We start from the raw sequence: 115,343 nt of genomic DNA, 5'->3' as shown, positions 1-115,343 counted from the left end.
CAATACCTGTACATCATCTAAAATCAAGGTGACAGCGTCAAGGCCTAAGTGGTCAACAATTTTTTCCGCCGTTTTTTGACCAATCCCTGAAAATTGCCCACTCGCAAAATACTTAATCAAGCCATTTTCATCGGGTGGTAATTCATTTTCATAATGTGATACTTTTAATTGTTGCCCGTACTTCGGATGGCGGACCACTTGTCCGAAGAAAGCATAAGTACTCCCTTCTTGAACATCAGCAAACGTCCCAGTCACAATAATTTCTGGGGTCTCCCAGTCGGTCAGCGTGCTGTCATCAATTTGCACGGATAAAATTTTAAAATAAGAATCACTGGACGCAAAAATGACGTGTTGCAACGTCCCAGTAACTTTGTCCAATTGGTCAGTTTCAAATGTCATCGTGTGCTTGTTTTAATCCTTCACTGCGCTTGTGTCAACTTAAATGGTGGTTCCGTCATTTTGAAGCTTATTGAGATACGTTGTATTATTCCAATCTTCAATTTCAAACTGTTGACCATCAGTCGTTGACAGCACAGTCGTTGATGTATTACTTAAACCACCGCGTTCACGAATCGCCATTCGCGGTGTTTGTAGGAGTTCGTTGATACCAAAAGATAAAGCCATCCCGTGTGAGACAATCAAAATATTGTCCGTTGGATATTGCTGTGCCAGGTTTTTAATAAACCGCGCAAATCGCGCACTCGCTTTTGTATACCCTTCCCCATCAAATTCAGTGCCTTCAAACTGATCCAAATCATGGCGATAGTTGTGGTAGGCGGTCGCATAGTCAACTTGTACTTGTGCCATCAATTCACCTTCCCAGCGGCCTAGGCCAACTTCGGCAATATTTGATCGCAGTGACAAGGGACCACGATAGTTCATTTCGCGCGCAATTTGTGTGGCGGTAATCCGCGCACGCCGCAATGGCGACGCAAATACCCGTGTGAACTCGACGTCTCGCAAAAAGTCGGCGACTTTCACCATATCATCATAACTTGAAGGTAATAAATCAGAATCACCGTTGCCCCCTTGAAAGCGGCGTTCGAGATTCCAAGCCGTTTGGCCATGTCGTACAAAATAAAATTTAGTCATATTAAATCTTTTCTAGCACCCCGCGTGCCACAAACTCATCAACAAAAAAATGATACAAAGGCACCATTTCTGCTGCATGTTGATTTTTAAAAATGTCAACGCGTACCACATCCCCAGCAGAAACAGTACTCATCTTAAACCCGGTCAAATCTGGGTTAACCGTCACTTTTAATTTGACTGCGTTAGCCAATGCTTTTTCCGGTTCAAGCGAGCGATGTAACGTATAGGCGCCGGCATTATTCGTAATGAAGCCTAAGTCGCCAAGCGTATACTTTTTAATCTGTGGACTAAGACGGTAGGTGGCATCACCTGGAATCGTTACTTGTTGATCAAAAGCCATTTCTCATTTTGTGTCGCCAGCAGCATTTTCTGGTCATGCGTCTCACCAAAATTCGCCTGTGACAGACACTTCCTCCTAAAACATACTGACTTTATTATACCAAAAAAGCCCCGCTCACGCGGGGCTTGCTTGTGAAAATCTCTGGCTACTTCGATTAGAACTTTTGATTAAATTGTGAGCCAGCTGGGTGGTTTGGCACTTTAATCGTACCATCAATAATACCCTTTTCCGCTTTATCTACGGCTGTCTTTTGTGCTGGTGTCAATTCTGATTTTGTCAAATAAACACCACGTTCCTTAAGCCCGTAGGCCACTGTTTTGCCACCTGGGAAACTGTGGTCTTTGTTATAGGCATCGGCGATATTTTTAACACCTGCCCCAACGGACGTGATTGATGAGGCCATCGTTGACGTTTCTGACTTACCATCTTTTGACTTATAAGCCCCATCAGCCTTCTGATCACGGTCAACACCAATAATATACAAGCGTTGCTTTGAATCAGCATCCAACTTTGAATTTTCGGCTTTCGCTTCAGTAAAGGCACCATTACCAACAAAACCAGCGGCCGCAAAGATTGTGCGAATGCCTGAGGCGTACATTGCCGCAGCAATCGTCTTACCCTTAGCTGAGTCGGTAAATGAATTGGCATATTGCTTTTCGACCGTTAATGTTGGATCAGTTGCCTTCACACCGGCTTCAAAACCAGCATCAAATGCATCAATAATGTTACCGTGAATACCACCAATAAAGCCAACAGCCTTTTCACCGTTTTCCTTTGCCTTAATCGCAGCTGCTACACCGGCAAGGTACGATGATTGTTCTGAACGAAACATAACTGACGCCACGTTTGGTTGATTCGTCACAATATCATCGACTAACACAAACTTTTGCTTGGGGTTCAATTTAGCTGACTTGGTGATCGCTTGGTTTAACGAATACCCAATCCCATAAACAATCTGGTATTTATGATTTTTGGTTGCCAAATTAAAGTTTTGGTCCAAATCTGAGTGATCAGTGGTCGTGAAATACGTCACTGGCGCATTTTGTCCCGCCTTCATATGATGTGCTGCCGCATATTGCTTAGCACCTTCCCAGGCAGATTGGTTAAATGAATGGTCATCCACACCGCCGACATCTAGGACCAAGCCAAGTGATGCGGCATTATTTGCCTGCCCATTTTGCGTTGACTTATGCGACAAACCCGTATAAATACCGCCGCCAATAATGGCAATAGCTGCAAGACCTGCAATGATTTTAGTTGATTGTTTCATGGTGATTGTTCTCCCTTTGTGAGGTATGCAAATGCATAGCACCGACCCCGTAATTTAAACTTCACGTTCACGCGACGTCAAACGTAACTGTAAAGACTAGAATCTATTATACGTGTTCTTTACTTAAGAACAAGGTCAAATCATGGGCTTGACATCACAAACAGCTGTTCGCTGTTTAATACATATCCGCTGCTAGCGTGGTATCATCTGCTTTAACAGCAAAGCGAAGCCCCTTAGGGAAGAAGTTTTTAATTTGGCCATCAACGTACCGTCCCCAGCCCGCGCCATTACCATTGGCCGTCATTAAGACCCACCCTTTTTGTAAAGGTGCCGCTGGTCGAACCACATCACCATGGACAAATTGTGCCCAATCGTCAGGCGTCATGGCGTAAGTTTGACTGACTGCTTGTGGTGGCAAAGCCAAGGCTAGCGCATGCGCTGGCTCAAATCGGTTTTTCTTAAACGTGCCCAACTCAAGTCCTAGTCGCAAAATTTTCATCCCTGAAATATCAGGTGTGCCCACTGGTGCCAGATAAAGTCGATCACCAAATAAGGTTAACGTGTGCTGGGTCATATCAAAGTCGGGTAGCGTTGTCGCCACAAAATCAGTAAAAATCTTTTCTTGGCTACGACTCAATGGTGTTGGCACTAACGGTTTAACGACCGCAGTTGTCGGCGTTGCGTCAGCGGTTTTTTCTAATTTGGCAGCAAAGTGTCCCTCACCTTGTAAGGCTTGTGGCCACAAACGAGCCGTCCCCTCAAGTACTGTGAGATCTGCTGTCGTTGATATGGTGGTTTGGCCATCAGTGTAAGCCTGATCAGCCCATGCTGGCCGACCATCTTGGACATGTGTATGGGCTGGTTTATCAATTGGTACAAGCTGCATTTCTGGATATTCTTGCATCAACCAGGCAATCATTTGTTCATCTTCTTCTGGCGCAAATGTGCACGTCGAGTACACGATTTGACCCCCAGGACGCAACATTTTCATGGCTTCGCGTAAAATCTCACGTTGTAAGTCAGCTAATTCTTGCGGAAAATCCTGATGCCATTGTGCCACTGCGGCTGGATTTTTACGAAACATCCCTTCGCCAGAACATGGCGCATCCAGTAAAATTTTGTCAAAAAATTGTGGTAACTTGGCACTTAATTCAGCTGGTGCATGCGAACTGACGATACTATTTTGCACACCCATTCGTTCAATATTTTCACTTAAAACTTTGGCCCGATTCATAAAAATTTCATTGGCCCAAAGTAAGCCTTCCTGTTGCATAAAAGCAGCGAGATGTGTCGTTTTGCCACCAGGTGCGGCGGCCAAATCTAGCACCCGTTCACCAGGTTTTGGCTGTAAGACTTCGCCAACAAATTGTGCAGAGGGTTCCTGAGAGTAAACAACGCCAGTGACATGGTCAACACTGTGCCCAGAAACTGCCCCAAAATGGCCCCATTTACCGTACGGCACTGGCCCGTTATCTGGGGTATCACTGACCACGGGATTGGCTTTTAACGGATTGACACGGTAGGCCTTTTGCACCTGATCATCAAAAGTGTCAAAAAAAGCCGGCGCTTCATCGCCTAATAAACGGGTATATTTAGTTGTAAACGCTTCTGGTAATTGTTGCATTAGAACTGATCCACTTCTTCACGGGTTGGAATTGACGGAATGGCGCCTGGTCGCGTAACGGCAATGGCACTGGCTGTGCTAGCACGATCAACGGCGTCGACTAAATTACTAAAATCGGCGGCAAGTTCACTTGCCAGAGTCCCAATAAAAGTATCCCCAGCTGCTGTCGTATCAACGGCCGCAACTTTTTTCGGCTTTGCCCACCAACGGTTGGCACCGTCAGCGATAAATGAGCCCGCTTCCCCAAGGGTAATAATACTGCGGGCCACCCCTGTTGCCAAGATGGCATCACTGACTTGATTCAACACCGCACGATCATTTTCAACAGTGATACCCGTTAACAATTGTGCTTCTGTTTCATTAGGCAAAATAATATCTGTCAAATTAGCCAACGTTGGCGTGACCTCATAAACTGCTGGTGCAGGATTCAGCACAGTTTGCACATTGTGCGCCTTGGCCATTTTAAAGGCTGCTGTAATCACTGCCAGTGGGACCTCAAATTGCGCAATCAACGTATCAGCCTGGGCAATCAGATCCTCATCTAAATCATCAACGGTCAAGGCTTGATTGGCCCCACCATGAATCAAAATTGTATTGGCGCCGTTATCTTGCAACATAATATAGGCTGAACCAGTTGGTACTGTTGCATTGGTTTGAATCGCCGCCACATCAACGGCTTGATCAGCTAAGGTTTGGCGCATAAAGTGGCCATTATTGTCCTGCCCTACTGCGCCAATAAAGGCCACTTGAGCGCCTTGACGGGCTGCAGCAACTGCTTGGTTGGCACCTTTACCACCAGGTGCTGCTGTCACGTCTGTTAAAGCCATTGTTTCGCCAACTAATGGCATCCGTGGCATCTTCATAATGCTATCAACGTTGAGACTCCCAAGGACAACAATTTTTTTCGTCATATTTTCATTTTGGTCTTCACGCGCGCGTGGCATATGTACGAGACAACCTGTACACATGGCATCTTTTCTGCCGTGAATGACTCTCCTCCGCGTATTTTCATCTCTTATCATACCATGTTTAAACCATGCAAAAAAGCACGGCAAGCCGTGCTTTTTAATTCAAAACTGACTGGTTAATATGGTAGTTTCTGCTGTTTCCCTTTTTCACGGAAATAACGGTACACCGTCAAGGCAACCACTAAGATACCGATTGACAAGGCCAATAGCAACGTTTTCATCGTTTGATCATGATAAACCAAAATTGCCCGAATCAAGGCGGTCACCCCGATATAAAGAAAACTTTCCATCGAAATGTGAGCGTCCTTGATAAAATATTCGCGGACCAAACTCATAAACTCAAAGAACAAGAAGACGGCAAGCGTGGCATCCGTAATTTGATTAAAGTGTGACCGCATATCCTCCACTGTCAGGAGTAAATGCGCTAAATTATAAATTTCACGCAACAAAAAGCCAAAAATCACAACCCCAATAATAATCATGAGGCTATTTAAGACATATTCAAAATAATTGGCCACTTTTTGGTGCCATTCGTGTTTCATACTACACTCTCCGTTGTTGTATCTTGTTGCACGCCGCAGCGCGATTGTGGTGACTGGTGGTTAAAAATCAAACAAATTCAATTGATTTTCGTCTGGCATACCATCTAAGACTGAATTTTTCGTCAAATAGTCAATGACTGTTTGGGAGACCTTCCCACGCTTTTTCAAATCTTCCTTACTCAAAAATGGCTTTTCTTGGCGCGCCACAATGATTTGCTTGGCCACGTTATCGCCCAAACTTGGCACTGCTGAGAACGGTGGAATTAGCGTGTCGCCATCAATCACCCACTCGCTGGCTTCTGACTTATATAAATCAACCATTGAGAAGGTAATCCCACGTTCTAAGGCTTCATTCGCCATCTCCAATACCGTCAAAAGGTTTTTGTCGCCCACCGTGGCATCATTGCCCAAGGTGCGTAAACGCTTTAACGCTTCTTTTGTCGCATTTTTCCCACGACTCATGGCCACAATATCAAATTGATCAGCGCGGACTGAGAAGTAGGTCGCATAATAAATCGTTGGGAAATAAACCTTAAAATAGGCAATCCGCAAGGCCATCAAAACATACGCCGCCGCGTGGGCTCGGGGGAACATATATTTAATCTTGAGCATCGATTGGATATACCATTCTGGAATCTTTGCTGCACGTAACTGGGCCTGATACTCATCAGTAATCCCTTTTCCTTTACGCACTTTTTCCATGACATTAAACGCATCAGCTGCTGGGAAGCCCCAGTTAATCAAATCCGTCATGATCTTATCACGGGTTCCAATCACGGTCCCAATCGTTGCTGTGCCGTTTTCAATCAATTCATTGGCGTTCCCTAGCCACACATCCGTGCCGTGTGACAAACCAGAAATTTGCAATAGTTCAGAGTAATTGTGGGGTTGCGTTTCTTCCAACATGCCCCGCACAAAGTTCGTCCCAAATTCAGGCAAACCAAGTGTGCCAGTTTTAGAAAAAATCTGTTCTGGCGTCACGCCTAACGCTTTTGGCGACGTAAACAGGCTCAAGACACCAGGATCATTGACCGGAATTGATTGCGGATCAATTCCTGACATGTCCTTTAACGTGCGTACCATCGTCGGATCATCATGCCCCAAAATATCCATTTTGAGCAAATTATCGTGAATAGAATGGTAATCCATGTGCGTTGTTTGCCACAATGATTTTTGATCATCGGCCGGATATTGAACCGGTGTGAAATCATAGACATCATATTCACGTGGCACAATCAAAATCCCACCTGGATGTTGCCCTGTTGTCCGCTTAACGCCAGTAATCCCCTGAGCCAAACGTTCTACTTCGGTCCCACGGTAATGCTTATCATGATCGCGTTCATAACCTTTGACATAACCAAAGGCGGTTTTCTCCGCCACCGTCGCAATCGTGCCGGCACGGTACACATTGTGTTCACCGAACAAAACCTTCATGTAATTGTGTGCAATCGGTTGATAATCGCCCGAAAAGTTCAAATCAATATCTGGGACCTTATCCCCTTTGAAGCCCATGAAGGTTTCAAACGGAATATTTTGCCCATCGCCGATTAACATTTCACCAGGATGATTAGGGTCTGGCTTATCCGGCAAGTCATACCCTGATTCATAAACTTTTGGATCAGCGAGTTCAAAATAGTCGCCATGGGCACTGCGATAATGCGGGGCAAACGGATTAACTTCGGTAATCCCTGACATTGTCGCCACAAATGATGAACCGACCGAGCCACGCGAACCAACCAGATAACCATCTTTGTTGGACTTTTCAACCAAACGTTGCGCAATCATATAGTGCGGCGCAAAGCCGTTACCAATAATGGCTTTTAATTCTTGGTCAATACGGGCTTGAATGACATCAGGAATGGGATCGCCGTACCATTTTTTAGCCGTTTCCAGTGTTCGACGGGTTAATTCCTCACCAGCGGTCGGGATATTTGGCGGGTACGACCCACTTTTTAGCGGCGCCACATCTTCTAAACTATCCGCAATCAAATGCGTATTGTCAATCACAACTTTTTTCGCCAAGTCCTCACCCAAAAACGCATAATCGTCAAGTAGTTCTTGCGTTGTTTTGAAATGAAGTTCGGGTAAGGTTGTCCGATTTTGTGGGTTACCTGGCTGCGTGGCAATTAGGATTTGACGATAAATCCGATCTTCTGGATTCGTATACTTGATGTCGCCAGTAACGACCACCGTCTTATCCAATTCGTCACCAATCGCCACCATATCACGGAGAATATCGTGTAATTTATCGGTATCAGCAATCAAGCCTGATTCAATCATTGGTGCATAATTGGCAGTGGGCTGAATTTCAATAAAGTCATAATACGCCGCTTTTTCTAACGCTGCGTCATAACCTTTTTCAATCAGTGTGACAATCACGTCACCGCCCGTATCACCTGTACCGACTAATAAGCCTTCTCGATGTTGTTCCAAAACGGAACGCGGAATACGTGGTACACGCGCAAAAAATTCAATATTTGAGCGCGAGACTAATTCATAAAGATGCTTTAAACCGACAGCATTTTTTACCAACAACGTGGCATGTACCGGTCGGCCATGTTTCCAAGCATCCCCTTCCGTCATATGATCATTGAGCTGTTGATGGCTGGTCAAATCATAGCGTTCTTTGGCCTCTTTCATCAACCGCCATGCAATATGCCCGGTCGTTTCCGAATCGAAAATGGCTCGGTGCGCTTGTTCGAGATTGATATTAAAGCGCTTGGCGATTGTCCCCAATCGATAAGATTTGTAATCAGGGTAAAGCCAGCGCGTGAATGGCAAGGTATCAATCACCGGATTGCTAATGGCCGGTTTTTGATAACGCGCATACGCAGCGTTCATAAACCCAATATCAAATGTCACATTGTGTCCGATCAGAACCGCATCCCCAACCCAATCGCGGAAACGTTGGATGACGTCACTTTCTGGATCGGCATTGGCAACCATCGAATCTGTAATTGATGTCAGTTCAGTCGTAAATTCTGACAAGGGAAAACCAGGATTGATGTATTCAGAGAATTGATCCACCACATTCCCAAGTTGCATTTTAACCGCGGATAATTCAATGATTTTATCCGTTACGGCTGAAAGTCCCGTGGTTTCCAAATCGAAAGCGACAAAAGTTGTCTCTGGTCCAAGTAATGGCACATCAGCTAGATTAAAGGCAATCGGTTCCCCATCTTCAACTAAATTCGCTTCCATCCCATAAATCATTTTGAGATCATTTTTCTTGCCGGCAGCCACGGCTTCTGGAAAGCCTTGCACATTTGCTGTATCAACCACACCTAACGCTGTTTGGCCCCAACTTTTGGCTAACTTGGCTACTGCGCCATAGTCGGTTACCGCATCCATCGTTGACATATTGGTATGCACATGCAACTCGATATGCTTTTTATCACCTGGATAGGTGTCAACGCGACTCTCATGGTCAATCACTTGCAAATCATAAATGTTCATCACCAATTCACGCGCATAAGTGTCTTCTTGCACATTACCAGACAATCGTACCCACATGCCGGGTTTTAGCCCGTCAAAAACAGCTTCGTCCGTTTCATTATTTGAAAACTTCTTGGCTGCAATCGAGCTCGAATAATCTGTCACTTTGATCGTCATGAGCTTACGCCCAGAGCGCAACTCACGTACTTCATGTGCAAAGATATAGCCTTCGATCACCACCCGATTTTCTTCACCTTCAATCGTCTCAAGACGCGTGATGTCAGCATCAGCAGCGATTTTACGTCCCAGTGTCAACGGCACCCCTTCAGATGAAGCCTTGGGTTTAGCTTGTTCTGTTGCTTGGATGGCTTTTTGTAAATCTTCTTGCGCTTTGGCATGGTGTTGGGCAACACTTTCAGCAATTTGTTGGGCTAAAGCTTCGTCTTGTTGCGGTGTCAACAGTAATTCTGGGAAGCCATAACGACGATAGGCCTGACTAATTGACTGCAAAGCCGTATCGGTCAGCGCGTTATACAATAATTGTGCGCCGACGGCAATCCCAAAATGTTGCGCATCAATTTGGCGCAACATCGTATTACTCGTTAATTGTTGACTCGCCGCGTGATTTAAGTCCGAGTCAGCTAAGGCAATATGCCAATATTGATTGACTTGTGTTGCATCAATGGTTTGGACCGGTGTCTCAATATTTAATTGGGTCTGTGCAATATTGGTAAACGCCGCTTGTAATTGTTGCCGAAATTGCATGAAGACATGGACCGGTAAAATGTCGTTTAATACGATATGAAAAGTCCACGTTTTAGCTTGTTTGGCGACGGTGACTTGCTTCAAACGTCCCTCAGCAAAAAATGGTTGCACATCATCAGCCAGCTGAATTTGTGAGATGAGATGTTGCAGTTGTTCTTCTTGGGATATTGCCATGGTTCCCCCCTTCTTTTACTGATTAAAAAAGCCGATTAAATCGGCCTTTTGTGCGTGATTATTTATCGCCATTTAACAAAACTGAAACTGAGTCGACCACTTCACTGACCCGCATTTCAATGTTTGTGTTGCTTGCACGTACTTTAACTTCGACAACGTCTTCGGCAGCTTTTTTACCAACTGTGATACGGATTGGCAAGCCAATCAAATCAGCATCGGCAAATTTAACGCCCGCACGTTCCTTGCGGTCATCAACCAAGACATCAAGCCCTTGTGCCGTTAATTCAGCTTCCAGTTGACTCGTAATACGTGCTTGATCTTCATCTTTCAAGTTCACTGGTACAATGTGTACATCAAATGGTGCAACACTTGCTGGCCAAACCAACCCATCTTCGTCGGCCATTTGTTCAGCAATCGCACTTAACAAACGTGACACACCAATTCCATATGAGCCCATGATCATATCAATTTGACGACCATTTTCATCAAGAATTTGGGCACCCATTGTCTTTGAATAACGTGTTCCAAGCTTGAAAATGTGGCCAATTTCAATGCCGCGGGTGAACACCAAGTGACCCTTGCCATCAATGGCTAAATCACCTTCACGCGCAGTACGGAAATCACCAACATTTTCTGGGTCCAGTACCACATCACGTTCCCAATTAATGTTAACGTAATGCTTGCCATCTTCATTAGCACCAGCCGCAAAGTTAACCAAATCAGCAGCCCGTTCGTCGACTAACAAACGGACATTTTCTGGTAAGTTCACTGGGCCTAATGAACCAAATCCAGCCCCAATTAAGTCACGCACTTGCGCTTCATCCGCTAGTTCAAGCGTGTCGGCTTGCAAGAAGTTTTGCACCTTCACATCGTTGACTTCATAATCACCAGTTGTCACAACTGCAACTAATTCGCCATCAGCAATAAAAGTAATGGTCTTAGCCAATTCTGATGCTGGCACTGACAATAATGCTGACAATTCATCAATTGTCTTTTCATTTGGTGTATCAATTTTTTCCAATGGCAAGGGTTCAACTGTTGACACTTGACGTTCGTAGTAATCTTTTGCCATTTCTAAGTTCGCTGCGTAGTCTGACGCATCAGAATAGGCAATGATGTCTTCACCAGCTGCCGCAGGTGCTGAGAATTCTTTAGAATCTGACCCACCCATGGCTCCGGCATCCCCAACGATTGCACGGTATGACAACCCAATGCGGTCAAAAATAGCCGTGTAAGCCGCTTCCATGTCGTGATAAGCTTGGTCCAAACCAGCTTGATCTGCACTAAATGAATACGCATCCTTCATAATGAATTCACGTGTCCGCAACAAGCCAAAACGTGGGCGGTTTTCATCACGGAACTTTGCTTGCAATTGGTACACGATTAATGGCAATTTCTTATATGACTTGATGTCATCCGCCATCAGTTGTGTAAAGGTTTCTTCATGGGTTGGCCCCAAAATAAAGTCACGTGCTTGGCGGTTTTTGAACTTGTACAAGGCTGGCCCATAAGTTTCATAACGCCGTGACTTTTCCCATAATTCTGCTGGTAAAATTTCCGGTACCAACATTTCATTGGCATCAATTCGGTCCATTTCCTCGCGAATAATGGCTTCAATTTTATTCAATACCCGTTGCGCTAATGGCAAATAGGCAAACATCCCTGCTGCCACTGGGCGAATAAAGCCCGCTTTGAGTAAGAGTTGGTGACTTTTGACTTCCGCATCAGCTGGTACTTCGCGTAAAGTTGGCATTAATAGTTTAGATTGTTTCATGAGAATCCTCGTTTTTCCTTTTACAGTATGTACGGCGCAAAGCGCCTTGTTATTTGAATAACTATTTATCTAAGTAAATCATTAATGGTTACCGCGACCAGCAAGACCACCATAAAGGCTGCCCCAGCAACGGTTACCGCATTTTCGATATTTTCTGGTAATGGTCGCCGCCAAATGGCTTCAATCAAATTCAAGAGCAACTTGCCGCCATCTAAGGCCGGAATTGGAATCAAATTCATCATCCCTAAATTAATCGATAGCATCGCCATATAAACCAAAATATTTAAGAAACCAGTTTTGGCAACCGTTGAGGTTGTCTTCGCAATGGCTACTGGCCCCCCGAGTTTGTTGAGGTTAAAGCCACCACTGAACAAATGGGTGATGGCATACCAGATGCGCTGCGTGGTACTACCAGTTGCTAATATACCATACTTTAGGCGTGCGCCAAAGTCGGTATACGTTTTTGGTGTCACGCCAATTAAACGCGTCGTCACCCCGTCAACTTGGACTTGCTTGGGGGTCAACGTCAGTGTTGCTGGCTTACCCTGCCGTAGCACGGATAGGGTCAACTTTTGACTGGTTGACTGACTAATAGTTGTCGCTAATTGTTCCCAAGAATGGATCTTTTGGCCATTAATCGTTTGCACTTGATCATTTGGCCGTAGCCCAGCTTGTTGCGCTGGCATGTTAGGCTGGACTGTCCCAACGATTGGTTGATTCAAGGTTACACTTGGCTGTAAGAAGCCGAGTAAACAAAAAACAACCAAAGCTAAGACAAAATTCATGACTGGTCCTGCAACGTTGATCAAGGCCCGTTGATAAACTTTAGCACTTTGTACCCAAGTATCACGCGGCGCAATTTGTACGGCGATGCCTTGTTTATCAATGATGGTTGCATCATGGTCAACGTTGACCGTCACCATATCAGATTCGTCTGCACGGTAACCCGTCAATGTGAGCGCGTCAGTCAAATCAAATCGATCGATTTGAAACGGTACCCCTTCGCCCAATTCCTCAATACGGGTGTCAATTGTGGTCACAATGCCTTGCGCATCAAAAATTAAACGAACGCGTTGACCTGCATCTAAGTCGGGTGTTTCATCCATTCCAGCCATCCGTACATAACCACCAACCGGTAAAACACGAATGGTATAAGTTGTATGGTTGCGACGCCAACTGAGTAATTTAGGCCCCATCCCGATCGCAAATTCACGGACAAGCACCCCAACTTTTTTAGCGGCAATAAAATGGCCAAATTCATGAACGGTCACCAAGACCCCAAAAATAACAATAAAAGCAATGATGGCTGTTAAATTCATAAGTTATCCTAACATGCCCAAAAGTGACATCAATGGCATCACAATCAACATTGAATCAAAACGATCCAAAATGCCACCGTGGCCAGGCAAAATGTGACCTGAATCTTTCACACCATAGTGACGCTTAAAGGCTGATTCAATCAAATCACCAAGCTGACCTGCAATCGATAAGAGCACCGTAAAGGCCAACAATTCAATAAAATTATAAGCCGGTAACCAGTGGCAAATCGTGTACAACGCTGGGACAATGATGACGGCAACAACACTACCACCAATTGACCCTTCCCATGTTTTGTTGGGGCTAATTTTAGGGGCCAGCTTGTGCTTGCCAATCGCCCGGCCTACCATGTATGCCCCTGAGTCAGTAATCCAAACAATCAACATCCCAAACATCACCGTCGCTAAGCCAACGCTATCTGCTTGATAGAAATAATGGAAGCCAGTCCCAATATAAAGCATGGCCAGTGTCAAAGCGCCCGCATCATCGAAATTAAAATGATTACGCACAATGATGGTATTGAGCAACATGAGGAACGCTAGAATGTAGAAAACAACATGCGCACTTTGAACAACCGGTACCCCTTGCCAAAATTGGTTAGGTAAGATCAAAGCAACCACCCCAACAAAGGCAATCAATGCTTCAATCGACACCAAGAAACGATGTTTCATGCGTAGGATTTCGCTCATACCAACAATGCCCATTGCCAAAGTTAACAAGAGTAGCGGAATACCGCCAATAATCAAGAGTGGTACAAATACAATTAAGGCCACAACGGCCGTGATGACACGTGTTTTCATATCTTAGGACTCACTTTCATACGTCTCATTTAAACCGCCAAAGCGACGGTCACGTCGGGTAAACGACGTAATAGCCTCCAGCAAATCGTCAGCCGTATAGTCCGGCCACAAAACATCCGTAAAATAAAGTTCGGCATAAGCTGCTTGATAAGGCATAAAATTACTCAAACGCAGTTCGCCTGACGTTCGAATTAACAAATCAGGTGCGGCAAGCGCCCCTAAAGCAGCCGTTTGTAAGGCCGCGGAGAAAGTCTCAGGGGTAATATCAGCCGGATCAAGGTCGCCAGCTGACACTTGTTGGGCCAATTGCTTAGCTGCTTCAACAATTTCAATTTGCCCACCGTAGTTCAGTGCGAAATTTAACACCATGCCGGTACCACCAGCAGTTTGCGTGATGGCATTTTGAACCGCCCGCTGTGTGCCTTCCGGTAACTGGGTAATATTCCCCATCACTTCGACCCGAATGTTATTTTTAATCAAATCAGGGACAAAATCATTGAAAAAATCAATGGGTAACTGCATTAAAAAGTTCACTTCATCATTAGGTCGTGACCAATTTTCCGTTGAAAAAGCGTAAAGTGTCAAGACTTTAACGCCAAGATCACTGGCTGCTGTTGCAATCCGCTTAACGGTATTCATCCCAGTTTTATGACCCGCAATCCGCGGCATCATGCGTTTTTTAGCCCATCGACCGTTACCATCCATGATGATGGCAATATGGTCAGGAATTTTAAGTTGTGCTGGTACAACTTTAGGATCTGTTTTTGTTTTAAAAAGCGCCAAGAGGCCCCCTCCTTCATGCGCAAAAGCGCAATGGTATCTCATTTATTTTACCAGATGTCTTGTCTTGGCACAAAAAAACGTGATAAGAATTTTCTTATCACGTTTCAGACTTATTGCACTGTCACTGACTTCGCCAAGTTACGTGGGCGGTCAACGTCCAAACCACGATCAAGCGTTGCATAATAAGCAATCAATTGTGCTGGAATCACCACCAACAATGGCATCAAAAGTTCATTAACTTCTGGCAAAACGTAAGCATCCCCTGGCTTTGCTAATGACTTTGTCGCAAAGACAATTGTGTTTGCCCCACGGGCTGCAACTTGCGCAATTTCACCACGCACAAGACCAGCTGTTTTCGCTTGTGTTAACAAAGCAAAGACTGGTGTGCCTTCTTCAATCAATGAGATTGTCCCGTGCTTTAATTCACCAGCAGCAAATCCTTCTGTTTGCACGTATGAAATTTCCTTCAACTTCAAGGCTGCTTCAACAGCAACTGCGGCATCCAAACCACGACCAATGTAAAAGGCTGAATAACGACCACGCAAAGCTGATTCAGCAATTGCCTTGAATTCATCTTTTTGATCGATGATGACTTGCATTTCAACTGCCACCTTCGCCAATTCATGCTTCAAGTCAAGGCCACTATCACCTACGGCATGGGCCAAAATGGCTTCCACAATAATTTGGGCTGTATAAGCCTTCGTTGAGGCCACGGCAATTTCTGGGCCCGCCAACAATGGCAAGGCAAAGTCAGCTTCACGTGTCAAAGTTGAATTCATCACGTTAGCAATGGTTAATGAGCCATAACCTTGCTTGATCACGTTATCCAACACTTCACGAGAGTCAGCTGTTTCTCCTGATTGACTCAAGAAAATAAAGAATGGCTTCTCGCTCAACAAAGGTTGGTCATAAGCAAATTCTGAGGCAATGTGAACTTCCGTTGGCTTACCAGTCCATTGTTCAAAGTAACGCTTGCCAACCAAACCAGCGTGGTAAGACGTTCCAGCAGCGACAATATAAATACGGTCAGCGGCCTTCATAGCGTCAATAATGGCTGGATCAATATTTTGAATTTGGTTGTTGTCATCAAAATAATATTGTGACAATGAACGCGCTACCACAGCTTGTTCATCAATTTCTTTCAACATGTAGTAAGGATAAACACCCTTATCTGTTTCTGAAGCATCAATGTCAATGTGGAAAGGTTCACGTGAGATTTCGTCACCTTCAGCGTTGAACAATGTCACGGCATCCTTATCGATTACCGCAATTTCACCATCCATCAATTCGATGAAGTCTTTCGTCACATCAAGCATGGCAGCAGCATCTGATGTCACCACGTTGGCTTCTTCAGATACACCAATCAACAATGGTGACTTCTTCTTGGCTGCATACATCACATCTGGTGTTTCACGATCCATCAACAAGAAGCCATAAGCTGAGTTTTCATCCAACAAGCTAATCATTTGACGGAAGGCATCGAGTGTTGATAAGTTGTTTTCTTTTGAGAACTTATCAATCAATTGCACCGCAACTTCAGTATCAGTTTGTGAATGCAACTTCACGCCTTGCAAATACTTTTCACGTAATTCATCATAGTTTTCAATCACGCCATTGTGGACCAAATAGAAACGACCATCTTCTGACATATGTGGGTGAGCGTTTTCAACAGAAACACCACCATGGGTTGCCCAACGTGTGTGGGCGATACCAGCAGTTCCAGCAATGCCTTGGTCTTTCGTTGCTTCTTCTAACTTGGCAACGCGTCCTTGTTCGCGAACCAAATAGTCACCAGCTGATCCGTTGCTGACATAGACACCAGCTGAATCATAACCACGATATTCAAGCTTTTCCAAGCCTTTTAACAAGTTTGGCAACACTTGGTTCACACCAGTATATCCAACAATTCCGCACATAGTTTATTTACCCTCTTTATAAAATTGGTCAATACGTTATATTAACCTAACATCCACTATTCTACGGTAATACTTTTGCTTTGTCAATAAATTTTAAAAATTGGTCTAGTTGAAATCAAGACTGAAATCGACTGCTATCAACCCAATATTCCAGGCTGCATCGCCGCCCATTTGTGGTAAACTATTAAAAAATTGAAAGCGAGTGTTATTGTGGCAAAAACCGTGTCATGGCATATTATTAACGCCAAAATATTAGATGTCTTCAACTTAACTTTTGATGAAACGGAACTCTGGATTGATGATCAAAAAATTGTCTATCGCGGCCAACGTTCCGACTTACAGGCCGCACATACTTATGATGCCAAAGGTCAATATATTGTTCCTGGTCTCATTGATGCCCACGTCCATATTGAAAGTTCATTACTCGCTCCCAGTGAATTTGGTAAGCTGGTCATCCCACGTGGGGTGACGCGTATTTTTGCTGATCCGCATGAAATTGCGAGTGTTTCCGGCGTTTCCGGCATTCAATATATGTTAGAAGAAGCGCGTCAGTCACCACTACACATTCATTATATGCTCCCATCTTCTGTGCCAGCGACGCCGTTTGAACACGCCGGCGCCAAGCTACATGCCGATGCGCTTAAACCTTTTTATAGTGTACCTGAAGTTAACGGCTTGGCTGAAGTCATGGATTTCCCAGCGGTCTTTAATGAAGATAGTGACATGCACCAAAAGATTCGCGACGCCCAAGCCGCGGGTAAACAGGTCGATGGTCACGCGTCCGGCCTTTCTCGCGAACAGCTGGCGATTTATCGTAAGTACGGGATTAGTACCGATCACGAAAGTGAAAATGCTAAGCAAGCATTGGAACGTTTGAACGCTGGTTTTGCTGTTTTTGTCCGTGAAGGCACCGTTGAACGTGATGAATTAGCGATTTTACCAGCAATCACCACGGCTAACCAATCCCATTTTGCGTTTGCAACCGATGATAAAACTGCCAATGACCTGCAACGTGAAGGCTCAATTGACTTTAATGTCCGCTTAGCGATTCAAAACGGTATGTCACCTGCCATGGCCTTTACGATCGGCAGTTACAACGCCGCCAAAGCACAAGGGTTAACTGATGTTGGCGCCCTCACCGATGGGTTTGTCGCCGATTTGGTTATCATCGATCAATTAAACGACTTTACCGCCCAAAAAGTCATGGTTAACGGCCAATGGTATAACGAATCCGAAACCACAGTGCTACCCCTGGCCAATCAGTCACTCAACTTCACCTTAACAGCGGCGGATTTGGCACTACCTTTGGATCCTGAAAAACCAGCTCATGTGATTGGTATTATGCCGCATCACATCACCACAACGCATCTGGTTGAAAACGTGCCCACCGTTGATGGTCAGTTTGTCGCTGATGACACCTACGCTAAAATTGTCGTTGCTGAGCGTTATCACAACCTCGGTCACGGGGTGGGTATCATTAAAGGGCTGCACTTAAAAAGTGGCGCGATCGCTTCAACCATTGCCCATGATTCACATAACGTGATTATTGCTGGCACCAATGATGAGGATATGATTTTGGCAGCCAACACACTGCGTGACATGGGCGGTGGTGAAGTGGTGGTGCACAACGGCCAAGTCACCACTTTGCCCTTGGCAATTGGTGGTTTAATGTCAGAAGCGCCCTATCAAACTGTGATTGAAAATGATCACAAACTGCAAGCGGCCTTTGCTGAACTCAGTGACATTCCGTTTGATCCGTTTTTGACCCTTTCCTTTATGGCATTACCCGTTATTCCCAGCCTCAAAATGACCGATCAAGGCTTATTCGACTTTAACCGTTTCTCATTTATTACAATTCAGGATTAATTATGAAAACATACAGCATTTCACCAGAACATTTATTAAAAATTTTTCTCGGTCAACCCGACAAACTTGACATTGATGACACTGGCCTTGTGCTCCTCGCGGCCAATAAAAACGACCAGCCCAACCTCCCCTCAGAAATGGCAGGCGGCATTGTTTATTTAGAAAATCATCAACCCACTTTGGTCTCATTGGTGCATCCATTTGCCGTTCCCGAACAAGCGGGCGTCTTTGAAACGGATGATCACCTGATTCATCGTGAACCCATTAACTGGTTTGGGCCACAAGCTATTGTGGTTGAAAAAAAGTTACAAGACTTTGCCAAACAATATGATGGCCCACGCACCGACAACGGGCAAATTCCCCGCGCCTATATTCCCGATAACATTGCCGAACCCGCGATTTTATCAGATCGCTATTGGCAAGACTATGCCAAGTTTGTCAATGATCCAGACGGTCAGTTTCAAGCGCAAATCAAACCCCTCTTTAACGACTAAAAAAGATCGACTTTGCGTCGATCTTTTTTAGTGTTCTACACCGGAGCTACCATCACTAATATTGACATGTCGTGGTTTAGAACCTTCGGCAGGCCCAATATAACCACCTGCTTCAAGGTCATCAATCAAGCGAGCTGCGCGATTATAACCAATACGGAAACGTCGCTGCAATAATGAAGTAGAGGCTTTTTGTTGTTCAATAATGAACTGTAAAGCTTCTTGGAACAACTCATCTTCACTATTACCTGCACCGCTACCATCACCCGCATCTTGGGCAATTTCTTCATCGGTTACTGTCATGGCTTCTGAATACTGGACTTCTTGTTGCGCCTTGACAAAGGATACCACGTTCGTCACGTCAGTGTTACTAATAAAGGCCCCTTGGACACGCTGTGTTGGCTTACCTGGTGGGGCAAAAATCATATCGCCACGTCCCAACAATTTTTCAGCCCCGTTTGTATCTAAAATCGTGCGTGAATCAATACCAGAGGCTGTTCTAAAGGCGATACGCCCTGGAATATTACTTTTAATCGTACCGTTAATGACTTTCACATCCGGTCGCTGAGTAGCCAAAATCATGTGAATCCCAGCCGCACGCGCCTTAGCACCCAGACGTGCAATGGACACTTCAATTTCGGAACCGACGGTACTCATCAAATCCGCAAATTCATCGACAATCGCGACAATATAAGGCATTTTTTGCATCACAGCTGCGCCAGTTGTCTTGGCTTCCGCATTTTGTTGCTCGACCGCCGCATTGTATTCGCCAATGTTACGCTTCCCAAATTGGGCGAGCAACTTATAGCGATTTTCCATTTCGTCAACCACTTTTTGGAGTGAACGCGCCGCTTTGCGCGGATCAGACACCACCGGTGTCAACAAATGTGGAATCCCATTATAAATGGACAATTCAACCACTTTGGGATCGACCATCATCAACTTGACTTCGTTTGGCTTCGCTTTCAGCAAAATCGAAATAATAATCCCATTTAACCCAACCGACTTACCCGAGCCCGTTGAACCAGCGATCAGCAAATGCGGCATGTCGGCTAGATTAGCCATAATGATATTACCGGTCACATCACGCCCCAATGGGACATTTAATGGATGGCCATCATCCTTTGGCGCCTGTTCAATCATATCGCGGAAGCCAACGGTGGCTTGCGTGTCATTAGGCACTTCAATACCAACATAAGGTTTTCCCGGAATTGGGGCTTCAATACGAATCGACTTGGCTGCTAAGGCCAATGCTAAATCATCGGCCAAATTGGCAATTCGATTAACCTTAACCCCTTGACCTGGTTTCAATTCATACTGGGTCACAGTTGGCCCAAGTGACACACTCGTCACTTCTGCTTCAACACCAAAGCTTAACAGCGTATCATGCACGAGACGTGATTTTTCTGTCAAACTTTGGAATTCCTTAGTCTGATCAGTTGGCGATACCTTGGTTAACAAATCAGCCGTTGGCAATTCATAATCTGGATTATCTTGCCCTGACGTTTCCGTCGCCAAAGCCAATGGCTCATCATCATCGCCTGCATCAGACACTGGTGCCGGTGCGCTTGCTGGCTTAGGGGTCGACACAGCTGGTGCCGGCGTTGGTGCTGTTTCAGTCGGCGCCACTGGTCCCTGCCATTTAATTTCCGGTTCGACAAATTCAGTAGCCGGCGCGGTAACGGGTGGTACCACTGGTTCAACTGTGGCAGTTTTGGTTGTTTTCACACCTAACGGATCATCGCCAAAGTCCGTAATGCTCTTTTTGGGACGTTCCCGCCGTTTAAACAAAGGTTCACGTGGCGGCATGTTCGCGCGCTGTTCTTGCACATAGGCCACCCCATTTTGTGCTTTTTCAATCCCTTTTTGCGTTAAATCACGCGCCGGAATTCTAAAGAAAATAATCACGCCACTCAATAGTAAGATTAGGGCAAGCAGCCAAGTCCCGATATTGGCAACTAATGTAAAGCAGCCATTATAGAGCATGGCACCAACTACTCCACCACCAACGGGGGTATTGGCAGATTTATTGGCGAAATCTTGACCACTCAATGTCATCACCGTTTGGACATAGCCATTGCTATTTTTCACGGTATAGGTAAAAAATAACAACGACGATAATGTTAACAGTGCAACAAACGCCATGATGGCCCCCAGCCAAAAATGCCGTGCAATCTTTGGTAACCGCTTATAAATCATCACATAGCTCAATAACACCGTCAGGGGTACTAATACGCCAAGATATAAATTACCAAACCCCAGGCGAAAAACATTGGCCACGTAGGCACCTAACAAGCCCAATTTAAACGTCCCCATGACGCCTAAAAAGATGCTTAAAAGCAAGGCAATGTTTTTGCCAATCACAGCATTCATGCTTTTTTTTCGAGTTGATGCAGTTGTGCGTCGGCGTTGCGGTGTTTTACGAGTTGCCAAAATCCATACCCTCTAAATCTGATCGTTATGTCTTTTATTTTATCATGAAACCAAATCAAACTGGTGTTCGCTTTTTAATGATTGTCCTGAAAACATAAAAAGCCGCAACCGAAGTTGCGACTTGATATAGCTCGTGAGAGAATCGAACTCTCGATTCCGCCGTGAAAGGGCAGCGTCTTAGCCACTTGACCAACGAGCCATGGTCAGTGTGTTTCATAACTGAAACAACTATATTATAGTAGCAAGATTTTCGCCCCTTGTCAACACTTTATTTCAATTTATCTTGTTCGTAAGTGTGCGTTGTTTCCAAATTCGGGAAACTTTGTTGACGCAATGCCTCATATAAGACAATTGCCACAGTATTTGATAAGTTTAATGATCGAATATGCGTGTCATCTTGTGGAATACGAATCGCTTTATCTGGGTTTTGGCGCATAAAGACTTCTGGCAAGCCAGTCGTTTCTTTACCAAAGAGGAAATAATGATCGCCATCAGTCACCGAATAATCAGGTTGGGTATAGTCGTAGTTCGCAAACTTTGAAACTAAATAGAGATGATCCGTCTCACGCAAGGTGTCCAGAAAATCTGGGAGACTATCGTGCTTGACCAATTGGACATGTTCCCAGTAATCCAATCCGGCACGCTTCACATGCTTATCATCTAATTCAAACCCTAAAGGCTCAATCAGATGTAACACGGCATCCGTTCCCGCAGTTGTTCTGGCAATATTACCAGTGTTAGCCGGCATTACCGGTTCAAATAACACAATATGATTTGTCATTGTTCTACTTCTTCCGTTCCTTCTTTAAATAAGGCAGAGTTACTACGCCACCATGTATAAATTCGTGTCACAAGGACTTTGAGGACCGCGTAAGTTGGCACACCCAAAATCACGCCGAGCACCCCAAAAATATGCGCACCAGTTAACAATACCACAATAACGGTCACTGGATGAATCGCCAAGGCATCCCCTAAAATTTTAGGCGCAATCACATGCCCTTCAATCGGCTGTTCAATCACGAGCACAATAATCGCCAAAATGAGCAATTTAGGCCCACCAGCAATGAGGGCCACAATGAAAACAGGCACCTGAGCCAAAATCGAGCCGACGTATGGAATCATATTGAAGAAACCCGCCATCATCGCCAGTAAAATCCCATAAGGCAAGCCAATAATCGTATAGCCAATCCCAAACATAATCATGACAGCCAAGCCCACACCCAATTGTCCACGAATATATTTAGCAATTTGCTTACTGATATCGGTTAATAATTCTCGTAATGAGTGCTGTGCTTTCGGTGGGAACTTTTCAGCGACAAAGCCTGAAAACTTATGCCCATCTAGCAACATATAGTACAAAATAAACGGTGTCGATACGGCTGTAATCCCAACTGATGTCAGCGTTGACGCCAGTGAGCTAATACCAGCCACCCCTGTGGTCAGGTATTTTTTACTCCAGTCAATCACATTTTGATTAATGCCAGTGTTGGTATTATTTAAGAATTCCCGTACCGGTTTAAATTGGCTGGACTTAAACGTTTCATTAATAAAGTTTTGACTGGTATGCCAATAATTTGGCCAATTGTCAATAAATGTCATGACTTGAAAGCGTAAAACAACGACTAACATCGTGATTAAGCCAGCAGCGAGACCAATAATCGCAATTAATATCAGGCCAATTGCCAACGCTCTTGGAATATGGGTGTAACGCGTGAGCATTTTGACCAAAGGACTTAACAGATAATACAAGACCCCAGCGATTAAAATTGGTGCCCCAACAGCTGTAAACAAGGCACGAATAGGCTCCAAAATAAACCGCACTTGCCAACTCAAAAAAATAATCAATAAAATCAGTAGAATTACCACTAACCCGTTCAATAAGTTATTACCTGATAGCCAGCGTCGATACCATGATTGTTCTCTCATTCTAGCTCTTAACCTCCAATCTCGTGTGACCGTTTTGCAACAGTTGCGTTAGTTTGTCAACGACAAATTACTATTACTACCATAGTACCATATTTAAATGGCGCATTTTATTGCAAAATTTTGCCCCTGTCCACAGCTGCTCACCCCAGCTGTGGCTAAATTATGATAATATTAAGATAACTCAATTTTGGATAGAAAGAACGTTTATGACAACCACAGCAACTGCCCATACCAACATTGCCCTCATTAAATATTGGGGAAAAAAAGATCTGATTTTAAATCTACCAACCACGAGCTCGATTTCACTAACGCTCAATGAATTTTATACACGCACGACCGTGAGCCAAAATGCTTCAGCCGATGAATTACTGATCAATGGGCGACCTTTTGATAGCCAACGTATCCACCGCTTCTTAGACATGCTACGCGATAATTTGGGTGACTTTGCCCCACTGACTGTTGCATCAGAAAATCATGTGCCCACCGGCGCGGGACTTGCATCCTCTGCCTCAGCTTTTGCGGCCTTAACTGGCGCAGTAACGCGTGAATTGGGACTCGAGCTCGATAACATGACGTTATCGCGTTTAGCCCGTCGGGGTTCTGGTTCCGCCTCACGCTCGTTTTATGGTCATTTTGCCATTTGGCATGAAGGTCATGATGATGCCTCATCATTTGCCGAAAGTTTGCATGCCCCCGACATGCCTATTGCCTTAGTGGTCGCAGAAGTCTCAACAGCCATGAAAAAGGTGGGGTCGACTGAAGGAATGCGGCGCGCGGCAACATCGCCTGATTATGCGACTTGGGTGCAAAATAGTGCGGCCCAATTACGTGATATGCAAGCCGCCATTCAAGCCAGTGACATTGAAAAAATCGGCACGATTGCCGAAGCCAATGCCCTAGCGATGCATGATTTGAACCGAACAGCCCGCCTGGACCCGTTCACTTATTTTACCAATGACACAACCGACATTTTGACCTTGGTCGCTGACATGCGCCGTCAAGGATTACTAGCTTTTGCCACGCTTGATGCCGGCCCAAATGTTAAAATCATCACCACACAAGCACACGCACCATTGATTGTGTCCCAGTTACAAGCCGCTATGCCCGATCTTCACCTTGAAATCGCCACTAGCGGTGCAGGTATGCATTATGATGACTAAACGCTCAGTCCCCGGCAAACTCTTTTTAGCTGGCGAATATGCCATTACGGCACCTGGCCATACCGCAGTTATCGCGGCCACAGCGATGGGGCTAAACTTAACCGTAACCGATGCCCCTACCTCATCCGTCACGTCTAATAGTATTGCGACAGCTTGGCATTTTAACATGGCAGAGCCAATCACCGTTGGGCAAGATCACTGGCGTTATGTGCAAGCCGCCATTAAAATACTTCAAGACTATACCCAATTTAAAACGACTTTACCAACGCTATCAGACGTTAACATCACCATCGAAAGTGATTTAAACGGACCATATGGCAAACTGGGGCTCGGTTCTTCTGCAGCTGTTGTTGTTGGGATTATTGACGCCCTTGATGCCCATTTTTTACTGCATTTACCACGCCTAACCCGCTTTAAGCTGGCTGGTTTGGCCCACTATTTCGTGCAAAAAAATGGTTCCCTAGGCGACATTGCCGCCATTACATACGGCGGCGTAATTGCCTATCAAAGTCCGGATTTAACCCAAGTAATCGATACGGCACAACAGTGGCCAACGCCTGAAGCGATTGCCCGTGACTGGCCAGCCCTCAACATTACCCCCTTACCTTGGCCAAGCCACTGGCGCTTACTACTCGGCGCTACCCATGAATCAGCTGACACCAAGTCAGCCATTCATCAACTCGACCTTAACGCTACTTTCTTGACGCAGAGTCAACAAGCCGTTTCTCGCGTTATTCAAGCCTTAACGACACATGACTATTCCCAATTAGTTCAGGCACTCCAAGCAAATCAAAACTTACTGCAAACATACTTGCCAGCAGGTTACGTGACGCCAAAGCTTGCCCATTTCCTCGCCAGCTTAAATCAAGTTGCCGGAAAAATTAGTGGTGCCGGTTATGGCGACAATGGGTTTGCCGTAGTCACTGATGAGGCCGAAACACTCATCAAAGTTTGGCAGGCGGGCGGTGTTGATCCCCTATTTATGACGATTTTTCCCGAAAACGAGGTGCACTATGACTGAATCCGCACAAGCCCATCGCAAAGATGAACACTTATCTCTTGGTGTCAAACTTTGGCGACAACAAGAAAACAACCCCATTGGCGCAACTTTTGCCGATGTTCGCTGGTTACCAGCCACTTTCCCTGAAATGGCGGTCGCCGAAGCGGATGTTCACACAACATTGTTTAATCATACGTTTGACTGGCCTTTTTATATTGAAGCGATGACAGGTGGCTCAAATTTGACGGGCCGGATCAACGGTCAACTCGCAAGCGTTGCCCAAAAAACTGGTTTAGCGATGGCCGTTGGCTCACAATCCATCGCACTCAAAGAACCGGAAGTCGCACAAACCTTTAAAATTGCCCGTGACATGCATCCTGATGGCTTTTTAATCGCGAATCTGGGTGCTGATCATCCCATTGCCCATGTTCGTGACGCCATTGACATGATCGACGCCAATGCAATCGAATTACATGTCAATGTGGCACAGGAATTAGTGATGGCTGAAGGTGATCGTGCTTTCTATTGGCTGGATAACTTAGCGACTGTCATTGCAAAGTCACCGGTACCGGTCATTGTCAAAGAAGTTGGTTTTGGTATGAGTCAGCAGGCTTTTGACACCTTAAAGCAGTTACAACCAGCTGCTATTAATGTTGGCGGGGCTAATGGCACAAACTTTGCAATGATTGAACGACGACGTAATCGTCAGGCTGACAACTTTAATATTGACCAGTTTGGTTTATCAACCGTTGAAAGTTTACTGTCAGCACAATTAGCACAGAACACATTACCGGTGATTGCTACTGGTGGTATCGCGTCGGCCAATGACGTCATGACAAGCCTCATGCTAGGGGCAACGATGACGTCCAGTGCGGGCTACATGCTCAACACTTTAATGACGCATGGCGAAGCCGGCCTCATTGATGAAATTATCTCATGGCAACATGCGTTACCACGCCTCATGACCCTGCTTGGTGCACGTCACATTTCAGAACTACCATCAAAGCCACGGCTGTATGCCTCAAATCTACAAAACTTTATCAACCAAAGCAAAAACGCAACGCCTTAAGGCGTTGCGTTTTTAGTTTGATTACTTAATCAAATCAATTTTATCAAAATCAATAATGGCAATAACCGGCAAATTACGGAAGAAATTATTGTAATCCATGCCATAGCCAACTAAGAATTCATCGGGCACATCAAGACCAAAGTAATCAACGTCAAAGTCAACCACCCGAGCGGCCTTTTTATCAGCTAAGGCCACCGTTGTCACACTTGCGGCCCCTTTGAGTTCAAAATAGTTTTGCAACCATTGCATCGTCCGACCAGAATCAATAATTTCATCGACGATCACGACATCACGTCCTGTTAAATCCATGCTCACGTCATGGACCACTTTAACTTGGCCAGTTGAAGCAGCGCCTGAATAACTTTTGACATCGACAAAGTCAAAGTCAACATCCAATGGCATTTTCCGGAGTAAATCTGTGGCAAAAATCACCCCACCCTTGAGGACTGCAATAAAAACTGGTCGCTTGTCATTATGCGCAAATTTACTGGTAAGTTCATTCGCCACACGTTGCACTTGTGCTTGAATATCTGTTTCCGTTGCTAAAACTGTCTTAATTGCTGGATGGTTAATTAGTGATGTCATGCCAAACCTACTCTCTTAAAAATTTCATCAACATGACGCAAGTGATAGTGATAATCAAACGCGTCATCAATTTGTGCTTTAGTCAAATGGGCAGTGATTGTTGGATCCGCATCAACCAAGTCACGGAACATCAATTGTTCATCCCATGAGCGTGCTGTCAATGGTTGCACCGTATCATAGGCTTGTTCACGTGACAAGCCGGCATCAATTAAGCTCAACAACAAACGTTGTGAATAAATCAAACCGTAAGTGCGATCCATATTGTGACGCATTGTTTCAGGGAAGACACCCAAATTCTTCAAAATACCTGTTTGACGATTCAACATGTAATCCAATGTTGTCGTTGCATCAGGCAAAATAATGCGTTCGGCTGAAGAATGTGAAATATCGCGTTCATGCCACAATGTCACATCTTCAAGTGCTGTTACGGCATAGCCACGCAAGACACGTGCCAAACCAGTAATATTTTCATTACCAATTGGGTTACGCTTGTGTGGCATTGCTGAAGAACCCTTTTGTCCTTTAGCAAAGCCTTCTTCAACTTCATGAATTTCTGAGCGTTGCAATGAGCGAATTTCCGTTGCCAATTCTTCCATTTGTGTCCCAATCAACGCAATCGTTTGCACGTAATCAGCATGCAAATCACGTGGCAACACTTGTGACCCAATTGGTTGTGGTGTCAAGCCCAATTCCTTCATGGCCACGGCTTCGACATAAGGTGGCACATTGGCAAACGTGCCTACGGCACCAGATAACTTACCGGTTTCGACTTCAGCAGCCACCCGATCAAAACGTTCAATCGCGCGTGTTGCTGACGCATAGAAGCGTGCCATCTTCAAGCCAAAAGTGGTTGGTTCGGCATGTACACCGTGTGTGCGTCCCATCATGACAGTGTCTTTATACTTCAAGGCCAAATCTTTAATGGCTTCGCGCCATTCTTGCAAATCTTGTTTAATAATATCGTTGGCTTGGCGCAAACGTAATGCTTGCGCTGTATCAACAACATCGGTTGACGTTAAGCCATAGTGAATCCACTTACGTTCTTCGCCAAGTGATTCTGACACGTTACGCGTAAATGCCACAACATCATGGCGCGTTGATAACTCAATCTCTGCAATGCGGTCAACGTCAAAAGTGGCGTTTTGGCGGATTTTTTCCAAATCTTCTGCAGGAATGTGTCCTGCAGCGACCCAGCCGGCATCCACAGCAATTTCAACATCGAGCCAAGTTTGATATTGGTTTTGTATTGACCAAATATCACGAAGCGCTTTACGAGAATAACGTTCAATCATGTTTAAGATTCCTCTACTTCATTAGTGTTCTAGCTTTCAATTCAATTGTAACAGGTAAAACACGAGTTGCGTTCGTTATTTTATGAGGTTTATCTCACAAAGTTAACGAACAGTTAGTAAAATACGAACAATCACGTCGTTTATCTCAAACAAAACGAACGTTAGGATTGTAAGCGTTTTACTCGATAATGGTTTGCGTTGGTTTCACCACAAACGTGGCAATCCCCAAAGCCACCGCATATAAAATTGCAATGGCGATAAAGACATTTTGATACGGCATCCCCAAACCATGCACAATCAAACTCGCCAGTTGATTCCCCGATAAACCAGCCGCTGCCCACGCCGTTAAAGCCAGACCGTGAATTTTTGAAATGGCATGCATACCAAATCGATCCGCTAACAAAGGTGGTAAAGCTGAAAAACCACCACCATAACCGGCATTAATCGCAAAAAATGTCGCCACAATCACGACCGGCATCACCACACTCTGATCTGGTAAGAAAAAGGCTAACAACGCCATTACCAATGACAGGATAAAAATCACTTGATAAATCGTATTGCGATCTTGTAAGCGGTCTGAGAAGCTCGCAAACCCAATACGCCCAGCAGCGTTAAAAAAAGCATCCACACTCACCACCACCGCAATTGCTGCTAGTGAAAAGGCCGCCGTCCCCGACGGGGTACGTAATCCAGCTAAAATATCTTTTTCTTGGGAAATAATCGCTAGTCCAGCAGTAATGTTTAAATAAAACATCAACCAAATTCCCATAAAGTTGTGGTTCTTAAGTAATGCCATAGGATTAAAACGCTGTTTAAGTGGCTTTTCTTGCCAATCAGCCGGCTTACGAATCAACCAAGCCCCTGTCAGCATCATCACGGCAAACACGCCACCCAAAATGACAAACAGTTGCCAGAGACCAATCCGTAGTTGTAGTTCGATCATGACGGGTGAAAAAATCATCTTGGCCAAGCCAAAACCTGCCACTGCCAAGCCCGTTCCCAGCCCCTTATTTTCTTTAAACCATAACATCAAATTTTTGACTGGTGTTAAATACCCAATCCCTAATCCAATGCCCATGACCACACCATAAAAGAGATAAATCCCGAGCAATGATTTTTGTTGAATACTGATGCCGGTGCCAATCATCCCCGTCACAAAAAAAATTGTTGCCAAGATGGCGGACTTTTTAATATCTTGTTCCACAAAATGCCCTAAAGCTGCTGCTGATAACCCTAAAAATAAGATTGCAATTGAAAAAGCCCACTCCACGTTGGCCACCGATGCCCCGATATCATCGGCAATCGCCTGCTTAAACACACTCCAAGCATAGACCGTCCCAATACTGCCATGAATCAATAACGCTGGCAATGCCGCCCGCAGCCATTTATTTTCCATTTATTCGTCTCCTCACGATTTATCTTATCATTTAATCATATATTTCTTTTTTTGTAAACAAATGACGTACAATTATAAAATATAATATGAATTAAATAAAAAAACACGAACTTTAAGTGTTCGTGCTTAAGACAACCGTTCTTCTGGTTGATAGTTAATTGGCAGCCATTCGAGGACGCGTTCGATGTGTTGATCCCAATAATACCAATCATGAGTGCCTGGACTTGTTTCAAACGTCACGTCATAGCCTAAGGCTTGAATTTGTGGGATAGTGGTTAAATTATTGTGATATAAATAGTCCTGCTCCCCAATCCAGGCGTAAAGTTTCGGGCGTACGGGTTGCGTTCGAGCCTGTGTTTGGGCAAGGGCGATAATGTCATTTTCGGAACCCTGTAACTGATCCATATCGCCAAAGATACCAGACCAGTAGGCCGGACTTTGCCAAGTTGTGCGTCCAGGAAAATTTGGATCACCCAGTAACGCGCCAGAAAGTGAGGCAGCATAACTAAAATGGTTGCTACCCAACGCCATTTTAAAGGCCCCATATCCACCCATTGACAAGCCAGCCACAAAATTTTTCTCACGTTTTTGTGAAATTTGTGGGAACAATGTTGCCACTTTTTGCGGTAACTCGTGGCACAACGCATCAAAATAAGCCATCCCATATTGTGTATTGGTATACCAAGCTAAATCAGTCGACGGCATGACAATGGCTAGTGGTGTTTGTCGCACGAGCCGTTCAATACTTGTCCGCCGCGACCAGACCGCTTGATCGCCTGACATGCCATGCAATAAGTACAAAACTGGGAGATCTTGCAGATCAGCTGGTGTCCATTCCGGCATGTGATCAGATAGTTCTGGTAAGATTACCTGCATCACACGATCCATTCCTAATACTTGTGAGTAATAATTCACTTCAAGCTGTGCCATGGCGTATCCTTCACTTTCTTTTATGCATCGCCAAAAACGTTAGCAGTGCCCTGCTAACGTCGTTATTTAAAAGAGTCCAGTTATTTTACCTGTTTCGTCAATATCAATGTCGAATGCTGCTGGATGTTTTGGCAAGCCCGGCATCGTCAAAATCGTCCTTGTCATCGCAACTAAGAAACCGGCACCTAATTTCGGCACAAATTCACGAATGTGAATCACAAAGTCTTTTGGCGCGCCGAGTTTTTTGGGATCGTCAGAGAAAGAATATTGTGTTTTCGCCATGATAATGGGTAATTTATCCCAACCACGTTGCTTAAACTCTGCGAGTTGTTTTTGCGCGGTTGCTGATAATTCAACGCCCGCCCCACCATAGATTGTGGTCACGATGGCGTTCAACTTATCCAACGCCTCATCATCTGGTTGATACAGTGGCGTAAAGTCGGCTTCTTGATCCGCCACTTCAATCACAGCAGCGGCGAGTTCTTGCGCCCCAGCACCACCTTTGGCCCAAACTTCGGTGGCATACGCTGTTGCCCCAAACTGTTCAGTATACGCTTTAATGGTTTGAATTTCTGCTTCGGTATCGGCAGTAAAACGATTAATGGCCACCACCACAGGCACACCGTAACGACCCATAGCCAGCAAGTGTTGCCCCAAGTTTTCAAGTCCAACAGTTAGTGCTGGGATATTTTCAGCATCTAAATCAGCTAAAGCCACACCCCCATGATGCTTCAAGGCGCGAACGGTTGCCACGACAACAATCGCATCTGGCGTTTTGCCCAACAATGGCACTTTCACATCCAAGAACTTTTCACCACCAAGATCAGCGCCAAAGCCGCCTTCAGTCACCGCATAATCTGCTAATTGCAACGCCGTTTTGGTTGCCAAAATAGAATTAGTTCCTTGGGCAATATTGGCAAAAGGCCCACCGTGAATAATGGCTGGTGTATGTGCCAACGTCTGAACTAAATTAGGCTTGATGGCATCTTTCAACAAGACCGCAATCGCGCCAGCAATGCCCAAATCTGCTACCGTCACCGGCGCTTTGTCGTAGGTATAACCCACCACAATCCGCGCCACATGGGCTTTTAAGTCCATTAAATCAGTTGATAAGGTCAAAATAGCCATCAACTCTGAGGCAACTGTAATGTCAAACCCATCTTCCCGCGGTACACCAGAAGTCGGTCCGCCCATCCCAATCGTGATATGGCGCAGCGCACGATCATTAATATCTAACACGCGCTTCCAAATAATACGACGCGGATCAATATTTAATGGATTACCTTGTTGTAAACTATTATCCAATACGGCAGCAATCGTATCATGGGCTGATGTGAGTGCATGAAAATCCCCAGTAAAATGCAAATTAATATCCGCCATCGGGATGACTTGTGCCATCCCACCACCAGTCGCACCACCTTTCATCCCCATTACCGGGCCCAGTGACGGTTCCCGAAGGGCAATCATAGTTTTCTTACCAGCCATTGTCAACGCATCTGCCAAGCCAACCGTTACCGTTGATTTCCCTTCACCAGCAGGCGTTGGGTTAATCGATGTGACCAAAATAAGCTTGCCCAACTGCTTTGATCGGGGCACCGTTGGATCTAATTTAATTTTGGCTTTATCAAAACCGTAAGGTTCAATTTCATGGCTGGCCAAACCGGCAGCAGCAGCAATCTCTGTAATGGGTTTAACAGTTGCGGCTTGGGCAATTTCAATATCTGTTTGCATCTCTTTATCCTCGTTTAACTGCACTTCTCACATCTTATCTATCTCATGTTGGACAGCCTGATAGGCAATGTCATGACGGTACTGTAATGTTAATTGTAATTGATCAATGGTCTCATACACTTTTTGTTGCGCTGTTTGCGTATCTTGTGCATGGGCGACAACCGTCGCTATTCGGCCACCGCTGGCAAGCCCATTTTTCACTCCGGCATAGTTAATCCCCAATGGTGCCACATCGCTTGGTGTTGGGACACTGGCGCCTTTTTCGGGTGCTTCTGGATAACCAGCAGCAGCCAAAACAACGCCGACATAAACGGCATCCGTTTGCCATTCTGGGTCAACTGCCTGACCTTGGAGTAAATCAACAATTAATTGATAAAAATCACCAGTGTACTGCGGCAACACAACTTGTGCTTCAGGGTCACCAAAGCGCACGTTAAATTCGATCACTTTAGGCCCTTCAGCCGTTAACATCACCCCTGTATATAAGACACCGGTGAACGGAGTCCCTTCTTTTGCCATGGCGGCAATCGTTGGCATGACGAGCGTGTCAATGGCTTGTTGCCGAACTTCTGCAGACAACCAACGCACTGGACTATACGCGCCCATACCACCAGTATTTGGCCCCTTATCTTGATCAAAGCGGCGTTTGTGGTCTTGTGCCAGTGGCGCATGTGTGACCACCCCATCTTGACCCACTAGTGAAAAAATTGAAAACTCAACGCCGTCAAGATAACTTTCAATGACCAGTTTTGCTTCTGGCTGACGTGTATACAGGTCGGTTAAATAATCCGCTGCTTGGGTAGCGGTTGTGACAATCGTCACCCCTTTGCCCAAGGCCAAGCCATCTAGTTTAAAGACGATTGGTAAGCCAAATTCAGTCACAGCGGCTTGGGCAGCTGTGTGATTGGTCACCGTCCGTGATTGCGCCGTTGGAATATTGTATTGGTCAAGTATCCGCTTCGTGAATGACTTTGACCCTTCTAATTGCGCTGCTGCTTGCGTTGGGCCAAAAATTTGCAACCCTGCTTGGCGGAACGCATCCACCACGCCCAGTGTCAAGGGTTCTTCGTTCCCAACAAAGGTTAAATCAACAGCTTCAGCCACCGCTAAGTCACGCAAACCTTGTAAATCTGTGACGGCGACAGCTGCGCGCCGCAAGCCGTCATCCGTCATGCCATCATTACCAGGCGCGACAATAACTTGTTCAACCTGTTCACTCCGCAAAAAGGCCTGAGCAAGCGCATGCTCTCGCGCACCTGAACCAATTACTAATACTTTTTTCATATTATCCTCTAAACTGACTACTAAATATCAAACTATATACTTAGTTTAGCAGAATTTTCGCGGCTTGTGTTCGTGTATAAATTATCTTTTTCTCACAAATATAAAAAAAGTTCGTTAATAACGAACTTTTTGACAATTAACACGAAACAAAACGAACATTAAGAATGTATGCGGTTACAACCACGATAACGACCGTTCACCAGCAATCCTTGGCCCCAATGCCAATTCATTAATTTTCGGATCGTCAAAGACCGGCAGCATTTCTTTAAAAGTTGGCGGTAACAGCATATCGTTTAACGCTTCACGCGTCGTCCAAAAAATTTGTCCTTCACGCCCAGATTTAATGTCGCCTTGAAACTGGGTTGCCTTAAACAAAAAGACGATGTAGCGTTGACCGTCTGGCAAAGGCCATTCCTTCAACCCGACCAGCTGGGGCTGTGCAATTGTCAACCCTGTTTCTTCATATGCCTCACGGATAGCACTGGCCACAATTGTTTCACCTGCTTCGATGTGACCACCAGGAAATGTCACGCCTGGCCAAGTTGGGTTTTGTCGATCTTCGACTAAAATTTCATGCGTCTGTGGCTTTTCAATCATAATCATGTTCGTTAATTCGACGGGGGTTGTTCTTGTCATCTGTGTACCTCTTTTGGCATTATAGCATAAAAAAAACGTCCCAAAGGACGCTTAAAAGGTTTAATGCTTAAAATGACGTGTGCCGGAAAAGACTAGTACAATGCCCAATTCATCGGCTTTAACAATCGAATCTTTATCCTTAATTGACCCACCTGGTTCAACAATTGCCTTGATCCCATGTTCTGCTGCATATTGAACCGAATCATACATTGGGAAGAAAGCATCTGAGGCCAAGACGGCTTCATCAAATCCTGGCTTTGTTTCAGCTTTTTGAATCGCATAGACCACCGAGTCAATACGATTTGGCTGACCTGCACCCATGCCCAAAGTTTGGCCATCGCGCGCCACAATAATCGCGTTAGACTTCACGTGCTTGACTACTTTTTGCGCAAAAATCATCGCCCGCAATTGTTCAGCTGTTGGTTGTGCCTTTGACACAACTTCAAAGTTTGTTTCAGCATCCGTATACAAATCACGTTCTTGCACCACAACGCCACCCAAAACAGACGTGACTTCTAACTTTTGTGGCACTGCTGTGGTAAATGGTACCGTCAACAAACGCAAGTTTTTCTTGGCTGATAAAATTTCAAAGGCTTCCGGTGTAAAGCTTGGCGCAATGATGATTTCCAAGAAAATCGCGTGCATTTTTTCGGCCGTTGCGGCATCAACTTCACGATTCAAAGCGACAATACCACCAAAAATTGATACATCATCAGCGGCAAACGCCTTGTCCCAGGCCTCTTCCAAGGTTGCCCCTTGCCCGATACCTGCTGGATTCATGTGCTTCACAGTGACAACCGTTGTCTCGTCAAATTCAGCAATAATGCGCAAAGCGGCATCCGCATCGCGAATGTTATTGTATGACAATTGCTTACCGTGCAAAATGTTAGCATTCAGCACAGAATAAGCTTCTGGCAAAGCTGTCTTATAAGCCGCAGCCTTTTGATGTGGGTTTTCACCATAACGCATGTCGTCAAACTTTTCGTATGGCAAAGTCAAGTTCTGAGGAAACTCTGTTGTCGTTAAATAATCGGCAATTAGTGCATCATAGGCTGCTGTGTGTTGGAAAACCTTAGCGGCTAATGACTTTCGGTAATCCGCATCAACACTGCCAGTTTGCAATTTGTCAATCACAACATCATAATCGGCTGGATCAACAATTGGCAAAACGGCTGCAAAGTTCTTGGCGGCAGAACGTAACATTGATGGGCCACCAATATCAATATTTTCAATGGCTTCGGCTTCTGTCACCCCATCTTTTTGAATCGTTGACTTGAAGGGATACAAGTTCACGACCACCATATCAATTGGTGTAATGTCAAACTCACTTAACTTAGCCATATGTTCTGGCAAATCACGACGTGCCAATAACCCTGCATGAACACGTGGGTGTAATGTTTTTACCCGACCATCTAACATTTCCGGGAAATTTGTGACGTCATCAATGGCAATCACATCAAGACCAGCTTCGGCTAAGACTTTGTGCGTCCCACCCGTTGAAATCAATTCATAGCCTAAGGCAACCAACTTTTCAGCAAATGGTACCAGACCACTTTTATCAGAAACACTGAGTAATGCACGTGTCATTTTAAGAAAACTCCTTCGTTAAGTAACTGTTCTAAAGTATTGGGATATAAAACATGTTCGACCTGGTGGATTCGTGTTTCCAAATCCAACAACGTATCTTCTGGATAACGCGGCACGGCTTGTTGGGCAATAATTTGGCCCGTATCAATGCCGTTATCGACATAATGAACGGTCACCCCAGTCGTGTCAACGCCTGCCTCAAAAGCATCCAAGATACTGTGTCGACCTGGAAAAGCGGGCAACATGGCTGGATGCAAATTGATAATTTTACCAGCATAGGCATCAATTAATTTTGGCGTTAAAATCCGCATATAGCCAGCCAGTAAAATACCATCAACTTGATCATCGGCTAGTTGGTCTAAAATTGCTTGTTCAGCGGCTGGTTTTGAGTCATACGTTGAGTACTTGATAAAAGTCGCCGGTACACCGAATAGTTTGGCTAAGTTTAAGGCCCCAGCTGATGACTTATCCACGATTAACCGCACAATTTCAGCCTCTAACTGCCGTTGTAAAATGGCATCATACAAGGCTTGAAAATTAGTCCCTGTCCCCGACGCAAAAACGGCTAAGCGTACTTTTCTTACCATGGGGCGTCTCCTGAATAAACGACGCCAGCACCAGCATACGGCACCATTTCACCAATCACGTAAGCGGCTTGATCTTGCGCAGCCAATGACGCTAATACCGCATCCCGATGAGCAGGCTTCACAATCAAGACCATGCCCAACCCATTATTGAAAGTCAATAACATATCGTCAAGGGTGAGTTGCCCAGCAGCTTGTAACGTGTTAAAAATTGGCAAGATTGGCCATGCGCCCCAGTTGATTTGCGCTGAAAGCGTGGCCTCATAGGCGCGTGGTAGGTTTTCCGTTAAACCACCACCCGTAATGTGTGCCATTGCTTGCAACAAACCAGCTTCAACTAATGGCCAAACCGGCTTGGCATACAGAGCGGTTGGTGTGAGTAAGGTCGTCTTGAGGTCTTCAGGTAATTGATTAAAGTCATCATCTGATTGAATCCCTAAGACATGACGCACTAATGAGTAGCCATTTGAATGAATTCCAGAAGATGGCAAACCAATCAAAACATCGCCAACCGCCACGTTTTTAGGATTTAAGAGTTGGTCTTGCTCAGCCACACCAACAGCAAATGCCGCCAAATCATAGTGCTTAGGTGCATAAAGACCTGGTAATTCTGCACTTTCACCACCAATTAACGCCATCCCTGAAGCTTTGGCAGCCTTGGCCACACCCGTGACAATTTCTGCCACGACTGCTGGTCGCATCTTATCCACGGCAAGATAATCCAACATAAATGCCGGCTTGGCCCCTTGTGCCAAAATATCGTTAGCCACCATCGCCACAAGATCTTGTCCAATCGTATCGTGTTTATCAGCCGCAATCGCTAGTAACAACTTTGTCCCGACACCATCAGCACCCGATACCAAGACAGGGTTTTGGTACTGATTACCTAAAGCAAAAGCTGCCCCAAAGCCGCCTAAGCCATCCAAAACTTGTGCATTATACGTATCAGCGACCGCATCTTTCATCAATTCGACGGCTTCTTCACCGGCTTTAATGTCGACGCCGGCTTGCTGATAAGCGTTTTGTTCGGTCATACTTCTACTCCCTGAATTGTTTGTGAATCTAAATGGATCGTCCCATCAGCCATGATTTCTTCGTTGCGTAACGAAGCGACTTGGCGGGGATGATAGGTGGTCGTTGGTTCAGCAGTAAAGTCTACCGCACCCGTTGCCACAAAGTCAGCTAGACTGTCTTCATAATCATAGATTGGACTTGGATAGTGACCATCAAAGTACGCCGTTGTCAGACCTGTGCCTTCACCATCATAGGGTAAATCAATCGCCTTGACTAACGCATCGACAGTCAAGAAACCAAGCGAATCCGCCTCAATATTGTCGCGCATCTCATCTAGCGTATTATTAGCGCCCATTAATTCAGCAGTGGTTTGCATATCAATCCCATAAAATGATGGGAATTTAAAGACTGGACTGGCAATACGCACATGCACTGACTTGGCGCCGGCTTCTTTTAACATCCGTACAATAAACATTGAGGTTGTCCCACGAACAATTGAATCATCCACCAAGACAACATTTTTGCCACGCACAACATCTTTAACGGCACTTAACTTCATGCGGACAGCCCGTTCGCGCTTATCCTGAGTTGGTTCAATAAATGTTCGGGCAATATATTGGTTTTTCACCAAACCCATTTCATTGGGCAAGCCAGTTGCTTCCGCAAAACCAGCCGCTGCTGAAAGGCTTGAATTCGGTACCCCAACCACAATGTCTGCTTCTGGTACGGGTTGTTCTGCAGCAAGGGCTGCGCCCATACGCTTACGCGCCTTATGCACGTTGACGCCGTAAATTGTTGAGTCAGGTCGCGCAAAATAAATATATTCCATCGAATCAATATTGAGCGTCGTCTTATCGGTGTAACGATCAATCGTTAAGCCGTTATCATCAATCGTAATTAATTCGCCAGGTTGCACATCACGGACAAAACGTGCACCAGCAACATCCAAAGCAGCTGTCTCTGATGTGACCACGTAATGACCATCAGGCATTTGTCCAATCACAAACGGCCGAAAAGCATGCGGATCTAAAGCAGCATATAGGCCATGTGGTGTGAGCAACAAATAAGCAAAACCACCGCGCACAATATTCAAGGCTTCTTTCAACTTGTCCACAAACTTGTCCGCCTTTGAGCGGCGAATCAAGTGCAACAAAATTTCTGAATCTGATGAACTTTGGAAAATGGCGCCCTCTTTTTCCAACCCTTGGCGGAGTGACTTCGCATTCGTCAAATTCCCATTATGTGCCAATGAAATTTGCATGTCGTGAAAATTCACCATCAAGGGTTGAATGTTTTCAATCCCGTGAGAACCAGCCGTTGCGTAACGGACATGCCCGATAGCACTTTCGCCAGCCAACGCTTCAATCCGTGTTGGATCACGGAAAACATCACTCAACAAGCCTAAGCCACGTTCTTGCCAAAGATGCCCATCATGGTTAGATACGATGCCTGCACCTTCTTGACCACGGTGTTGCAAGGCGTGCAACCCGTAATAAGTCAATTGCGCAGCATCTTGTCGGCCCCAGACACCAAAAATCCCACATTCTTCGTTTAAGCTTCGCACATTGACACGGGCTGTTTCCGCCTGTCGCGCCAAATTAGCGGCCATTTCCTGTGCGGTTACGCTTGTAATTGCCATGAGATACTCTCCTGATAAACCTTTTGTGCTGCCTGACGTGATAACACAATTTCGTCGGTTGTTGTTGCCACAACCACATCATCGCCGGTTGTAACATCACCAATACGCGTTGCTAAATCGCCCGCCAAGGCTTCAAAAGCAGCCACTTTATCTGCCGCCACACTCACCACGAAACGGCTTGGTGTTTCGGCAAACAAATATGATGTCGCTAAGTTTGTGTTGACATTAAAGCTCAATTGACCAGCAAAACTGCTTTCCAACAATCCAACAATCAAACCACCCTCGGCTAAATCATGCGCGCTAGCCAGTAACTGTTGCCCAATTGCTTGACGGACAAGCGTTTGAGCGGCCATTTCTGCTGCATCATCAAATTCAAAGAGTTGGCCGTCAATCGTACCCGTTTGCATTTTTTGGATTTCTGAACCGTTGAAACTCGCTTGTGTTGCCCCAATCACATAAATCACATCGCCGGCTTGCTTAAAGCCAATCGTCGTCGCAAGGTCAACGTTATCCAGTAACCCAACCATTCCAATCATCGGTGTTGGGTAAATAGCTTGACCATCAGTTTCATTGTAAAGCGAGACATTTCCCGAAATAATTGGTGTGTTGAGTTGCTTGGCCACCTCATTAATACCGGCAACCGCTTGATCTAATTCATAATACACTTCTGGATTATCTGGTGACCCAAAGTTCAAGCCATCCGTAATCCCAATTGGCAAAGCACCCGTTGCGACAATGTTACGGGCCGCTTCAGCGACTGCCATTTTCGCCCCAACACGGGGATTTAGGTACAAATAACGTGCATTGACATCGGTCGTCATGGCCAACGCCTTCTTTGTGCCACGCACGCGCACCAAACTGGCATCACCACCAGGCTTAATGGCCGTATCCGCACGCACCATTGAATCAAAATGACGGAATAGACTGGCCTTTGAGGCAATCGTTGGTTGGGCCAACAAGTCAAGAATTGTCTGTTTGACATCAGACAAGTCAGGTTGATACTGATCAGCCGTAAAGGTTGCCAAACGCTTTGGTTCAGCCATTGGCAAGTCTTGCTTTGGCGCATGTGTCAAAAAGTCAATCGGCACATCAGCGACAATTTCATCATTAAATGACAATACGTAGCGGCCATTATCTGTTACTTCACCAATCACCACAGCATCCAAATCCGCTTCGTGGAACAAATCTAAAATGGCTTGCTCTTCACCGCGCTTCACCACCAATAACATCCGTTCTTGTGATTCTGACAACATCAATTCATAAGGGGTCATGTGCGTTTCACGTTGCGGCACTTTGTTCAAATTCAACGTAATACCCATGCCAGCTTTAGCGGCCATTTCAGAACTTGATGACAACAATCCAGCAGCGCCCATGTCCTGAATACCAACAATAATGTCGGAGTGGTCATGAACAGCTTTTAATGTCGCATCCATAACCAACTTTTCCAAGAAAGGATCGCCAACTTGAACTGCTGAGCGATCTGATTCGTGTTCCGTTGAGAACTCTGCTGAAGCAAATGACGCCCCGTTAATCCCATCGCGGCCAGTTTTGGCGCCAACATAGATAATCGCATTACCGACACCTTTGGCTTGACCGACTTGCATAGCCGCTTGGTCCATTAAACCAACCGCCATAACATTGACCAAAGGATTACCCGCGTAAACATTATCAAAGCTGATTTCACCACCGACTGTTGGAATGCCAATCGCGTTCCCGTAACCAGCAATACCGGCAATCACACCATCAACAATGTGCTTCGTGTGCGCATCGTCTAATTCTCCAAAACGGAGTGAATCAAGCACAGCAATGGGTTGCGCACCCATTGAGAAAATATCACGCAGAATGCCACCAACACCAGTTGCCGCACCTTCATAAGGTTCAACGAAACTTGGATGGTTGTGACTTTCAGCTTTGAAAACGACCGCTTGACCATCACCAATGTCTAAAATCCCCGCACCTTCACCTGGTCCTTGCAAGACGCGTTCATTTGTTGACCAGAACTTACGTAAAATTGGCTTTGATTTCTTATACGACACGTGTTCAGACCACATGCCAGAAAAAATACCCGTTTCCGTATAGTTAGGGAGGCGCTTGAGTTCAGCAACGATCAAATCGTATTCTGCTTCCGTTAGTCCCCATTGTGTATAAATTTTTGAATCACGAACTTGCTCAGGTGTGAGTTCGTTACTTGTGACTGTTGTCATGTTTTTTTGCCTTTCAATAAAACGTCAATAATTGCCAAACGGCATGCCCCAATGTTGCGTCAACTTGTCTATGCGCGTGCCAAGATCCCTGATAGAATGCTCTTGAAGAAGTTTTGACCATCAATGTTACCAGTCACAGCATCTACGGCCCGTTCAGGGTGTGGCATCATGCCAAAGACATTGCCCTGTTCATTCATGATCCCAGCGATATCGTTGGCTGATCCATTAGGATTTTCGACATAACGGAAGACAACTTGTTGATTTTCTTCTAACTTAGCCAAAGTGGCATCATCGGCATAGTAATTCCCTTCACCATGCGCAATAGGAATCATGATCGTTTCTGCTGGATCATACGCATTTGTAAAGGCAGTTTGTGAATTAGCGATGCTGAGTGGTACTTCATCACAGATAAAACCAGGGGTCGCATTAACCAATAATTGACCTGGTAACAAACCAGCCTCAGTTAAAATTTGGAAACCATTGCAAATCCCAACAATCAACTTCCCGTCATTTGCTGCTTGCGTCACCGCACTCATAATTGGTGAAAAACGGGCAATCGCCCCAGTCCGCAAGTAATCGCCATATGAAAAGCCACCTGGCAAAAAAATGGCATCAAAGCCAGTTAAATCATTGGCTTTTGCGGAAATAATTTGCGCATCAACACCGAAATCTTGTAAAGCATAGAGCATATCAAAATCACAGTTTGAGCCAGGAAAACTAATTACTGCGGCCTTCATGCAGTCACCTCATCTTCAACTAAACTCAAATCAAAGCGATACGTTTCTGTATTTTGATTAATCAACAACGCATCCGTAAAGCTTTCAACTTCTGCTGTCGCTGTATCAACATCCTTAGCATGCAACTTCACTTCAAAATACTTACCTTGCGCCACTTGTTCAACACCGGCGTAATCCATACGTTGGAGGGCTGCCTTGATGACTTCACCTTGTGGGTCCAAAATTGAGGGCTTATAAGTCACATAAATCTTTGCTAAATACATTTTTTCTCTCCTTAAATCGCTTCCTGTAATCGTGTGAGGACGTCGTGATAGCCAACCGTGACATCACCTGTGTGTTGGCGGAAAACATCTTTATCTAATGACTTACCAGTGGCAATATCCACTAAACGCATGTTGTCGGGTGATAATTCATCGGCTAAGATAATTTTGCCAGCAGCTGTACGACCAAATTCTAGTTTGAAATCAACCAGGCGAATGCCAACTTGTTCAAAAAGCACGCTGAGTAATTGGTTCACATCTTGTGATTTTTGACGTAATTGGGCCAATTCAGCAGCAGTCGCATGACCCAACGCCAAAATCTGAGAATCATTCATGAACGGATCATCTAGGGCATCCGACTTGAAATAAAATTCTTGCACCACCGGCGTTAAGGCTTGCATCGGTGTGGCAGCAAACTTGCTGACAAAGTGTCCTGAGGCATAGTTACGCGTCACAACTTCAATCGGCAAAATGTCTAAGGCCGTCACCAATTCATCGGTGGCTGAAATCGACTTCAAGTAGTGATTGTCAATCCCGTGTCGCGTCAAATAGTCAAATAATAACTGGCTAATGGCACTATTAAGCTCCCCTTTACCAGTAATCGTTTCCTTGACTTTACCGTTTAAAGCAGTGGCTTGATCAAGATAATGCACCCATAAAATTTCTGGGTCATTGGTGGTATAAACCTGTTTGGCTTTACCCGTATATTTAAGAGTGGCTTGTGTAATCTCACGATTTTCAAATTCAACGCTGGCCATGTGTCTGACTCCATTCATCTAGTTTCTGGCTATTATCATCACCAATCACCGTAATATGCCCCATTTTACGATCACGTTTGATCGCTGCCTTGCCATAATCATGGAAATGCCATTCCGGATGATTGACGAAATCTTCCCGTGCTTGCTGGATTTCATCGCCTAAAAGATTAAGCATGAGGGCTGGTGCTTGCGCGGTAATCACTGGCAGTGATAAGCCAGTAATACTGCGAATATGCCCCTCAAATTGAGAAATATTCGTCGCTTCAATGGTGTAATGTCCTGAGTTATGCGGGCGTGGCGCCAGTTCATTGACCCACACATGATCATCACTGACAAACAATTCAATGCCCAACACACCACGTAAGGACAAGCTATTGGCGATACTCGTTGCGATTTGTTGAATCTTGGCTGTATCGGCCGCACTTAACACGGCTGGGGCAGCACTGGTTTTTAAAATATGATTGACATGGACGTTTTCTGCAATGGGCCAAAAGACCACGCGATCATTGGCATCACGTGTCACCATGATACTCAATTCTTTTTTAAATGGGACGCGTTGTTCCAAAATCAGCGTGCCTGTAGGAAAATCAGCCAAAAGAGCTACCACATCCACTTCATTGTCAACTGACCACTGACCATGGCCGTCATAACCACCACTGACCGTTTTTAAAATGGCTGGTAAGGTAATCCGACCAATTGCATCGGCAAATTCTTTGGCAGAGTGGATGGCCATAAATTGCGCAACTGGGACTTTCGCCACATCACGGATAAACGTCTTCTCAGTTAAACGATTACTGGTAATTTCTAGTAATTTAGTCCCTTGTGGCACTAAATCAGCATGTTTCGCCAAGGCGTTCACGTCGACGTTTTCAAATTCGTAAGTCAACACATCACTGCGGGCAGCTAACTCATCGATTGCTGCTTGATCATCATAGGCAGCCACGATTTGAAAATCGGCTACTTGGCCTGCCGGTGCAGCTGCAGTTGGATCAAGTACACCAACTTTATAGCCCATGGTCTTTGCGGCCAGTGCCATCATTTGGCCAAGTTGGCCACCGCCAATAATGCCGATGGTTGCCGGTGGCAAAATAAGATTGGTCATACGAGATCAGCCTCACTATCAATCGATTGTTGGGTTTGCTTGGCACGGTACGCTACCAAATTAGCCAAAATGGCTGGCTGTCCTTGCGCGACAATTTGCGCTGCTAAGATCGCTGCGTTCTTGGCGCCTGCTTCACCGATGGCCACCGTAGCGACTGGAATACCAGCTGGCATTTGCACAATTGACAAGAGTGAATCCAAGCCGTTGAGTGCCCGTGACTGCATCGGTACGCCAATAACTGGCACTAGCGTATTGGCCGCTAGCATACCAGGTAAATGCGCTGCACCGCCAGCACCTGCAATGATCACTTGTAACCCCTTGTCCTGTGCTGCTTGCCCAAAGGCTTGCAACTGCTCTGGCATGCGATGAGCTGAAATCACATGCTTTTCATAGGTGACGCCCAACGTCTCCAATAATTTGACTGTTTGCTTCATTGTTGGCCAATCACTCGTTGATCCCATGACTACCGCGACTTGTGGCATAATACCCTCCATTGTTCGTGTTTTAACGATAATTCAATCTAACATTAATTATTCGTTCGTCTGCTATTTAAATTTAACAGAAAAAAGCGCAAAATAGTACGATTTTAAATAAGAAAATTCACACAAATTAAAAAAACGTTCGCTATACACGAACGTTACCGTTAATTTAAGCTTGATAAACGAACGTTTGCTTTGTAAGCGTTTCCATAATATCAAAACCTGAATATTCGTTTTCTATCTTGCAATCAAAAAACGGTTTGACAAAATGTCAAACCGTTTTGCACATTAGCGACTGGTACGTGCCATACGCTTTTCAGCATAACCCAGGGCACGACTAATCGTAAAGGTTAATATAAAGTAAATGAATGACGCAATCAAAAGTGGGAAGAATGGCTTAAAGCTAGCACCTTGTACCACCCCTGTTTGGAACATCAATTCGCCAACACCGATGACGGAGACAACAGAACCTTCCTTAATGACTGTGACAAACTCGTTTCCCAAAGCAGGTAAGATATTCTTAACCGCTTGTGGTAACACAATGAAACGCATTGTTTTACGCTTTGACAAACCAAGTGATCGCGCAGCTTCTGTTTGCCCGCCATCAACCGAGTTAATACCGGAACGAATAATTTCAGCAACATATGCAGCTGAATTCAAGCCCATTGCCAGTGAACCGGCGGCAAAAGCTGATAGGTTTAAGCCAATCACTTGTGTCCCGAAGAAGACCATGAACGCTTGGACCAACAACGGTGTCCCACGGACATATTCAACGTAAACATTACCAATCACTCTTAAAATAAAGTTTGGTGATAACTTAAAGAGGGCTAAAATCGTCCCCAGAACAACACCGATAATGACGGCAACTGCTGCTAAGGCCAAGGTAATCAAAGTCCCCTTAACAAACAAGTTACCATACTTTGCCCAGAATGATTGCTTGGCAAACATCAATGTGTTCGCTTCTTTTTTGAATTTATTGAGTTGACCAGATGAGACCATTTGATCAATTGCAGCGTTGATTTTGGCTTGCAAAACTGGCGAATTCTTTGGCATAGCGATAGAAACCGCCCCTTCAGATTCGTTTGGCTTTGGATAAATAACCGCTAAGGCTTTATTTTGCTGCGCATACGCTTCTGAAATTGGATCATTTAAGACAACACCGGCAATCTTACCTGCAGACAATTGTGACACAAGATCGGGTACTTTTTGCAAACTAACCAACTTTGAGTTTGCCATGTTCTCTTGCACAAATGTCTCTTGGGTTGTTTGGCGTTGCGCCCCAACCTTCTTACCCGCAAAAGAACTCACATCAGTCGTAAACTGTGGGGCATTTTTCTTGAGAATCAACACCGTTTGTTTCGGTGACATGTAAGGTTTTGAAAAGGCCACCACCTGTTCACGTTCTGGCGTCGCATTAATACCAGAAATAATGACGTCAATCTTACCCGTTTGCAACGCGCCGATTAAACCATCAAAGCCCATTTCCTTGATTTGCATCTTAACGCCTAAATCTTTGGCAAGTTGCTTGGCCATGGCAACTTCAAAACCGACAATCTCATCACGACCATTGATCGTCGTGTGGAATTCAAACGGTGCATAATCAGCTGACATCCCGACAACTAAGACACCATTCTTTTTAATTTTGGCGTATGTTGCATCCGTGTCATCCGCATGCGCTTTTGGCACAAAGACCAACAACGTTGGTATGAGCAACATCATGCTAACCAGGACCATTAGCAGCTGTTTCATCTTTTTAAACTTCATACTTTTAAATCTCCCATCAACAATTAACGTAACTAATCATAACCTGATATGAATTTTTATGCAATAATATTTTGATGATATGCAATCATATCCTGTATATTGTCATTTTTTTGTATACAAAAAAAGACGCCACAATGTGACGTCACCTGATGTAAGCATCTATAGGCCATGTTTTGTTCCAGTGATACGCAGGTACATATCACCTTCGGTAATCATCTATCTAAGTTTGTCGCCAAACCATACCAACCATCGCTTCAGTTCGCTAGATTAGCCGCCCCTACCAAAAGTTTGGGTTGCCCGCTTGCGGGGTTTACCTCGTCTCAAACGCTAGCTTTCACTAACGTATACGTTTCTATGGCACCTTCGAGCCTATTAAGACATAGCCTAAGCCTTAGCCTGTTCGACCGCCGTGACATTACTGCCCCTGGGTTTATTCTTTATCCCAGCACAAACACTACAACCATCACAGGTTGTGCGAGCATGGACCTTCCTCACGTTAGAAATATAACGCGCAATTACCCAATGCTTACAAAAAAATAATCATTCATGATGATAATCGTCCGTGATTCTGACGATTTAAAGGTTTTCTGCCCCTGGACCAAAGACAGCACGTTCCAAGTTGGCAACACGCTTGATCAAATCAAGGTTTGTCACGACTTGTTCAGCCTTTGGTGATTCAACAACAGTTGCTTCAACAGCGACAGGTGCTTCTGGTGTAACCGGTTGTGCAGGTTGTACAGCTTGTTGCTTCAATGCGACAAGTTGTTCTTGCGAAGCCTTCAAGGCTGTCTGCAAACGGGCAACTTCACCTTGCAACTGTTCAATACGACCAGTGAAGGCACCATAATCTTTGATGATGTCATCCAAGAAACTGTCCACGTCTGCTGGGTCATAACCAACACCCATACGCTTTTGCTTAAAAACGCGCTCTAAAATGTCTTTTTGCGTGTATTTTACTTGTTCCACAAGTGCACACCTCATTTATTTTTTTACTTAATCTATATTACCAATAAAACACGTCATTGACAAGAAAATTGCATGACTATTCTGGAAATGCTTGATTTTCTGCCAATTTTTCTTCATATTCAGTCGCATATTCTTGCAAGCTATACATATCAATCGTCGTTAATGGATATGGCATGGTGGCTTGCTGCTGTTCAATGGCTTGGAGATCATACCGTGTTTTGCCTTCAAAATCAGGATCGTAAACTAACAACGCGGCATCCGTATGCGAGAGCATAAATTTTTGATAGTTCTTTAATTGCTGCGGCCCTTGATACGGTGCCTGCGAGACGCTATCTACAAAATCACACTGCGCCGCTAATTGCCGCAACTGCGCTTGATTATTTTCTTGCCATTGCTGCCCAAACTGTTGAAAGGGATACATCATCGCCACTTTTAATTGGGGAAACTCTGTTTTCAAACTCAGCGCAACAGCCACACTCCACTGTTCCACCCCCAGTTGGCCACCAGTAATCACCCATTCTAATCCCAGATCTAGTTGCTGACGGATTACTTGTTCCAGGGCGTATTTGACCACCGTGATTTTAGGATCCTTTTCACCAAATGTACCGATTTCATAGCTGCGATAGCCGGTTACCCATAATCTTGACATAAACCCTCTCTAAAATAAAAAACCTGCTCACGCAAGTTTTTTGATACTAGTTGTTGCTGTTTGACGAACCAACCGAGGCAGCGCCAGCTGGAATACCAGCTTCACTTGGTGTTTCGCCAGACTGTGACGCAGATGTCACCGTTGGCAAACCACCATTACTCCACTTCGCATTTTTCACTTCATATTCCACAATATTACCATTGATTTTTGGTGTGACCGTATCCGGCATCTTCCAATCCGAGTTCGGCTTGTTTTGCATCGCATATGACATCACCTTTTGATAGTACTGTGCTGGCAAGTCTTGGTATGACCAAGGAATATACCCTTGAGAATTATAATCATAACCAGTCCATACTGACAAGACATAAGATTTTGTGAACCCAGTAAACCAAGCATCTTTAATGGCACGATCAGGCATTTGTTCCGCATCACTGAAACCAACCAACCCAGACTTCCCGGCTTGATGTAGGCCAGGAATCATCGCATCAGCCGCCGTTGCATTTGGCTTAATGACGCCCTTCATCATATCAGTCAACATAAAGGCCGTACTTGGCTTCATTGCCCGCTTACCCGACACACTGTAGTTATGGGTCGTCCCATCCGCAGTCACAACCTTTGAAATATAGGTTGGTTTGTAGTACGTACCACCATTGGCGATGGCCCCAAACGCACCGGCTTCTTGAACTGTTGACAGTGCCATACCAATCGCATCTTGACCACCAGGGATCTTATTCAATTGAATACCCATCGCACTCATAAACTTAGAAGCATTTTCACCACCAACTTCTTCCAAGGCATGCACGGCAGGAATGTTTCGTGATTGGGTTAAGGCAGTACGCATGGTAATGTTGCCCATGTATTTCCCATCCCAATCCGTGACATCAATATTTGTCCCAGGGTACTTATACTTTTTATCTTCAACCGTCCGATACGTTGGCCAGTTGAGATACTCAATGGCTGGGCCATAGTCCAACAACGGCTTAATGGATGAACCAGATGAACGACCAGTCAAAGTTGCATGGTTCGTTCCAAAAAGAATGTCTTGATTACGACCGCCGATTTGCGCCACGATATCTCCGTTATTCGGATCAGTCATTGTCGCCCCAATTTGCGTATTCTTTGATGGAAAGGCAATTGAATTACCATTGGCTAAATCATACATCTTTTGTTGCAAATCAGAATCTAAATTCGTATAAATCTTGAGACCAGGCTTTGACGTATCATACCCCAACGCCTTGGCTTCAGCAAGCGCAGATTGTACGTACCCATCGACGGTTTTACGACCAGCATTAGCCATTTGTGTCTTAGCCGTGATATCTTGTAAACCATCACTAATTGGCACTTTCTTGGCATCATCAGCTTGCTTTTGACTAATCGCGCCATACTTCACCATTGCATCGAGGACCGTATCACGACGCGTCTTAGCAGCCGTCGTATCTTTCAGGTATGGATCATAGTTTGTTGGTGATTGTGGCATCCCCGCAAGCAAAGCCAGTTGTGGCAAAGAAAGTTCAGTTAACGGCTTCCCATAAAAATATTCAGCCGCCGTTTTCATCCCAGAAATCCCATGTCCCATGTACACTTTGTTCATGTAGAAGGTTAAGATTTCATCTTTTGAGAAATTCTTTTCCACCCGCATAGCTAACCAGGCTTCTTGCGCTTTACGCTTTAAGGTCTGATCAGCAGTTGAGGTACTAAACACCGATAATTTCACCAGTTGCTGGGTTAAGGTTGACCCACCCTGCATCCCTAATGCTGAACCGCGTAAGTTAGCTAAAGCAGCACCGGCAATTCGAATAGGATCAACACCACCGTGCTTATAGAAGCGACGGTCTTCAATCGATACCACTGCTTCTTTTAACGTTTTCGGAATTTCATTAGAATTTGCGTAATCACGTTGCACCGTCGACAATTTCCAAATCGGATTACCTTGATCGTCATAAATCGCGCTGGAATTTTCAGATGCTAAGTTTGATTCAGTAATATTAGGCGCTTCATTCGCATAAGTAAAGAAGACGGCTGCGCCAGCTAGCGCTCCGATAAACCCTAAGGTTAATAGCCATAAAAAGACGGTTAAGAGGATCCGTCGCCAAGATTTACGTTTCTTTGGTGGCTTTGAACCGCCCGTTCCACCCCCTTTGCCGTGATGCGGGGGAATCGTTGGGGGCTCAGTTGCAGGATGATTATCATACAAATTTTGATTACGATTCACACGTGACCATTGGTTATCATTTGCCATAATTTTTGGGCGTACTCCTAAATGTTAGTCTAGCTGTTGAAAATATTGGTCAACTGCTTTTAAATAATCCAAACTGGGGTTCAGGCTGTGTGGGACTCTAAAACCATCACGCACGATTGCTTGATACGGAATTGATTGTTTACCTTGCAGGCGTTGCCACTGTTCAATTAAGTATCTGGCCGGATAAACGTAAGTTTCATCTAACGTGGTAAACTTAATTAAAACAAAGCCGATCCCATTTTGTGCCAGCACTTGCGCCAAATGCACAATCTGATGTTCATGAAAATTTTTCAACGGAAAAGACGTCTTATTTTTTGTCTCTTTCGCATCAAAATCAAGATACCGACCCTGATACACACCATTATAATCAGTTGTCGACGCTTGCTTAAAATAAGCCTCAGTAATCTTGGCGGCAGCACGAGCGGGATAGTCCACTTTCACAATCGTAATTGGGGTTGGCTTTTTATGTATGACAGCCAGCTTGTTCGCTAAGTAATAGGCATTTGCGAGGTTAATCTCTTCTTCTAACCCCATGCCGCGTTTACCAAACATTAAGGCCTTTTTAGTTGTCTTCCCAACCCGAACTTGATTGGCTGCCGTTGCGGTACGTCGAATACCAGCAGGATAATGAATCGCCATAAATGCCCTCAGATTATTTTGCACTATATACCTACCTATTTTACCATAAATCAAGACAATACAAGCGATATCGACCAGTATTATCAAAAGGCCGATATATTTTTAACGTATTGCTTTGACTGACCATCACATAAAAAAGACCCCAGCAAACAGCAGCTATTGGTCAATAAGCTGAAAGGAGATAGGGTAGGATTAAATCATGTTCTTAAGCTATCTGCTGGGGTAGCAGCAATATGAATCACGCCATCGCTACACAGTTATTATACCGCAGAGATGATAATACTTGTAAAAATTGACTTCTCAATTTTTTACAATACAAAAAAAAACGCCAGGTACTCAATAACATCAAGTACCTAGCGCATGATAATTTTAAAACCCAGCACACCCCTAAGACATCTTTCACAAATCGTTTTTTGATAACGTCTCAAATAAAATATATGGAAAATAAAAATATATGGAAAAAATTGCTTTGCAGCATACTAAATAAAACAAAAAGACGGTTTGTGATGGGCTGACGCAGCGTCGTGTTACAAGTAAAATATATCACAATCTCATTATTTTTGTCAAACCTTTATCAAAACTGAATCGTCATCGACGAATTGTTGGCTTGTTTTAATCAAAAAGGTCACGTATAGGCATGCTATACGTGACCTTAAATAATACTTTTAATTACCCCAAATGTCCCCAGAAACGCCTGTAACCCGCGTTATTAGGGGGCTATTTTTATTCCCACTCAACGGTAGCTGGTGGCTTAGCCGTGATGTCATAGACAACGCGGTTAATGTGTCCCACTTCATTGACAATGCGGGCAGAAATCTTTTGCAACAATTCCCATGGCAATTGCGCAAAGTCAGCCGTCATGCCATCAACTGACGTAATGGCACGAATTGCGATTGTATAATCGTATGTGCGATAGTCGCCCATCACACCAACTGAACGCACACCAGTCAACACGGTAAAGTATTGCCAAACGTCACCTTCAAGCCCAGCCTTAGCGATTTCATCACGGAGAATCCAATCTGATTCACGGACGATTTCAAGCTTATCTTCCGTGATATCACCTAAGATACGGATCCCCAAACCAGGACCTGGGAATGGCTGACGCCATACCATTTCATGTGGCATATCCAAAGTTTCACCCAATTCACGAACTTCATCCTTGAACAACGTGTTCAATGGTTCAATCAACTGGAATTGCATATCTTCTGGCAAACCACCCACGTTATGGTGTGACTTGATGGTTTGAGCTGTATCAGTACCTGATTCAATCACATCAGTATACAAAGTACCTTGCGCCAAGAAGTCGATATCTTTGAGCTTAGCCGCTTCATCATTAAAGACTTCAATGAATTCATTGCCAATGATCTTACGCTTTTGTTCTGGATCAGTGACGCCAGCCAACTTTGATAAGAAACGTTCTTGCGCATCGACCTTAATAATGTTCAAACCAAATTGCTTGCCCATCATTTCCATCACTTGTTCCGCTTCATTCTTACGTAACAAACCGTGATCCACAAAGATTGATGTCAATTGGTCACCAATTGCTTTATGCAACAAAACGCCGACAACTGACGAATCTACCCCACCGGATAGACCGAGCAAGACTTTCTTATCGCCGACCACTTCACGAATACGTGCAATTTGTTCGTCGATGAAGCCACTCATATCCCAGTTTGCTTCTGCGCCAGCAATATCAAACACAAAATTGTACAAAATTTGCTTACCATGTTCAGATAAGGTTGTTTCGGCGTGGAATTGTACACCATACAGACGACGTTCATCGTTGGCAATCGCTGCAATTGGTGTCTTATCAGAACCACCAGCAACAACAAAACCTTCTGGCAAAGCCACAACGTTATCTGAATGGCTCATCAAGACTTTTTGATCTGCTGGTATGTTGGCAAACAACAAGCCAGCTGTATTTGTTTGGTGTAATACTGTTTGCCCAAATTCCCCGTTACCAGGGTTTGCTTCAACTTTACCACCCAAGTTCTGAGCCATGAGTTGCATCCCGTAGCAGACACCCAATACTGGAATACCCAATTCAAAGATGTCATTATCAATCGTAAAAGCATCTTCTTCGTAGACAGACTTAGGGCCACCAGACAAGATAATCGCTTTTGGATTATAGGCCTTCACTTCGTCGGCCGTCATGTTGCGTGACTTTAATTCAGAAAAAACACCCATTTCACGAATGCGGCGGGTAATCAGTTGGTTATATTGGCTACCGTAGTCTAGTACAAGAACTTTATCGGCGTTTACATTAGCCATGCATTATACTCCCTTTTATCCATTATGCGCATTTGCGCGAATTTATTGCGCGTAATTTGGCGCGATTTTAGTGATTTCAACATCGTGTGGATGTGATTCGCGCAGACCATTATCCGTAATTTGAACAAATTGTGCTGTTAGCTTAAGGTCAACAATCGTTGACGAACCAGTATAGCCCATTCCCGCACGCAAACCACCGTCTGCTTGGAAAATCGCATCATCAATCGACATGTCACCACCGGCAAATGTACCGTCTGCTTCTAGTACTTCACCCTTCAGTAAATCAGCTACCAAAATGGCATCAGCACCAGCAGAAATAGCTTTTACAACGTCACCTGAATAGTGTACGCCACCAGTGGCAATCACTGCCTTATCATAGTCAGCTGCCACTTCAGCAATGGCCATTGTCGTCGTCAAGAATGGGTACAAGGCGTTGTTTGGTAATTGTGAATCGACTGAACGACCAGCAATCACGGCATCGACACCGTCTTGATAAAGCGCACCAGCAATACCTTGATCTTCAACCACCCCAACAGCGATAAATGTCGTTGGAAAGGCTTTACGTACCGCTTTAACAATATCATTAGTTTCTTTGTTCAAGCCAGCTTGCAAGTAGAAGAAAATCGCATCAGCACCGGCTGCAACGAGTTCGGCTACGCGTTCTTGCGCCCCAGTTGTCAACCAAACTTCAGCCGCAACACGTACGCGACCTTGGGCATCCAAAAAGGCTTTTGGATACTTATCCAAGTCAACCACTGTTGCTTTAGCAGCCGCAACTGCAGCCGCTTGTGCAGCAATATCTTCTTGTTCGGCAATGACACCAAGACCACCATTTAGCGCAGTCGCAGCAACACGGCTATCCGTGGCTGTGCCATTAGCTTCTGCAATCAGTGGGATGTTGAGTGTAAAGTTATCTGCAAGTTGTGTCGCCAATGACACGGTATGCGGCAAAACATTTGATGCACCAGGCACTAGCAAGACTTGATCATAGCCTAGGCCCATAATTTCAGTATTTTCAGACATGTTTTTTCTCCGTGAATTTGTCATTAAAAGGTTGGGATCGTGATCGTCTTTTTCACGTTGTCACGTTCTGCTTCATAATCAATTACTTGGATATCACGCGTAATTCGGTGGCCCTTTGTCAAGTCATCGATTGATTGTTCACCAACTTTGGCCATTTCTTCACGAATTTCTGCCATCATTGTCCCTAACACATCAGCCAAAGCACCCTTGTAGGCCACACGCGCTTCAATACCTTCGGGTACCATTTTCTTCGCTTCATTGACTTCGCCTTGGAAATAACGATCCTTTGACCCGGCTTCCATGGCTGCAATTGACCCCATCCCACGGTATGTCTTATATTGCTTACCGTTATCTTCAAAGACTTCTCCTGGTGTTTCTGCTGTCCCAGAAAACATTGAGCCAAGCATCACAGCATTGCCGCCAGAAGCCAAAGCTTTAATAATATCTTCCGCCGTCTTGGCCCCACCATCAGCGATGATTGACTTGCCACGACGAGCACCTTCTTCAGCAGCATCACGAACTGCTGAAAGTTGTGGTACACCGATACCGGCAACGACACGGGTTGTGCAGATTGAACCAGGGCCAATACCAACTTTAACCACGTCAGCACCAGCTTCATACAAAGCAGCTGCACCAGCAGTTGTGGCAATATTACCCGCAATAATGTTTAATTCTGGAAAGGCCTCACGCACTTCAGACACTTTACGCAACACACCTTCAGAATGACCATGTGCTGAATCCAAAACAATCGCATCAACGCCGGCAGCAACCATCGCTTCAACACGCTTGACTGTATCTGACGTCACACCGACCGCACCCGCCACTAGCAAACGACCTTGGGCATCAACCGCAGCATTAGGGAATGCCGCCTGATCAAAAGTAGCCGTTTTAACGGCACGAATTTCATCTGCTTGTTCTGCAATAGTCATATTCTTATGCACAACACCTAAGCCACCTAACTTCGCCAATTCTGTGGCAAAACGCGCTTCTGTAACCGTGTCCATTGCAGCTGAAATCAAAGGCAACTGTAACTTTAACGTTGGCGTCAACACCGTGCTGACTGATACATCTTCTGGTTGGATTTGCGCAGTTGCGTCATAAACCAACTTCATATCATCAAAAGTTAAGCCCATCTTGGCAAACTTATTGCGTGCGCTGAACTTAGGCTTTTCGTCGTCTAAGAAAAATTTTTGCATGAGATCCTCCGATTTTAAACGTGATAACAACAGTGCCATGATTATGACTGTGTGTTCACCATTTATTGTTTAGTTAGGCCTTTTTGTCAACACAATTGTTAACGGATCCGCCGATTATGAGATAACAAAATTCGATATTTGGATACAAAAAAAGCATTTGGGATACACAGATCCACAAATGCTTGGCCAGTATTAAAGATACGAGCTAACACTTGCGGATAGTCACGACTTTTGGGGCGTGGTAGAAACTGCTGGCCATTTTCCAGCGATATATCTGCAAATAAACGATTTAGTTATTGGTATTACTTTACAGGTTTTTATGAGAAAAATCAACCCTTTTAATCTCACGAAATCTAGCTAAAATTGCCCGGCAAAACTTGGCATAAATGCAGATGAAATGGTTTCAACACGTACGGTTTCGCCTGGACCTGGGGCCGTCACATAGGCTTGATTACCAATATAAATGGCCACATGATAACTAGCCCCTGGCGTTCCCCAAAAGAGCAAATCACCTGGTTTGGCATCAACCACCGCTTTCTTTTGAACGTAACCTTCTTGTGCTACCGAAGAATGTGGTAACGTTTTACCAATTGCTTGCTGGAAAACATAGCGCACAAGTCCTGAACAATCAAAACCAGCCAAGTCGTCGCCACCCCAAGCATACGGAATGTGTTGTTGCGTCAACGATTGTGCTAATGCCACAACACTTGGCGTTGCATTTGATACAGTTGGCGTGTTTGTTGGTAACGTCACGGGCTGTGCCGGCTTGGCATCAGTTACAACATGATCTGATGTATTGTCCACGTTCACATCAGATTGGTGATTATTTTCTGCGGGTTGCGCGACTGTTGATGACGTTGGTTGACGTAACTGATCCCCTGATGACACCACCAAATCCACTGCATCACTGGCCGTTGTGCCAGTCGTCAACGTTGCCGTATCAGTTACCGGACGCGTCACTGGTTCAGTCACGGTTGGTTGATTAGGTTGCACAAGTGGTGTTGATGCCGGTTGTTCGGGTGCTGGTTGCACTGTCACATCACTTGGCGTTGTTGTTTCTACTGCTACGCTCGCAGACGCACTGACTGTTGTTTGGTCAGCAGCAATGGTTGGTGCGACAGGTTGTGTATCGACAACTGATGGTGATGCGGTTGCTTGTGTTGTTGGGATTACCAACTGTTGGCCCACAGAAATCAAGTCAGAACCTTGATTATTCGCCACCAGCTCTGCCACACTAACATCATGCGCTTTGGCGATGTCCCAGAGTGAATCGCCATATTGTACGCGATAAATCTCTGGTTTTGTGGTGACGACAGCTTGTGGCGTTGTCGGTGTCGACGCCACGATTTTACCCGTGGCAATTTTTAATGGTGCCGTCGCGGTCACACTCGTCTGTATAACTTTGCCTTGTCCAGATAGTGACACAACAGCCTGATTAACTGCCCGTTGGACTGTATCAGCGTGTGCTAAGCCAGTACCAAGACCGGCAACACTCAGTAAGCCCAACCCGGATGCAACGATTTGTTTATCAATTCTTTCCATACCGAATCCCTTCTCTTTGCAACAAACTTTAAACTTTCTTAATTGTCTTTATTCTATCATAACAATTAAAATTTGGTGTGCACATTTACAACAAAAAAACATTGGCTAAAATTAGCCAATGTTTTTACATTTTCTCTAAACGGGCAATCCGTTCTGCAATCGGTGGATGTGTATCAAAAAGATGTGCTTTCTTTTCTAATGGGTTACTAATATAGAGCGCCGCCGATGATGGATCAACATCTTGCATTGGTGGGGCACTATCTAATTTACGTAACGCTGCAATCAATTCTTGCGGATTACGGGTTAACGCCACACTACCAGCATCTGCTAAGTATTCACGGTTACGTGAAATAGCCATTTGAATGATCGCTGCAACTAACGGTGCAAACATCATGACCGCCAGTGATAAGACAAAAATAAGAATCTGCCCGCCACCACTATTATTGTCGCGATTATCTCGATCACGGCCGCTCGCGCCAGCGAAAAACCACCAATTACTGCCTAAGTTGGTCAGCATGGTAATCGCTGCTGTTAACGCTAACGCAATTGTTGCAATACGAATATCATAGTTACGAATATGACTCATTTCATGTGCAATCACGCCTTCCAGTTCCTGACGATTCATTAACGCCAGCAGCCCCGTTGTCACGGCCACAGCAGCAGTTTTCGGGCTATTGCCAGTCGCAAAGGCATTCGGACTATCATCTTGAATAATAAACACGCGTGGCATTGGTACTTGTGCCACCATGGCCATGTCTTCAACCGTATGCCAAAGTTCTGGTGCTTGGTCAGCGCGTGTTACCTCAATGGCATGATTCATGGTCATCACCAAATTAGTTGAATTACTCACCATCAATAAACTATAAATGGCGCCAATGACCAACCCGCCAACGATTCCCGTTGTCAAAGAACCTAATAACAAGTAACCAACCGCAGCCCCAACAAGCCCAACTAGGATTAAAAAACCAAGCAAAAGGCCAACTGTCCGTCGTTTATTGGATTGTATCTGCTCATATAACATTAAAACTTAACCGTTGGCACTTCTTTCTCAGACTCAGGGACCGCAATAAATTCGCTGGGTTCAAAATGATGGATACCGGCAATAATATTGCTAGGAAAAGCTTGCAACTTCGTGTTATAGCTTGCTGTTGTCGTGTTAAACAATTGCCGTGAGTAGGCAATTTTGTTTTCAGTATTTGTTAATTCTTCTTGCAATTTCGTAAAGTTTGCACTCGCTTTGAGGTCAGGATAAGCTTCGGCAACGGCAAACAAGTGTGTCAAGGCATTTGACAATTGATCAGAAGCTGCCATTGTGGCCGCTGGGCCTTGCGCACTTGACACATTTGTCCGTGCATCTGTGACAGCTTGTAACGTTGACTTTTCAAAATCAGCGTATCCTTTTACCGTATTGACTAGATTAGGAATTAAGTCATTTCGTCGTTTCAATTGTACATCAATTTGGCTCCAAGCCTCTTTGGTCTGCATGCGCGACTTAACCAAGCCGTTGTACACGCTAATCCACACAATGGCAACAACTGCAATGATGGCAACGCCAATCAGTAATGTCATATTGATCTCCTTTAAATACATCTGACAACAAAGTACTCGCAACACGCGTTCAGCGTTATCAATCGACAAACACTTCGCGCTTATCTTTTAACCCAACATAGGTCAGCTGTTCGGCGTACCAATAGTAAAAGAACGGCAGTTGCTGTAGTAACGTGAAAATTGTGATGACCTTATCATGATCTATAATATCATAAGTCCATTGCGAATGGCCGTCATCTTGACGATGTTGGGTTAGTTTCAAGGCAATATCACCGATACTAATTTCCGCACCCGAAGTCTCTCCTTGCATGCGCTTGAGCACAAATTGTTGTTTGGCCGCTGTGACAAACAAACTATCTAAGACATAGGCGGGTAAATCTTTTTGCATCATGACTAAGGCCGTTTGTTGCGCCGCGTCAAGTCCCGGCATATCAATATCATAGCCAATATCCCCCAGCTGCATCGCAATGGCCACCAAGCGTTTTTGGAACGTGGTTAGTGCCTCAACCCCGGCAAGTTGGATCGCCTCTGTTTGTACCAATTTGGCAAACTGCTGGGTATCCAAATACAACCGTTGCCGATTCATATCCCAGTAAAGGACACGCAAGTTTTGGGCCGTTTCTTCTAAATAATAACCGCCAGCAGCCAACGGTGCTTTCGTAAAGCGGAAAGCGGCATTTGGCCATTCAGAAAAATGCAACTCCGCCACTTTTTGCCCTTGCGGAAGTGCAATGGTTGTGTCTGAAAGTGAAGCCGCTTCTGATAACTTGGCAAAGGCCACAGTGACCCAGTGCGTGTTGGGAAACCAAAACGGATTGGCAATTCGCATCATCTCAGCTTGATGCATATCAAACGCTAGCATCTTTTGTAAAATATCTAATAATTCGGTTGGTTCTGTCGTTGTGCCCAATGCGTCGACAAGTACTTGCCAACGTTCAAATAACATGAGATCTTTTCTAAGTTGTGCACTATATTGGTTTGTTTCGAAATTATCCATACACACCTAGTCCTTACTAAATTGTGTCAAGTAAGCCACATAACTATTAGCCAAAGCCGTCGTGAATGCCGGCACTGTTTCAAATTGGCTCAAAATGGCTTGCAATTCAAGTTGGCGTAGCGCATCCTCTTTTTCCAAAGTGAGTAATTCTTCTTGTTGGGCAGCCAACTTCTTTTCCACTTCAGGCACTCTTTTTTGCGTCGCCAATAATAGTTCGCGTTTTTTTTCCAAACTTTCACGAGTCGCCTTATCATTTCGGCCAAACAGACCCGATTTGTTGGCTTGCAACGCATTAATTTGATCTTCAAGAACCTGCAATTCTAGCCGTCGCTTGGTATCATCAGCCAAAAAGGCCTCTAGTCCCATAATAATTTGATTGACTTCTTGAATATGCGCTGCATTCAAACTATCGCCGTTGGCTAATTGCGCGGTTTGTGTCAATTCTGTCACCACTTTTTGGTCATAATCAATGGTAATCGTGAGCACATTTAAAACGCCGAGTTGCCGATGATGCCACCAGTCACCAAGATAAACCCGATACAATATGGGATTCTCGTCATCTTGTTCAAAACGTAGAAAATCAAAATTTGCCGTTAAGTAGGCCAATAATTCTGGCGCTAAAAAGTGCGCAATGTCTTGCTGAATATCAGCGACTAAACTTGCCAGTTCCTGATTACTGTCAGCATGCGCGCGTTGTCGAATTTGTTCATTATATTTTTTTGAATCGAGCAATTCATAGACCAATGGCACTTGATTTGTCGAAATTGCTGTCTGCAATTGGCCCAAATACAAAATTTTGTGATCTAATTGATTAATTAACTCTGGTTGCAAAACGGTTTGCGTGTCTTGATTTGTCATAACAGACCTCCTATCGCACAAAACTTATTTTTAGCATACACCAACCCTGCATTGAAAAGTAGTCTATTAATAATTTTTTATCTACTTCATTTGGCGTCAAAAAAAACGACGAGTCACTCATCGTTTTGGTTGTAATATAGCGGGGATCCGGTCCATGCGCGGTCCAAGAAGATCATCCCCAAATCCCATTTTAAGATAAATGATTGCGACAACAATGCCACCAATGCCGGCACTTAAGAACGTTGTCAATGTGACAGACAATTTGGTATCCATTGGGAATACAAAGTTGCTCATCACAAACACAATCCCGTAGGCTACCGCTGCCATCACTAAGGCACCCATGAATAATTGCCAGAGTTCTCTACCAAGCGACCCCAATGACACGCCATACGCCGCATTGAGATAATCTAGCATAAAGGCAATCGCTACGGTCATCCCAATGACACTTGCAATTAACGCGCCCATGCCCTCAAAATAGCGAATCATCGGTACTTGCAAAACAATTTTAACTAACAAGCCGTAAACAAACGCCTTAATCACAATGGAAACTTCCGATAATGCTTGTAAAATAAACGCCAGTAACATAAACAAACTAAAGACAATGGCCAAAATTGTTGAATATTGTAGTAAGTAAATGCCCTCTTGATTTGATACATCAATTGGATAAAACATCTTATACAATGGTGAGGCAATCGCAAACATCCCCAAAGCACTTGGCAACATCACAATCGCAAACAGCTTAATGACCTGCTTAAGCTGTTGTTGAATATCGGCGTGTGTCAAAGTCGCCTTACTACCCGACAACATTGGCAAAGCAGTTGCGGCAATACTTGTCGAAAATGGCACAATGATCATAATCAACTTATTCGGATTGGCACTAAACAAGGCAAAATCTGTCTGTAACTGTGCATTCGTCATGGCGAAAAAATGACTCATCACATTAAAATAAGTATATTGATCGACTAATTGGAACAGTGTAATGGCTGAACCAATAATAATAAACGGCCAAGATTCTTTTAAAATATCCAGGATTAATTTTAAAGTTGGTGTTTTGACGCGTGGCGCATCATGTGGCATTGGCTGCATCACAATGTTGTGATACTTAATCCAACCCCAACCAAGCACCAGCATACTAAACAGCGCACCGATGAAGGCCGCAAAGGTTGACTGCACCACAACAGCACTCCAGTTACCTGGCGTCGCCTTCAAAATAATCACCGCACTCACCAACATATAGATGATACGTGCAATTTGTTCAACAATTTGAGACAAAGCTGACACGCTCATCAATTGGTAACCCTGAAAAATACCGCGCAACATCGACATTAATGGGAAAATTGCTACGGCCGGTGCCAAAGAATGCAACACTGGGATAAAGTTAGGATCCCCCATGGCCAACCAAGGCGTTAACACATAAATCGTGGCCCCAAAGACCAATCCCAGAAATACCCCTAAAATCAAGGAGTGGCGCGTTAATTGTCGTGATTGATGCACATCACGTCGCGCATGATATTGCGCCACCAACTTTGAAATAGCAGCTGGGACACCAAACGTTGCAATGGCCAAGAAAACAGCATAAATATTGTACCCCTGGCCAAACAAACCATTAGCACGGTTTGAATCAGCACCTAACAGCGCCATCCAGGGCACAATATAAACCGCGCCAAGAATACGAGAAATAATATTCCCTGCTGACAACCAAGCTGAGCCTTTGATCAGCGTCGCTTGCGCCTGATCTTGTGCTGATTTTGTGGCGTCTGGTTGAGGCGTAGGCGCTTTTTTGGGCGTCACAACCGTTTTGATGTCGCTTGCGAACGGATCGGCAGCTTGCGAAGACTGCAACTGGGGCTTCTTTTTCCGAATGTTTTGACGCGCTTGGTCATTCTGTGCTTGCATTGCCGCTAATTGTTCAGCAGCGCGTTGTGTTTGTCCCTGAGGCTGCGGGCGTTTTGATTGTGGTTGACGAGCAGCTGGACTATTATCAGGTTGTTTTTTTGCTTGGATGCGTTGACGGGCGCGGGCTAGAATTTCATCTGCACTTAATATCTGGCCGTCCACATTGATTTTATCAACATGCTTTCCTTGCATTTTTGAATCGCTTGGATGCTGTTCATCCGTCATGTGTGTACTCCTCTTGCATTATGTACGCTGGTAATGGCTTACCAGCATTTTAAATCATCTTTTAGCCAACAACAATGTTGACAAATTTGCCTGGAATGGCGATGACCTTGCGGATTGTCTTATCCGCGATAAACTTTTGAACGTTATCATCTGCTTTAGCCGCAGCAATCATGCCATCTTGATCGATATCACGCGCCACTGTGGCCTTCCCACGCACTTTACCGTTGACTTGGAAAATAATCTCAACCGTATCTTCAACAAGTTGTGCTGGATCATAAGTTGGCCAAGCCACATATGAAATAGAAGCTTCTTGTCCCAAACGGACCCATAGTTCTTCTGATAGATGCGGTGCAAATGGTGCCAATAGTTGCACAAAGCCTGTCATGTAATCCAAGAACAAGCTGTCGGCCTTATAGGCTTCATTGACAAACACCATCATTTGAGAAATTGCCGTGTTAAAGCGCATGTTTTCAAGATCTTCCGTGACCTTTTTCACCGTTTGATGATAAATCTTATCCAACTCACCGGAATTAACCGTCGTAACACGGTCACGTAGTTGACCGTCATCATCAATCAACAAGCGCCAAACACGATCTAACCAACGGCGTGAGCCCGTAATGCCTTCTTCAGACCATGGCTTGCTTTGTGTCAATGGTCCCATGAACATTTCATACACTCGGAGGGTATCGGCACCAAATTCAGCCACGATATCATCCGGATTGACCACGTTACCCTTTGACTTCGACATCTTTTCATGGTTCTCACCAAGAATCATACCTTGGTTGACCAGCTTTTGGAAGGGTTCCTTTGTTGGCACAACGCCAAGATCATACAAGAACTTGTGCCAGAAACGCGCGTACAATAAGTGTAACACAGCATGTTCGGCCCCGCCAACGTACAAGTCAACATTCATCCAATACTTTAATTTCTCGGGATCAGCCAATTGTTCTTGGTTACGTGGATCAATATAACGCAAGAAATACCATGATGAACCAGCCCATTGTGGCATCGTATTAGTTTCACGACGGCCCTTCACGCCATCTTCACGGGTTACTTCTAACCAATCTGTTAGGTTTGCCAGTGGTGATTCACCATTACCTGAAGGTCGCAGTTCAGTTGCACGTGGCAAAAGCAATGGTAATTCGGCTTCAGGCACAAGACTCTTCGTCCCATCTTCCCAATGAATGACTGGAATTGGTTCACCCCAATAACGTTGCCGTGAAAAGACCCAGTCACGCAAACGGAAGTTTGTTTGTGCGTGTCCTGCTTGATGGGCTTCCAACCAAGTAATCATCTCATCAATTGCTGTTGCTTTATCTAAGCCATCCAAAAATTCTGAGTTGATATGCACACCATCGCCAGTGTATGGTGCTTCGGTAATATCGCCACCAGTAATCACCGGCTTAATATCGAGATCGAACTTCTTGGCAAACTCATAATCACGCTCATCATGGGCTGGTACCGCCATGATAGCCCCCGTCCCATAAGAAGCCAAAACATAATCAGCAATCCAAATGGGTAATTGTTCACCATTGACGGGATTAATGCCATAAGCACCAGTGAAGACACCAGTCTTATCCTTGTTCAAATCCGTCCGTTCAAGATCTGACTTCGCGGCGATTGACGCACGGTAATCGGCCACTGCTTGGGCTTGTTCGGCTGACACAATTTGGTCAACCAATGGATGTTCAGGCGCTAACACCATATAACTTGCGCCAAAAAGCGTGTCCGGCCGTGTTGTGTAGACTTCGATCTTGTCGTCAGTATTGGCAACGTCAAAGAAAACTGCTGCCCCCTTTGAACGGCCAATCCAATTACGTTGTTGCTCTTTAATCGCTTCTGGCCAATCCAAGTCTTCTAAATCGTCAACCAAACGATCAGCATACGCTGTAATCTTTAAGACCCATTGACGCAAGGCTTTACGTTCAACAGGATTGCCAGAACGTTCTGACTTACCATCAATGACCTCTTCATTGGCCAAAACCACACGGTCAATTGGATCCCAGTTGACCATCATGTTAGACTCGTAAGCCAAACCTTTTTCGTACAACTTTTCAAAAATCCATTGTGTCCACTTATAATATTCTGGATCGGTTGTGTTAATCTCACGATCCCAATCATATGACAAGCCCAAAGCTTTGATTTGTTCACGGAAATGGTCAATATTTTCACTAGTAAAATCTGCTGGATTATGCCCCGTCTTCATTGCATATTGTTCCGCAGGCAAACCAAACGCATCCCAGCCCATTGGGTGCAAGACGTTATAACCATTGGCACGCTTAAAGCGACTCATAATATCCGTGGCCGTGTAGCCTTCGGGGTGTCCCACGTGCAAGCCTTGGCCTGATGGATAAGGGAACATATCCATGGCATAATACTTGGGCTTGCTGGTGTCATCTGTCGTCGCAAAAGTTTGGTGCTCATCCCAAAACTTTTGCCACTTTTGCTCGATTTGTTGATGTTCGTATGGCATATTTGTTGATGTGATAGGCTTTTAACAGCCCCTCACGTTCCTCCTGAAAAATTTAATCACATTTAGGCTAAAAAATCGCCCTATGTCACACTAAAAAGTGTGACATAGGGCGATTTAACGCGGTACCACCTATGTTCACGTATTCCTACGCCTCAAAAGTCTTAACGCGACGCCACGTCAAAAGCTACTGTTAGTTCACTCTCAATTGCTTTAACCGAGTTCCACATGTTGCTTGGTAGACTTGCACCACCGTCTACTCTCTGAATGCCACGCGATGTGTACTAATGCTAAATATAATGCTCTAATTATATCACGTTTTCTGTAAATCAGGTATACTATATATTATGCTTAAGAAACAAAATTTTGACTTATTTTTAACTGTTTTTGCCACTTTAACCTTCACGGTGTTACTCATTGGTGTCCTAACTAAAGCCACCTGGTTAGCGCAATTGAACCATATCGGTCAGCTGGTAATCCAACAGCGCTCACCGCAGTTAAATACCCTATTTATGACCGTAACACAATTAGGTAGCATCGCCATCAGCACCGGTCTAACCACGTTAATTGCCGTCATTTTAGTCAGTCAACGGCAATGGCGTTGGGCCAGTTTTATCGTGACTAATGTCGCCATTTTTGCTGGACTAGGAACTGCTCTCATTAAAAACTGGGTGCAAAATCCGCGCCCACAGCCACAACTCTTACCTGAAACGGGTTACAGCTTCCCTTCTGGTCACAGTATGGTGGCAGTTTTACTCTACGGTACGCTGATTTTGATGGTGCAACACTTTGTCCAAAAACGTTGGTGCCGCTATCTTATGATCACTGTTTTAGCGCTCATCATCTGTCTCATCCCAATCAGTCGTGTCTATCTCAATGTTCACTATCCCAGCGATATCCTAGCTGGTTTATCACTCGGCTGGGTATTTCTCAGACTCTCTTATCACCTATTTTTTGGAGAACGGTATGCTACCAACAACACATAACTTAGTCCATCAATTAATCGAACAAACCGTGCATGTTGGCGACACGACCATTGATGGTACCACTGCCAACGGCATTAACACGCGCTTTCTGGCAACACGTGTCGGTCCAACTGGTCGTGTCTTAAGTTATACAGCGACCAAAGATAATGCGAACGCAGCTGCCGCTTCACTTTTCATGAGTGGTTTGTCTGAACGTGTGACCTTACTTGGGAAAACAATTGATCGTCAATTTATTACCGAATTAGGGCCTCAATCACAGGCACGCATTGCCATTTTTGATTATTCTCAAGCCGCACAAAATGCAGCGGATCGGCCGGTTGACTATCTGGACCAAATTGATCGCGTTTTGCCCCGTTTAACCCACGGCGGCCTCCTGATTGTCCTGTTTAGTGAGACCCCTGCTGATTGGCAAACTTATCAAAAAAGTCTTCTGAAAGCCGACTATCAGCAAGCGGCCTATCTCACGGAAGCCGACCAAGCTTATCTCATTGAACGCATTTAAGGAGTTCAGACATGCACAAGAAAAAACAATATGTCGGGGTTGCTGCCATGGCAGTCCTCTTAGTCGTCATTCTAATCGGTATCTTAGTCTTAACGACCAAAGACCAACAGTCTGATACGACGACACAAACTGCAACCTCACAAACAAAAAAAGATCCTAATTTAGACAAAGTGCCTTTGCCACAACTTAGTGATACGGTCGCAGATAATGAAAGCGAAGTGCGTATCAGTACGACGATGGGCGATATCACCATTAAGTTATTCAACCAATATGCCCCACTCGCGGTTGAGAACTTCCTCACCCATGCCAAAGATGGTTACTATAACAACACCATTTTCCATCGTGTCATTAATAACTTCATGATTCAAGGTGGTGATCCGAAGGGTAACGGTTCTGGTGGCACATCAATTTGGCATGATAAGAATACAGCGATCGACAGTGGTAACGGCTTTAAAAATGAGACCAGTTCATCCCTTTATAATATTCGTGGTGCGTTATCAATGGCCAATGCTGGCCCAGATACAAACGGGTCACAATTCTTTATTAATCAAAATAAAAGCGATCAAACCAAAAAAATTGATCAAAACAACTATCCAGCCAAAATTGTAGACGCTTACAAACATGGTGGTAATCCATCGCTTGATGGTAGTTATACCGTGTTTGGTCAAGTGATTGCTGGTATGGCCGTTGTTGATAAAATTGCAGCACAAAAAGTTAAAGCAAGTGGTGAAGGGTCAACACCGGTTGATCCAGTTAAAATCACTGGTATTACAATTCTCAAAGAAGCCAAATAAAAAAGCACCTGCGGGTGCTTTTTTTATGTCTTATTGCGGTAATTCGCCGGTTCTTAAGACTAAGACATCAACTGCGGCTGATTTCGTCACATAGGATGGTACTGTCCCTGCCATTGCACGTTGTAGGCGGCTTAAGCCTGTTTCACCAACAACGATAAGATCATTATGATGATCTTTTGGAAAGTCATTGGCAATTACTTTTTTAGGGGTCCCAAAACGCACGTGAATATCCACATCATCATGACCAATACTGCGGGCGTAGGCATAGGCCGTCTGAATAGCGGCTTCAGCATCTTGTTCCATTTGATACACAATGTCTGCATTCATCACCATCGTGCCAAAGTAGCCACCACTTGTATCGACGACATTCAAAATATCTAAATGGGCGTTTGGCGCCATCTCATGCGCCCGTTTGATTAACAAATTGGCAACATTTGAGCCATCAATTGCAACTAAAATATTTTTATAGGCCATCTCACTTATGCTGTTGCATGAGGTTACGCAACATACTCCTTAACTTATGATCTTATAAGCCCATTATACCGCTTTTCTCACTATAATGTAAGCGCTTTACTTATGTTGCATTTATTGCTGTAAATTTTGCCGTAACAAGAATGCTGGTCCATGTTCCTGACCAATAATGATTTCATCAGCGATATTCAAAAAGAGACCATGTTCAACAACCCCCACGCGACCGTCTAAATATTTCCCAAGTTCTTCTGGTTGGTCAATAACCTCTAAATGTAAATCAACAATGTAGTGTCCCATATCCGTGACCATTGGTTCGCCATCTTTAAGCCGCAACACTGGATGTAGTTGCTGTTGGGCAAATTCCGCAACCAATTTACCATGCCCAAATGGCACAATTTCAACCGGTAAGGGAAAACTGCCTAATCGCTGATGCACCTTTTGTTGGTCGACAACCCAAACAATGCGCTTTGAGTTTTTAGCGACAATTTTTTCCATCAAAAAGGCCGCACCACCACCCTTAATCCCATTCATTTTGACATCAACTTCATCGGCCCCATCCACCGTTAAATCAATTGTAGGCGCATCATCAATGTCCACAATTGTAATACCTAACGCTTGGGCTTGCGCGGCTGTTTTAAAAGATGTTGTCACACCGATAATGCGCAGTTGTTCATCACGGATGCGTGCAGCTAGCGCCTCTAAGAAGTAAGCCACCGTCGAACCCGTCCCCAAACCAACCGTCATCCCATCAGTAATCAGTTGCGCGGCTGTTTCGCCAGCCTGTCGTTTTTCGTCATTAATCGTTATCATACCCTCATGATAACAAAAAACACGGTGAAATATAACCGTGTCATGCAAATTATAAAACTTTCTGTAGGAAATCTTGAGCACGTGCTGTCGTTGGTGCTGCAAAGAATTGTTCCGGCGTAGCCACTTCCTGTAGCCCCCCATCGGCCATAAACCAAATGGTATCGGCCACTTCGCGGGCAAAGCCCATTTCGTGCGTGACAACCAACATGGTCATCCCATTTTCAGCGAGTTGGTTCATAACCTGAAGTACTTCACCGACCATTTCTGGGTCTAACGCACTCGTTGGTTCATCAAATAACATCACGTCAGGCGACATCGCCAACGCCCGCGCAATCGCCACACGTTGCTTTTGCCCACCAGATAAACTAGCTGGATAAGCATCTTGCTTATCAGCTAAACCGACTTGTGCCAACAATTTCTGACCAAGCTCAGTAGCAGCCTGATCAGATAACTTTTTCACTTGAACCGGTGCCAGCTTAATATTTTCTAAGACCGTTAAATTAGGAAATAGATTGAAGTTTTGGAAAACCATCCCCATTTTTTCACGTAGTTGATCCAATGCTTTCTCGCTCAAATTGGTCAATTCGTTACCTTCAAAAATGACTTGGCCGCTCGTTGGCGCATCCAGTAAGTTAATCGCCCGTAAAAAGGTTGATTTACCAGCACCCGATGGGCCAAGAATGGCAATTACCTCGCCCTGTTTGACCTGTGCATTCACATGATCAAAAATTACCTTATCACCATATTGTTTTTTTAAATCAACGATTTTTAATAATTCAGTCATTGCCTTACTCCTTTGATCTCTAGCTTTAATTATACACACTCACAATAAATATGCATTTATTATACGAAAAACTTTTGAATATTTGTATATTTTTGCATATAAAGTGCGTTATACTATCAAGAACGGAGGTGAACTATGGCAAAAATTGTAACGCGTGAAGAACAGAACGTCAATCCATTGGATCAACTGATCTCATTACCGGATGAAACTGCAGATGATGCCCGTTCAGCTGCCTTGGGTCGCGCCCAAGCAGATGATCAAGCAGATAACTAACCCCAAGGATAACAATAAGTTATCCTATTTTTTTTGCACAAAAAAAACACATACAATGTATGTGTTTTTAAAACTAATCGTTAATATTAGTCTTCGATTTCAGTAACTGTTCCGGCACCAACAGTGTGGCCACCTTCACGAACAGTAAACTTCAAACCTTGTTCGATAGCGACTGGTGAGATCAATTCGATTTCGAATGTCACTTGGTCACCAGGCATAACCATTTCTACGCCTTCTGGCAATTGCACAACACCAGTAACGTCTGTTGTGTGGAAGTAGAATTGTGGACGGTAGTTAGTAAAGAATGGTGTGTGACGTCCGCCTTCTTCCTTAGAAAGGACATAGACTTCGGCCTTGAACTTCTTGTGTGTGTTGATTGAACCTGGCTTTGCCAAAACTTGACCACGTTCGATTTCGTTACGGTCAACACCACGCAACAATGCACCGATGTTATCACCCGCTTGAGCTTCTTCCAAAGTCTTACGGAACATTTCGATACCTGTAACAGTTGTCTTCTTAACTTCATCCTTCAAGCCAACGATTTCAACTTCAGTACCAGTAGTCAATACACCACGGTCAACACGACCAGAAGCAACTGTACCACGACCAGTGATTGTGAAGACGTCTTCGACAGGCATCAAGAATGGCTTTTCAACTTCACGCTTTGGTTCTGGAATGTATGAATCAACAGTATCCATCAATTCTTCGATAACCTTAACTTGTTCAGCGTCACCTTCAAGTGCCTTCAAAGCTGAACCCTTGATTACAGGAATGTCATCGCCTGGGAAGTCATATTCTGACAACAATTCGCGAACTTCCATTTCAACCAATTCAACCAATTCTTCGTCATCGACCAAATCAGTCTTGTTCAAGAAGACAACCAAGTAGTCAACACCAACTTGACGTGCCAACAAGATGTGTTCACGTGTTTGTGGCATAGGACCATCAGTTGCGGCAACAACCAAGATAGCACCGTCCATTTGAGCGGCACCAGTGATCATGTTCTTAACGTAATCGGCGTGACCAGGGGCATCGATGTGGGCATAGTGACGTGATTCTGTTTCATATTCGATGTGTGAAGTGTTGATCGTGATACCACGTTCCTTTTCTTCAGGCGCGTTATCGATTTCAGCAAAATCAGTTGCGGCGATCCCTTGCTTTTCAGCCAATACCTTTGAGATTGCGGCAGTCAAAGTCGTCTTTCCGTGATCGACGTGTCCAATCGTACCAATGTTAACGTGGGGCTTTGTGCGAACGTAAGTTTCCTTAGCCAATGTAGTTTCCTCCAAAATTCATTTACCAGTAATCTGGAAAATGTTTATAAATATATTTTACAACGCAAGCCATTAAAAGACAACAGTTAATTGCGTTTTTCCGGCTCTTTAAGCCAAAAATTATTATACCGACATATTAATAAAATGTAAATAGGTTGCGTCTAGTTTTTAAAGAAATTTGTCGTCAAATCTCTGACAATTTCGTGCCACTTTTTCTGTTCGGCCATCTCCGAAAAATTGGGCCGTTCATAATATTGATCGATGCTTGCTTCTACCCAACCTTCTGGATCAGTTACCACGTCATTAACCCTTGGATACAATAACGTGAGCTCAAAGCGCACTTGCTGGGCCAGCATTTCAAGGGCAATGGGATCATCTTGCCCAACTTTTTCATCCAAATAATCGGCAATTTCTTCAAAAATTTCTGAATCTGTGAGTAGCGGCAGCTCGTCGAGTTGAATCGTGTAAAGATTATCATCTAACCAACGGTATTGAACCGGATCGCTCACCCGTAATTTTTGTAAATCCTCTAGCAAGGTCGCCCGAATAATTGGCGTGGCATACGGATCAATGAGCAAGTAAAATGCACCGACAATAAATTCAGCTACTGGTAAGTGACGGGCTGATTCATAACGATCACGTTGTTCCGTGATGCTGTAGTCACTCAGGTGATAAAACTGACGTGCAATTGTTTGAAAAGTGTTCGCCATATCGACGCGAGCCCGATCTTCGGCCGCCCGAATTTCTTCCAAGACGTCATTTTGGACACTTCCCTCATCCCAAAGCATCGCGAGTTGCTGCGCGTAAACAAAGTTTTGATTTTGAACAGCTAAGGCCACAACCATCCGAAAATCTGGCTCTGATTCCAAATAATTCAACAAAAAATCGTCGGCATAAGAAGCAGCTAATTGATACTGTTCATCCATAAATAGCGCCGTTACCAAGCGATAGTTAATTTCAAATGTTGCAAGTGCTTCGTAAACGGCAGTCAATGTCTCAGCAGCATCATGCCAATTTTCTTGCTTCATTTCTGTTTGTGCACGCGCCATCAATTGTTGCATCTCTGGCGTCAAATGCTCTTCTAATGCCATAAACTATATGGACTTGCCATTGTATTCAATGACAAGCCACGATCCTTTCTGACAGTCGCCTATTGTCCTGATTCTGTTTGTGTTTGACCCTCAGCTGGCTTTGCTGGTGCTTTTTTAGGCCGCTTTTTGGCTGGCTTTGTAGTCTTTGGTGTCTTTGAATCAGCCGTTTTGTTTGGCTTTCCTTGTCGCTTTTGTGGCGCATTTGGGTTAGTGTTCGTATTGGTTTTGTGTGCCGTTGGACGACGGTTTTGGTTCACTTCCATTACCACCGGCATCACCATTGGGCGACGACGAGTTTGTTCAAAGAGATAACGTGACAAAACTTCACGCACGCCATTCTTTAATTCGTTCCAGTCAAAACTCTTAGTCGTGTTCAAATACTTTTCGATTTGGCTAACCGTTAAGTCTGCCGCCTCTTTCATCAAATCACGGTTGGCCTTAACATAGACAAATCCACGCGAAGTCAATTTTGGCTTTGATACCACTTGACGCTTTTTACGGTCAATCGTCACAACTGAAACAAAAATACCATCTTCTGACAAAATGCGACGATCACGTAACACGACATTACCAATATCACCAATACCAGCACCATCGATTAACGTTTCCCCAATGGTGAATGAATCTTTCAATTCAAAATGGTCGCCTAACCACGTGAATTGATCACCCTTCATGGCCATCATGATATGATCAGGCGCAACGTTAACTTCTTCAGCCGCTGCACGGGCTGAATTCATGACACGATATTCACCTTGAATTGGCATAAAGTATTCAGGTTGCAAAACATTGATCATCATTTGCAAGTCATTGCGTGAGGCATGACCACTTGAACGCAAATCTGTACTAATCTGTTTGACGTCGGCGCCTTGCTTAAACAACATATCACGTGTTTTAGCCACGATGCCTTCCATTGCCGTTGACGGTGTCGTGGTAATAAACACCAAATCGGCTTCCCCGATACGAATATAAGGATCTTCCCCATTAGCCATCCGATTGAGATGCTTAATCGGTTCTCCCATGCGTCCAGTTTCCAAAATAACTGTTTCAGCAGCTGGCAAGTTTTTAGCATTTTTCAAATTCACAAAAAGCTTACTTTCTGGAATAGGTAAATGCAATTTGCGCAAACGAATCGCTGTGCGCACAACGTTTTCAATGTCATTTCCTGACAACACAAGTTGCCGCTTGGTAGCCACTGTAGCATCAATGACTTGTTGAATACGTTGAATATTTGAGGCTACCGCCGCCACAATAATACGCTTTTGTTTATTATCGCGGAAAGTATCTAAAATATAGTCACCAATTTTAGATTCATTAACCGAATCGCCTTCATTACCTGTCCCAGCAGCATCGCCTAACAGTGCCAACACTTTGCCTTGCCCAACTTCCACCAAACGTGCAATATCGGTACGATAACTTTGGTTAGCAGTTTGATCAAACTTAAAGTCACCCGTATACACAATTTGACCATAAGGTGTGCCCAGGACAACTCCAAGTGAATCTGGAATTGAATGCGTCGTATTAAAAAATGATACGGTGACATCACCAAAATCTATTTCTGTTTTCTCATTAATAACATGATAGTCATCATAATCTGCCAGTGCTGGCTGTTCCTTAATTGCAAGCTTAGCAAGCTCAATGGTCAACTCAGACCCGAAAATTGGGACGTTGACTTGTTGCAAAAAGTAAGGCAAGGCGCCAATGGCATCTGCGTGCCCATGTGATAAGAAAACACCAGCAATTTTATCACTGTTTTTAATCAAATACTCAAAATCAGGTACGACAACATCAACACCAAGTTGATCTGTTTCTGGATATTTGAGTCCTGCATCAAAAATAAAAATTTCGTCATTAACGGTCACGGCATACATGTTTTTCCCGTTTTCACGCACGCCACCGAAAGGGATTATACTTAAATCTGTCATTGTTTCTTCCTTTGTTCATCGGCTTTTAATTGAGCCATTTTTTCTTCGTAAATATAACAAGCGGACGCGACTAGTTTCTAAAACGTTGCGTTAGTCCAATTTTTTGTCTCGATACGTAATTAAATCTATTTTAACATACTTTTACATTTTTCTGTTATCATTATCTATGGAAAGGAGTTGTGGCAAGCTTTACGCCACATCACATTTACTTATGCAACGTCGACCATTTAAGCAGTCTCACAAACTGCGCAACACACTCATCGCGATTGCCATCGCCGCGATCGCGCTTATTGTCATTTTCACTTTGCTGGGACGTTCTTCTGGCCAATCGCAAGATCAACAAGCCGCATCGTCTTCTTCACAGACTAAAAAGACTAAAACGGCTAAAAAGGCCAGTTCTGCACCAGTTGCATCAGAATCTTCTGTCATTGATGACACCACGGCTAGCACGTCAACTAGTGTGGTACCCACACCACCAGCGGCGAGTTCTGCTGCCTCGTCAGTGATTAGCGCCGCAAAAGAAGAAGCTACTGGCACACCCATCACAGCTGAAACACCGGCCACAGCTGCCTCATCAAATCCAGCTGTCAGCTCAAGCGCCGCACCGGTGGCTAAGACATTTGGTAATTGGTCATTAGCGACTTATAATGCTGTCAACATTGGGTCAGCGACCTACGAACAAATCAAAGCCACTTATGGTGTCCCAACTTACATGACAGCCAGTGATCAATTGTATGCCACTTGGCAAAGTACTTCTGGACAACGGGTTTCAATTACCTTTACCCCAACAGGGACTGACAATATTCAACTGATTGCGACAAATAAGTCAGAATCTGGCTTACAATAAGCAACAAAAAAACAATGGCTTATCTTCACGATAAGCCATTGTTTTTTTATTGGATTTATAGCAAATAAAAAACACGGGAACCCGTGTTTTTAAAAGCAATCTTAACGATCAACCTTAACAGTTGTTTCCAAAGTTGCAGCGACACGTTCTTGTACCAAAACGTTGTCTGATGCCAAAGCAGCCTTAGCTTGTTCAGCCAACTTTGCAAAAGTATCGAAATCAGTCACAGCAATATCAGCCAACATCTTACGGTTCAATTCAACACCAGCAAGTGTCAAACCGTGCATCAACTTTGAGTATGACAAACCGTTCATACGTGCTGCAGCGTTAATACGTGCAATCCACAACTTACGGAAGTTACGCTTTGTGTTCTTACGATCACGGTATGCGTACAAGTATGACTTCCATACTTGTTGCTTAGCAACCTTAAAATTAATACGACGTTGTCCACGGTAACCCTTGGCCAACTTAACCATCTTCTTACGACGTGCGCGTGTAACTGTACCACCCTTAACTCGCATGGGTAATTCCTCCTGAAATTTTATAAATAATTGGTTGGATTAAAATCCAAAATGTAGATAGATGAACTATCGCAACGCGAATTAGATGTTTGCCAACAACTTAGCGTATGTCTTAACAGTTGTCTTGTCCATCATGTGTGTACCACGCAAGTGGCGACGTTGCTTCTTTGTCTTACCATGGAAACGGTGTGACGTATAAGCTGAAGCTGACTTGAAGCCACCATTGGCTGTCTTCTTAAAGCGCTTTGCTGATGCGCGGTGTGTCTTCATCTTTGGCATGTGACTAATTCTCCTACTATGTGATTTTGTTTAAGCTTGAAAACAAGCGGTTAAACCTTTAATTACTTGGCATCTTTAGGTGCCAAGACCAAAAACATTTGGCGGCCGTCCATCTTGGCACGCTGTTCAACCTTGGCAATATCGTCAAGTTCTGCGGCCATCCGGTCTAATACTTGACGTCCGATGTCTTGGTGCGTAATCATACGACCACGGAAACGCAAGTTCAACTTAACCTTGTTACCTTGTGACAGGAACTTGATAGCAGCCTTCTTACGTGTCTCGAAATCGCCTGAGTCAATGACCGGTGACATACGAACTTCCTTCACTTGCACGATCTTTTGGTTCTTGCGTTGTTCTTTTTGCTTCTTTTGCGCTTCAAACTTTGCTTTTCCCCAATCCATAATCTTGGCAACCGGTGGTTCAGCATTGGCTTGCACCAATACCAAATCTTGGTCTAAATCGTTAGCAATCTCTTGTGCGTCTCGTGTTGACATTTCTGTCTGCTTTCCGTCATGGATCAGCAATACACGAGGGGCGCGAATATTATCGTTGATTAAATCAACTTGTCGTGGTTGACGTGCTATTGTCAGGCACCTCCAAATTTATTTTGTGAATCAAGAAGAAAAGTGGGTAAAGAACCTAATCTTCACCCACTTCAACACTTGCAATCCTTCCGGATAACTGTATCTGCCAGGCGACTTTGTCACATGGCGAGAAGCGGGTGCTTCTACTTGTTCAACAAATACTAGTTTAGCGTATTACACACTCAGTGTCAAGCCTCTTGCTGATTAATTTGAATCAATCGAATACCATAATGGAAAATAACCAACACGGCAAATTGGGTGCCGGCAAATAGAATCATAAAGGCCAACATATGATAACTCAACGAGAAAACAATATTGCGCATCACGTTATCAAGATGAAAAAAGATATCCCATGAATTCAGGCGCAAATAACGCCCAAGATAGATTCCAAACGCTGACACGATTGACACCGCTGCCGTCGTCAAGAAATAAACCAGATGGGCATGGCGTTTAAAAATCGTTTGCGTGATGATTTCCAAACTCAAAATACCAAGCCCCACCCCCATAAAGATACCAGTTGCCAGCACCGCGTAATTAAAAAATTGCGTCGCTTGATCGAGATTGGTTCCGATAGCATAAAGATGGATAAAGTCTGTCATCATATACATGGTATTTGGAAAAAACAATAACCAGAGTGCCATGAATAATCCCTTAATAAGCCGAACACGTGTCAACGACACAATAATAGCAAAATCAAATGGTAGTAACGCCAAAAAGACATTCCAATTTAAAAATGTAAAGCGTGTGGGTGTCAAATGTACGAAGATAAAGAATAAAACAACCATGACATGAATGATGGCAATATTGAAATACTTGTTATTCATAACGTCACGCCCCTTTTTTTCAATGGTACTAGTGTAGCATAATTCATAAAAACGGTTCAATCATATCACTTGATTGAACCGTTTTTATGAGATTATTTGGCCAGTGTTTTTGGTTGTCGGTAAGCCACTGCACCAAAAAGCAGTAACCATAACGTTGCCCCAATTGCAGGGACACGTGACTCAACATTGAAAAATAGTGTCATAAAGACAAAGGCAAAGAACAAAATTGCGGCTGGCACAAAAAACTTTGGGGCAATCATGAGAAAGCCGTCAGCCATATACTGGTCAGATTGTCGATAACGCCAGTACGCAATCAAAATCAGAATATAGATCATTAAGAACAAGTCCGTTGACGCACTTGTCACAAAGCTAAAGGCGTTGGTAATGGCTGGTATCACCGAAATAATTGCGGAAAAACTAACCATCCCAGCTGTCATCAAAATGGCATTAACTGGTAATTGCCTTTTTGACAACTTTTTAAAGGGTTGCAAATACGGTGTGTGTGATTGATAAGCCAACGCATAAAAGTTGCGACTCGCACTAAAAATCACGGAACTCAACGCAGAGGCAGCACTGGTTAAGACGACAAAATTAATCAAAGCTGCCGCCCACTTAATTCCAACCAATTGAAAGACCATCACAAAGGGACTTTGATCGGCTGGAATTTTTTGCCAAGGATAGATTGCCATAATCACCGTTAAGGCACCCAAATAGAAGAATAAAATACGTAAAGGAATTTGATTAATCGCTTTTGGCAAAACTTTACGGGGATTTTTCGTTTCAGCAACTGTCATCCCAATAAATTCCATCCCCACAAACGCAAACATGACCATCTGAAAGGCATCAATAAAATGCCTAAACCCATTTGGAAAGAGTGAAAAATGTTGGAACACATTGTTAAAAGTTACGTCACCGACTGGCGTTTTAAAGCCGGTGACTGCCATGATGATACCGGTCACAATCAAGGCTAAAATCGCCATGATTTTAATCATGGCAAACCAAAATTCAGTTTCACCATATACCGCAACCGCCACCAAATTCACTAATGTGAGGACAACTAACATCACAATTTGAATGAGCCAACTCGGCAAATTCGGGAACCAAAATTGGATATATTGGGCTACGGCCGTTAATTCAGCCATCCCCATAAACACCACCGTTAACCAATACGACCATCGGGCAAAAAAGCCCGCACGATTATCGATGTATCGCGTAATGAAGGTAATAAAGGTGTGCTGCTTTGGATCTGCATAAAGCAGTTCACCAATCGCGCGCATCACCACAAACATAAATAAACCAATGATTAAGTAAACACATAAGATGGCTGGTCCAGCATAATTAATGGAACGCCCAGCCCCCATAAACAAACCCGTCCCAATGGTACCACCAATGGCAATTAACTGTACGTGACGATTTGTCAGGCCACGTTTCGTAGACTGACGTCTGTCTCCAACTGTCTCAGACATGATATCAATAACTTCTCCTTTGCGAACTTTAGGCATCTGATAGATGCAGCATAAATAGCAAAGCACCTGACGTGCAACCCGCCAGGTGCTTTGACTTAATTTGTTTTAGTATGACGTGAATAATTAGCAACATCTGCCAAAATTTCAGCTTGGAAATCAGCAATTGGCATCGTTGTTGTCTTTTCTTCACCGTACTTACGTACTGTGACAGTTTGACCTTCAACTTCAGAATCACCCAAAACCAATGTATATGGAATCTTATTCGTTTGTGCTTCGCGAATCAAGTAACCCATCTTGGCATCTTTTGTTTCCACATTGGCACGTAGGCCAGCGTCTTGGAGTTGCTTTTTGATTTGTTCAGCATACGCACCATGCGCACCCAAGTTGACTGGAATGATTTGTACTTGTAATGGTGCCAACCAAGTTGGGAAAGCACCCTTATACATTTCAATCAAGTAAGCTGTGAAACGTTCCATCGTGCCGACAATACCACGGTGCAGCATCACTGGGCGATGGTTATCTTGACCATCGGCGCCAATATAAGTCAAGTTAAAGCGTTCTGGTAGCAAGAAGTCCAATTGAATCGTTGACATTGTTTCTTCATTACCCAAAGCTGTCTTTGTTTGCACATCAAGCTTTGGCCCATAAAAGGCTGCTTCACCTTCGGCTTCGTAATAATCCAAACCAAGATCATCCATGGCACGCTTCAATTGTGCTTGTGACTTTTCCCACATTTCATCATCATCAAAATACTTTTCCGTATTTTTAGGATCACGATATGACAAACGGAAACGGTAATCCGTGATGTTGAAGTCACGGTAAACTTCCATCATCATTGTCAAAATTGACTTGAATTCTTCTTCCAACTTTTCTGGTTCAACGAATGTGTGACCATCGTTCAATGTCATTTCACGCACACGTGACAAACCAGTCAACGCACCTGACTTTTCATAACGGTGCATCATACCCAATTCCGCAATTCGGATTGGCAATTCACGATATGAACGTGGCTTGTGCTTGAAGACCATGATGTGTGATGGGCAGTTCATTGGGCGCAATTCGAGGAATTCGCCATCGCCCATGTCCATTGGTGGGAACATATCTTCACGGTAGTGATCCCAGTGACCAGATGTCTTATACAAGTTCAAGTTAGACAAAACGGGTGTATACACGTGTTGGTAACCATTGGCCAATTCTTTGTCGGTGATGTAACGTTCAACTTGACGGCGAATCGTTGCCCCATTTGGTAACCAAACTGGCAAACCTGAACCCACTTCTTGACTCGTAAAGAACAAGTCCATGTCACGACCAATCGTCCGGTGGTCACGTTCTTTAGCTTCTTCACGACGTTGCAATTCTGCTTCAACGTCGGCTTGCTTCCATTCCGCAATTCCATAAACACGTTGCATCATTGGGTTAGATGACTTACCACGCCAGTAAGCACCAGCCACTGATGTCAACTTAAAATGCTTCAACCAACCTGTTGATGGGACCAAACCACCCTTATCCAATTCAACATGATCGCCTTGGACAGCAATTGTGATTGTGGCATTTTCAGGCAAATCTGAAATCAATTCAACCTTATAAGGATCATCCGCAAACATCGCCAAAGCTTCGTCACGTGACACTTCGCGTGACACAATTGGCAAGTCTTCCTTGGCAATCTTGTGCATCATGGCTTCGATTTCAGCGAAATCTTCAACCGTCACTTGGTTACCGGCACCGTTATCTGTATCATAGTAGAAACCATTTTCAATAAATGGTCCCACGCCAAAGTGCATGTTAGCAAACTTTGGCAAACGCTTTAAGGCTTGTGCCAATAAGTGTGAGGCAGAATGACGCAACAAATCCAACGCTTCATCATCAGCCGTTGTAATTAATTGAAAATCACCGGATGCAGGAATGACATCATGCATACCCACATAAGCGCCGTCTAACTTAGCTGAAACTGACTTCTTGGCCAAAGACTTAGAAATACTTTCAGCGACAACCAATGGTGTTGTGCCTGCTGGGAATTCCTTCACTGCACCATCGGGAAAAGTAAGCTTAATTTCTGACATAATCGTTATTTCCTTTCACTGACGTTTGTGCTTCGACAAACGTTGATAACATTAAAAAAAACAAAAACGTCCCTTTGAGCCATTGCGACTCAAAGGGACGTTTTACCGTGGTACCACCCAAGTTCAGCACAAAATGTGCCACTCAAATGACAGTTAACGGTGTCACCCGGACAGCTTTCAGACTTTACTCACTGTCACTCAAAGGTAGTCTCGCCTGCACAAGCCACTCATTTCCACCAACCATGAGTTCTCTATTCGCTTGCTAACACTTGAGTTGTCCTTATCAACGTTATTGAAGTTAGTTTAGCACCATTTTGTTATTTTTGCAACAATTATTGTGGCGCTACGGCATCAAGTAAAATAGCCAGTGCTTCTTTTGCTTGAGCGTCATGATCTAAAATACCGTTGTCAAAAGCCACTTTCAAAGCATTATATTGTGATTCTGTTAATGTCATGATTTTTTCCTCTTTATTCATAGCGTATCTCAATTATAGCGAAGCCACCCTAAATTACAAGTGACCCATGCCAATAAAAAAAGGCCGATTAGAGGCCTAAATAGTATTTTGAAAATAGTGCTGCAAAAATCGCTCCCACAAATGGTGCGATACCTGGTACGAGGATACCGTACTTGAAATCAGCCGTTGTGCGATTTTTCCAAGGGATAATCGCATAAGCTAATCTTGGTCCCATATCACGTGCCAAGTTCATGGCAAAGCCAGTGGTACCACCAAGACCCATACCAATTGCCCAGACAAGGAACCCAACAGCCAACGGTACCATACCAGGCACATCCCCAGCCCGCGCTGAAATGGCCAAAATACTTGTCATAAAGATAAATGTCGCAAATGCTTCAACGAAGAAGTTGCGTGGTAAATTGCGAATTGCCGGTGCAGTTGAGAAAATGTTGCGCACAATGACTGGATCAATATCTTTTTCAGATAATTTGAATTGATCCGCATACATCACGTACACAATTAAGGATCCTACCAAAGCACCCAATATTTCAACCACACTCACGGCCAGGAAGTACCAAAAGTCAATTCGACCAAGCACTAATTGCACCATCGCCATCGCTGGGTTGATAAAGACATCACCAAAGACGAAAAGCACAATGCTAATGCCAAATCCCCACGTTGTGATTGCAAAAATGTGTCCGGACCCATGGTACTTCGTCCGATTCAATACATCGTCAGCGTGTACGCCGACACCGAAGATGATCATGAGCGCTGTGCCCATAAATTCAGCCAACAACTGGTGTATCATTTGTAATCTCCTAAGCGGTCGCAAATCTATCAAGAAGTCGCGGTTTTTTTATTAAATTTCCATTCCTAATCTTAAGGCCTTGCCTTTAACGTGTAAAGTCATTTTAGTGTTTTGTCAACAAATTGTCACATTGCGTGTTTTTATTCACGAACTCCAACTGTAATTTTAGTGCTTACTCCTTTATAATAAAGACTAACAATAAAATGGAGGATATGGCGACACGGTCAAACATTTCTGTTTAACCGCCCCATCACAAACATACTCATGCAGGCACACGTCGTATACGCAACAATTACCGGTAATAACGAAGAGGTCGCAGACATCGTCGTCGCAGCGTTTGAAGCCGCAAATATCGCCGTTAAAAAAACGGAAATCTCACAAACAGAAGTTGACGAATTTGAAGACGTTGATATTGCCGTCGTGGTGCCCTACACCTATGATCAAGGCTCACTGCCGGATGAAGGCTTAGATTTCTTTGAAGACTTGGCCGACGCCACCTTAGACCACGTTGTTTATGGTGTTGCGGGTTCAGGCGATACCTACTATTTGTCAGATTACTGTGTTGCTGTGCCAAAATTTGAAGCGCAATTTGCCAAAACGCAGGCCATTAAAGGCGCTGAAGGCGTTAAGGTTAATCTACGCCCAGACGAGACTGATACAGCTGCCCTAACAGCATTTGTACAGCAATTGATCGCCACTGCCAAAGCACAACACTAAAAAAGAACCTCGTATGTGGTGTACCCCGAAAGTTGCTTTAACTTTCGGGGTACACCGCACTTAATGAGGTTCTTTTTTAGTCAGCAGTGGTATAAACCGCCAAAACATCTTCGTTTTCTTCTAATTCGTCGACAAGCTTGTCTAACTTTTCACGATCTTCATCCGAAATTTCAGCCGGATTTTGCGCAATCATTGTGACTTCGGCTTCTTCAAAAACATAGCCGGCAGCTGTCATCGCTGATTCAACAGCTTGAAAATCAGCTGCCGTTGTGTAAATTTCAAAGACTTCGTCTTGTGTTTGCACATCTTCCGCACCAGCTTCCAATGCTGCTTCAAGTACCGTATCTTCATCCAAATCGGGAAAATCAGCACGGTTAATCGCTAAGTAACCTTTCCGATCGAATTGGAAGGCCACGGAACCACTTGTCCCAAGTGCCCCACCAAAATGCTTAAAGGAATTACGAATACTTGACACTGTACGGTTGATGTTGTCCGTTGATGCTTCAACTAAAATGGCAACACCAGCAGTCCCATAGCCTTCATAAGTCACTTCTTCAAACTTTTGACCACCGGCGCCTGACGCCTTATCTAATGCCCGTTGAATATTATCTTTTGGCATATTCGCAGCTTTAGCCTTTTCCACAACCAAACGCAATGACGCATTCATATTAGGATCAGCCCCACCGGCCTTAGCCGCTACATACAAATCATGTGCTAGTTTCTGGAAAATTTTACCACGCTTAGCATCTTGGGCGTTTTTACGGCCCTGGATGTTATGCCACTTACTATGTCCTGACATGTTAACATCTCCTTGATTTTGTCAATATGGTCTTAATTTTAACAAAAAAAAGCCTATCTGACTAGGCTTCTCTCGTGTCTTGCAGTGCTATTAATAGTTGTTGCCACCTAATAATTCGAGGTAAGTCATGGCTGAACTCGCAATTAATGCAGCTAAAATATCATCCAAATACACGTTAATGGTATCTGTCCGATCATTAATTTCACCAATCAATCCCGGCTTTAAATCATCTAGCAAACCGTAATGCACCGTTGCTGCAGCTGAGAATTGTTGCGTAATAGCAATTGCTAAAATTTCGTCAACGTTATGCCCATTCGCATCTCGTTGTAACCGCGCCTTTAAGGGTTGTGTTTCTGGCATTAACGCCGCTTGTTCATCGAGATAAATCGCCGTTAAAATAATATCGGCAACTTCATCTTTGTGGAGTACATGCTGTACCGCTGCTGTCAGTTTTTCGGTATCAATCGTATCATGGTACTTGTTCGTTAAAAAAGTCTGGGTACCAGCGGTAATATCAGCGATTGTCACACCACGTTCAGCTAACTTGCCAATCGCTGCTTCTTGCAAATCTTTCATCTTGTTTTTCCTATTCTTAAATCATGTCATTAACATAGCGACGAGTCAAAATCACGTGAGGAATTTCATCCAACGCCGTCTTCACATATTCTTGTTGTTCTGGCGTGAAATCATTAATTGCAACGAGTGTATACGCATAAGCGCCAACGGCACGATTGCTCAATTGTTCAATGTTGATGCCGTTGTCCCCAAAAAACTTCGAAATTTGACTGATCATGTTCGGCACATTTTCATGAATAATGCCAACACGATACTTCGTCACAAATGGTTCGTCAATATCTGGGTAGTTCACCGAATTAATAATGTTTCCCGTCGTCAAGTATTCGTCCAATTGCCGCGCCGCCATTAAGGCACTAGTATCTTCCGCTTCAATGGTTGAACCGCCAATATGTGGCGTAATAATCACCTTGGGATGATCAAACAACGCTTCGTCCGCAAAATCAGTAATATAAACGTGCAATGACCCACGATCGAGGGCATCCTTCGCAGCCAAATCATCCACAATGCCACCCCGTGACATGTTTAATAGCGCGGCACTTGGCTTCATTTTAGCTAAGCGGTCGGCATTAATAAAGAAATGATTTTTTTCTGTGTATGGAATATGCACCGTCACATAATCAGCCTGTTCAAGGACTTCATCGACTGTTTTGGCGCGCACAATGTGTCGGTCAATGCGCCATGCGGTATTGGCATTTAACCCTGGATCGTACCCAATCACATCCATATCCAAAGCCAACGCCGTGTTAGCTACTTTTGAACCAACATTACCGAGGCCAATGACACCCAATGTTTTCCCTGCTAACTCCGTTCCACGGTAACCGCCTTTATTCACTTCGGTCCGTAGTGAGACATCACCACCACGCGTTTCATTCGCAAAACCGATGGCCCCAACGACTGGTCGTGCCGCCAAAATCAACGCCGCAATGGTTAACTCTTTCACCGCATTCGCGTTACCGCCCGGTGTGTTAAATACAACAACACCACGTTTTGACAATTCTTCAACTGGAATATTGTTAAAACCAGCCCCTGCTCGGACAACGGCCCGAACGCTATCAGCAATTGGTTCATCATGCAAACTCTGCGACCGAAGGATAATGCCCTTTGGTTCGCCTTCACCATCAATTTCATAGCCATGTGCGGTCAGATAGTCCAAACCTTTGGCACTGATCGCATTATAGGTTTTAATATTTGTCATGCTTGTTCTGCTTCTACTTTCTTTAAAAACGTAATTAAGGCATCAACGGCTGCAATAGGTTGGGCGTTATAGAGCGAAGCTCTAAAGCCACCTACGGAGCGATGACCACCAAGATTAAATAAGCCCGTTTCAGTCGCCTGTTTAACGATGGCTTTGTCACGCACTAAGTCACCAGTGGTAAAGACCACGTTTGTCAATGACCGCGCGGCACGTTCAACCGGTGCCGTGTAAAAAGTTGATTGGTCTAAATAATCATAGAGGCGATTAGCCTTTTCAAGATTGCGGTCATACATCGCCGACACGCCACCTTGTGCGATGACCCAATCCAACACCAAGTTCAAGGCATAAATCGCAAATACTGGCGACGTATTATACATGGACTGTTTGTCAATGTGGTTTTGGTAGCGCATCATTGGCCCAACCCCTGTGAGATCCTGTTCAGCCAACCAGTCTTTTTTTAGAATCGCCACCGTCACGCCTGCGGGTCCCAAATTTTTTTGACCGCCAGCAAAAATCGCATCAAAATCCGTCACTTGATACGGTTCCGCTAAAATATTAGAACTCATGTCAGCGACCAGGCGTCCTGAGGTTTGGGGCAGATTATCTTGATGGAAAGTTGCCCCTTCGATTGTATTATTCGTCACAATATGTAGGTAATCATAGGCCGTTGCCTCAAAATCAGTCGGTAAACTTGGTAATCCTTGATAGTTTTGTGTCTTGGTACTGTCAAGTATCGTCACATCTTTACCTAACTGTGTTGCAGCTTCGCCCGCTTTCGCCGCAAAATTCCCTGAATCCAAAATGGCAATTTTTTGTTGCTGTGTCGCGAAATTTAACGGCATCATTTCAAATTGTAATGAGCCGCCACCTTGTAAAAAGACAACAGCATAGTCTGCCGGAATTTGCATCAGCTGGCGTAATTTTTGTTCAGCTTCGGCTACAATATCTTGAAACTGTTGCGATCGATGAGAAATTTCAACGATGCTCATATGTGTGTGTTCGTTCTTTTCAAACTCTTGTTTGATTTGGGTGATTACAGCTTCTGGCAATACACCGGGTCCAGCTGAAAAGTTATACGTTGTCATCATGATTATGTGCGCTTGCACACCCTCCAATCGGTTACAAAATCACAACGGGATACGTTGTAATTCACGAACATTATCAACCGCAATCGGTCGAAATCAACATTTTAAGTGAACTAACGTTGTGAAAGAATGCCGGTAAACCAGCGCAATAACAAACATTAATGAGAAATCCACTGTTGTTTTATATCTTACTATATTGCTAATGAAAGTCAATCTTTTCATTTATAGAAAAGTTTAGTATACTAATCAAGTAATGCCGCTGTGGCGGAACTGGCAGACGCGTACCGTTCAGGTCGGTATGGGAGCAATCTCGTGCAGGTTCGATTCCTGTCAGCGGCATATTTAACCGTTTTACCATATTATTGGTAGAACGGTTTTTTGTTGCTTAAGCCTTGATACGTCAGGGTTTTGAGTGTTCACTAGAATATAATTAAATTCATTTAAATTCACTATTTTGGTGTTACAGTGCTACAATAGTGCTACAAATTAAGGCTACAAAAAAAGACCAAGCCAGGGAGTGGTCGGTCACTGGTATCAAGGCGTCGACGACTGTTTGTAGCAAATAAAATTCAGAAGCCATCTAACACAACCGAATTAACGGTCATTTTTTATCATTAATAAAAAAAGACCTATATCTGATGTAGGTCGTTTATATTTATCCAAAAACCCAGTGCTTAATCATAAATGTGGAGAATTTATAGAACATATCTTCAAACATGTTCCAAGGAAAGGGATAATTTTTCTTATTGTAGAGAAAACTATGATTAAACACTGGGTCAGCGTAGATACGCTATAAGTAAATTTATCACACTATTGTATTTTTTTCAAAATATATTTATTTTCAACAAAAAAAGACCCAACCAGATAATCCAGTTAGGCGGGTTTTAAATTACTTATCAATTTCTTTCTTGCTGTCTTCTTTGTAGTCGTCCAGAGTATCTTTGACGGCTTCCTTTACATCAGAGAATGTTTCCTTTACTTTTCCAAGAACACCTTGAGCCTTACCCTCTGCCTCACGTGTCTTGTCCCCGGTAACTTTGCCTTCTACTTCTTTTGCCTTACCAGCAACTTGGTCTTTGGCGCTATCAAACTTTTCTTCGAGTGACATAATAATGATCTCCTTAGATTTTTATTTGATGTTACAATTTAATGATACCACTGTTTGTTAAATAACGCCGAGTATATGCACAAAAACCACCCAACCAGAAATACTCCAGTTGGGCGTTTTTTTAATATATTTAATTTTGTAAAGCGTTGACCTTAGCTTGCGTATCTGCCAATGCTTGTTGTGCTTTAGCGAGTTCATTGGCTTTAACCGCCGCTTCATCTGTCGCCTCTTCTTGGTCGGCTGTCATTTGCGGATAAGTCTTTTCTAGTTCACTAATCAAAAGTGCATATTCCTTTTCAATCGCATTCTTGATCAGGTCTTCGTTCGTGCCGTTAATGCCTAACGATTCCAGCGCGATTTTAACAATATCAACCGCACCAGACTTCTTCGCCTCGCCCGCTAGGTATTGTGTCACACCTAACTTTTGCATGGCCACGATTGCAGCCTTAGCAAGTGGTGATAGAACGTTAATCAACGTTGTGGCTTTGCTATTACCAGTAATGACTTTGCCAATCCAACCACCAATGATTGCTCTTATACTAAAAAAATGGACTATTTTTATTCAGTCCGTAAAATGAAAGTATAGGAGTATTTTTATGTCAATTCGTTATTCACAAGATTTCAAAGATTCATTGGTTAAACTTCACCAAGAAGGCCGTTCACTCAAATCATTAGCAGAAGAATTTGGACCATCAAAAGATTCTATTGCTATTTGGGTTAAACAAGCTACCCCAATCATGATCAGGGGTCAGTCAAAGACTTTAAAAGACGTTAAGCAACTAGAGAAGCGCCTCGCTATTTTGGAGGAAGAAAACGAAATTTTATCACGCATAGCCTGACAGGCATTGAGCGGCCATCTTACTAGCCAAAAAATAGTCCGTAATGTGGGATTGCCGCTAGTTAATCAATTTTTAGCACAAGGCTACGCGCTTGTGCGTATTTTAAGTGCACTTAAAATCAAACCTAGTACCTATTACAACTGGCGCCATTGGCAACCCAGTCGACAAGAAAAGCGTAGAGAATCCCTGAAACCTTATATTTTAGACATTTGGAAAACCTTTAAATTTTATGGTTATCGTCGTATTGCTGCTTATAGTCAACTAAACAATGACTGTCCAAAAATATCTGAATATATGACACTCAAATTAATGCGTGAATTAGGGATTAGATCACGCATGCAAAAACATTATCGCAAACCCAAAACTGTTGTGACGGTTGATCAAAAACCCAATCTGATTAGACATTTGCATGATTTAAGCGGTGTTTGGCAAACAGATATCACTTATATTCAGTTGACTAATCATAGATGGGTCTATTTAGCGACCGTTTTGGATCCTGAGAAGAGAAAAGTATTGGGCTATAAAATTGGCGATACAATGACAGCCGAGCTAGCCACAAGTGCCTTACAGATGGCGTTAGATAAGCATCGAAAGCCACTCATTATTCATTCAGATATGGGGTCACAATACCCGAGTGCTGAGTTTAATATTAAATGTCAAAATTATGGCTTGAAACATTCTTATTCACTCAAAGGCCATCCGTACGATAATGGCCGTATGGAAGCGTTTCATTCAATATTGAAGCGTGAAGAGGTTTATTTGAAGGCATACCAAACATTAACTGAAGTCCAAGCAGCCATTGGTTGGTATATCAATTTTTATAATAGTAATCGTATCTCAAATGTTGCTTAATTAACTGAATAAAAATAGTCCAATTTATTGACTTCTGAGCAGGCAGAACTTCTGATGTTACCCAATCTTGAAACTTTTCGGCCGTTTCGTTGTTAGCCTTGATTGCTAACTTATAGAATTGAGGTTCAGTGATGAAGTCGCCTTTTTGAATTTTTCTGCCACTTTTGGCAGAATCGAGATAATCATTTACTCGAGACCAACGAATATTTGTATATCCTTTTGCTTTGGAAACGATTCCCAAGCCGATCGCTGCTGACTCTGCATCGAACAAAATTTGTCCGTTTTCTTCTTTGACTTTTAAGTTGTCAAATACCTGTACTTCTAATGACATATTTTCTCCTTATAACCAACCTTCACCGTTGTAGTCTGTGAACTTGAACAATTTTTCCAAATGTTCCCTAGCTGCGTCACCTGTCGCTGCGCCAGATAAAAGTTGTCTAACATATGATTCAGACTTACCAATTATTGGCGCCAACATACGGGGCTTCAAACGCTTCTTTTTCAAATGAAGCGAGAACTTAAATCGTTCTTCTTCAAGTGTTTTAATCGCCTCTTGTACACTCATAATTTCCTCCTTAGTATTATTTACTGTAAAAATGTTTGTAAGTTTAACTTTACATAGTCAAAGTTTTGAACTATAATGGCATAGTAAACACATAAAAATAAACGTTGTTATTGCTTATCCCTCCGCCAAGACTGATAGATATAACTGTTTTTTTGTTTGCGCTATTAACTTACAAGAATTAGTATAGTATAAAGTTTTGACCAAGTCAACACAAAAGTCAAACTTTTATATTTTTTATTCGAGAGTAATTGAGGAAACGCATATATGACACTGATTTCAAGAACAAAAGATATTGCAAAATTAAGAGGTCTTTCTTTAGACGATGTTGCTTTAAAGGCTGGATTAAGCGCCAAGTCTATATATAATTGGGGTAGAAATAGCCCTAAATCAGAAAACCTACAAAAAGTTGCTGACGTGCTCAATGTATCGACAGATTACTTATTAGGACGCACTGATGAAATGAACCCCACTTCGTCTGATAACCTTACCCCTGCGCAAAAAGAAGTCGCTTATTTTATTGACCCGTCTGCTACTAAAGAAGACATTGAACAGATTAAGCAACTAGTTGAGATTGCCAAACTATCAAAGCGTAGATTGTGAGGCTGATCATGTATGACAGAAATCGAAATGTACATCGACAAGTTTCCGGACTATAAGTTTTATGGCATCGAAGTTGAACACCCGCTTTATTTTGGTGAGGTAAATAAAATAGATGGCGAAGTAGTTATCTTCATTAACGTCCTACAGCCAGAATGGCGACAAATTCAAACAATCAGACATGAAGCTGGTCATGCTGAATTTAATATGTACGGAGATGAAAGACGTTGGTCATCTCAAACTATGATTGCCGAAAAACAAGCTGAATATGTTTCAAAGCATTTTGTAATATAATTAACCCATGTGCCAAGCAGCCACATTAAAAGGCTAAGGAGAGAATTATGAGTGGGATATTAGCACTGCTTTGGATTATTACGTCCATTGCATTTTTGGTTTTATTGGTGATTTTTATTATCAATACAGTAAAAAAACGTCCGAGTCGCGTTAATAAACAAACATTATTGATTACCTTTTTTGCAGGTTTGCTGTTATTAATTGGTGCTATTGCCTCAAGCACGGGCAATAGTTCTACTTCATCGAGTCAATCTAAAAGTTCATCATCGGATGAGGAATCATCAAATTCCGATGATTCCTCATCCGATGATTCCTCAAGTTCAGAAGACTCTTCGAGTTCTGAAACGACCTCAAGTTCATCTTCCTCAGATACTAGTTCAGATGATCCGAACACATACAAAACTGGTATTACCTATGATCAAGTAGCACGAACACCAGACGATTTTGAAGGCAAAAAAATACAATTCACAGGTAAAGTGATGCAAGTTTTGGAAGACGGTGATTCTGTACAACTTCGCCTTGCTGTTGACGGGAATTACGACAATGTAATCTTGATAAATCTTGATAATGATATTTTACATGGATCACGAATTTTAGAAGATGACCTCGTGACTGCTTCGGGAGAAAGTATCGGCACAGTTTCATATGATTCTACTATGCGTGGAAAGATTACCATACCAGCGATGGATGCAAAAATTATCAATGACCAAGGTAAGGCCAGCGACGACTACGGTTATTAATTCATGCCCTCTTTGGGCGTACATATATGTGCTGAGCAACCACATTAAAAAGCCTTAGGATATATTGAGATATGAGTAAGAAAATCGTTGGAGATGATGGGAAAACGTACGTGCAAAAGAAACCTTTCTATAAACGCGTTTGGTTCTGGTTGTTAGTGGTTATTGTTGTGATCGTTTTGGGAGGCGGTCAAGGTGGTGGTTCTGATAAAAAAGACACCTCAGTAACATCATCAACCAAAGCGACTTCGGAATCTGCCTCATCAACTTCATCAACAAAAAAACTATCGGAAGAAGACCAAGATAAACAAATACTTGCTGATTACACCACGAAAATACAGGCTCAAACGCCGAAATCGATTGCTTCATACAATGAAAAAGCTAAGTCGAATCAAGATGGCATGCAGGGTCTGGCCAAACTAAGCAATGATGAAGTTTCTGTACTTGCCAAAATTTCTAACGAAGGTATAGAAAAAATGGCTAAAGTAATGATGACTACTGGTGACGGTAAACAAGATACCTATAACAGTTACGCAGCAAAGCTTCAAGATGTTTACATGGCTGAATCACAGAAAATTATGGATAACTATACCAATTCTGCAACAGGTCAATAACTAATGCCCTTATGGGCGTACATACGTGCTAAGTGACCACGCTAAACAGCTTAAGGAGATAATTATATGGAGTTAGGATATGGACCCGAAAAAAAGTTCGGGCGTAATTCGTTTTTTGATGGTGGTTTATTAGAATGGATAGGTTGGTCTATTTTAGGTTTCATAGTTACCGCCATTTCTTTTGGAATACTCTACCCTTGGGCTTTGGTTATGGTTTACGGTTGGAAAATTAACCACACTGTTATCGATGGTCATCGTTTGCGTTTCAGCGGTAGTGCTGTCGGACTGTTTGGTAATTGGATCAAATGGTTAGGACTTACAATCATTACACTGGGAATATACAGCTTCTGGGTTTTCATTAAACTTGAAGACTGGAAAGCTAAGAATACATCGTTTGTCAACTAAGTTAAGACAAATAAAAAAGCACACCCCATCGGACTAAGAACAGGGTGTGCTGTATGACATAAACGCACGGGGCGTTCTATTAAATTATAACAGATGTAAGCCCCCTTTTTAAAGGAGGCTTTTTATATGGCGTCAATATACAAACGTGGTAAGACTTGGACGGCGAACGTTTTTGTTATTCAAGACGGTAAAAGAAAACGAAAAACTAAGTCCGGATTTAGCACTAAATCAGAAGCCAACAAGTGGGCAACTGAAACTGAATATAAAAAACAAAGCCACCAATTATCAACCAGTAATACTCTGTTTATTGATGAATTTAAAGACTGGTATAACGTATTCAAAGAACCGCAGCTTGAGACTGCGACAAAAGTTTGGTATAGAACTACCACTAATTTGCTTGATAGAGAATGGTCTGACAAAAAAATTAACGAAGTAACATCTAAAGACTTTCAAATTCTATTGAATAACTACGGTGATAATCATGTTAAGTCTTCTGTATTAAAAATAAAAAACATTATTCGATCATTTGTTATATTCGCCTTAGACGACGGCATGATTACAAAAGACTTTGCCAGAAATATAACTACCAGATCAAAGATAAAAAGCAAAGATGCTGACTTAAAGTTTTTAGAAACAAGCGAAATGAAAAAGTTAGTTGATAGAATACGCTATAATGACTCTGTTTCCTGCAAAATGATTTTGACGGCTATATATTCTGGATTGCGTTTTTCTGAAATAACCGGATTGACACCTGCTGACTTTGATTTCAGCAACAATACCATCAACGTGAATAAGTCTTGGCAAATGCAAGACCAGGCTTTTAAAGATACGAAGACAGAAACGTCTAACAGAATAATAACCATGCCGGATTCATACATGGATATTGCTAAAAAATGGGCACTTGGTGACCGCTTTGCTTTTGAAGGATTAAACGGTAAGCCAATATCTAACAATGCCGTCAACAAACGTTTAAGGTACTATTTAGATATGGATAACAGCACGCCTATCACTTTCCACAGATTAAGACATACTCATGCCAGCTATTTACTTTCTCAAGATATTGCCATACAATACGTGAGTGAACGATTAGGACATTCTGATGTTAATATAACCTTAAGTGTTTATGCTCATTTATTAGATAAAAAAAGAGAAAAAGAAACGGCCGCCGCAATAAAATCACTTAATGATATTTAGTGCTACAATATTTAAAGTGCTACATTAGTGCTACACATAGTGTTAAAACGTTGATACACCAACTGTTTATATTCCTGTCAGCGGCATATTTAACCGTTTTACCATATTATTGGTAGAACGGTTTTTTGTTGCTTAAGCCTTGATACGTCAGGGTTTTGAGTTGTTTATAGTTGTTATGAGTTTTCACTATTTTTTGAGTTTATGGCTACAAAATGGCTACAAATTAGACGACAAAAAAAGCCATGATGAACATTGCTGTCCATCATGGCTCACGCTCTCTCAAAACCCAGTACTGACAATATAACAAGACAAGCATCCTGTTAGTCTACGTTTGAATATTACGAAGAAAAATGCTGGTTGTGTGTTTTTTAACAACGTAATGTGAATGTTTGTACTGAGATCATGTAACCGATACGTTACTCATCTAATTTAGCATATTAATTTTCTAATTGTCAAACCTTTAACAAAATTAAAATTCCTTATAACGGCTAATACAATACGTTTTCTAACGTGATATCATATTGATATGACAACAAAGCAACGCACAACCCCTGCTATTTGATAACATTGTCACAATATAGACCATTTTAACCAAAACAACCCCGAATTGAACCACTCTATTCGGGGTTGTTTTGTCGCGTTTTAATACGCAAACAATTATCAGTATGATACAAATCAAACGATCGACACGACATTTTTTATCATCGATCAATCGCGCAATTTATTTTTTTCATGACAAAAAACGATCTCTAATGAAGGAATTTCACACACTGCCCGCCTTTACAAAAAAATGACAAACGTTTTTAAAATAAATGATTGACCCCTTAAACTAATGGTGCTAAACTTAACTCCATTGTTAACAACAGTTAACTAAATAAAACAACGGAGACTTACCCCTAATGAAGAAAACACTCCTCTTGTCAGCCACTGCTGCAATCCTTGCCGGTGCCTTTTCACCAGCAGTTTTTGCCGACACAACATCAGGTTCAACCGCAGCCGCTTCAAGCACACCAGCCCCTTCAGCAACAACTGCTGGTGGTTCAATGTCAGCTGTTGTGGCCACTGATAACGTGATGCCGATCGTTTCAGGTACAACCAACTATAACTTCGGTAACATCAACTATGCCTGGAACAATGGCACAGCCTCATTGACGCAAGGAACTGCTGCAGCAACTGGTTCATTTTCAGTACAAAACCTGAAGACACAACTTGATTGGACACTTTCAGCTACTTATTCAGATAGCAACGCTGTTGATGCTCACGGTAACCAAGCGGTTGTGATCCCTAACGTTGCTTTGAAAGCAGCTAATCTCAACAACTATGCCACAACAACTATGCCACAACAACTGTTGCCGCACCAGGCGCAACTTTGAACTTGGCAAATGGTACACCATCATTTACTGGAACAGTGGCCTACACAATTGCCCCTGCAAACGTTCAGTAAACCGCTCAGTTTACAAATTGACACTAATCATAAAACGTAGTGACGCGGACTACGTTTTTGTACATAAAATTGGATAGCACTCATGAAAAAAATTTGGATTGGTCTGTTGACCTTGTCCCTCTTATTAATCCCACAAATTGCCCACGCGGATGGTGCAGATTTTACCGTTGCTACTGTGCAAAATCAATATCAAAACTCGACGAACAACGGTTACTTCGCCTTAAAGATGCCTGCCAAAGCCGAAACGGACTTAAAGGTGACGATTTACAACACTGGGACAACACCTGAAACCTTTAATCTGGCTGTTAATTCTGGTGTCACAAATCTGAATACCGCACTAGATTATGCCAAGACCCCTGCCAAAGGCACCCTATCAGTGCCACAAAATTTGCAATTTAGCCAAATTGCGTCATTGCCACAAAAAGAAGTAACCGTGGCACCTGGGGCTAATACGGTCGTGACAGTGCATCTCAAATTGCCCGATGTGTCATTTGCCGGTAAATTACTCGGTGGAATTACAGTGACGCGCCAAATTGAAACGAATGAAAAAAAAGACCACCGGCCTAACTGACCAATTCGCTTATGCTGTGCCTATTGTTATCCGTCAAAATGATGATGCTGTGACGCCGAAACTGACTGCCACACATCTTAAGTTACTGACCGCTAATCATAATAATAATTTAGTGGCCGATATTCAAAACGTGACCCCTACCATTCTCAATGGCGTCACTCTCAAATCCGAATTGGTTGATCAATCTGGTCGTGTCGTTTTCTCAAAAACAGATAGCAACCATAGCATTGCGCCTCAAAGTAATTTTACTTATCGGAGTTCATTAGGCAATCAGTCCTTTGCGAGTGGCCGTTATACTTATCGATTAACCGTCACCGACAATGCGAACCACACCTGGACGTGGCAACAACCATTGACGCTTAATCAAAGCCAATCTGATAGTATCAATAACACAGCAAAACACAACACTGTGAAAAAGCCAATCAATTGGATCGTCGTTGGTATGATCGCTATGGCAATCGTGATTTTCTTGCTCTTAGCTGCTGTCGGGTATCTCCTCTTCAAGCGTTCAAAACAAAAATCACAAACTAAATAACCAATCAAAGGATCTTTTGCTCAGGCAAAAGATCCTTTTTGTAAGAATTTATAAAAATAACTAGCGTTTTCTTAACACGGCGATTTTGTCACAAAAGCGTCATGTTCACACGTTATATTAAGGGTAACGTTTAGGGAGATCGATATGCGACGACATCATCCACAACACCATATGAAATGGTGGCGGCTGATTGGTTGGTTGTATCTCGTAGGTTTACTGGGCTATGGTATTTTTATCATCCTCACAAACCTGCCACGATAAAGACCAACCACCAGTGATGCCTGCCTTTGACATGTCAAAAACTGACCAAAAATATTTGACGTGTGCTTTATTTGTTACGGCATGACATATGGTAGCAGTCGTCTGATCCTAATTTGTTAGATACTTTAAAACACACGAATGGATACCGACATTGAAACCGATAACGACACTATCTGATCTCATCGCTTTGATGAGCCAACACAAGGCTCACACGGCAACTTTAAAATTCTACGACATGGCCGACCGTTATATCCTACGCATGGGTGATTGGCACTTAGATTTTAGCGATGCTACGGCAAACCAGTTACTCGATGCGCTGGCTGAGGCTGATACCGAAAATGTCACGATAACAATCGTCAACAATCGCCGATCTGCAAAAATTCAAGCCAATTAAAAAATAGACTGTTTAGCAAGAAGATTTTGCTAAACAGTCTATTTTTTAATCTACTATTATTTATTGTGCCATCGCTTGTGCAGCTGTAATGATGGCCACCTTATAAACATCTTCTTCGTTGGCACCACGTGACAAATCTGACACTGGCTTATCCAAACCTTGTAAGATTGGGCCGATTGCTTCGAAACCACCCAAACGTTGGGCAATCTTATAACCAATATTACCAGCTTCTAAGCTTGGGAAAATAAAGGTATTGGCTTGACCTGCGACTTGAGAATCAGGTGCTTTTGCCGCACCAACTGATGGGACAAACGCTGCATCGAATTGCAATTCACCATCAATTTGGTCTGCTAATTCTGGTGCCATTTCCTTGGCTAACTTCGTGGCTTCAACAACCTTATCTACCATTGGTGACTTGGCTGAACCCTTTGTTGAAAATGATAACATCGCCACTTTAGGTTCAATGTCAAATACCTTAGCTGTTTGCGCAGATTGCACCGCAATTTCTGCCATCGTTTCTGCATCAACATCAATATTGATAGCAGCATCAGAGAAGACATAACGTTCATCACCCTTTTGCATGATGAATGCGCCAGAAATACGTGATGATCCCGGTGCTGTTTTAATAATTTGCAACGCTGGTCGTACAGTATCACCAGTTGGATGCGTCGCACCAGACACCATACCATCTGCCTTACCTGTGTAAACCAACATTGTCCCAAAATAGTTCACGTCACGTAACCACTTGGCGGCTGTCTCAGCATCAGTCTTACCCTTACGACGTGCAACCAAAGCAGCATTTAATTCTGCTAATGCGTCAGCATCATATTGCAATGGATCAATGATTTCAACACCTGATAAATCAAAGTTATTTTCTGAAGCGGTTGTCGCAATGACACGTTCATCGCCTAACAAAATTGGCTTAATCAAACCTTCCGCTGCTAAACGCGCCGCAGCACCTTGAATACGGACATCTTCCCCTTCAGGGAAAACAATTGTTTTATTTTGACCGTTAATCTTACTTTTTAATTGTTCGAATAATTCAACCACGATCGTTCCTCCAACGTCACTCACATACTGTTTTAATTTCATTTACAAATTAATTGTAACAGAATAATCCGTGTTTGTCTGCGAATTTGTGATTTTTTTCACTCAATTTAACCAATCAATTGTTTCGCGGTTTTGTGCTGCTAAAAAGGTGTTTGCTTGCGAAAATGGCCGACTACCAAAAAAACCACGGTAAGCCGATAACGGACTGGGATGCGCAGACGTTAGCACGAGGTGTTTCGACTCGTCAATTAAGCGGCGTTTGGATTGGGCATATTTACCCCACAAAATAAATACCTTGGGCGATGCATCTGCTGATGCCGCCGTCATAATGGCATCTGTCAGTGGCTCCCAAACCTGCCCCGCATGGCCATTTGCCTGACCAGCCGGCACTGTCAACACCGCATTGAGCAGTAGCACCCCTTGTTGCGCCCAAGATGTGAGATCATGGGATTGGCGTGGCCCAATATCCGTGGCTAATTCCTTTAAAATATTACGTAATGATGGCGGTGCCGGGATAGTATCAGGCACTGAAAAACTCAGACCCTGCGCTTGTCCTACTTCATGATACGGATCTTGACCCATAATCACTACTTTTGTTTGTGGTAAAGATGTTGTCGTCAATGCCGCAAATACCTTATCCCTTGGTGGATAAACAGTCTGGTTTTGGTACGCGGTGTTTAAAAATTGTTGGATCGCTGTAATCTGTTCTGGCGCTAATGTTGCTTTAATGTATGGCGCCCAGGATGTGTTAGCAAGTGGCATTTTTACGCTTCTTTCGTGTTAAAATAAGGTCAAAGAGGTAATCATGTTAAGGTACTATCTTCGACAACGGTATAGCATTGCAGATGGCGTGAACATCGTCTTTGATGAGCATTTTCAAGCCTGTTATTTAGTGTCCGGACAGTCTGGTAAAAAACACGACGAACTCCAAGTACAAGATATGTGCGGCAATGTTTTAGTGCGCATTGAGCAAACATCGTATGGTATTTTACCACGCTTTATTCTCAAATATCGTGGTCATACCGTCGGTTCAATTAGTCTAACCTTCGGGCATTTAGGCGATATTGTCTATGTCCGGCAGCTTGGTTGGCTGATTTCCGGTAACTTTATGGTTGGCCGTTACCTTATTACCCACAATACCAAAAAATTGCTCAGTGTCAAACCCGAAATGCGTCCCGACGGGATTTATAACCAACTCAACATTACGTTTGAGTCCCAAACACCAGTCCTGATCGCGATTGCCGCCTTACTCGACATTTGGGGCACGAAATCCCATATGCTGTTCAAATTTAAATGGTTACCTGATCAGAATACACATTATAAGTTGACTTATATGCATAAATAAATGTTAAAAAGCAATCTCAGTCATCCTGAGATTGCTTTTTTATGCACAGTAGCCTAGTTTAACCCCCTAGATAAGCGGCTCGAACATCACTTGATGCGAGTAATTCTGCACCAGTCCCAGTGGCCATAACTTGGCCACTCTCCAATACATAGCCTCGATCTGCTATTTTAAGGGCTTGGTGGGCATTTTGTTCAATCACCAACACCGTGACGCCAGTTTGGCGAATTTGTTGGATAATCGCAAATATTTTTTGGATATAAAGTGGTGCTAACCCCATTGACGGCTCATCCAGCAAGATAATTTTTGGTTGCGCCATTAAAGCTCGCCCAATTGCTAACATTTGCTGTTCACCGCCAGATAAGGTCGCTGCATCTTGGTTTTTTCGCTCAGCTAAAATTGGAAACAAGGTAAAAACATGCGCCAACGTTGCCTTTAGCTGTTGTGTGTTATGCACAGTATAAGCACCTAAGCGTAAATTCTCCAACACACTCATCCCAGGAAAAACATGACGCCCTTCCGGGACCTGCACAATGCCCTGTCGCACACGGGTTTCAGAAGACAGCCCCTTTAAGTCTTGGCTATTAAATAACATCTGGCCAGCCACTGGTTTTTCTAAGCCAGAAATACCACGCAGAATTGTACTTTTGCCCGCACCATTAGCGCCAATCAACGTCACAATTTCACCACGGTTCACGACAAAATTAACCTGTTGCACGGCTTTAATAGGCCCATAATGAATACTCAGATTGGTGACTTGTAAAATCTGCTCGGTCATGACACGTCCTCTCCTAGATAAGCCTTAATCACGGCCGGATGCTGTTGGATTTCACTTGGCGTCCCACTTGCTAAGACTTTACCGTACTCGAGCACATAAATACGTTGACTAATCGCCATTACCAGGTTCATATCATGTTCAATCAAAATAATTGTCATGTTAAACTGCGTCTGGACCTGTTGAATTAAGTGCGTCAAAGCCTGTGTTTCTTGTGGATTCATCCCCGCAGCCGGTTCATCTAAAAATAAAATTTTGGGTTCAGTCGCCAGCGCGCGAACTATTTCCAGACGACGCTGTTGACCATAAGGTAAATTACCCGCCAATTCATCAGCAACAGCAGTCATATCAAACATTGCCAGTAGTCCCATTGCGCGTTGTTTTTTATGCGCTTCTGTTTGATAAAACTTAGGCGTTCGCAACAACGCCCCAAGTGTTTGAGCCTGACTTGTTGTGGTCATCGCAATTAATACGTTTTCCAAGACGGTCCGGCTGGTAAACAACCTAATATTTTGGAAAGTTCGTGCCATCCCGCGTTGGGCACGATGATGCGGCGCCAAGCCATTTAAGTTTGCTAATTGCTGGCCATCAAACATCGTCACCGTTCCGGCGGTCGGTTGATACACACCAGTTAAGAGATTGAACAGCGTGGTTTTACCTGCACCGTTTGGGCCAATTAACCCAATCAATTCATTATCATGCGCTTCAATATTGACCTGATTGACGGCCGTCACACCACCAAAGGCAATACTTAAATCATGCGTTTTTAGAATGGTTGTCATGCTCGCCCCCTGTATCAAACAATAACGCTTTTAACGACAATTCAGCTGTTCCCAGCAATCCCTTTGGTCGGAAAATCATGACGACAATTAAGACAACAGCGTAAATGACCATACGGAGCGGTCCAAAATTTTGTAAGACAACGTCCAGCATCCCCAAAATAACCGCTGTTACAACTGTGCCACTCATAGAGCCAATCCCGCCTAACACCACAATAATCAATATAGTAATGGTTTGCATAAAGGTATAATCTTGTGGGGAAACCGACTGAATAAAACTAGCCCGGAGACCACCCGCCAAGGCAGCCAACATCGCCCCAATCACAAAGGCTATCACTTTATACTTTGTCGTATTGATGCCAAGTGAGGCGGCAGCAATTTCATTATCACGCACGGCAATAATGGCTTGTCCGGTCGTGCTCCGTACAAAGTTCACAACTAAGACGATGACGACGACGCTCAAGCCAAAGACCATCTGCCAATTGACAAAATTAGGAATACCAAAAATACCAGCCGGTCCACGCGTTATTTTCAGGTTAATAATCACGATTCGAATAATTTCAGCGACACCAAGTGTTGCAATCGCCAGATAATCACCCCGTAGTCGTAAAGTGGGGATGCCAACCAGCAACGCGATGACACCACTAATGCCCATCCCAATAATCAAACTCAGGCCAAAACCTAAAATATTGGGCACCGCACTGGCAATCAACGCCGTGGCATAAGCGCCCACGGCCATAAAACCAGCATGGCCTAACGAAAATTGCCCCGACATGCCAATCACTAAATTCAAGCCCACTGCCGCAATCACGTTAATGCCGATTAAGACCAAAGTGGTCAACCCATACTGGCCAATCACCCCAACAATGGTCATCACCTCAACTAGGACAAAAACCATCCCAGCCAAACCGGCCCAACTTAATGTATACTTCAAATGTGTTCGATCCATTGTGCTACACCTTTTCTCGCCCCTGATTACCCAAAATACCAGTCGGTTTCCAGAGTAAAATCAGAATTAAACTCCCATATACCACGGCATCTTTGTAATCAGATAGGCCAACAGCTTGCGTTAAGGTTTCTAAAATACCAATGAGCCAACCACCTAATGCGGCACCAGGAATTATTCCAATACCACCAAGAACAGCCGCCACAAACGCTTTAATCCCTGGCGTCATGCCCATCAACGGATCAATATTGTTGTAATAAAGGCCAATCAGTATCCCACCCGCAGCTGCTAAAGCTGAGCCAACAGCGAAAGTAAATGAAATGGTGCGATTAACATTAATCCCCATCAACACTGCAGCTTCTTGATCAGCCGAAACGGCACGCATAGCGCGCCCCATTTTTGTTTTTTGGACAATCAGTGTCAACGCTAACATCAATATCACTGCTGTGCCAATAATCAGTAGTTGAATATTCGAAATTTGTAGTTGGCCAACATGATATTGTACGGTGGCAATCGCTTGTGGAAAAGCACGCTTATCCGAACCAAAGGCGTAGCTCATCCCATTTTCTAGTAAAAACGAAACCCCTAAAGCTGAGATTAAGACGGCAATACGCGGTGAATGCCGTAATGGTCGATAGGCGACTAATTCAATTAACACCCCCACACCGGCACTCACAATCATCGACAGGATGAGGGCCACAAAGAAATTCAGGTGCCAAATTTTGATGAAAAAATAACCAAAGTAAGCGCCCAACATATACACATCACCGTGTGCAAAGTTAATTAACTTGATAATGCCATAAACCATGGTATAACCCAAAGCTAATAACGCATATACACTGCCCAATATCACACCGTTTAGCAGCTGTTGTAGAATACTTGCCACAGTTCAGCCCCTTATTTCACAACCATTGCAGTTGTATCTTTACCATCGGTCACACCAACCATGACGATTGACTTTTTGGGGTTATGGAACGCATCCATCGTCATCTTCCCCGTCACGCCATCCAAATTTTTGATATGCGCTAAGCCGGTGGTAATTTTGGCACGATCAACAGATTTTTCATCTTCAATCGCTTGCTTAATCATGTAGACGGCATCATAAGCCAATGCCGTAAATTGTGATGGTGCTTCGCCATAGGCCTTCTTATAAGCCGTCACAAACGGTGTTGCTGCATCTGTAGCAGGTGCCTGCGTTGAAAAATGCGCCGCATAATAGACATTAGACGTATTTTGATTACCCGCAATTTCTGCCAACTTTGGATCGCCCAAACCGTCAGGGCCAATCACTGGTACGTTAATGCCCATGTCACGTGCTTGTTTCAAAATAGCACCAGCTTCTGTGTAATAGCCATTAATCACAATGGCATCAAACTTCTGATCTTTAATTTTAGTCAACATGGCTTGGAAATCTTTATCTCCGGCTTGGTAAGATAGCGTGTCTACCACATGACCCTTGTAGGCTTTTTTGAAAGCTGCCGTAATGCCTGTCCCATAATCTGATGAATTATCTTGGAAAATAACAACATTTTTTGCTTTCACTTGATCATCAGCAAATTGTGCCATCTTAGTGCCCAAATAAGAATTTTTAAATTGCGCCCGGAAGACATAAGGTTGTACTTTGCCATCTTTTTGCACTGTAATGCTATCTGCCCCAGCAGTTGGGGACATCATTGGGGTTTGCCCTTTAGTGGCGGCTGGTATGGCTGCTTGCGTAGCCGCTGTTGTCACTGGCCCAACAATGGCATTCACTTTGTCATTGTTGATTAAACGCGTTGTGACCGCTGCTGCTTCCGTATTGTCTGACTTACTGTCTTTATTAATCATTTCAACAGTATAAGTTTTGCCATTCACCTTAATCCCACCGGCAGCGTTAATCCGCTTCACGGCAAATTTTGCCCCTTTTTGTTCCGCCTCACCATAAGCTGATGCATCACCAGAGGTGTCAAACACGCCACCAATTTTGATCACCGAACGCGACGCGTTGGCTGATTTTTTCGTCATGCCAATGCCGATGACAGCCCCAATAACAACGACAAATGCCACAATGATTACGATTATTTTTTTCATTACTTTTCCCCTTAGCGCGATGGCTTAGATCATTTCCAAATGCAATTGGTTTGGTTTTGCCCAGCCCATCTTGCGCATCAAACGGTAGCCAACAAAGGATACCACCACTGGAATAGCAACGCCGATGACCATATAAGCCGCAAACGCGATTGGGTTCGAACCAGCCAAAGCCAATGGGACGATAAATGAGTTAAAGCCAATACCTGCCATCGCAAATGGTGCTGTCACATGAAAGACCATCGTTGCAATAGGCGCTGCAATCGCTGCCCCTATCATTGGTGGGATAATCAAAGCTGGATTTTCGGTCAAGTTTGGGAACTGAATTTTTGGTGTCACGATACCTTGGGCGATGGTAGCACCAATCTTATTTTCATGAAATGACATTGCTGGGAAGCCAACAAATACTGCAGTTGTCCCAATCAAAATGGCACCGGCGGCTACTGGAGAGGTCACCCCAGTAGCCCCAATCGCTACAGCTAAAGCCGCAGCGGATGCGGGCGTCATCGTCAAGGCCCCAAAAACCATTGCCACAACTGCTGTCCCGATAATTGGACTAATAGCAACACTTGCCGCAATGAATTGCCCAACTGCTACCAACGCCGGTGTGGTAATCATGGCCAAATAGTAACCACTCACCGTGCCCACAATTGTAGTAGCCGCTGGTACAATGACCATATCTAACGGCGTCTTCCCACTCAACCATTTACCAAAGACAACTGCAATCACCGCGGCAAGCACGGCAGAAATCGGTTGGCCGGTCGTAATGATTGCTGAACCAGCCGCTTGTGAGCCAGCATAACCAGTAGCTGTTACCCCTTGCACGGCAGATGAGCTAAAGAACACCGCATTAGCCCCAACAGTTGAAGCAGCCATGGCACTAAACATCACCATTGTATTGGTTTTCATTTGTGACGCCACCGCAGCTCCAAAGGCGGCTGGCAACATAATTTTCGTGATTGCGCCCATTTGCACCATTGGCGCCCAATTAATAAATCCCGCAATGGTTTGTAACAACAATCCCATTCCCAATGTGACCAAAATTGCATTGGATACTGCTGCTGACGTATTATAAACGAGTTCGCGCATTGACGCCTTGGCTTCAACCGCTTTTTCTTGGATATGTTCTGTGTCCACTGGACTTGCTGCTGTCATTGCATTTTGTGCCATAATCTTAATTCCCTTTCATTTACACTTCAATTGAGCCGTGCAACCATCGGGAACAAGAAAACGCCCCAACGATTGCTCGTTAGGACGTTTTCACGTATTTTTTCCTAACCAGCCACTACACTTTGTAAAAGTCTAGTAGCTGATTTGCTCAAATAACAACCTACTAGACTCAGATGAGAAGGAGGTTGAGGAGGAGTGTGTGGTTAACTTGCTTACTAAATGTTTGTGTCATGAGCGTTCTCCCTTTTGAGCAATTACTTGCTTGTTTCTTGATGAGTATTACTATAAACAACTTAAAAAACAATGTCAACACTTTTAATTTAATTCATTTTATTTTAATAAAAAAAGACTTGCAAGCAAGTCTTTCAAAATTACATTGTTCCAAACAAACGATCACCGGCATCTCCGAGACCTGGCACAATATAACCATTTTCATTTAAGCTATCATCCAGTGACCCAGTATAAATATCCACGTCTGGATGTGCGTCTTGCACGGCTTTCACCCCTTCTGGCGCTGAAACTAACGTAATCAACTTGATGTTTTTGGCCCCGCGCTTCTTTAAAGCAGAAATCGCATCCTTGGCCGAACCACCTGTTGCTAACATTGGATCAACAAGCAAGACATCACGTTGGTCAATATCTTCTGGTAACTTGATGAAATACTCCACTGGTTCCAAAGTTTCTTCATCACGATACATACCAATATGGCCAATTTTTGCGGCTGGAATGAGTTGCACAATCCCATCAACCATGCCCAAACCAGCACGCAGAATTGGTACAACCGCCAACTTCTTACCAGCTAATTGCTTCTTCGTTGTCGTTGCCACGGGTGTTTCAATCACCACATCTTCTAATTGTAAATCACGACTTGCTTCATAAGTCATGAGCATTGCAATTTCGTCAACCAGTGCACGAAAATCTTTTGTGCCCACATTCTTTTGACGAATCATTGTTAGCTTATGTTGGATCAAGGGATGATCCATCTCAACAAATTTTCCCATGATAATCAATTTCGCGGGTAAAACAAACCTACCACGCGTTCCTTCCAATTAGTTACTGTGTCTATTATAACAAAAAAGCCCCGATATGGGGATTTTCTAAAGGTTAAAACGACTCATCAACTTTTACTGTCACGCTGGATTTTTGCGTGATTTGGGCTAAACTATAAACGCCAAGACCAACGAACGTCCCAACAGCAGCTGGGACCAACCAGCCAAATCCCAAGGCTGAAAATGGGATCAATTGATGGTAAGTATTCACGACTTGTTGTGCCAATCGACCGGACATAAAGGGGGAACTAGCCAAGGCATCAAGTAGCGCTGGTAAGGCGACAAAGCCCACCACACTACGGTAGACAACCGGTGCGTAATTGAAATATTTTGCCGTCAGCGATAGCATAATTAACACCAGTGAAATTGGATATAAAAACATTAAGACAGGGACTGACCAAGCCACAATGTTTGTCAAGCCCGCATTCGCTGTGACAAATGACCCAAAGGCGATGACCCGCAAAAACCATAAATAACTCACTTTTGGAAATACCAAATGCATATCTTGGGCAAATGAGACAAATAAACCCATTGCCGTGGTAAAGACAGCCAATGTCACCACAACGCCTGTCAAAGCCGTCCCAAAATTACCAGCATAATGGGCAACAATTTGGGCAAAAGCGTCGCCACCGTTAGCAGCGGCCTTAAATTGTCCTAAACTCGTCACCCCAAGCAATACCAATGCGGCATATAACACCGCTTCCGCCACAATACTGAGTAAGCCGGCTTTTGCCAACACTTGCGAGACTTGGGCATCACGGAAGCCTAACGCTTTCACGGCATAAACTACCGAAACAGCTAAGGCTAATAATGCAATCCCATCCATGGTATTATAACCATCTAAAATACCTTGAAAACCAGCATGAGCTTGATACGTTGCACTCACCGCTTGATGCGTACTTCCCATTGGCATCACGAGCGCCAACAACAAGACGACGAGCAACAAGGCGAGAAACAGTGGATTCAAATATTTCCCGACCCATTTCATCAAACCAGATTGTTTGACCGTTAAATAGTATGCTAACCCGAAAAAGGCGCCTGAAAATAGCAGCATACCGAGTCCTTGATCTTTTGGTGCCAAAAATGGGGCAACCCCCATTGAAAAGGCGGTTGCGGCCGTACGTGGTATGCCAAAAAATGGCCCAATCGTCAAATGAATGGCAACCAGAAACGCCAAGCCAAACCAATGGCCAACCGGCTTGGCAACATCATAAACACTCCGACTGTGGGTGACACTGACAGCTAGCATAGCGAGAAACGGCACCACCGTCCCTGTCACTAAGAAACCAAGCGTTGCTGGTAGCCAATTACCACCAGCGAGTTGGCCTAACTGGACTGGAAAAATCAAATTACCAGCGCCAAAGAACATCCCAAAAATTAATGAAGCAATCAAAACTAATTGTTGCCAAGTGAGTTTTTTATTTGTCATGTGGCTTACTTTCCTTTCACGTTGACGACAACTTCACCAAAGCCACCAGTAAAAGTGGCGCGCCATTGACCAGCGGTGAGTTGTGGTGGCAATAAGAATGTTCCCGTTGACGCCTTTGTCCCTGCTGGGAAGTCTTTTCCTTGTGCTGCTAATTTGCCCACTAACCATTGCAATGCCAACACGGGATTGTCCAACACCGCTGCCCCTGTCCCTTGCGCAACTACCGTGTCATTATAGGTGAGTGTGGCTTGCACATCAGCCAATTCGGCAACCGTTAAGGTTGCACCATCGCGGTTGTCACCGGCAACTACTGCGCCACCTACTGCACAGTCACTCAAAACAAGGTACTTATTTAAGGTCGGAAACCAATCCTTAAAACGGGCGTCTGGTACTTCTAAAGCTGGCGCAACCCTAGTATTTTTCAGTAAGGTTTCGGTAGACATATCAGGTGTTAAAGCCACTTTCGCGGTAAAGAGTAACTCGACTTCAACCAAGGGTTCATTAAAATCGGTTAACTGTAAGTCAGTGCCAGATGGTAAAAATTTATCCGCCACCTGTGCCCCATACAACGGCGCATCGGCGGCAAACATCGCTTGCGTCTCTGGTGACGTCAGTGACACTTTATAGCCAGCCGTGGGCACGCCTTTTTGTGCCATAACGGCATCTTGTACCTGATATGCCGTTTCAAAGTCCGCAACGACGTCCACAAAATCTGCTTGATCCAACGGCGTGTGCTGTTGATAAGCCTCAAATAGTTGCTGCGCCAGGGTCGCTTGTTCGTCAGTTAATGTCATCTTTTTCCCTCCACTGAAATAAAACAAAAAGGCACGCTGCAATAAAATTGCAGCGTGCCCGTAACGGTAATCAGCTGCCTATCAATCTTACATTGATAGGCACCACAAATTGTCAGCACCTATCACGAGATAATGATAATGCTGATAATAATTTGTGTGTTTGTTTGTGCTGATAAGGTCATGTGATATTTCTCTTCTATATTTAATAATTACATTAAAACATACTCACAAAACATTGTCAACCTATCATTTAAACGTTTAGCAGACTGGTTTTTGCGCGAGCGTCATTTTGTTTTTCAGTCAAATTACGGTATAATATGATAGTTCGCACTAATAGTTTAACGGGATAAAACGGGGACCTCCTAAGTCTTTGCTCCCAGTTCGAGTCTGGGTTAGTGCATGAAAAAAAGCTGTGGCTAATACGAGCCACAGCTTTTTATTTTGTCCCACCAGTTAGGCCTGCACGCGCTGCAATTGGTACAATCACGTTACCAATCACCATCACGAGAATGCAGCCCACAATGATTTCAAAAATCGCATTAAATGACACAATGCTAATTAACCAGCTTAGCAAATTGTGGTTTGGAATACCCGTGAAGTTCGTCTGCATCACGGTGAAGCCAATTGCGGTTAATAACACCACGCCAACCGTATTGATCAAAGCTGCTAAAATTCCTAACAACCCTAAACCAAGCGTACGCACCGCAACGGGACGTTGCCGCAAGAATCGGTTAAATAACCAGCCGATAATCAACCCGACTAAAATGCGTGGTAACAAAGCCGTCAGTGGGTTTTGAAACATTAATGAACCAATTGTCCCAGGATGTGTTAACGCATTGAAAAACGAACTCATTCCCCAAAAAAAGCCAACAATCGCTCCATATTTTGGTCCTAAAATAATCCCTGCAAGTGCCACCGTGAACTGGACAATTGTCGCACTAGCGCCGATAACAAAAGCCCCTAATGGCATCGTGCCTAACCAGGGCACCAGTGTTTGGACAAATACAATTGCCACAAACAAAGTCGTCATAATATAGTATTTCGTTTTTTGATTTGTCATAATTTATCAGTTAAAGCGTCACCTGTTTAACTGCCCTCCTATATGATAAATCTATTGTATCTCATGTTATATGTTGAACACAATGTTTAGACACGACGTCTCACATGCACGGCTAAGTAACCAGCAACTGTTCGGCTATTAACAAGATGTGATCACCAGCCATTTGCGTATAATCACTTAACTTAATCACTGCTAGTGGCACCCCAAACTCATCAGTTTGACGTTGCATTTCCGCCTTGAGATACGCTAATTGAGGTGTCAGTAAAACAATATCTGGCTGCGCCGCACGCAATTGCTCGTCAACATGGGAGTGGGAAGTCACAACAATCGTATAGCTTTTTTCTTGTGCCGTGGCTGCTTTTTTTATTGCCGACACCAGTCGGGTGATCGTTGGCGTCTGATCACCAACTAACAGCAATTTCTTGTTACCCATGGCCATGTGATGTTATCTCCTTCATGCTAAAGCTTATCATTTTAAATCCCGTATAGCGCGATTTTTAGCAAAAAGTAAGCGCTAACATGATTAATTGTAACAAAAAAAGTTACGAGACAAACTCGTAACTTTTTAAGCTAGTTATTCAAAACCTTCGGTTAATGCTTCCGGATAGAATTCACGAATAATTTCTGCTTCGTGCTTTGATAATTCTGGGAAAGCTGGATCAGCACCCAAATCTTCGTGATACATACGATCACGTGGTGACACACCACCGGCTGCATGGGTGACCTTAATCCGAACACCATCATAAGACTTGGCATCGCCAGCTTGTGCTTCGTCTTCGATATGCAACTGTGATACCATCAACAAAAGTCGTACATCGGCGTTAAGATCAGACAACATTTGTGCCTGTTCAGCGGTCAAATACAACGTCAACGCTGCTTCTGCGTTCTTACCAATCAATTCAGCTGATCGTGCTTCTTCTAATGCCTTATTGACTGCATCACGCATTGTCATAAAGGCAGCCCAGTTGGCCAATAAGTCACTGGTATCTCCAAGATCTTGCACTTCTGGCATTTCTGATAAGTAAGCGAATGCTGCTGTTTCATTTGGCAAGTATTCCCATACTTCTTCAGCTGTATGTGGCAAAATTGGCAACATCAACTTCGTCAATGCTAACAATGTTTCGTAGAAGACTGTTTGCATTGAGCGACGCGCATGACCCGTTGGTGCTTCAACGTAGACAACGTCCTTGGCAATATCCAAGTAGAACGCTGACAAGTCAACGTTAACAAAGTTAATCATCCGCTTAAAGATATCGTTAAATTGATAGTTATCGTAATAACCACGAATATCCTTGACAAAGTCGTTTAACAAGACTGAGAAGTATTGATCATGGCCAGCACGGTCGGCAAATGGCACAGCATCTGTTGCATAGTTAAAGTCAGAAGCGTTGGCCATCAAGAAACGCAATGTGTTACGTAGCTTACGGTAACTTTCAGACACTTGCTTCAAAATGTCGTTTGAAACTGGCATATCTTGTGAAGTATCCACAGAAATTGTCCACAAACGAAGAATTTCAATCCCCATTTGATCCGCCACATCAAGTGGTGAAATCGTGTTCCCTAATGACTTTGACATTTTGTTGCCGTTACCATCAAGCGTAAAGCCTTGTGATAACACATTTTTATATGGTGCATGACCAGTTGCCGCCACTGACGTGATCAATGAAGAGTTGAACCAGCCACGGTATTGATCTGATCCTTCCAAATACAAATCAGCTGGGTAATCAAGCTGTTCACGCGTGTTCATGACCCCTGCCCAAGATGAACCTGAATCAAACCACACATCCATAATATCTTCTTCCTTAGTGAAGATACCATTTGGTGAATGTTCATTGGTATAGCCTTCTGGCAATAAGTCTTTTGCGTCATGTTCAAACCAATAGTTTGAGCCATGCTTTTCAAACAAATCAGCAACATGATTAATCACTGCTTGATCAAGAATTGGTGTTTGATCTTCCGCATAGAAGATTGGCAATGGCACACCCCAGACACGTTGACGTGAGATAACCCAGTCACCACGATCACGAATCATGTTGTACAAGCGCTTCTTACCCCATTCTGGGTAGAAATTCACGTTGTCCAATTCATCTAAGATATTTTGACGGAACTTTTCAACTGAGGCAAACCATTGTGGCACGGCACGCCAGATGATTGGCTTCTTTGTCCGCCAGTCAAATGGATAAGAATGGGTAATCTTTTCCTTGGCCAAGAAAACATTGGCTTCAGATAATTTGTTAATCACAAGACCCACGACGTCATCATAGAACTTACCTTCAAAGTCTGCACCAGCATTCTTAGTCATGTAACCCTTTTCGTCAACTGTCACCGCAACTTCAAGACCATATTCTTTTCCAACGTTAAAGTCATCTTCACCAAATCCAGGTGCTGTATGAACTAGTCCAGTACCAGAATCGAGCGTGACGTGATCCCCATTCATTACCAGTTCTTCAACGTCTTCATCCCATGGGTGATAAACTGTGATACGGTCTAATTCATGGCCCTTGTAAGTAGCGAGAACTTCATACTTGTCCCAGCCAAACTTAGGCGCAATGGCTTCTAAACGGCCGGCTGCAACGACGAATTTACGCGTTTCACCTTTGGGTTGCACCACAACATAATCCATGTCAGGGCCAAGCGTGATACCACGTGAAGCTGTCACCGTAAATGGTGTTGTCGTCCAAACCACTAAGTACGTATCTGAATCAAGAATACCCTTGCCATCTTTCACGCGGTTGGCATAATAAAGTGACGTTGAATCAATATCATGATATTCAATTTCCGCTTCCGCCAATGCTGATTCAGACGACCATGACCAATAAACCGGCTTTGAGCCCTTAAAGATATAACCCTTACCAGCCATTTCACCAAAGACACGAACTTGCGCGGCTTCAAATTCTGGTTGTAGCGTAATATAAGGGTTTTCCCAATCGGCCATAATGCCTAAGCGCTTAAAGTCTTGGCGTTGCTTATCAACTTGTTCTAAGGCAAAATCCTTGGCCAAATCACGCCAAGCGGCCTTTGGCATTGACTTGCGATCGTGGCCGGCCTTGGTAAGTTGTTGTTCGATTGGCAAGCCATGCGTATCCCAACCTGGTACATATGGGGCATAGAAGCCCGCCATATTCTTATAACGGACAATAATATCCTTTGAAATTTTGTTCAAAGCGTGACCCAGGTGAATATTCCCATTGGCGTACGGTGGGCCATCATGCAAATTAAAATGTGGCTTTGTTTCGTTTTGTGCCAAACGCTTTTGGTACAAATTTTCATCATACCACTTTTGTTGGCGTACTGGTTCTGTCTTAGGCAGTGACCCACGCATTGGAAAATCAGTTTTTCCTAAGTTCAATGTGTCTTTATATTTCATCAATTGTCTCCTATTTGATTTTTTTCAAATGATAAGCCATAAAAAAGCGTCCCTAGGCAAATGCCTAGGGACGCTTTCGCGTGGTACCACCCAACTTCGGGTGCATAAAACACCCCTCAAGTCAGTGTTAACGATCTGCACCGTTTGAACTTACTATTTGTTCAGTCCAACAAACTCAATAACTGATCTGAAAGGTTACAGGGACGGTCATCTCCAACCACCATGACTCGCTTGACGTATGTTAACCAATCTTTCTGTGTTACGCTTTTTATTAATTATGATCTGGCGTTTCCGCTTCGGGAAACACGACAACTGGCCCTTGTTCAGATTCAGCGACTACTGCTTCCGCAATCACTTCTTCTTCAACAACATCATCAACTGATGCTGCTTCAACAGTCACTTGCCCAACGCGGTGAGCTGTCGCTTCACCCATTGGTAAACGATGAACAGCTTCCGCTAAATCACCATTTTCTAATAGTGTACGCTGTTGTGCCAATAATTTCAAGAAGGAATCTTTGAAACTTTCCACTTCGGCACGCAATAGGTTTTGTTCAGCGACCAAGGCAGCATTTTCTTCTGCAAGATATGTCGCTTCTGCTGCAGCCTTTGTCCGTGCATCGCTAATAATCTTTGTCGCAGATTCTTGTGCATGCATCAATTGCTTTTTAACTTCAGCATCAGCATCTTGCTTTAAGCGATCAGCGGCCTCTTGGGCAACAAAAATTGATTGGTTAACTTGTTCGCGCTTAGCTTCTAATTCATCCACGCGAACTTGTAGTTGTGCATTTTCATGCACTAAGCGGTCACGATCTGCAATGAGTGCTTCGTAATCACTGTTGATTTGATCCAAAAAGGCATCAACTTCAGAGGCAACATACGCACGTGAGCCCTTTTTAGTAAATTCATGATTTAAAATTTCATCTGGTGTTAATCCCATCATCGTCTCCTTTTAAACAAAACGCTTTGCCATGTTATCGATGAATAATATGAAAAAGTGCTTTAATTTTATCTTTTTTACTGTAGCCATCCAGGATAGCCAGCTTTACCCGACCGTACTTGCGAACGGAAATCAGGTCACCAACTTCAACAGTGTGATCAGGTTTAGCCTGTGTCACCCAATTCAAACGCACTTGTTGTTGTGTGATCAACGTTTTCGCTACGCTTCTTGGGATATCAAATGTTGCTGCAATAACCGCATCTAACCGTAACGATGGCAGTAACGTAAAGGTTTCTTCCCAATCATCCTGCGCTGTGATCGCCTGTGTCAACGGTAACACTGTCCAAGTGATTTTCACCCGACCAATCATCGTCACAGTTTGCTGAATATAGGTCAGCATTTTACTGTCGACAATGATTTGCCACCGTTGGTCCTGTCCAAGAATATCACCCACGACTGCTCGTTTAATGCCGGCATGCATCAACGCCCCCAAAATGGCTGCGTGATGTAATTCAGTAAACTTTGTTGGATAATTGATTTCCAATACCGCTAATTCAAACGCTGTCTGATCAATCTCATAAACTGCTGGCGCAATGATTGCCCGTTGACTTTCAGCGCCCGACACACCACCATCAAAATGGCTGGTTAAATCATCAGCTCGGTTAACCAGCGTTGTCAGAATGTACTGTTCTCTTGGGTTTAAAAATGGTGTGAGAATTGTACGATATTCATCTTCACTTTGCCGAATCCAATCACTCGCAAGTTGAATAAACGGTGCTTCTTCTGGTCGGAAATGCTGCGTAATAGCTGTTGTTGCTTCTGCCATATTAGACGAACAATAACACAAGATGTGTTAAGCCACTGACGGCAAAATTCAAAGCCAAAATAGCGATAATTGGTGACAAATCTAGCACACCAGCGATTGGCGGAATGAAACGGAATAAGTTCAAATACGGTACAACGATTCGTGCAAGCCACTGGCCAACACGAGATTGTTGCGCACCTGGCAGCCATGTCATCAAGATGTAAATAATAATTGCATACTCGTAGTAACGTGCAATTCGAATAACCCAACTTAAAATTTCAAGCATAGCTTAGTACCGCGTGTTGGGTTCCAAATTATCAGTTAATGTCCCTGAAATTTCAAATGTATCAGGGGTTACTAAAAAGATGGATTGTCCAATACGTTCAATTTCACCATTAACGGCGTAAACTGCGCCACCCAAGAAATCCAGGATGCGCTTCGCTTGCGCTTCGTCAATTTGTGTGAAATTAACAATGACGGCTTCGCCACCCAAAATTTGAGAGGCAATGGCCCGTGAATCAGAATAAACTTTTGGTTCAAACAAAGCAATTTTGCTATTGGCATTGTTTGGATCTGTCGTCATTGGTTGTGCAGCTTGTGGGCCTTGACGTTGAAAGTAAGTGTTTTGTTGTGAGTTTGCTTGTACAGGCTGTTGGTAGGCTTGTTGGGGCTTTTCTTGATAACCCGTGCCATATCCTTCTTCATATACATCGTCTTCTTCATTACTGAAGAGCCGTTTTAGTGTCTCGCCTAATGCCATGGTTTCTCCTTAACCGCGTTTGTTGGTGCTCTATTATGGTCAACATCATTGCGCTATCACATCGCAATAGTTATCACATAATCGTTGTCTTGCCAACGAACACGCCTTTATTAACGTTTCTTAAAGAATGGTGGTTGTTCGTCTTCATCTTCAGTATTTGAAAAGTCGACTGGTGCTTGATTTGACGTTGGCGTGTTAAAGACATCAAATGTTTGCTTTTGAACGCCATCAAAT

Annotated in this window: 113 protein-coding genes, 3 tRNA genes, 1 other RNA gene, 1 riboswitch and 2 other annotated features (2 of these 120 running past the window's edge); of the genes, 26 read left to right on the top strand and 91 right to left on the bottom strand. The window is 43.8% G+C overall.

The features are described from left to right. The 13 genes from recD2 to glmS form a co-directional block, all read right to left on the bottom strand. Nucleotides 1–399, bottom strand: the 5' end (the start) of a protein-coding gene (gene recD2, locus A9176_RS05675) for an SF1B family DNA helicase RecD2 (RefSeq protein WP_077282513.1). Its footprint begins 1,989 nt before the window's first position; 399 of the gene's 2,388 nt are visible here — the first part of the coding sequence; it begins with the start codon at nucleotides 397–399; its stop codon lies off the left edge, out of view. 39 nt (nucleotides 400–438) lie between these two features. Then, a complete protein-coding gene (locus tag A9176_RS05670) occupies nucleotides 439–1,092 on the bottom strand; it encodes a histidine phosphatase family protein (RefSeq protein WP_077282511.1) in 654 nt (217 codons plus the stop codon). 1 nt (nucleotide 1,093) lies between these two features. After that, nucleotides 1,094–1,432, bottom strand: coding sequence for a DUF1831 domain-containing protein (locus A9176_RS05665; protein WP_077282509.1), 339 nt, complete (start codon nucleotides 1,430–1,432; stop codon nucleotides 1,094–1,096). Nucleotides 1,433–1,586: 154 nt separating this feature from the next. Continuing rightward, nucleotides 1,587–2,702 carry a BMP family lipoprotein gene (locus A9176_RS05660; protein WP_077282507.1) on the bottom strand — a complete coding sequence of 372 codons (1,116 nt, stop codon included), beginning with the start codon at nucleotides 2,700–2,702 and terminating at the stop codon, nucleotides 1,587–1,589. A gap of 175 nt (nucleotides 2,703–2,877) precedes the next feature. Beyond that, on the bottom strand, nucleotides 2,878–4,326 hold the full coding sequence (locus A9176_RS05655; protein ID WP_077282505.1) for an RsmF rRNA methyltransferase first C-terminal domain-containing protein: 1,449 nt from the start codon (nucleotides 4,324–4,326) through the stop codon (nucleotides 2,878–2,880). Continuing rightward, complete coding sequence (gene rbsK, locus A9176_RS05650) at nucleotides 4,326–5,237, bottom strand: ribokinase (RefSeq protein ID WP_077283252.1); 912 nt, start codon at nucleotides 5,235–5,237, stop codon at nucleotides 4,326–4,328. The genes A9176_RS05655 and rbsK overlap by 1 nt, the downstream gene beginning before the upstream one ends. A 173-nt stretch (nucleotides 5,238–5,410) precedes the next feature. Beyond that, on the bottom strand, nucleotides 5,411–5,836 hold the full coding sequence (locus tag A9176_RS05645) for a phosphate-starvation-inducible protein PsiE (protein WP_077282503.1): 426 nt from the start codon (nucleotides 5,834–5,836) through the stop codon (nucleotides 5,411–5,413). Nucleotides 5,837–5,896: 60 nt separating this feature from the next. Next, complete coding sequence (locus A9176_RS05640; protein ID WP_077282501.1) at nucleotides 5,897–10,210, bottom strand: PolC-type DNA polymerase III; 4,314 nt, start codon at nucleotides 10,208–10,210, stop codon at nucleotides 5,897–5,899. A gap of 58 nt (nucleotides 10,211–10,268) precedes the next feature. Continuing rightward, nucleotides 10,269–11,984, bottom strand: coding sequence for a proline--tRNA ligase (locus tag A9176_RS05635; protein WP_077282499.1), 1,716 nt, complete (start codon nucleotides 11,982–11,984; stop codon nucleotides 10,269–10,271). A 65-nt stretch (nucleotides 11,985–12,049) separates the two neighbouring features. After that, a complete protein-coding gene (gene rseP / locus A9176_RS05630; protein ID WP_029509218.1) occupies nucleotides 12,050–13,303 on the bottom strand; it encodes an RIP metalloprotease RseP in 1,254 nt (417 codons plus the stop codon). Between the two features lie 3 nt (nucleotides 13,304–13,306). Then, nucleotides 13,307–14,101 carry a phosphatidate cytidylyltransferase gene (locus A9176_RS05625; protein ID WP_029509217.1) on the bottom strand — a complete coding sequence of 265 codons (795 nt, stop codon included), beginning with the start codon at nucleotides 14,099–14,101 and terminating at the stop codon, nucleotides 13,307–13,309. Between the two features lie 3 nt (nucleotides 14,102–14,104). Then, on the bottom strand, nucleotides 14,105–14,884 hold the full coding sequence (locus tag A9176_RS05620; RefSeq protein WP_077282497.1) for an isoprenyl transferase: 780 nt from the start codon (nucleotides 14,882–14,884) through the stop codon (nucleotides 14,105–14,107). A gap of 110 nt (nucleotides 14,885–14,994) precedes the next feature. Beyond that, nucleotides 14,995–16,800, bottom strand: a complete 1,806-nt coding sequence (gene glmS / locus A9176_RS05615) for a glutamine--fructose-6-phosphate transaminase (isomerizing) (RefSeq protein WP_077282495.1) — start codon at nucleotides 16,798–16,800, stop codon at nucleotides 14,995–14,997. Nucleotides 16,801–17,010: 210 nt separating this feature from the next. On the opposite strand from glmS, the gene ade reads away from it, so the two are divergent. Beyond that, nucleotides 17,011–18,666, top strand: a complete 1,656-nt coding sequence (gene ade / locus A9176_RS05610) for an adenine deaminase (RefSeq protein WP_077282493.1) — start codon at nucleotides 17,011–17,013, stop codon at nucleotides 18,664–18,666. Nucleotides 18,667–18,668: 2 nt separating this feature from the next. After that, nucleotides 18,669–19,160 (top strand): hypothetical protein, encoded by a 492-nt coding sequence (locus tag A9176_RS05605; RefSeq protein ID WP_029509213.1) that lies wholly within the window; start codon nucleotides 18,669–18,671, stop codon nucleotides 19,158–19,160. Nucleotides 19,161–19,187: 27 nt separating this feature from the next. Here the strand turns inward: A9176_RS05605 and A9176_RS05600 are convergent, their stop codons facing one another. From A9176_RS05600 to A9176_RS05585, 4 genes are all read right to left on the bottom strand, one after another. Further along, nucleotides 19,188–21,590, bottom strand: a complete 2,403-nt coding sequence (locus A9176_RS05600; RefSeq protein WP_077282491.1) for an FtsK/SpoIIIE family DNA translocase — start codon at nucleotides 21,588–21,590, stop codon at nucleotides 19,188–19,190. A 127-nt stretch (nucleotides 21,591–21,717) separates the two neighbouring features. Beyond that, nucleotides 21,718–21,789: transfer RNA gene (locus A9176_RS05595), tRNA-Glu, on the bottom strand. A gap of 69 nt (nucleotides 21,790–21,858) precedes the next feature. Continuing rightward, the gene (locus tag A9176_RS05590; RefSeq protein ID WP_010000283.1) at nucleotides 21,859–22,371 is read right to left on the bottom strand and encodes a tRNA (cytidine(34)-2'-O)-methyltransferase; all 513 of its coding nucleotides are present in this window, start codon (nucleotides 22,369–22,371) and stop codon (nucleotides 21,859–21,861) included. Then, complete coding sequence (locus A9176_RS05585) at nucleotides 22,368–23,516, bottom strand: AI-2E family transporter (protein ID WP_029509210.1); 1,149 nt, start codon at nucleotides 23,514–23,516, stop codon at nucleotides 22,368–22,370. The genes A9176_RS05590 and A9176_RS05585 overlap by 4 nt, the downstream gene beginning before the upstream one ends. A gap of 206 nt (nucleotides 23,517–23,722) precedes the next feature. On the opposite strand from A9176_RS05585, the gene mvaD reads away from it, so the two are divergent. Genes mvaD through fni form a run of 3 tightly spaced genes read left to right on the top strand, consistent with a single transcriptional unit; the run spans nucleotide 23,723 to nucleotide 26,745 of the window. Then, nucleotides 23,723–24,676: a diphosphomevalonate decarboxylase gene (mvaD, locus tag A9176_RS05580; RefSeq protein WP_077282489.1), complete on the top strand. Its 954-nt coding sequence runs from the start codon at nucleotides 23,723–23,725 to the stop codon at nucleotides 24,674–24,676. Continuing rightward, nucleotides 24,669–25,697 carry a phosphomevalonate kinase gene (locus tag A9176_RS05575; protein WP_077283250.1) on the top strand — a complete coding sequence of 343 codons (1,029 nt, stop codon included), beginning with the start codon at nucleotides 24,669–24,671 and terminating at the stop codon, nucleotides 25,695–25,697. Before mvaD ends, A9176_RS05575 begins: the two co-directional genes overlap by 8 nt. Next, entirely contained in the window at nucleotides 25,690–26,745 is a 1,056-nt protein-coding gene (gene fni / locus A9176_RS05570; RefSeq protein ID WP_077282487.1) for a type 2 isopentenyl-diphosphate Delta-isomerase, read from the top strand. Before A9176_RS05575 ends, fni begins: the two co-directional genes overlap by 8 nt. Before the next feature lie 21 nt (nucleotides 26,746–26,766). Here the strand turns inward: fni and hpt are convergent, their stop codons facing one another. From hpt to leuS, 33 genes are all read right to left on the bottom strand, one after another. Beyond that, nucleotides 26,767–27,330: a hypoxanthine phosphoribosyltransferase gene (gene hpt, locus A9176_RS05565; RefSeq protein WP_010000290.1), complete on the bottom strand. Its 564-nt coding sequence runs from the start codon at nucleotides 27,328–27,330 to the stop codon at nucleotides 26,767–26,769. Further along, on the bottom strand, nucleotides 27,327–28,622 hold the full coding sequence (purB, locus tag A9176_RS05560; RefSeq protein WP_077282485.1) for an adenylosuccinate lyase: 1,296 nt from the start codon (nucleotides 28,620–28,622) through the stop codon (nucleotides 27,327–27,329). Before purB ends, hpt begins: the two co-directional genes overlap by 4 nt. 178 nt (nucleotides 28,623–28,800) lie before the next feature. Beyond that, nucleotides 28,801–30,018 carry an OFA family MFS transporter gene (locus tag A9176_RS05555; RefSeq protein ID WP_077282483.1) on the bottom strand — a complete coding sequence of 406 codons (1,218 nt, stop codon included), beginning with the start codon at nucleotides 30,016–30,018 and terminating at the stop codon, nucleotides 28,801–28,803. 126 nt (nucleotides 30,019–30,144) lie between these two features. After that, a complete protein-coding gene (locus A9176_RS05550) occupies nucleotides 30,145–30,948 on the bottom strand; it encodes an alpha/beta hydrolase (protein WP_077282481.1) in 804 nt (267 codons plus the stop codon). A gap of 66 nt (nucleotides 30,949–31,014) precedes the next feature. Beyond that, nucleotides 31,015–32,679 (bottom strand): formate--tetrahydrofolate ligase, encoded by a 1,665-nt coding sequence (locus A9176_RS05545; RefSeq protein ID WP_077282479.1) that lies wholly within the window; start codon nucleotides 32,677–32,679, stop codon nucleotides 31,015–31,017. 27 nt (nucleotides 32,680–32,706) lie between these two features. Beyond that, nucleotides 32,707–33,963 carry a phosphoribosylamine--glycine ligase gene (gene purD / locus A9176_RS05540; RefSeq protein WP_077282477.1) on the bottom strand — a complete coding sequence of 419 codons (1,257 nt, stop codon included), beginning with the start codon at nucleotides 33,961–33,963 and terminating at the stop codon, nucleotides 32,707–32,709. Between the two features lie 174 nt (nucleotides 33,964–34,137). Further along, nucleotides 34,138–34,599 (bottom strand): 8-oxo-dGTP diphosphatase, encoded by a 462-nt coding sequence (locus A9176_RS05535; RefSeq protein ID WP_077282475.1) that lies wholly within the window; start codon nucleotides 34,597–34,599, stop codon nucleotides 34,138–34,140. Between the two features lie 60 nt (nucleotides 34,600–34,659). Further along, the gene (gene purH, locus A9176_RS05530; protein ID WP_077282473.1) at nucleotides 34,660–36,186 is read right to left on the bottom strand and encodes a bifunctional phosphoribosylaminoimidazolecarboxamide formyltransferase/IMP cyclohydrolase; all 1,527 of its coding nucleotides are present in this window, start codon (nucleotides 36,184–36,186) and stop codon (nucleotides 34,660–34,662) included. Then, complete coding sequence (gene purN, locus A9176_RS05525) at nucleotides 36,183–36,773, bottom strand: phosphoribosylglycinamide formyltransferase (RefSeq protein ID WP_010003146.1); 591 nt, start codon at nucleotides 36,771–36,773, stop codon at nucleotides 36,183–36,185. The genes purH and purN overlap by 4 nt, the downstream gene beginning before the upstream one ends. Beyond that, a complete protein-coding gene (gene purM / locus A9176_RS05520) occupies nucleotides 36,767–37,804 on the bottom strand; it encodes a phosphoribosylformylglycinamidine cyclo-ligase (RefSeq protein ID WP_029509193.1) in 1,038 nt (345 codons plus the stop codon). The genes purN and purM overlap by 7 nt, the downstream gene beginning before the upstream one ends. After that, the gene (gene purF / locus A9176_RS05515; protein WP_077282471.1) at nucleotides 37,801–39,423 is read right to left on the bottom strand and encodes an amidophosphoribosyltransferase; all 1,623 of its coding nucleotides are present in this window, start codon (nucleotides 39,421–39,423) and stop codon (nucleotides 37,801–37,803) included. The genes purM and purF overlap by 4 nt, the downstream gene beginning before the upstream one ends. Then, the gene (gene purL / locus A9176_RS05510) at nucleotides 39,405–41,627 is read right to left on the bottom strand and encodes a phosphoribosylformylglycinamidine synthase subunit PurL (RefSeq protein ID WP_029509190.1); all 2,223 of its coding nucleotides are present in this window, start codon (nucleotides 41,625–41,627) and stop codon (nucleotides 39,405–39,407) included. The genes purF and purL overlap by 19 nt, the downstream gene beginning before the upstream one ends. 68 nt (nucleotides 41,628–41,695) lie before the next feature. Beyond that, nucleotides 41,696–42,364, bottom strand: coding sequence for a phosphoribosylformylglycinamidine synthase subunit PurQ (purQ, locus tag A9176_RS05505; protein WP_010006384.1), 669 nt, complete (start codon nucleotides 42,362–42,364; stop codon nucleotides 41,696–41,698). Beyond that, on the bottom strand, nucleotides 42,361–42,627 hold the full coding sequence (gene purS / locus A9176_RS05500; protein WP_010006383.1) for a phosphoribosylformylglycinamidine synthase subunit PurS: 267 nt from the start codon (nucleotides 42,625–42,627) through the stop codon (nucleotides 42,361–42,363). The genes purQ and purS overlap by 4 nt, the downstream gene beginning before the upstream one ends. A gap of 11 nt (nucleotides 42,628–42,638) precedes the next feature. Further along, nucleotides 42,639–43,382, bottom strand: coding sequence for a phosphoribosylaminoimidazolesuccinocarboxamide synthase (locus A9176_RS05495; RefSeq protein ID WP_077282469.1), 744 nt, complete (start codon nucleotides 43,380–43,382; stop codon nucleotides 42,639–42,641). Continuing rightward, a complete protein-coding gene (purK, locus tag A9176_RS05490; RefSeq protein WP_077282467.1) occupies nucleotides 43,369–44,484 on the bottom strand; it encodes a 5-(carboxyamino)imidazole ribonucleotide synthase in 1,116 nt (371 codons plus the stop codon). The genes A9176_RS05495 and purK overlap by 14 nt, the downstream gene beginning before the upstream one ends. Next, on the bottom strand, nucleotides 44,481–44,966 hold the full coding sequence (purE, locus tag A9176_RS05485; protein ID WP_029509187.1) for a 5-(carboxyamino)imidazole ribonucleotide mutase: 486 nt from the start codon (nucleotides 44,964–44,966) through the stop codon (nucleotides 44,481–44,483). The genes purK and purE overlap by 4 nt, the downstream gene beginning before the upstream one ends. 285 nt (nucleotides 44,967–45,251) lie before the next feature. Beyond that, a complete protein-coding gene (locus A9176_RS05480) occupies nucleotides 45,252–46,727 on the bottom strand; it encodes an ABC transporter substrate-binding protein/permease (RefSeq protein WP_077282465.1) in 1,476 nt (491 codons plus the stop codon). A gap of 157 nt (nucleotides 46,728–46,884) precedes the next feature. Next, an RNA gene (gene rnpB / locus A9176_RS05475) (RNase P RNA component class B) lies at nucleotides 46,885–47,254 on the bottom strand. Nucleotides 47,255–47,303: 49 nt separating this feature from the next. Further along, nucleotides 47,304–47,693: a cell division regulator GpsB gene (gene gpsB, locus A9176_RS05470; RefSeq protein WP_010000313.1), complete on the bottom strand. Its 390-nt coding sequence runs from the start codon at nucleotides 47,691–47,693 to the stop codon at nucleotides 47,304–47,306. A 76-nt stretch (nucleotides 47,694–47,769) separates the two neighbouring features. Beyond that, nucleotides 47,770–48,342: a DUF1273 domain-containing protein gene (locus A9176_RS05465; protein WP_077282463.1), complete on the bottom strand. Its 573-nt coding sequence runs from the start codon at nucleotides 48,340–48,342 to the stop codon at nucleotides 47,770–47,772. A 46-nt stretch (nucleotides 48,343–48,388) separates the two neighbouring features. Next, nucleotides 48,389–50,581 (bottom strand): transglycosylase domain-containing protein, encoded by a 2,193-nt coding sequence (locus A9176_RS05460; RefSeq protein WP_077282461.1) that lies wholly within the window; start codon nucleotides 50,579–50,581, stop codon nucleotides 48,389–48,391. 24 nt (nucleotides 50,582–50,605) lie between these two features. Then, on the bottom strand, nucleotides 50,606–51,220 hold the full coding sequence (gene recU / locus A9176_RS05455; RefSeq protein WP_077282459.1) for a Holliday junction resolvase RecU: 615 nt from the start codon (nucleotides 51,218–51,220) through the stop codon (nucleotides 50,606–50,608). Between the two features lie 723 nt (nucleotides 51,221–51,943). Continuing rightward, a complete protein-coding gene (gene guaA, locus A9176_RS05450; protein WP_077282457.1) occupies nucleotides 51,944–53,491 on the bottom strand; it encodes a glutamine-hydrolyzing GMP synthase in 1,548 nt (515 codons plus the stop codon). A gap of 42 nt (nucleotides 53,492–53,533) precedes the next feature. Beyond that, the gene (locus A9176_RS05445; RefSeq protein WP_029509179.1) at nucleotides 53,534–54,514 is read right to left on the bottom strand and encodes an IMP dehydrogenase; all 981 of its coding nucleotides are present in this window, start codon (nucleotides 54,512–54,514) and stop codon (nucleotides 53,534–53,536) included. A gap of 23 nt (nucleotides 54,515–54,537) precedes the next feature. Beyond that, complete coding sequence (gene guaB, locus A9176_RS05440; RefSeq protein ID WP_077282455.1) at nucleotides 54,538–55,710, bottom strand: IMP dehydrogenase; 1,173 nt, start codon at nucleotides 55,708–55,710, stop codon at nucleotides 54,538–54,540. A gap of 199 nt (nucleotides 55,711–55,909) precedes the next feature. Beyond that, nucleotides 55,910–56,006, bottom strand: a riboswitch (purine riboswitch). Between the two features lie 61 nt (nucleotides 56,007–56,067). Continuing rightward, nucleotides 56,068–57,252, bottom strand: coding sequence for a C40 family peptidase (locus A9176_RS05435; protein ID WP_077282453.1), 1,185 nt, complete (start codon nucleotides 57,250–57,252; stop codon nucleotides 56,068–56,070). A gap of 124 nt (nucleotides 57,253–57,376) precedes the next feature. Beyond that, nucleotides 57,377–58,273 carry a zinc metalloprotease HtpX gene (htpX, locus tag A9176_RS05430; RefSeq protein WP_010002633.1) on the bottom strand — a complete coding sequence of 299 codons (897 nt, stop codon included), beginning with the start codon at nucleotides 58,271–58,273 and terminating at the stop codon, nucleotides 57,377–57,379. Beyond that, nucleotides 58,273–58,821 (bottom strand): LemA family protein, encoded by a 549-nt coding sequence (locus tag A9176_RS05425; protein WP_010002631.1) that lies wholly within the window; start codon nucleotides 58,819–58,821, stop codon nucleotides 58,273–58,275. The genes htpX and A9176_RS05425 overlap by 1 nt, the downstream gene beginning before the upstream one ends. Before the next feature lie 58 nt (nucleotides 58,822–58,879). Then, nucleotides 58,880–59,797 carry a hypothetical protein gene (locus A9176_RS05420; RefSeq protein ID WP_010002630.1) on the bottom strand — a complete coding sequence of 306 codons (918 nt, stop codon included), beginning with the start codon at nucleotides 59,795–59,797 and terminating at the stop codon, nucleotides 58,880–58,882. Nucleotides 59,798–59,803: 6 nt separating this feature from the next. Next, nucleotides 59,804–60,655 (bottom strand): hydrolase, encoded by an 852-nt coding sequence (locus A9176_RS05415; RefSeq protein ID WP_077282451.1) that lies wholly within the window; start codon nucleotides 60,653–60,655, stop codon nucleotides 59,804–59,806. Nucleotides 60,656–60,772: 117 nt separating this feature from the next. After that, a complete protein-coding gene (locus tag A9176_RS05410) occupies nucleotides 60,773–62,776 on the bottom strand; it encodes an oligosaccharide flippase family protein (RefSeq protein ID WP_077282449.1) in 2,004 nt (667 codons plus the stop codon). 61 nt (nucleotides 62,777–62,837) lie between these two features. After that, nucleotides 62,838–65,249, bottom strand: coding sequence for a leucine--tRNA ligase (leuS, locus tag A9176_RS05405; protein WP_077282447.1), 2,412 nt, complete (start codon nucleotides 65,247–65,249; stop codon nucleotides 62,838–62,840). Between the two features lie 344 nt (nucleotides 65,250–65,593). On the opposite strand from leuS, the gene A9176_RS05400 reads away from it, so the two are divergent. The 3 genes from A9176_RS05400 to A9176_RS05390 are packed head-to-tail and all read left to right on the top strand — an operon-like array spanning nucleotide 65,594 to nucleotide 67,528. Beyond that, entirely contained in the window at nucleotides 65,594–66,232 is a 639-nt protein-coding gene (locus tag A9176_RS05400; protein WP_077282445.1) for a phosphatase PAP2 family protein, read from the top strand. Next, nucleotides 66,213–66,734 (top strand): SAM-dependent methyltransferase, encoded by a 522-nt coding sequence (locus tag A9176_RS05395; RefSeq protein WP_077282443.1) that lies wholly within the window; start codon nucleotides 66,213–66,215, stop codon nucleotides 66,732–66,734. The genes A9176_RS05400 and A9176_RS05395 overlap by 20 nt, the downstream gene beginning before the upstream one ends. Before the next feature lie 11 nt (nucleotides 66,735–66,745). After that, a complete protein-coding gene (locus A9176_RS05390) occupies nucleotides 66,746–67,528 on the top strand; it encodes a peptidylprolyl isomerase (protein ID WP_077282441.1) in 783 nt (260 codons plus the stop codon). A 30-nt stretch (nucleotides 67,529–67,558) separates the two neighbouring features. Here the strand turns inward: A9176_RS05390 and A9176_RS05385 are convergent, their stop codons facing one another. The 3 genes from A9176_RS05385 to A9176_RS05375 all read right to left on the bottom strand — a co-directional run bounded on the left by A9176_RS05385 (nucleotide 67,559) and on the right by A9176_RS05375 (nucleotide 69,593). Beyond that, nucleotides 67,559–68,002 (bottom strand): universal stress protein, encoded by a 444-nt coding sequence (locus A9176_RS05385; protein WP_048701257.1) that lies wholly within the window; start codon nucleotides 68,000–68,002, stop codon nucleotides 67,559–67,561. A 111-nt stretch (nucleotides 68,003–68,113) separates the two neighbouring features. After that, complete coding sequence (gene rpiA, locus A9176_RS05380; RefSeq protein ID WP_077282439.1) at nucleotides 68,114–68,809, bottom strand: ribose-5-phosphate isomerase RpiA; 696 nt, start codon at nucleotides 68,807–68,809, stop codon at nucleotides 68,114–68,116. Between the two features lie 49 nt (nucleotides 68,810–68,858). Next, nucleotides 68,859–69,593 (bottom strand): amino acid ABC transporter ATP-binding protein, encoded by a 735-nt coding sequence (locus A9176_RS05375; RefSeq protein ID WP_029509169.1) that lies wholly within the window; start codon nucleotides 69,591–69,593, stop codon nucleotides 68,859–68,861. 135 nt (nucleotides 69,594–69,728) lie between these two features. Between A9176_RS05375 and A9176_RS08815 the strand changes: the two genes are divergently transcribed. Then, the gene (locus A9176_RS08815; protein ID WP_010003235.1) at nucleotides 69,729–69,866 is read left to right on the top strand and encodes a hypothetical protein; all 138 of its coding nucleotides are present in this window, start codon (nucleotides 69,729–69,731) and stop codon (nucleotides 69,864–69,866) included. A gap of 86 nt (nucleotides 69,867–69,952) precedes the next feature. Here the strand turns inward: A9176_RS08815 and tuf are convergent, their stop codons facing one another. From tuf to A9176_RS05360, 3 genes are all read right to left on the bottom strand, one after another. Continuing rightward, nucleotides 69,953–71,140 (bottom strand): elongation factor Tu, encoded by a 1,188-nt coding sequence (gene tuf / locus A9176_RS05370; protein ID WP_010001907.1) that lies wholly within the window; start codon nucleotides 71,138–71,140, stop codon nucleotides 69,953–69,955. Between the two features lie 161 nt (nucleotides 71,141–71,301). Beyond that, complete coding sequence (locus A9176_RS05365) at nucleotides 71,302–72,231, bottom strand: type I restriction endonuclease subunit R (RefSeq protein ID WP_068850204.1); 930 nt, start codon at nucleotides 72,229–72,231, stop codon at nucleotides 71,302–71,304. A gap of 59 nt (nucleotides 72,232–72,290) precedes the next feature. Further along, nucleotides 72,291–74,153, bottom strand: coding sequence for a ribonuclease J (locus tag A9176_RS05360; RefSeq protein ID WP_048699965.1), 1,863 nt, complete (start codon nucleotides 74,151–74,153; stop codon nucleotides 72,291–72,293). 211 nt (nucleotides 74,154–74,364) lie between these two features. Between A9176_RS05360 and A9176_RS05355 the strand changes: the two genes are divergently transcribed. Further along, nucleotides 74,365–75,000: a hypothetical protein gene (locus tag A9176_RS05355; protein ID WP_077282437.1), complete on the top strand. Its 636-nt coding sequence runs from the start codon at nucleotides 74,365–74,367 to the stop codon at nucleotides 74,998–75,000. A 101-nt stretch (nucleotides 75,001–75,101) separates the two neighbouring features. Here the strand turns inward: A9176_RS05355 and rplT are convergent, their stop codons facing one another. From rplT to larD, 8 genes are all read right to left on the bottom strand, one after another. Further along, nucleotides 75,102–75,521, bottom strand: coding sequence for a 50S ribosomal protein L20 (gene rplT, locus A9176_RS05350; protein WP_010001913.1), 420 nt, complete (start codon nucleotides 75,519–75,521; stop codon nucleotides 75,102–75,104). Between the two features lie 81 nt (nucleotides 75,522–75,602). Beyond that, on the bottom strand, nucleotides 75,603–75,800 hold the full coding sequence (gene rpmI, locus A9176_RS05345; RefSeq protein WP_010004657.1) for a 50S ribosomal protein L35: 198 nt from the start codon (nucleotides 75,798–75,800) through the stop codon (nucleotides 75,603–75,605). Nucleotides 75,801–75,862: 62 nt separating this feature from the next. Further along, nucleotides 75,863–76,402, bottom strand: a complete 540-nt coding sequence (gene infC, locus A9176_RS05340) for a translation initiation factor IF-3 (protein WP_216358505.1) — start codon at nucleotides 76,400–76,402, stop codon at nucleotides 75,863–75,865. Between the two features lie 12 nt (nucleotides 76,403–76,414). Further along, nucleotides 76,415–76,539 (bottom strand) — a sequence feature (ribosomal protein L20 leader region). Nucleotides 76,540–76,572: 33 nt separating this feature from the next. Continuing rightward, nucleotides 76,573–77,208: a DUF1361 domain-containing protein gene (locus A9176_RS05335; protein WP_077282435.1), complete on the bottom strand. Its 636-nt coding sequence runs from the start codon at nucleotides 77,206–77,208 to the stop codon at nucleotides 76,573–76,575. 92 nt (nucleotides 77,209–77,300) lie between these two features. Then, nucleotides 77,301–78,674, bottom strand: coding sequence for an amino acid permease (locus A9176_RS05330; protein WP_077282433.1), 1,374 nt, complete (start codon nucleotides 78,672–78,674; stop codon nucleotides 77,301–77,303). A gap of 95 nt (nucleotides 78,675–78,769) precedes the next feature. Beyond that, nucleotides 78,770–80,734 (bottom strand): threonine--tRNA ligase, encoded by a 1,965-nt coding sequence (thrS, locus tag A9176_RS05325; RefSeq protein WP_077282431.1) that lies wholly within the window; start codon nucleotides 80,732–80,734, stop codon nucleotides 78,770–78,772. Nucleotides 80,735–80,824: 90 nt separating this feature from the next. Further along, nucleotides 80,825–81,030 (bottom strand) — a binding site (T-box leader). 36 nt (nucleotides 81,031–81,066) lie between these two features. Continuing rightward, nucleotides 81,067–81,189, bottom strand: coding sequence for a hypothetical protein (locus A9176_RS08965; RefSeq protein WP_010001923.1), 123 nt, complete (start codon nucleotides 81,187–81,189; stop codon nucleotides 81,067–81,069). 88 nt (nucleotides 81,190–81,277) lie between these two features. Continuing rightward, nucleotides 81,278–81,997 (bottom strand): D/L-lactic acid transporter LarD, encoded by a 720-nt coding sequence (gene larD / locus A9176_RS05320; protein WP_029509160.1) that lies wholly within the window; start codon nucleotides 81,995–81,997, stop codon nucleotides 81,278–81,280. A gap of 264 nt (nucleotides 81,998–82,261) precedes the next feature. On the opposite strand from larD, the gene A9176_RS05315 reads away from it, so the two are divergent. After that, nucleotides 82,262–82,714 (top strand): flavodoxin, encoded by a 453-nt coding sequence (locus A9176_RS05315; RefSeq protein WP_010003988.1) that lies wholly within the window; start codon nucleotides 82,262–82,264, stop codon nucleotides 82,712–82,714. Between the two features lie 76 nt (nucleotides 82,715–82,790). On the opposite strand, the gene A9176_RS05310 is transcribed toward A9176_RS05315, so the two are convergent. From A9176_RS05310 to serC, 4 genes are all read right to left on the bottom strand, one after another. Beyond that, nucleotides 82,791–83,513, bottom strand: a complete 723-nt coding sequence (locus A9176_RS05310) for a YebC/PmpR family DNA-binding transcriptional regulator (RefSeq protein WP_029509159.1) — start codon at nucleotides 83,511–83,513, stop codon at nucleotides 82,791–82,793. A 90-nt stretch (nucleotides 83,514–83,603) separates the two neighbouring features. After that, nucleotides 83,604–84,089, bottom strand: coding sequence for a phosphatidylglycerophosphatase A family protein (locus A9176_RS05305; protein WP_077282429.1), 486 nt, complete (start codon nucleotides 84,087–84,089; stop codon nucleotides 83,604–83,606). A gap of 16 nt (nucleotides 84,090–84,105) precedes the next feature. Then, nucleotides 84,106–85,284: a 3-phosphoglycerate dehydrogenase family protein gene (locus A9176_RS05300; protein WP_077282427.1), complete on the bottom strand. Its 1,179-nt coding sequence runs from the start codon at nucleotides 85,282–85,284 to the stop codon at nucleotides 84,106–84,108. After that, entirely contained in the window at nucleotides 85,281–86,369 is a 1,089-nt protein-coding gene (serC, locus tag A9176_RS05295; RefSeq protein WP_010002834.1) for a 3-phosphoserine/phosphohydroxythreonine transaminase, read from the bottom strand. Before serC ends, A9176_RS05300 begins: the two co-directional genes overlap by 4 nt. A gap of 255 nt (nucleotides 86,370–86,624) precedes the next feature. Between serC and A9176_RS05290 the strand changes: the two genes are divergently transcribed. Further along, a tRNA-Leu gene (locus A9176_RS05290) sits at nucleotides 86,625–86,708 on the top strand. A gap of 550 nt (nucleotides 86,709–87,258) precedes the next feature. Here the strand turns inward: A9176_RS05290 and A9176_RS05285 are convergent. Together A9176_RS05285 and A9176_RS05280 are read right to left on the bottom strand one after the other, a co-directional pair. Then, complete coding sequence (locus tag A9176_RS05285) at nucleotides 87,259–87,477, bottom strand: CsbD family protein (protein WP_077282425.1); 219 nt, start codon at nucleotides 87,475–87,477, stop codon at nucleotides 87,259–87,261. Between the two features lie 130 nt (nucleotides 87,478–87,607). After that, the gene (locus tag A9176_RS05280) at nucleotides 87,608–87,952 is read right to left on the bottom strand and encodes a holin (protein WP_242943200.1); all 345 of its coding nucleotides are present in this window, start codon (nucleotides 87,950–87,952) and stop codon (nucleotides 87,608–87,610) included. Between the two features lie 121 nt (nucleotides 87,953–88,073). On the opposite strand from A9176_RS05280, the gene A9176_RS05275 reads away from it, so the two are divergent. Together A9176_RS05275 and A9176_RS05270 are read left to right on the top strand one after the other, a co-directional pair. Next, complete coding sequence (locus A9176_RS05275) at nucleotides 88,074–88,316, top strand: transposase (RefSeq protein ID WP_077282423.1); 243 nt, start codon at nucleotides 88,074–88,076, stop codon at nucleotides 88,314–88,316. Nucleotides 88,317–88,361: 45 nt separating this feature from the next. Further along, nucleotides 88,362–89,168 (top strand): IS3 family transposase, encoded by an 807-nt coding sequence (locus tag A9176_RS05270; RefSeq protein ID WP_198150919.1) that lies wholly within the window; start codon nucleotides 88,362–88,364, stop codon nucleotides 89,166–89,168. Here the strand turns inward: A9176_RS05270 and A9176_RS05265 are convergent. Continuing rightward, complete coding sequence (locus A9176_RS05265) at nucleotides 89,128–89,499, bottom strand: BRO-N domain-containing protein (protein ID WP_347512226.1); 372 nt, start codon at nucleotides 89,497–89,499, stop codon at nucleotides 89,128–89,130. The two genes, A9176_RS05270 and A9176_RS05265, sit on opposite strands and share 41 nt — an antisense overlap. Nucleotides 89,500–89,508: 9 nt before the next feature. Next, the gene (locus A9176_RS05260; RefSeq protein WP_077282419.1) at nucleotides 89,509–89,733 is read right to left on the bottom strand and encodes a hypothetical protein; all 225 of its coding nucleotides are present in this window, start codon (nucleotides 89,731–89,733) and stop codon (nucleotides 89,509–89,511) included. Between the two features lie 264 nt (nucleotides 89,734–89,997). Between A9176_RS05260 and A9176_RS05255 the strand changes: the two genes are divergently transcribed. The 10 genes from A9176_RS05255 (at nucleotide 89,998) to A9176_RS05210 (ending at nucleotide 96,779) form a co-directional block, all read left to right on the top strand. Beyond that, the gene (locus A9176_RS05255; RefSeq protein ID WP_077282417.1) at nucleotides 89,998–90,333 is read left to right on the top strand and encodes a helix-turn-helix domain-containing protein; all 336 of its coding nucleotides are present in this window, start codon (nucleotides 89,998–90,000) and stop codon (nucleotides 90,331–90,333) included. A gap of 12 nt (nucleotides 90,334–90,345) precedes the next feature. Then, on the top strand, nucleotides 90,346–90,624 hold the full coding sequence (locus A9176_RS05250; RefSeq protein WP_077282415.1) for an ImmA/IrrE family metallo-endopeptidase: 279 nt from the start codon (nucleotides 90,346–90,348) through the stop codon (nucleotides 90,622–90,624). Between the two features lie 47 nt (nucleotides 90,625–90,671). Continuing rightward, nucleotides 90,672–91,364, top strand: coding sequence for a hypothetical protein (locus A9176_RS05245; RefSeq protein WP_077282413.1), 693 nt, complete (start codon nucleotides 90,672–90,674; stop codon nucleotides 91,362–91,364). 71 nt (nucleotides 91,365–91,435) lie between these two features. Then, nucleotides 91,436–91,975: a hypothetical protein gene (locus A9176_RS05240; RefSeq protein WP_077282411.1), complete on the top strand. Its 540-nt coding sequence runs from the start codon at nucleotides 91,436–91,438 to the stop codon at nucleotides 91,973–91,975. Nucleotides 91,976–92,041: 66 nt separating this feature from the next. Then, complete coding sequence (locus tag A9176_RS05235) at nucleotides 92,042–92,380, top strand: DUF898 family protein (RefSeq protein WP_077282409.1); 339 nt, start codon at nucleotides 92,042–92,044, stop codon at nucleotides 92,378–92,380. 126 nt (nucleotides 92,381–92,506) lie between these two features. After that, entirely contained in the window at nucleotides 92,507–93,574 is a 1,068-nt protein-coding gene (locus A9176_RS05230) for a site-specific integrase (RefSeq protein WP_077282407.1), read from the top strand. Nucleotides 93,575–94,473: 899 nt separating this feature from the next. Further along, on the top strand, nucleotides 94,474–94,947 hold the full coding sequence (locus A9176_RS05225; protein WP_077282405.1) for a hypothetical protein: 474 nt from the start codon (nucleotides 94,474–94,476) through the stop codon (nucleotides 94,945–94,947). A 153-nt stretch (nucleotides 94,948–95,100) separates the two neighbouring features. Then, nucleotides 95,101–95,589, top strand: a complete 489-nt coding sequence (locus A9176_RS05220) for a DUF916 domain-containing protein (protein ID WP_077282403.1) — start codon at nucleotides 95,101–95,103, stop codon at nucleotides 95,587–95,589. Further along, the gene (locus tag A9176_RS05215) at nucleotides 95,561–96,124 is read left to right on the top strand and encodes a DUF3324 domain-containing protein (RefSeq protein ID WP_077282400.1); all 564 of its coding nucleotides are present in this window, start codon (nucleotides 95,561–95,563) and stop codon (nucleotides 96,122–96,124) included. Before A9176_RS05220 ends, A9176_RS05215 begins: the two co-directional genes overlap by 29 nt. A 412-nt stretch (nucleotides 96,125–96,536) precedes the next feature. Then, entirely contained in the window at nucleotides 96,537–96,779 is a 243-nt protein-coding gene (locus A9176_RS05210; RefSeq protein WP_157093697.1) for a phosphate acetyltransferase, read from the top strand. A 60-nt stretch (nucleotides 96,780–96,839) separates the two neighbouring features. Here the strand turns inward: A9176_RS05210 and pta are convergent, their stop codons facing one another. Further along, nucleotides 96,840–97,871, bottom strand: coding sequence for a phosphate acetyltransferase (gene pta, locus A9176_RS05205; RefSeq protein WP_154266225.1), 1,032 nt, complete (start codon nucleotides 97,869–97,871; stop codon nucleotides 96,840–96,842). A 60-nt stretch (nucleotides 97,872–97,931) separates the two neighbouring features. Then, entirely contained in the window at nucleotides 97,932–98,591 is a 660-nt protein-coding gene (locus A9176_RS05200) for a uracil-DNA glycosylase (protein WP_077282398.1), read from the bottom strand. Nucleotides 98,592–98,634: 43 nt separating this feature from the next. On the opposite strand from A9176_RS05200, the gene A9176_RS05195 reads away from it, so the two are divergent. Next, on the top strand, nucleotides 98,635–99,174 hold the full coding sequence (locus A9176_RS05195; RefSeq protein WP_048699996.1) for an LURP-one-related/scramblase family protein: 540 nt from the start codon (nucleotides 98,635–98,637) through the stop codon (nucleotides 99,172–99,174). A 58-nt stretch (nucleotides 99,175–99,232) separates the two neighbouring features. Here A9176_RS05195 and A9176_RS05190 read toward each other — a convergent pair whose 3' ends face one another. From A9176_RS05190 to A9176_RS05150, 9 genes are all read right to left on the bottom strand, one after another. Then, complete coding sequence (locus A9176_RS05190) at nucleotides 99,233–99,949, bottom strand: ABC transporter ATP-binding protein (RefSeq protein ID WP_029509145.1); 717 nt, start codon at nucleotides 99,947–99,949, stop codon at nucleotides 99,233–99,235. Next, nucleotides 99,946–100,728, bottom strand: coding sequence for an ABC transporter ATP-binding protein (locus tag A9176_RS05185; protein WP_077282396.1), 783 nt, complete (start codon nucleotides 100,726–100,728; stop codon nucleotides 99,946–99,948). Before A9176_RS05185 ends, A9176_RS05190 begins: the two co-directional genes overlap by 4 nt. Continuing rightward, nucleotides 100,703–101,674: a branched-chain amino acid ABC transporter permease gene (locus A9176_RS05180; protein ID WP_077282394.1), complete on the bottom strand. Its 972-nt coding sequence runs from the start codon at nucleotides 101,672–101,674 to the stop codon at nucleotides 100,703–100,705. Before A9176_RS05180 ends, A9176_RS05185 begins: the two co-directional genes overlap by 26 nt. A gap of 4 nt (nucleotides 101,675–101,678) precedes the next feature. Then, nucleotides 101,679–102,557, bottom strand: coding sequence for a branched-chain amino acid ABC transporter permease (locus tag A9176_RS05175; RefSeq protein ID WP_077282392.1), 879 nt, complete (start codon nucleotides 102,555–102,557; stop codon nucleotides 101,679–101,681). Nucleotides 102,558–102,568: 11 nt separating this feature from the next. Continuing rightward, nucleotides 102,569–103,741 carry an ABC transporter substrate-binding protein gene (locus A9176_RS05170; RefSeq protein ID WP_077282390.1) on the bottom strand — a complete coding sequence of 391 codons (1,173 nt, stop codon included), beginning with the start codon at nucleotides 103,739–103,741 and terminating at the stop codon, nucleotides 102,569–102,571. A gap of 24 nt (nucleotides 103,742–103,765) precedes the next feature. Next, a complete protein-coding gene (locus A9176_RS05165) occupies nucleotides 103,766–104,908 on the bottom strand; it encodes a PTS sugar transporter subunit IIC (RefSeq protein ID WP_077282388.1) in 1,143 nt (380 codons plus the stop codon). Between the two features lie 371 nt (nucleotides 104,909–105,279). Beyond that, nucleotides 105,280–105,909 (bottom strand): uracil phosphoribosyltransferase, encoded by a 630-nt coding sequence (upp, locus tag A9176_RS05160; RefSeq protein ID WP_029509138.1) that lies wholly within the window; start codon nucleotides 105,907–105,909, stop codon nucleotides 105,280–105,282. Between the two features lie 103 nt (nucleotides 105,910–106,012). After that, on the bottom strand, nucleotides 106,013–107,386 hold the full coding sequence (gene brnQ / locus A9176_RS05155; protein WP_077282386.1) for a branched-chain amino acid transport system II carrier protein: 1,374 nt from the start codon (nucleotides 107,384–107,386) through the stop codon (nucleotides 106,013–106,015). A gap of 5 nt (nucleotides 107,387–107,391) precedes the next feature. Next, on the bottom strand, nucleotides 107,392–108,180 hold the full coding sequence (locus A9176_RS05150) for a 2-keto-4-pentenoate hydratase (protein WP_077282384.1): 789 nt from the start codon (nucleotides 108,178–108,180) through the stop codon (nucleotides 107,392–107,394). A gap of 327 nt (nucleotides 108,181–108,507) precedes the next feature. On the opposite strand from A9176_RS05150, the gene A9176_RS05145 reads away from it, so the two are divergent. Beyond that, a tRNA-Arg gene (locus tag A9176_RS05145) sits at nucleotides 108,508–108,580 on the top strand. A 36-nt stretch (nucleotides 108,581–108,616) separates the two neighbouring features. On the opposite strand, the gene A9176_RS05140 is transcribed toward A9176_RS05145, so the two are convergent. From A9176_RS05140 to ftsZ, 8 genes are all read right to left on the bottom strand, one after another. Beyond that, nucleotides 108,617–109,240 (bottom strand): ECF transporter S component, encoded by a 624-nt coding sequence (locus tag A9176_RS05140; RefSeq protein WP_068850249.1) that lies wholly within the window; start codon nucleotides 109,238–109,240, stop codon nucleotides 108,617–108,619. Nucleotides 109,241–109,352: 112 nt separating this feature from the next. After that, complete coding sequence (locus tag A9176_RS05135; protein ID WP_077282382.1) at nucleotides 109,353–109,679, bottom strand: PTS sugar transporter subunit IIB; 327 nt, start codon at nucleotides 109,677–109,679, stop codon at nucleotides 109,353–109,355. A 135-nt stretch (nucleotides 109,680–109,814) separates the two neighbouring features. Next, nucleotides 109,815–112,607: an isoleucine--tRNA ligase gene (gene ileS / locus A9176_RS05130; protein WP_077282380.1), complete on the bottom strand. Its 2,793-nt coding sequence runs from the start codon at nucleotides 112,605–112,607 to the stop codon at nucleotides 109,815–109,817. A 271-nt stretch (nucleotides 112,608–112,878) separates the two neighbouring features. Beyond that, nucleotides 112,879–113,544 carry a DivIVA domain-containing protein gene (locus A9176_RS05125; RefSeq protein ID WP_029509132.1) on the bottom strand — a complete coding sequence of 222 codons (666 nt, stop codon included), beginning with the start codon at nucleotides 113,542–113,544 and terminating at the stop codon, nucleotides 112,879–112,881. 34 nt (nucleotides 113,545–113,578) lie between these two features. After that, nucleotides 113,579–114,370, bottom strand: coding sequence for an RNA-binding protein (locus A9176_RS05120; RefSeq protein WP_077282378.1), 792 nt, complete (start codon nucleotides 114,368–114,370; stop codon nucleotides 113,579–113,581). A gap of 1 nt (nucleotide 114,371) precedes the next feature. After that, entirely contained in the window at nucleotides 114,372–114,635 is a 264-nt protein-coding gene (locus A9176_RS05115; protein ID WP_010001958.1) for a YggT family protein, read from the bottom strand. A 3-nt stretch (nucleotides 114,636–114,638) separates the two neighbouring features. After that, nucleotides 114,639–115,109, bottom strand: coding sequence for a cell division protein SepF (locus A9176_RS05110; RefSeq protein WP_029509128.1), 471 nt, complete (start codon nucleotides 115,107–115,109; stop codon nucleotides 114,639–114,641). A gap of 110 nt (nucleotides 115,110–115,219) precedes the next feature. Beyond that, nucleotides 115,220–115,343 carry the end of a cell division protein FtsZ gene (gene ftsZ / locus A9176_RS05105; protein ID WP_029509127.1) on the bottom strand. 1,178 nt of this gene lie beyond the right edge of the window, so the window shows 124 of its 1,302 coding nt (coding positions 1,179–1,302); its start codon lies off the right edge, out of view; its stop codon occupies nucleotides 115,220–115,222.

Origin of the sequence: Leuconostoc garlicum, from assembly GCF_001998805.1 — a bacterium.
GTDB classification, from domain to species: domain Bacteria; phylum Bacillota; class Bacilli; order Lactobacillales; family Lactobacillaceae; genus Leuconostoc; species Leuconostoc lactis.
The sequence above is the reverse complement of the archived record's forward strand: the minus strand, read 5'-3'. Positions and strand labels throughout refer to the sequence as shown.

Excerpts from the sequence above, each read along its gene's own strand:
- A9176_RS05390 (WP_077282441.1), top strand. The coding sequence starts at position 66,746 with ATGCACAAGAAAAAACAATATGTCGGGGTTGCTGCCATGGCAGTCCTC.
- purE (WP_029509187.1), bottom strand. The coding sequence starts at position 44,966 with ATGCCACAAGTCGCGGTAGTCATGGGATCAACGAGTGATTGGCCAACA.
- A9176_RS05535 (WP_077282475.1), bottom strand. The coding sequence starts at position 34,599 with ATGACAAGAACAACCCCCGTCGAATTAACGAACATGATTATGATTGAA.
- A9176_RS05460 (WP_077282461.1), bottom strand. The coding sequence starts at position 50,581 with ATGGCAAATGATAACCAATGGTCACGTGTGAATCGTAATCAAAATTTG.
- A9176_RS05335 (WP_077282435.1), bottom strand. The coding sequence starts at position 77,208 with ATGAATAACAAGTATTTCAATATTGCCATCATTCATGTCATGGTTGTT.
- A9176_RS05625 (WP_029509217.1), bottom strand. The coding sequence starts at position 14,101 with ATGAAAACACGTGTCATCACGGCCGTTGTGGCCTTAATTGTATTTGTA.
- htpX (WP_010002633.1), bottom strand. The coding sequence starts at position 58,273 with ATGTTATATGAGCAGATACAATCCAATAAACGACGGACAGTTGGCCTT.
- guaA (WP_077282457.1), bottom strand. The coding sequence starts at position 53,491 with ATGGCTAATGTAAACGCCGATAAAGTTCTTGTACTAGACTACGGTAGC.
- A9176_RS05170 (WP_077282390.1), bottom strand. The coding sequence starts at position 103,741 with ATGAAAAAAATAATCGTAATCATTGTGGCATTTGTCGTTGTTATTGGG.
- A9176_RS05550 (WP_077282481.1), bottom strand. The coding sequence starts at position 30,948 with ATGGCACAGCTTGAAGTGAATTATTACTCACAAGTATTAGGAATGGAT.
- A9176_RS05135 (WP_077282382.1), bottom strand. The coding sequence starts at position 109,679 with ATGGCCATGGGTAACAAGAAATTGCTGTTAGTTGGTGATCAGACGCCA.
- upp (WP_029509138.1), bottom strand. The coding sequence starts at position 105,909 with ATGGGAAAATTTGTTGAGATGGATCATCCCTTGATCCAACATAAGCTA.
- purL (WP_029509190.1), bottom strand. The coding sequence starts at position 41,627 with ATGACAACAGTCACAAGTAACGAACTCACACCTGAGCAAGTTCGTGAT.
- A9176_RS05660 (WP_077282507.1), bottom strand. The coding sequence starts at position 2,702 with ATGAAACAATCAACTAAAATCATTGCAGGTCTTGCAGCTATTGCCATT.
- A9176_RS05165 (WP_077282388.1), bottom strand. The coding sequence starts at position 104,908 with ATGGCACAAAATGCAATGACAGCAGCAAGTCCAGTGGACACAGAACAT.
- A9176_RS05655 (WP_077282505.1), bottom strand. The coding sequence starts at position 4,326 with ATGCAACAATTACCAGAAGCGTTTACAACTAAATATACCCGTTTATTA.
- rplT (WP_010001913.1), bottom strand. The coding sequence starts at position 75,521 with ATGCGAGTTAAGGGTGGTACAGTTACACGCGCACGTCGTAAGAAGATG.
- A9176_RS05200 (WP_077282398.1), bottom strand. The coding sequence starts at position 98,591 with ATGCCACTTGCTAACACATCCTGGGCGCCATACATTAAAGCAACATTA.
- A9176_RS05250 (WP_077282415.1), top strand. The coding sequence starts at position 90,346 with ATGACAGAAATCGAAATGTACATCGACAAGTTTCCGGACTATAAGTTT.
- purH (WP_077282473.1), bottom strand. The coding sequence starts at position 36,186 with ATGACACGTGCATTACTCAGTGTTTCTGATAAAAGTGGTCTGGTACCA.
- A9176_RS05185 (WP_077282396.1), bottom strand. The coding sequence starts at position 100,728 with ATGACAACCATTCTAAAAACGCATGATTTAAGTATTGCCTTTGGTGGT.
- A9176_RS05140 (WP_068850249.1), bottom strand. The coding sequence starts at position 109,240 with ATGACAAATCAAAAAACGAAATACTATATTATGACGACTTTGTTTGTG.
- A9176_RS05265 (WP_347512226.1), bottom strand. The coding sequence starts at position 89,499 with ATGTCATTAGAAGTACAGGTATTTGACAACTTAAAAGTCAAAGAAGAA.
- A9176_RS05180 (WP_077282394.1), bottom strand. The coding sequence starts at position 101,674 with ATGGATCGAACACATTTGAAGTATACATTAAGTTGGGCCGGTTTGGCT.
- recU (WP_077282459.1), bottom strand. The coding sequence starts at position 51,220 with ATGGCGATTCATTATCCTGCTGGTATTCGACGTACCGCAACGGCAGCC.
- A9176_RS05670 (WP_077282511.1), bottom strand. The coding sequence starts at position 1,092 with ATGACTAAATTTTATTTTGTACGACATGGCCAAACGGCTTGGAATCTC.
- A9176_RS05640 (WP_077282501.1), bottom strand. The coding sequence starts at position 10,210 with ATGGCAATATCCCAAGAAGAACAACTGCAACATCTCATCTCACAAATT.
- larD (WP_029509160.1), bottom strand. The coding sequence starts at position 81,997 with ATGATACACCAGTTGTTGGCTGAATTTATGGGCACAGCGCTCATGATC.
- A9176_RS05260 (WP_077282419.1), bottom strand. The coding sequence starts at position 89,733 with ATGAGTGTACAAGAGGCGATTAAAACACTTGAAGAAGAACGATTTAAG.
- purB (WP_077282485.1), bottom strand. The coding sequence starts at position 28,622 with ATGATTGAACGTTATTCTCGTAAAGCGCTTCGTGATATTTGGTCAATA.
- A9176_RS05285 (WP_077282425.1), bottom strand. The coding sequence starts at position 87,477 with ATGTCACTCGAAGAAAAGTTTGATAGCGCCAAAGACCAAGTTGCTGGT.
- A9176_RS05300 (WP_077282427.1), bottom strand. The coding sequence starts at position 85,284 with ATGACAAATATTAAAACCTATAATGCGATCAGTGCCAAAGGTTTGGAC.
- fni (WP_077282487.1), top strand. The coding sequence starts at position 25,690 with ATGACTGAATCCGCACAAGCCCATCGCAAAGATGAACACTTATCTCTT.
- A9176_RS05235 (WP_077282409.1), top strand. The coding sequence starts at position 92,042 with ATGGAGTTAGGATATGGACCCGAAAAAAAGTTCGGGCGTAATTCGTTT.
- A9176_RS05545 (WP_077282479.1), bottom strand. The coding sequence starts at position 32,679 with ATGCAAACAGATATTGAAATTGCCCAAGCCGCAACTGTTAAACCCATT.
- A9176_RS05555 (WP_077282483.1), bottom strand. The coding sequence starts at position 30,018 with ATGGAAAATAAATGGCTGCGGGCGGCATTGCCAGCGTTATTGATTCAT.
- A9176_RS05400 (WP_077282445.1), top strand. The coding sequence starts at position 65,594 with ATGCTTAAGAAACAAAATTTTGACTTATTTTTAACTGTTTTTGCCACT.
- ileS (WP_077282380.1), bottom strand. The coding sequence starts at position 112,607 with ATGAAATATAAAGACACATTGAACTTAGGAAAAACTGATTTTCCAATG.
- A9176_RS05315 (WP_010003988.1), top strand. The coding sequence starts at position 82,262 with ATGCAGGCACACGTCGTATACGCAACAATTACCGGTAATAACGAAGAG.
- A9176_RS05275 (WP_077282423.1), top strand. The coding sequence starts at position 88,074 with ATGTCAATTCGTTATTCACAAGATTTCAAAGATTCATTGGTTAAACTT.
- A9176_RS05645 (WP_077282503.1), bottom strand. The coding sequence starts at position 5,836 with ATGAAACACGAATGGCACCAAAAAGTGGCCAATTATTTTGAATATGTC.
- A9176_RS05420 (WP_010002630.1), bottom strand. The coding sequence starts at position 59,797 with ATGGATAATTTCGAAACAAACCAATATAGTGCACAACTTAGAAAAGAT.
- rpmI (WP_010004657.1), bottom strand. The coding sequence starts at position 75,800 with ATGCCAAAGATGAAGACACACCGCGCATCAGCAAAGCGCTTTAAGAAG.
- A9176_RS05150 (WP_077282384.1), bottom strand. The coding sequence starts at position 108,180 with ATGACATTAACTGACGAACAAGCGACCCTGGCGCAGCAACTATTTGAG.
- rpiA (WP_077282439.1), bottom strand. The coding sequence starts at position 68,809 with ATGATAACGATTAATGACGAAAAACGACAGGCTGGCGAAACAGCCGCG.
- A9176_RS05385 (WP_048701257.1), bottom strand. The coding sequence starts at position 68,002 with ATGGCCTATAAAAATATTTTAGTTGCAATTGATGGCTCAAATGTTGCC.
- A9176_RS05395 (WP_077282443.1), top strand. The coding sequence starts at position 66,213 with ATGCTACCAACAACACATAACTTAGTCCATCAATTAATCGAACAAACC.
- A9176_RS05115 (WP_010001958.1), bottom strand. The coding sequence starts at position 114,635 with ATGCTTGAAATTTTAAGTTGGGTTATTCGAATTGCACGTTACTACGAG.
- A9176_RS05465 (WP_077282463.1), bottom strand. The coding sequence starts at position 48,342 with ATGTCAAGATTATGGGTAACCGGCTATCGCAGCTATGAAATCGGTACA.
- A9176_RS05435 (WP_077282453.1), bottom strand. The coding sequence starts at position 57,252 with ATGGAAAGAATTGATAAACAAATCGTTGCATCCGGGTTGGGCTTACTG.
- A9176_RS08965 (WP_010001923.1), bottom strand. The coding sequence starts at position 81,189 with ATGACATTAACAGAATCACAATATAATGCTTTGAAAGTGGCTTTTGAC.
- rseP (WP_029509218.1), bottom strand. The coding sequence starts at position 13,303 with ATGAATTTAACAGCCATCATTGCTTTTATTGTTATTTTTGGGGTCTTG.
- A9176_RS05575 (WP_077283250.1), top strand. The coding sequence starts at position 24,669 with ATGACTAAACGCTCAGTCCCCGGCAAACTCTTTTTAGCTGGCGAATAT.
- A9176_RS05360 (WP_048699965.1), bottom strand. The coding sequence starts at position 74,153 with ATGACAGATTTAAGTATAATCCCTTTCGGTGGCGTGCGTGAAAACGGG.
- purD (WP_077282477.1), bottom strand. The coding sequence starts at position 33,963 with ATGAAAAAAGTATTAGTAATTGGTTCAGGTGCGCGAGAGCATGCGCTT.
- A9176_RS05330 (WP_077282433.1), bottom strand. The coding sequence starts at position 78,674 with ATGTCTGAGACAGTTGGAGACAGACGTCAGTCTACGAAACGTGGCCTG.
- A9176_RS08815 (WP_010003235.1), top strand. The coding sequence starts at position 69,729 with ATGGCAAAAATTGTAACGCGTGAAGAACAGAACGTCAATCCATTGGAT.
- A9176_RS05480 (WP_077282465.1), bottom strand. The coding sequence starts at position 46,727 with ATGAAGTTTAAAAAGATGAAACAGCTGCTAATGGTCCTGGTTAGCATG.
- A9176_RS05605 (WP_029509213.1), top strand. The coding sequence starts at position 18,669 with ATGAAAACATACAGCATTTCACCAGAACATTTATTAAAAATTTTTCTC.
- A9176_RS05255 (WP_077282417.1), top strand. The coding sequence starts at position 89,998 with ATGACACTGATTTCAAGAACAAAAGATATTGCAAAATTAAGAGGTCTT.
- A9176_RS05305 (WP_077282429.1), bottom strand. The coding sequence starts at position 84,089 with ATGAAAGATTTGCAAGAAGCAGCGATTGGCAAGTTAGCTGAACGTGGT.
- hpt (WP_010000290.1), bottom strand. The coding sequence starts at position 27,330 with ATGACATCACTAATTAACCATCCAGCAATTAAGACAGTTTTAGCAACG.
- A9176_RS05365 (WP_068850204.1), bottom strand. The coding sequence starts at position 72,231 with ATGGCATTAGAAGAGCATTTGACGCCAGAGATGCAACAATTGATGGCG.
- A9176_RS05120 (WP_077282378.1), bottom strand. The coding sequence starts at position 114,370 with ATGGCAGAAGCAACAACAGCTATTACGCAGCATTTCCGACCAGAAGAA.
- A9176_RS05225 (WP_077282405.1), top strand. The coding sequence starts at position 94,474 with ATGAAGAAAACACTCCTCTTGTCAGCCACTGCTGCAATCCTTGCCGGT.
- purF (WP_077282471.1), bottom strand. The coding sequence starts at position 39,423 with ATGGCAATTACAAGCGTAACCGCACAGGAAATGGCCGCTAATTTGGCG.
- pta (WP_154266225.1), bottom strand. The coding sequence starts at position 97,871 with ATGAAATTAAAACAGTATGTGAGTGACGTTGGAGGAACGATCGTGGTT.
- A9176_RS05240 (WP_077282411.1), top strand. The coding sequence starts at position 91,436 with ATGAGTAAGAAAATCGTTGGAGATGATGGGAAAACGTACGTGCAAAAG.
- purN (WP_010003146.1), bottom strand. The coding sequence starts at position 36,773 with ATGGTAAGAAAAGTACGCTTAGCCGTTTTTGCGTCGGGGACAGGGACT.
- A9176_RS05190 (WP_029509145.1), bottom strand. The coding sequence starts at position 99,949 with ATGACCGAGCAGATTTTACAAGTCACCAATCTGAGTATTCATTATGGG.
- A9176_RS05215 (WP_077282400.1), top strand. The coding sequence starts at position 95,561 with ATGAAAAAAAAGACCACCGGCCTAACTGACCAATTCGCTTATGCTGTG.
- purQ (WP_010006384.1), bottom strand. The coding sequence starts at position 42,364 with ATGAAGGCCGCAGTAATTAGTTTTCCTGGCTCAAACTGTGATTTTGAT.
- A9176_RS05410 (WP_077282449.1), bottom strand. The coding sequence starts at position 62,776 with ATGACGGATGAACAGCATCCAAGCGATTCAAAAATGCAAGGAAAGCAT.
- A9176_RS05425 (WP_010002631.1), bottom strand. The coding sequence starts at position 58,821 with ATGACATTACTGATTGGCGTTGCCATCATTGCAGTTGTTGCCATTGTG.
- purM (WP_029509193.1), bottom strand. The coding sequence starts at position 37,804 with ATGACCGAACAAAACGCTTATCAGCAAGCCGGCGTCGACATTAAAGCC.
- rbsK (WP_077283252.1), bottom strand. The coding sequence starts at position 5,237 with ATGACGAAAAAAATTGTTGTCCTTGGGAGTCTCAACGTTGATAGCATT.
- glmS (WP_077282495.1), bottom strand. The coding sequence starts at position 16,800 with ATGTGCGGAATTGTTGGATATACTGGTGTGAACCAAGTGTTGCCAAAC.
- A9176_RS05355 (WP_077282437.1), top strand. The coding sequence starts at position 74,365 with ATGCAACGTCGACCATTTAAGCAGTCTCACAAACTGCGCAACACACTC.
- A9176_RS05415 (WP_077282451.1), bottom strand. The coding sequence starts at position 60,655 with ATGACAAATCAAGACACGCAAACCGTTTTGCAACCAGAGTTAATTAAT.
- mvaD (WP_077282489.1), top strand. The coding sequence starts at position 23,723 with ATGACAACCACAGCAACTGCCCATACCAACATTGCCCTCATTAAATAT.
- A9176_RS05310 (WP_029509159.1), bottom strand. The coding sequence starts at position 83,513 with ATGTCAGGACATAGTAAGTGGCATAACATCCAGGGCCGTAAAAACGCC.
- A9176_RS05220 (WP_077282403.1), top strand. The coding sequence starts at position 95,101 with ATGAAAAAAATTTGGATTGGTCTGTTGACCTTGTCCCTCTTATTAATC.
- purK (WP_077282467.1), bottom strand. The coding sequence starts at position 44,484 with ATGACCAATCTTATTTTGCCACCGGCAACCATCGGCATTATTGGCGGT.
- A9176_RS05110 (WP_029509128.1), bottom strand. The coding sequence starts at position 115,109 with ATGGCATTAGGCGAGACACTAAAACGGCTCTTCAGTAATGAAGAAGAC.
- A9176_RS05635 (WP_077282499.1), bottom strand. The coding sequence starts at position 11,984 with ATGAAACAATCTAAACTATTAATGCCAACTTTACGCGAAGTACCAGCT.
- A9176_RS05375 (WP_029509169.1), bottom strand. The coding sequence starts at position 69,593 with ATGACTGAATTATTAAAAATCGTTGATTTAAAAAAACAATATGGTGAT.
- A9176_RS05495 (WP_077282469.1), bottom strand. The coding sequence starts at position 43,382 with ATGGCCAGCGTTGAATTTGAAAATCGTGAGATTACACAAGCCACTCTT.
- A9176_RS05445 (WP_029509179.1), bottom strand. The coding sequence starts at position 54,514 with ATGTCTGAAAATACTGAAATTATGGGCCTAGGCTATGATCAAGTCTTG.
- A9176_RS05665 (WP_077282509.1), bottom strand. The coding sequence starts at position 1,432 with ATGGCTTTTGATCAACAAGTAACGATTCCAGGTGATGCCACCTACCGT.
- thrS (WP_077282431.1), bottom strand. The coding sequence starts at position 80,734 with ATGTCAGAAATTAAGCTTACTTTTCCCGATGGTGCAGTGAAGGAATTC.
- A9176_RS05585 (WP_029509210.1), bottom strand. The coding sequence starts at position 23,516 with ATGAGAGAACAATCATGGTATCGACGCTGGCTATCAGGTAATAACTTA.
- guaB (WP_077282455.1), bottom strand. The coding sequence starts at position 55,710 with ATGCAAAAATTTTTCTTAGACGACGAAAAGCCTAAGTTCAGCGCACGC.
- brnQ (WP_077282386.1), bottom strand. The coding sequence starts at position 107,386 with ATGACAAATAAAAAACTCACTTGGCAACAATTAGTTTTGATTGCTTCA.
- purS (WP_010006383.1), bottom strand. The coding sequence starts at position 42,627 with ATGTATTTAGCAAAGATTTATGTGACTTATAAGCCCTCAATTTTGGAC.
- A9176_RS05590 (WP_010000283.1), bottom strand. The coding sequence starts at position 22,371 with ATGACAAATCATATTGTGTTATTTGAACCGGTAATGCCGGCTAACACT.
- leuS (WP_077282447.1), bottom strand. The coding sequence starts at position 65,249 with ATGCCATACGAACATCAACAAATCGAGCAAAAGTGGCAAAAGTTTTGG.
- serC (WP_010002834.1), bottom strand. The coding sequence starts at position 86,369 with ATGACAACGTATAACTTTTCAGCTGGACCCGGTGTATTGCCAGAAGCT.
- A9176_RS05230 (WP_077282407.1), top strand. The coding sequence starts at position 92,507 with ATGGCGTCAATATACAAACGTGGTAAGACTTGGACGGCGAACGTTTTT.
- A9176_RS05245 (WP_077282413.1), top strand. The coding sequence starts at position 90,672 with ATGAGTGGGATATTAGCACTGCTTTGGATTATTACGTCCATTGCATTT.
- A9176_RS05125 (WP_029509132.1), bottom strand. The coding sequence starts at position 113,544 with ATGGGATTAACACCAGATGAAATTTTAAATCATGAATTTACTAAAAAG.
- A9176_RS05195 (WP_048699996.1), top strand. The coding sequence starts at position 98,635 with ATGTTAAGGTACTATCTTCGACAACGGTATAGCATTGCAGATGGCGTG.